Source organism: Bradyrhizobium sp. CCBAU 53338 (genome assembly GCF_015291665.1).
Taxonomy (GTDB): Bacteria; Pseudomonadota; Alphaproteobacteria; order Rhizobiales; family Xanthobacteraceae; genus Bradyrhizobium.
On the sequence record NZ_CP030048.1, the window covers coordinates 4,917,125 to 5,032,467 of the forward strand.

Sequence of the window (115,343 nt, forward strand, 5' to 3'; positions counted from 1 at the left end):
CGCGACCGTCGAGAAGCGACTCACCGTCTTGCCCTCGGTTTCGGCGGCGTTGAGCAGCACAAGCCAGTTCTGCGTCACCCAGACCGGCTGGCTAAAATTGACCGCGGCCTGACTCGACCGTCCGGTGACGTCGAGCGCGACGAACGGACCGTCGATGATCTTGATCTTGCCTTCGGTATAGCTGACGCCGACGCGTCCGCCCCAGGGATTGACCGGAACGCTGTAGGCGGCGTTGCCGTTGAGGTTGCCGTCGGAGCGGACGCCGTAGAAGGTCAGTCGGTCGTCGACACCGAACAGACCGTGGCGCTTGTAGAAGGTGCCGCCTTCCCAGCGGCCGGTGTTCTCGGAGGCCTGGTTGTCGACGAAGAGCTGCCAGGTGTCGACCGGCGGCTCGATCACCGCGAACTGGAGGTCGGTCAGGCCGAAGCTCGTGCCGGGCTGGAGCAGCGCCTTGATCTGCACGTCGTTGGTCCGGTTGAACCAGGTCACGTCGCGATTGAGCTTGGGGACGTCGAGGACCTCGCCTTCCGGCTCCTTCACGCGCCGGAGGATGTAGTCGGTCCGCGTCTGCTTGTTGCCCTCGACGGTGGTCTTCTGGAGCCGGCCTTCGGTCAGCTTGATCTTGACCGTCCCGTCCTTCGGATCCTGCTCCGGCAGCGTCGCGATGCCGGTCACGATGCCGCGCTCGGTGTAGATGGCATTGATATCGGCGACGATCTGCAGCAGCGTCGCGATGTCGACATTCTTGCCGACATACTTCTTCGCGATCTCGTCGAGCTCCGCCGGCGTGATGAATTTGGATGGGTCGAATTCGAGCTTGCGCAGGCGGAATTTCGGGCCGCCGGGCTTCATCAGCGGCGACTTTTCCCTGGGGCCGCCGACCACGGCGGGGCCGTTCAGCTTGGGCGGCGCGCTCTGCTGTTCGAACTGGCGTCGTTGCCGGTCGACGTCGTTCTGGATCGCACCTGGATTGATCGTGGGCACCTGCGCGCGCGCGGCCACGATGCTCGACGCTGCAAGCCCGACCCCCAGTGCTGCCCCCAGAACACGCATCCTACTCTACCACGCTTCCGCAAGACGGCTCACTGCCGGCTTCGTCATGACGCCAACTGCGGCATCTTTCCAGCCAGGACGCCCCGTGCGCTGCCCGTGGCGGCGCAGCTTGCGCATGTCGCTCAGCCCCTCGATGTTCACCGCGGGACCGGACCCGATGGCCTCGACCGGTCGCGGCGACAGCAATGCGTCGAGCCGCGCATGGCCGGAGAGACCGAGTTGATAGAACGTTCCCCCGCTCTTCTGCGCCAGCCAGGTGTCGATGCTCTCATAGCCCTCGCCGTCGATGGCGATGTTGCGCATCATGCTGGCGCCGGTGTAGTCGTTGCAGCAGGTATGGGTCGCTCCGTAATTGGTGACGGTCGCCGAGATGTCGCCGGTGTAGAACACCACATAGGCGTTGCTGACATTGGCGTTGCCGACCTGGCTCATCGCGAACACGCCGCCCGGCTGATAGAGCTGGAGTGATGGCCAGTTCGTCGGCGCCGGCGAACGATTGTTCAGCAGCACCTGCTCGGTCGCTGTGGTCAGAACGAGCTGACCCGGCACATAGCCGTTCAGGATCGAGACGGCGCGGGCATCGGTCAGGAAGTTGGCATCCACCACGTTGAACTGATTGACGACGATGCTGTCCGGATCGAGCGAGATGTTGGCCGACGTCGCCGTCCCGCCGTGATAGCCGGTCACGTTCATGATCAGCGGAATCGGCGGCGTCGAGCGGATCTGCTCGCCCGTGACGTTGATGGTATCGGCCGCGAGGTCGAGTTCCCTGACCACGCTGACGAAGCCGATCGTCAGGTCGCCCCGCGAGGACAGCTTGATCGTGCTGCCCCGGATGCGGTCCAGCGTGATCGAGCCGGCCGTGTCGAAATGCGTGTCGCCGTTGGCGGAGATCGATCCACCGCGGAGCGAGCCGGTGTCGGACGTGAGATTGATGTCTCCGGCATCGCCCGGAATGCCGGTGGTGGTGAGCTGGGTGAAGCCGATATCCGTCACGGCGTGCAGCGTCTGCGTGCCACCGCTGACGGCCGTTGCGAGATTGATGCCGCCCGTCGTCGCGGTGATACCGAGCGAGCCGCCGACATTGAGGTTGTCCCAGCGGATCACCGTGCCGCGCAGGATCGCATCGCCAGTGGTCGCCGTGAGGTTATGCCCGGTGTTCGACAATGCCGCGATCAGCGTGGCCGAACCGTTGGCCGCGACCGAGCCCTGCGTCGTCATGCCGCCTGACGTCGCGGTCTGGGCCAGGATGAAGCCGTTGTCGGCGGTGACGTTGATGCTGCCGGCATCGCCGACGATGCCGGTGGCGGTCAGCGCGTTGAACGTCACGTTGTCATGGGCGTGGACGGTCTGCGTGCCGCCGCTCTGCGCGGTCTGGAAGGTGATGCTGCCCGCGCCTGCCGTCATGCCGAGCGACGTGCCGACGTTGAGCGTGTTCCAGTTCACCGGACCGCCGGCGGTCAGGAGGCCCGAACCGGTCGCGGCTGCGAGCGTGTTGCCGGTGATGGTCGTGCCGGCAACGAGCGCCGCCGAGCCGTTGGCCGAGATCGAGCCCTGCATCGTCGCGCCGCCTGACGTCACGGTCTGGGCCAGGATGAAGCCGCTGTCGGCGGTGACGTTGATGCTGCCGGCATCGCCGGTGATGCCGGTGGCGGTCAGCGCGTTGAACGTCACGTTGTCATGGGCGTGGATGGTCTGCGTGCCGCCGCTCTGCGCGGTCTCGAAGGTAATGCTGCCCAGGCTCGCCGCCATGCCGAGCGACGTGCCGACGTTGAGCGTGTTCCAGTTCACCGGGCCGCCAGCGGTCAGCAGGCCCGAACCGGTCGTGGCTGCGAGCGTGTTGCCGGTGACAGTCGTGCCGGCAACGAGCGCCGCCGAGCCGTTGGCCGAGATCGAGCCCAGCGTCGTCACACCGCCTGACGTCACGGTCTGGGCCAGGATGAAGCCGCTGTCGGCGGTGACGCTGATGCTGCCGGTATCGCCAGCGATGCCGGTGGCGGTCAGCACGTTGAACGTCACGTTGTCGTGGGCGTGGATGGTCTGCGTGCCGCCGCTCTGCGCGGTCTGGAAGGTGATGCTGTCGGCCGTCGAGGACACGCCCAGCGTTGTGCCCGCCGTGAACGAGGTCCAATCGACCAGGCCGCCTCCGCCGATCGAGCCCGATCCGGTGGTCGCCGTCAGCACCCTGCCCGTGCTGGTTGTTCCCGATGTCAGCGAGGCCGAGCCATTGGCCGCGACCGAACCCTGCGTCGCCGTCCCGCTCACGAGCACGGTCTGCGCCAGCACGAAGCCATTGATGGCGTTGACCGTGATGCTGCCGACGTCGCCGGTGATGCCGGTCGCGGTCAGGCTGTTGAAGGTGACGTTCTGGTCGGCCTGGATCGTCTGCGAGCCGCCGCTTCTGGCGGTTGCCAGCGTGATGCTGTCGGTGGTCGAGGTGACGCCGAGCCCAGCCGCCGCGTCGAGCGTCCCGCCATTGACGGCGGCGTAGGCAGTCAGCTCGATGGCTCCGGCCGTGGTGCCGAGCTGCGTGAAACGAAGGGCGCCGGCACTGTCGACCGTCATGTCGCCACTGCTCGTCGCCGTGCCAATGACGACGTCGCCCGCATGCGTCAGTGTCTTGGCGGTGATGGTGCCGCTCGCGCCATTGGCCGTACCCGCCAGGACGCTGTCGAGGCTCAACTTGCCGCCCGAGACGATATCGACCGACCCGTGGATTGCCGACAGCTGGACCGCATCGAGATCGGCGACCGAACTCAGGTAAATTCCTCCGGTGCCGGCAGTCGCCGTCAGCAGCGGCGTGTCGACGCCGACCTTCTGAGTCGAGGTGCCGATGCTGTTTGCAGAGAGCGACACCTCGGCGTTCGCGGCCGCCGCGGTGATATTGGTGTGGCCATCGCCATTGGCCGTGATGGCGCCGCCGGTGCTGTTGATCGTGATGACGGTCGCGGTCGAGGACGGATTGACGGTCGAAATCAGCTCGCCGAGCACGATATCGCCGGGCGCGGTCAGGCTGATCGATTGCCCTGACAGGATCGAGGCATTCGCGCTCATCGTGATCGATGCGCCGACCGCGGTCGATCCGGTCAGGCACGAACCGGAGCAGACCGTGACCGATCCCAGCGACGAACCCGCGGCGCCGCCGAACGAGATGCCGGCATCGCTGATGAGCGTCAGCCCGCTGGCGGCCGTCAAATTGCCGACGTTGAGCGACACCGGGTTCTGCGTCGCCAGCGTCGGACTATAGATGAAGGCGGATCCTGCAATCGTGCCGCTCAGCAGGCCGGTGGCGCCGACCTGAACCGTGAACGGCGTATTCTGGGTACCGACATCACCCGATGCGTCGAGGATGATGTTGTTGGCGGCCATCGTGACACCAGCCAGATAGCTGTCGATATTGCCGTTGGTCGCGGTCAGCGACACGGTGTCCGTGGCGAACACCTTGCCGAAGATGGCATCGCCGCCGGTTGCAGTCAGATAGGCGTCGGTACCGGCCTGCGCCGAGATCAGCTTGCCGTTGACATGATAGGTGAACGCGTTGGCGGCCGAGCCGATCGCGTTGGTGGCGGCGAGCGTCAAATTGCCGATCGCACCATTGGCCGGGTTGATCACGACCTGATTGGCATACAGCGCCGCGCCGGAGGAGCTCGTCGCCACCAGGATGCTCTGCGGTGCCAGCAAGGTGACGTCCCCACCCGCGGTGATCTGACCGATCGTCAGGCTCGCCACCGGGTGTCCGTCACTCGCGGCCGCCTGGACGTACAACGCGGCGCCTGATGTCGCGTTGAAGGTGCCGCTGGCGTTGACGTAGAGCGGCGCCGTCTGCGCCAGTTCGACGGAGTTCAGATCATTGACCGTCACGCCGTTCGGCAGACTGCCCAGCGTCAGGCCGCTGAGCGTGTTTCCATTGACGGTGACGCCGGCCGGCAGATGGGCAAGGTCGATACCGGCCAGAACCTGGTTGCTGACCGTCGCGCTGAACGTGATCGAGCCCGGCGTGGTCGCAACCGACAGCGCGGCCTGCTGCGTCGTGCTGATCGTGCCGTCCTTCAAGTCGGTCAGGCCGATCGAGACGCTGGGCGCGGTGCTGCCGACGCTGTTGCCGGCATTCAGCGTCACGTTACGGCCGACAACGCTGGCCGTGACATTCGTCCCCACGGTCCCGGCCGAGGGCAGCAACGCGGCATTGCTCAGCGTGGAGACGATCTGTCCCGTCGAGTAGACGGAGTTGGCCACCAGGCTGAGGATGCCGTCGCTCACCTGTGGCGTGCCGTTGGCCGTGAGGGTCTGGTACTGCGAATTGCCGTAGGCCTGGATCGTCGTCACGTTCGCCTGGTACTGCGTATTGGCGTAGCTCTGGATGGTCTGAACGAGGCCCTGGTACTGCGTGTTGCCGTAGGCGCTGATCGACGTGGCGTAGGACTGGTACTGGGCCGCCGCGTAGCCCTGGATCGACGCCAGATCAGTTGCATAGGACTGCGCAGCGAAGGCCTGCACCTGCGCATTGGTCGGATTGTTTCCGAGGAAGGCGACGGCGGCAGCCGCAACGTTGGTAATGCCGGCCGCGGTCAGCGTCAGCGCGCCGTTCTGGATCGTGCTGTTGCCGGCCCCGACGATGGTCTGGAACACCAGATACGACTGATTCAGGATCGCCGCGCTCGACGCCTGGTTCGAGTAGTAGCCTTGCAGCGCGGCCGCATTGAGCATCAGCGCTCCGGACTGCACGGTCCCCTGCCCCAGCATCGCGATGAAGCTGTTATAGTCCGCGGTCGAGATCGTGCCATAGCCGTTGCTGAACGGGTTGTTGACGTTCGTTCCCGCATGCGCCTGCTGGGCCCAGTCGGCCAGAACAGCATTGGTGATCGGCGCCGGCGCAGAGCAATTGTTGTACTGGCAAGTATTGCTGTAATCGAAGCTGGTCCGGTACGTACCGCTCGCGAGGTCAACCACGATGTTGAGGTTGTTCGCTGCGTAGGTCAGCACTTCCTGCTGCAGCGGCTGGTACTGGCCGTTGGCGTAGGACGAGAACGTGCTGCCGTAGCTCTGATACTGCGAATTGGCGTAGGTCTTGATGGTCGTCGCGAAGCCCTGGTACTGGCTGTTGGCATAGGCCTGGACCTGCGCCGCGGTCGGCGCCGTCGTGCCCAGGTGCAGCGCCGCAGCCGTCGCTGCCGAGAATTGGGCGATACCGGCGGCGGACAGCGTCAGCACGCCGTTGACGACCTCGCCATTGGCGCTCGCGGTCAGCCCCTGGAACGTCAGGTAGTTCGCGGCCGTCAGCGCCGCCGAGGCGTAATAGGACACGCCGGGGTCACTGAGGACGAAGCTCGAAGTCGACACCCCGTTCACCGTCGTCGTCTGGACCAGACCGCTCGCCAGGAGCTGCTGCAACGGATTGGTACCCAGCGCCGTCGACGCATTGGCGAGGATACCTGCGGTGTTGAACTGGAACTGCCCGGACGCCGCGCTGCCGCCGGTCGCCAGCGTCTGAAGATTCTGCAGGACTGTCGCCGAACTCAGCACGAACTGTCCGCCTTGCAGTGAGCCGGTGCTCAGAAGCGAGGTGAACGCGGTCGCGAGCGGCGCGGAGAGCACCTGCACAGACACCGGCGCGAGACCGGCTGCGCTCAGCGTCAGCACACCATTGGTGACCGTGCCGTTGGCGGTGAGCGTCTGATAGTTCTGCAAGTCGGTGCCGTACAGTGCCTGGCTGGCACATTGCGCCACCTGGGCATCCGTGGCGGTTGTCTGCCCCGGGGTCAGGATCGGGCCCGAACAGCCACCAAAGCCGCTGCAGCCCTGCTGGTCCTGCTGCTGCAGGTAGAGGAAGACCTTGTTGGCCAGATCCGTGTACTGCGCCTGGGCGCCTGAACTGATCGACTGGGCGTACGACTGGTAGATCGGGTTGGCGCTGCTGAACAGCGAGTTCTGGTACTGCTGATTGGCGTAAGTCTGCACCTGCAACGCGGTCGGGTTGGCGACGCCCAGCGCTGCCGCGGCGATCGACGTGTAGGCCGCAAGGCCGCTACTCGACAGCGTGAACACGCCATTGACGACCGCGCCGTTGGCCATCAACTGCTGGAACGAATTGTAGGCGGCGGTAACGCCGGCCTGCGCGTTGGCGAGAACGCCGGCGCTGCTGAAGACGAAGTTGCCGCTCTGCAACGAGCCGCTGGTCGTGAGGTTGACGTAGGACTGGTAGTTCGGCGTGAGCTGGGCCTGCGCCATGCCGTTCAGGCCTGCCGGCGACAGAGCCAGCACACCGTTCGACAGCGTGCCCGAGGCCAGCAGCGCGGTGTAAGCGCTATAGTTGGCGGCACTCAGTCCGGTCTGGGCATAGGACGCCACATTGTTGAGCACGAACGTGCCGTTCTGGATCTGCCCGAGCGCCATCAGGCTTGCAAACGTCGTCCTGTCAGCGCTGGGAAGCAGGAACGCGAAGGTCTGCAGGAACTGCATCGCATTGGCGGCACTGTACGTCGCCGTCGATCCGAGCAGATCGGTGATCGCGATCGGGTTGTTGGGGTTTTGCTGATTGTATTGCGCCAGTAGTTCGGCGGCGAAATTCCGGTAGGCGGTGCTCGCCGCGGTCGAGATCGACGTCAGGTAGCCCTGATACTGCACGTTGGCCGCGCCGTTGATGTTCGACGCATAGGACTGGTACAGCGCATTGGCGTAGGCCTGCACCTGCGCGTCGGTCGGGTTCGGATTTTGCGTGGTCGACGCCGCCTGGCGGAAGGCCGCGATGCCCGCGGCGGTCAGGGTCCAGACGCCGTTCACCAGCGAGCCGTTGGCATAGAGCGTCTCGAAGTTCTGGTAGTCCTGCGTCAGCGCCGTCTGGGCGAGCGAGGAGACACCGCTGGCACTGAGCTGGAACGTGCCGCCGCTCAGCGTCCCGTTGCTGAGCAGATTGGCGAACTGGGCATAGTTGGTGCTCGACAGTGCGCTCTTGGCGTAGCTCAGGATGCCGCTGTTGGTCAGGACGAAGGTGCCGTTCTGGAGCGAGCCGCTGGCGCTCAGCAGCGAGAACGCGACCGCCGGGGTGGCATTGAACGTCGTCGCCGTCTGCAGCGGCTGGTACTGGGCCGTGGCGTAAGACTGGATCGTCGTCGCGAAGCCCTGATACTGGCCGTTGGCGTAAGTCTGAATGCTCTGCGCGTAGCTCTGGTATTGCGCGTTGGCATAGGCCTGGACCTGCGCCTGTGACGGCGAGGCAACATGCAGCGCCGCGGCCGCAGCCGCGGTGAAGAAGGTGATGCCGGCCGCGGTCAGCGTGAGCACGCCGTTGCTGACGGTTCCGTTGGCGGCCGAGGTCAGGTTCTGGAACGCGGTATAGCCGGCGGAGCCCGAGCCCAGCGCGGACGACGCATAGTAGGCCACGCCCGCTGTCGTCAGCGTGAGAACGCCACTGGTCACCGAGCCGTTCTGCGCGGACGTCAGGGTCTGGAACAGGCCGTATTGCGTCGACGACAGAGCGGCGGACGCATAGTGAACGACGGCGTCATCGCCGATCGCGCCCGTGCTCAGCGTGAACACGCCGTTGACGACGGCACCATACGTGTTGAGCGTCAGCAGGGCCGCCGCATTCGCCGCATAGTTGGCGACCTGCGCATTGGTCTTCCAGTTCGACCCGTAGGCCTGTCCAAACACCGTGGCGATCGGCAGATACAGCGTCGGCGCGTAAGCCTGAACGGTGGTCTTGTAGCCCTGATAGAGCATGTTGGCGTAGGTCTGGGTCGCCGTTGCGTAGGCTTGGTACTGGCTGTTGGCGTAGCTCTGGATCTGCGCCGATGTCGGGTTGGCAATGCCGAGGGCAGCGGCCGCCGCCGCCCTGAACTGGTTGATGCCGTTCGCCGTCAGGGTCAGCGTGCCATCCGATCCGATCGTGGCGTTGGTGCTCGAGGTCAGCACCTGGAAAGCGGCATAAGCCGTCGACCCGAGCGCCGCCGAGGCGTTCGCCGAAACGCCGGCCACGGTCAGGGCCAGAACCCCGCCGGTCCCCAGCGTCGCGCCGTTCGAGGTCAACGTCTGGAACTTGGTATAGTCCGTGGCCGACAGGGCCGTTGGCGCATAGGTCGCGATCGAGGCCAGGTCGCTCGACAGCACGTAGGTGCCTTGCGCATTGGCGTAGCTCTGGATCGCCGTTGCATAGGCCTGGTACTGGCTGTTGGCGTAGGTCTGGATCTGCGCCGACGTCGGGTTGGCAATGCCAAGCGCGGTGGCCGCCACGGCCTTGAACTGGGCGATGCCGTTCGCCGTCAATGTCAATGTGCCATCCGCCGCGATCATGGCATTGGCCGCGGCCGTGAGGCTCTGGAAGGTGGCGTAGTCGGTCGAGTTCAGCACGCCGATGGCAAGACGCGAGATGCCGGACGCGCCGAGCGCCGCCGAACCGGCCTGGATCGTGCCATGCTGCAGCAGCACGCTATAGGCGAGCAGATCGCGGTTCACCGTGTTGGAGAAGGCAATGACGCTCGCGAGCGCGGTGTCGTTGGCGCCATCGAGCGCGGTCAGGTGCAGGGCCGAGGACACCGCCGCGACCTGCGCCGACGTCAGCGTTTGCGACGCGGTCTGCCCACTCGCGTCGAGGATCGTGCCATAGGGCACGTTGAGCAGCACGTCGCCGCTCGCCGACGCGATCAGGCCAACCCGCAGATCGCTGGAATAGGCCGAGGACGCCGCGGTCTGGGTCAGGCCGATGTCGCCATGGGCCACGACGTTGACGATGCCGCCGCTATACGAGCCGTCAGCCTGCTGCGAGGCATTGGCGCTGATCGACAGCGGGTTGGTGATCGAGCCGACGGCACCGAGCGTGCTGATCAGCGAGATGTTGCGGCCGGTGACCTGCGCATTGGCGCCCGCGACGAGATCGCCGGTGGCAGTGATGTTGACGTCGCCGAAGCCGCTGTTGGCGTTGCCCGACGACACCTGCCCGAGCGTTGCGCCCGAGGCGAGGTTCAAATAAACGCCGCCGACGCCGGCCTGCGCCGATAGCGCCCCCGGTGCCGATCCGGTGTTGGACAGCGTCGCGTTGATCGGAGCCGCCAGCGAGCCGATGCCTCCCGAGGCGTTGAAGCTCGCACTCTGGGTCAGGATCGAGCCCGTCGAGGTCTGCGAGATGCTGCCGCCGGTCGTCGTGTTGAAGAGCTGCTGCTGCGACGACGAGTTCACCGACAGCGCGCCGTTCGGATTGACGATGCCGCCTGTGAAAATCACGTTGCCGTTCGAGGCGATGTTCACCGTGCCGCTGGCGTTACCGCCGAAGTTGATCGTGAACCGGTTGTCCGCCTTCACCGACGAGGTGATGGTCAGCGTGCCGTCGTAGACCAGATTGTAGTTCCAATCGCCGGTGCTGGAACCGTTCTGATGGAAGCCATAGCTGCAAGAGGTTCCGTCACAATGGCCATAGGCGATGTTCCTCTGTTGGTATTGGTTGACGGTCCCGCTGATGGTTTCCTGGAACACCGGCAGGCTCGTCGAATTGCCGGTCGTGATCGTTCCCTGCGGCGTCGACGAGAGCGTGCCGTCCGCTGCGACATACGACCAGGGCTGATTGACGTCGCCGATGAATTGCCAGTCCGAGTAGTCGCCGATGGTGAGGACGGGAAGGCCGGTGGCCGGATCGATGGTCGTGGTGCCGCGATGGATCGATGCCTGTTGCACCCACTGGAAGCGCAGCCCCGAAACCGGATCGTAATATCCGTCCGAACCGGAGGTCGTGGAGCAATTGTTCGCGGCCGTACAGCCAACGCTGGTGTTGGGCGCCGCGCCGTTCGCGGTCTTGTAGAGGTTGATCGCGTTGGTCGCCGGCGAATAGACGTAGGTCGAGGTGTTGTTGCCGGACGTGATGTTGCGATCGACCAGGGTGACCGTGCTGGTCAGCGCCGCGGCCGCAGCCGTGTTGCCGGTGTTGACGCCCTTGACCACGAGGTCGAGGCCGGTCTGGTTGTTGATGCTGACGCTGCCGTAGCCGCCGTTGACGTGAATGTTGCCGAGCTGGTTGGTGCTGATGATCTTGCCGTCGAGCAGCACGCTGCCGCCGCCGGAGGACGCGTTGATGTTGGCAACGGTGATCTGGTTGGTCGCGGCGTTGTAAGTCGCCAGCGGCGCACCGAACTGGTCATAGACCAGCGTCATCAGCGGGTTGGTGGTCGGATTCGTCAGAACGTCCTTCTGGTAGTTGTACTCGAAGACGGAAATGGATCCGCCCGAGACGCTCGAGTTCGTCACCGTCGTCGCGCAGCCGGTCTGGAAGTACATGCAGCTGAACGAGTTGTCGTCGCCGGTGGTGGTCGTCGTCGTGGTGACGACGGCGGGCGCAGACAGGCTCGAGTCCAGATTGATGCTGTAATTGGTCTGGCGTCCGGCGGTGATCTTGCCGTTGACGTCGATGATCCTGGCCTTGATCGCGACCTGGGCACCGTAGATCTGGAAGCTCGAGAGGCTGCGGCTCAGATTCGCCGAGGCATATTGCTGGGCGACGCTCTGGGTCGCGTCGGTCGACTTGGTCAGCGAGAAGTACGAGATGTACGGCTGCATCGCGTCGTCACCGCCGTAGTTGAAATCGTAATTCTGCGACTGGCTGACGACGCCATCCCAGTTGGAGGCGTACTGGGTCTGGTACCGGATGCAGTTCCCGCTGACGTACATGACGCAGTTGCCGAACAGGATCATGCTGATATTGGCCGGCGAGCCGTCGACCTTCGTGCCGGACTGGCCAACCTCGCCATAAAGATCCGCGTTCAGCGTTTGAGCGCTGCCGGCATTCGGGAACAACGTGTTCGCGAGATACGCGGCCGCGATGTTGCCGACCGGTGCGCCGCTCGCCGGGTTGCCGCCGGGGAACACCATGAAGTTCGCCCATTCCGAGAATGGCGCACCGCCGGCGATATACATGCCGGAGTCATCATTCGCCGAGACCGCGACCGCGCCGTTCGGAACGGTGATCTGCACCTGCTGGCCGGTCAGATTGGCCGACAGGCCGTAGGAACCGAGCGTGTTGTTGACGGTCACGAGGCCATTGACGTTGGTGACGTCGCCGAGGATCAGCAGCGTCGGCCCGTTGACGCTCAGATCGTAGTCGGGCGGGTTGTAGGAGTTGTTGATCGCGATCGTGGCGATCCCGCTCGTATTCGCGTTGGCGTGAAGCGTCGCCGTCGATCCGGCCGCAAAGCCGCTGGCCGCTCCCGTGAAGAAGATGTCGCCGGCCGCGGCAATCCCGATATAGGCGCCGGTGAGCACAAGATTGGCGTCGCTCGCGTTGTTCACCGAGATCGTCGGCGCGCCCCTGGCGGTGACGGTGCCGCTGCCGGTGATGTGGTCGGCGTTGAGGGTGACGGTGCCGCCCGAGGCGAACAACTGTCCCAGCGCGAACGCGTTGCCCGACGTGCTCAGGCCGTTGAGCAGCGTGCCGCGGGTCTCCTGGTCGAAATGACTGTTGATCAGCGTGGTGCCGTCGAACGCGTTGGTATAGCTGAAGCTGAACGGCGCGCCGCCGGGCGCCACGCTGAGACAGCTGGCGCTGTTGTCGCAGGAGATGGTGATCAGCAGCGAGTTGTAGATGCCGGCCGTCAGCGTGCCGTTGACCGTTAGCTCCGCGTGGGCGTTGTTGCTGGGGTCGCTATGGCCGTCGCTGGCGGGGATGAAGCCGAGCTCGTAGCCGTGGCCGCTACCGGTCGCGGTCGCGTTCACCACCCCGGCATAACCGCCGGCGACGATGTTCTGGCCGCTGTTGACCGATGCGCCGGCCGCGATGGTGACATTGGTGTTGTTGGTGAGCGTCGACGACGCGCGCGCATCCGGCACCGCGATGAGGCCGCGTGTGAAGCTGATCGCCGAGGCGTCATCCTGCATGGTGGTGGACGTCAGTCCATCCGGGCTCCGGCCGGCCGTGAGATTGATGTTGTCGAACGCGGTCAGCACCGATGCGCCAACCACGATGTTCTGGTTGGTCGTGATGTTGGTGTTGGCGAAGGCCGCGGCGGCGACGAAGGCAACGCCGTAGGTGTTGGCGTTGGACGAGGTGTTGGCGGACGACATGGTGTAGGTGCCGGCCCCGATCGTGCCGAACGAGGTGATCCACACCTGGTCCGCCGTGGCCGAGGACGGTGATGTCAGCGCGCCGGAATCAAAGGCCGTGGCCGAGCCGATATTGATGTTGTTGTCGACATCTGCGTGCAGCGACGACGAGACGCCGGCGCCTTCGATCCCGCCGCCGGTGACCAGCGTCACGCGGTCGGTGCCGGTGATCGTGCTGGTGGCGAGCATCTTGATGTTGCCGGGGTTCGAGACCGTGTCGGTGCCCGTGGCGATGTGGGTGTTCTTGCCGATATCGACGGTCGTCACGCCGGTCAGCGTGATGGCGCTGGTGGCGCCGACGCCGTTGATGCCGCCGCCGGCGCCCGCATTGGCGCTGGAGCCGGTGCCGACCTCGTTGAAGATGTTGTTGGCCGTGATGGTCAGGTCGGGGGCGCAATCCGAGACGTCGCAATGGCCGGGGCTGGTGCCCCTCACCCCGATCGTATTGTTGATGCCGATCCCCGCCGTCACCACCGAATTGGCGTTGTGGGTCGACGCCGCGCCGCTGGCGCCATAGGCGGCGGCCTGCCCGGTGTCGGCCATCGTCGTGTAATTGTCGATGTGGGTGGCAAGGATCGCCAGCGACGCCACCGAGATGAAATTGTCGGAACTGGAGGTCGTGGCGCCGCGGTTGCCGTTACCGATGCCGGCGATGACGGTCGAACTGTCCGACGTGTTCGCCGAGGCGCCGTTTCCGGAGACAAAACCGCCGCTGCCGGACAGCGCGTGAACGTAGTTGTTGTCGGTGCCGATGGCGGAGATCTTCACCACGCCCGTGTTGGAGGCGTCCGTGTTGTTGCCGATCGTCGCGGTCGTTGTCGTGCCCGAGGTCGCATTGGCCACCACCACGCCGACCGCCAGGATTCCCGCCGCCGCGATACCGGTGGCATTGGCGCTCTGGCCGGTGGTGTTCTGGGCGAGAACCGTGACGTTACCGGACGACAGCGTGACGTCGTCACCGATCGTGGCGGCAACGCTGGACGAGTTGGAGGCAAGCGACGCCGTTGCCTGGAGCCCGAGAAGAACAGCGCCGGAGGCGCCGACCGCGTTGGTGTAGGCCGCGTTGCCGCCGTCCTGGACGCGCTCGTAGGCCGAGACCGTCACGTTACCGGTCAGCGCGGCGTTGTTCAGCACTTCCGCCGTGACCGTTGAGTTCACGGTCGCGGTCGCGACCGAAGCGCCGACGGCGGCAGCGCCTGCGACGACGCCGAGCGCATTGGCCTCCGCATCCGGCGTGTCGGTCGCGGTCATCGTCAGGCCGCTGCTGCCGCTGGTCGTGATGCTGGCGCTGGAGCCGACCCGCGCCGTGACGTTTGCGAGGTCCGTCGCGGAGGCGGTCGATCCGTTGCCGCTGATGACGCCGCCGGAGGCCGCGACCGAATAGGCCCACAACATGCCGGCGTTGGAGGCGTTCACGCCGAGGCTGGCGGCCGTGATATTGGCGCCGCCCATCACCTGCGCGGTGACGAGGCTGGTCTTCTGGGCCGACGTGACCGAAGCGCCGACCGCGGCGATGCCGACCGAGGCGCCTTCGGTCTGGGCGCGCTGCGAAGAGGTGTCGCGGGCGCCGACATTAATGGTGGCGGCGGTGCTGCTGGTTCCCGCGACCTGCCCGCCGATCTGCGCGGTGACCACGTTGGCGACGTCACCCTCGGCGACGGCTGCATCGCCACCGAAGTAAAGCGCTCCGCCACCGGCGATCGACTGGATGTCGATGGTCCGGCCGGGATGCGCGCCGCCGCTCGCGTCCTGCACCGTCGCCAGCACGTTGATGGTGGGCGCCACCGCCGTGACGGGGTTGAGGCTCGCAAGGACGTTGCTGCCGACGGTGGCAAAGCCGATCGCGGCACCGACGCCGGCATTCTTGCCGAAGCCGGCCCCGAGCAGGAACATCTGTGCGCTGGTGGCGCTGGTCGCGCCCACGTCGATTTCATGGGCGATGATGTGACCGCCGTCGATCTGCGCGGTCACACCGTCGGCACCGCCGTTCAGCGCCGTGCTGACATCGTATGTCGAACTGGCGTGCGCTCCGGACGGAGACCCCACGGTGCCGCTCGCGACCGCGTTGCTGCCCTGGTCGGAATTGGTTTCCGAATTGGTTGCGCCCAGGGTGCCGCCGAGCTGTCCCATCTGCTGGGCGAACACGGCGCCGTCGGCAAGGTTTACGCCGACGTTGATGATCCCGATCGTCGCGGCAATTCCGGCCGAGCCGCCGATGCCGGCGGTCACCGCGTAGGACGAGACCTCGCGCGTGCTCTGGCCGACGACGCTCATCGTGCCGGACGAATTCAAATTGCTGTTGCGGGTCTCCGCGACGGTCGAGCTCTGGAAGGAGACGACGTTGGCCGCAGCGCCGACGCCGACGCCCGCCCCGCTCGCCGCGATCGACAGCGCGCCGGCGATCTCCATGATGGTCACGGTCTCGGTCCCGCTGACCGAGATCGCACCGACCGAACCGCCGCTCACCGACTGCACAGTCGTGTCGTAAATTCCGGAGATCGTCGTGTTGTTGGCGATTTCGATATTCGCCATGCCGGCGATGGCGGCGGTGCCGCCCGTTGCCGCGCCGCCGACCGAATAAGCTTGGAAATTATCCGTGGTCGAGGCCGAGACGTCGAGGGTACCGGTGCTGGCAAGGTTGATCGCCGTGGTATGCGTCCCCGTGCTGTTGCCGCGATAGTGGAACTCGTCGCCGATATAGGCCTCGGTGGTGTTGGCGCTGACCTGCACCAGGAACGCGGCACCGATGGCGGCCTGGCTGCCATAGGCGCCGCTGCCGTTGGCCGAGGCGATGCCCGTGCTGTCGGCGGCCCTGACGGACAGCGACGTGGCGGTGAGCGCGCCGCCATCGACATAGGCTTCGGTGGTCGCCTTGAAGACGTTGAGCCCGACCGAGCCGCTGTTGAAGCCGAGCGCGATCGAGGAGGCATCCTGCTCCGCATTGGACTTGACGGTGACGGCTCCGACCGCAGGTGCGCCGGCGATGATGTTGCCGATCGTTGCATTGGTGATGGTGGCGTACGTCTTGCGCGCCATCGTCGTGCTGACGATGGTGGCGCCGCCGGCGGCGCCGCCGCCACCGGTGACCGCTGCGACGCCGACGCCGAACGTTCCCGAATAGGAGAAGCTGCTGGCCGCGACGTCGATTTGCGGCGCCGGCGTGGTACTGGTCAGCCGCGTGTCGATGCCGGCACTGTCGATATAGGCATTCGTCGTTCCCTGCATCACGTTCACGATCGGGTTGATCATGATTGCGATGCTGCTGCCCAAGGCGAGGCCGGCGACGTTGGCAACCACCGCCTGGTGCGAGCTGGCAACGACGGCAAGACCCTTCACCGATTCCTGCGTCTCGCTGAGATCGGGAATATCGTCGGTCGGCGCGCTGAACCCGCCGATATTGAACGCATGCGCGAGCGTTCCGCTGTTGACCGACAGGACGTCCGACGAACTGGTGCCGAGCGCGTCGACCATGGTGGCCGCCCCGCTGATATAGGCCGACGTGCTGCCGTTGATCGAGTTGGTGACCATCGAGCCACCGCCGCCGGCCGCGCCCTTCGAGATCGCGAAGGCGCCGGCAAATACGGCGATGCCGTCGGTGTTGTCGGCGAGCACGCCGACATTGTTGGTGGCGAGCACATCGGCGCCGCCGCTGATGCTGGCGGTGACGTTGGTGCCCATCACATTGGTCGCAACCGATCCTGCAAGGCCGATCTGCGAGGACAAGGCCACGCCGACGGCAACCGTCGAGATGGTGGCGTTCGAAGCAGCGCTGACGTCAACGTCGCCGCCGGCGACGATCTTCGCGCCCGTGACGTTGGCGTTGAGCTGATTGCTGATCTCGCTGTAGACGATCGAAAGACCGGCGGCGCTGCCCTGGGTCGAGGCGCCCCCGACTGCCGCCGTGGAGGTGATCGCAGAATTGTCGAGCGCCCGGACGCTGACGTTGCCGGCGTTCACCACCGTATTTGCGGGGGTCGAGTTGCCGTCGCCGATCGCCGCCGAGACGTCGTTCCTGATGGTGCTGACGACGACGCCGCCCTGCCCGGCAAACTGCCCGGTCGCAAGACCAAATCCGACCGCGACGGACTGGATCTTCGAGGAATCTTCCGCTGACACCAGCGCGCTACCGCCCGTCGCGGTCATCAGCGTCTGGGTGATGTAGGCCGAATGGGTGGTGGAAATGGCATCGGCGACGATGGCTACGCCGATATTGTTCTTGCCGGCCTGGACGAAGCCGGCGACCGACATGATCGCCGCGCCCGGCCCGGCCCCGACGCCGCCGTTGAGCGCGGCGCCGCTGAAATCGACGCAAGCCTGCGGGCCGTTCGGAGTGCTGCAATCGTCCTGCGCGACCTGGCCGTTGTTCGTGCTGCTGGCGAGGTTATGGAGCGCTGTATCGAGATCGGAGGCGTCGCCGCTTTGGGCACTGACGATGACGGTGCCGCCGGCCGACATCGTAATGGTGCTGCCGCCGACATAGGCCGCAATCGTCGGGCTGATCACGTCGATGACGATGGCGCCCGCCAGGCCGTTGCCACCGAGGCCGCCCGAAGCCGCGCCGGCCGCAATCACGGCCGCGTCGTCGCCGATCACGGCCAGCGTGTTGAATCCGTTGACTTGCGAATTGGTGATGTGGGCATCGACGGCCTTGCTGCCGCCGGGATCGCGAATTTCCGCGTAGGTCAGCGCCAGGCCGATGCTGCCGCTGCTGCTGCTGGTGCTGCCGGACAGATACAGCGAGCCGCCCCCGATCGCGATGTTGCTGGTCTGGTAGGCGTTGACGTCGAGCGCGTTCGACGTCCCGGCAGTGACGCCGGTCATGTTCGAGTTGTCGATATAGGCCGTGGTGCTGTCGGAGATCAGCGCGACCGAGGCCGCGACCGAGGCCGCAATCCCGGTGCGGGTCGCGGTCAGCCCGAGCGCGACCACGGTTTCCGAACCGCCGGTCAGTGCGGTGACGCTGGCACTGGCTTCGTCGCTCATCGTCGTGTTAGCGATGAAGGCGGTCGTCGAATTCTGCGAAATCGCGACCGCGATGGTTCCGTCAACGGCGGCGCTCGGGTTGCTGCTGCCGGCAAAATTGAGCGCGGCTGCGCCGGAGCCGTTGTCCAGAATGGTGTAGTTCAGCGCCTCGACCTGCACGAACGGCGCAGCGCCGACCGCGTAGGGATTGGTCTGATTGATCGTGACGCCGGAAACATAGGCCGTGGTGTCGATCCCGGTCTGCGAGACCGCCGAACTGCCGGCGATATCGATGCTGAAGCTCGGCGACTTGCTGCCGGACTTGGACGCAGCGGCCGCCGCGGCCCGGTTGAGCTGGCTTGCCACGGACGTCCCGAATATGCCGGTTGAACCCGACAGGATCGACTTGGCCTTGGTCGCCGAGCCCACCTGGGCGAACGGATCGGATTCCACCACCGCGACCGAAGCAACCGTGAGGCGGCCGGCGGTTGCGGCGCGCACCGTCAGCGCACTGCTGGTGATATCGCCGCCGTCGGCGGATGTGGCGCCGCCGTCGTCACCGCTGAACGTCTGGATGTCGCTGTGATTGTCGCCGATATAGGCGGCCGTGTCCGCGTCGACCGTCAGATAGGCGACCGCGAGGCCGACGCCGGAGGTGGTGCTGAGCTGGATCGCGCCGGCGAGCGACAGCACCGAGATGTTCTGATAGGCCTCGACATCGATCGTCGCCGCCATGACCGTGGCACCCGAGCTGATCGAGGCGTGGGTCTCGTTGTCGATGAAGCCGAGCGAGGTCAGGCCGTTGAGCGCGATGCTGCCCGACGACGAACCCGACGTCGGCGCGATCGCAAACATCAGGTCGGTCGTGATGGCGGTGACGGCGATGTCCTTGGCACTGAGCATGACGCCGTTGGAAACGCCGGCGTTGGTATTGCTGCTCGAGATGATGAGGTTGAGCGAGCCGCCGGCTGCCACCCCGCCGGAATCCGCTCCGGGCATCAGCACCAGAGGCCCGAACACGCCGCCGATGTTGATCGAGTTGTTGGTCGCCGTCGCCGAAACGGTGACGTTGCTGGCAAAATTCACCGTCAGGCCGTTCTGGCTGCCGTCGGCCACCTGCGTCGACCAGGCACCCGTCGTGGTCTTGTTCGACGTCAGGCTCGCGCCGCTCGCGATCCATGCCGTGGTGTTGTCGGTATTGCCGAAATAGGCGAACGAGCCGGAGACGCTGGCCGTGCTCCCGCCGCTCGCGGTCGCGTCGGCATAGGTGGTGACGACGTTGTTGACCGCGCCGAAGTTCGCGTTGAGATGGCTGAGCGTCTCGCTCAGCCCGTCCCACTGGCCCCAGGTGTTGGTGTTCGGCAATTCTGTATCGGCCGACACCGCGATCCGCGATGCGTCGACAATGACATCCTGACCGACATAGGCATTCGAATTGTGGTTATAGCTGCCATAGGCAACCGCAGCGGCGATGGTGCCCGCTTCGGGCTTGTTCGGATTGCTGACGGTGACCGAGGACGACGAATTGTTGCGGATCTGGTCGTCGATCACCCGGCTGACGACGCTGACGTCGCCCGCGGAATAGATCGACGGAGCGTTGCCGCCGCCGATCGCGGTAATCTCGGCATTGGCCGACTGGTTGCTGGTGGCAAGCGACAGCGAGCCTGCGACCTTCAACGGAAATTCGATCGACACCAGCGGGGACATCAGGGCGCCGATAACGCCGGCGGACACCTTCCCGAGACCGGCGATGCCGAAGGTGATCGCGCCGACCAAGGCCGGCTGCCCCAGCGTTACGGACGCACTGACCGCGTTCTTGCTGGTATCCGAAAACGCCGAGACCTGCACCGGGCCCGGCGCCGCCGCGCTCGAACTGCCGACGTCGGCGCCGAGGATCGCAGTTGCCACGCTGCTGACATTGCTGACGGCGGCGACTGCGCCGACGCCACCGGAGCCGGTCGTCGGGTTGAAGGCGAACGCCGTGGCGCTGGTCGAGAACGAATTGCCGTTTCGCGCGGTGACGCTGATGCCGCCGGCGCCGGCGCTGATATTGGCGCGGCTGTTCACGATGGCCTGGGTCTGGATGTCGGCCTGGCCAACGGCCACGGTCGTGATGAACTGCCCCGCCGTCGTGATGGTCAGCGCTGACACATCCAGCGTGGCATCATTGGCGGCAGCGACCCGCAGCGATCCGCCGGCTGCGATCGTCGCATGATCGGCGACGGTCACCGAGACGTTCGCCTTCACGCTGCCGACCACGACGGAGGCGCCGAACGGCGAAATCGCGCTCACAGCGACGACGGGATCTGCCGCCGTCTCCGACCCCGTTGCCGTGATCGCGACGTTGCCGGATCCCGAGATGTTGGCGTACGAATTGATCGCCACCGTTGCGGTCGATTCGCCGGCGACGTAGCCGCCATTGACGCCCAACCCGGCGAGCAACACGCCGATCGTGGCCAAATACCCAAAGGCGTTGCTGGTGAAGTTCGACGACGCCGACGAGTTGGCGGCAATGGTAACGTTGCCGCCAGTGATCGTTGCCGCGTCGACCGCGATGCTGGTGGTCGAACTTGCAAGGCCCGAAATCAGGCTGGTGCTCCAGGCCGCGGACAGCGTGACGTCACCGTCGGTGAAGGTGCTGCCGCCGGAATTGATCGCCTTGGCCAGGATCTGGGCACCGGTCGCGACCGTGATGATCGGCGCGTCGAGCTCGATTCCCAGCGCATTGTGCGTAGAGTGAGACTGCGCGTTGAGGAAGCGGGTGTCGATGATGCCAGACGCTGCGACGTTGATCTGCTTGTTCGCCGATATCGTCAGCTTGGTCGCGTTGGCCGACGCGAGAATCAGCGCCGCGATCTGGCTGTTGCTGACGAACGCATAGTCCGGCGTGTTCGGATTGCTCGCCGCGATGACGATGTTGTCCTCGTTGAAGCCGAACCCGACCGTGACCGCATTGATGGACGCGCCGGACACGACGTTCAGCGTGGCGCCGGACAGACCCACTGCGATGCCGTTGCCGGCGGTGATGGATGCCGTCGATGCCAGCGTCAGGCCATGGGACCCAGCCGACAGCGCGAAGGTGCCCGCGCTCATGGCGGCAACATAGTTGGCGATGACGTTGTTCGACAGGATGCCGCCTGAGCCGTTGCTGCCCGACGAACTATTGACCGTCAGGTCTTCGTCGAAGGCGAAGATCACCGTGCCGTTGGCGCCGGCCGAGAGCGTCGCTCCGTTCGCAACCGTGATCAGGTTGGAACTGAGCAAGACCGTGCCGCCCTTGACGGTGCCGCCGACGCTGACGAGACCCGAGCCGCTGCCGGCTGCATTCAGGGTGACCGTGCCGGACGTGTAGCTCGTGCCGCTGTTGACCGCGAGCGCAACCACCTTGCCCAGCGCGGCGACCGTGATCGTCGGCGCGGTCAGCAGCAGGTTCACCGAATTGCCGGTGGACACGTTGTTGCTCATCTGGGTGCCGTCGACGACGCCGGTACCGTCGACCGTGATCGACGACGACGCCGACAGTTGCAGCGTGCCGATGCCGTGCATCGCGGTGACATAGCGCGCCACCGTCGCATTGGAGACGAACCCGGACGCGGCATTGTTTGTCGACGTGCCGGCATCGCCGACGAACATGGCGGTCGCGGCGCCGGTGTTCAGGTTGATCTGCGAAGCGGTCAGTTGCAGCGGCGTTTGCGCGTTGATCTGCGCCCCGCCGCTGGAGGCGGCGTTGATGTTGATGACGCCGGCACTGCCCGCGTTCAGGAGGATGGTGTTGCCGCTCACGGTGCTGTTGGCCGCGAAGGTCAGTGTCGGCGCGGAAAAGTTCAGGTTGCGGGAGCTTCCACCGGCGACGACGGCGCCGTTGTCGATCGAGATCGAGCTGCTGGCGGAAAGCCCGAACGTGCTCGACCCGGCGAGCGCGGCCAAATAGCTCGCGATCCTGGCGTTGGAGAGGAAGCCTGCGTTGGCGGCGTTCTGGTCGCTGGACGGACCGACATAGATCGCGCTCTGTCCGTCGTTGAACGTCACGAGGCCGCCGTTCAACGTTCCGGCACCGACAGTGATGTTCGACGAGGTCAGCGAGATGTTGCCGGCCGTATAGAACGTGCTGCTGGAATTGACGACGTCGGAGCGCACGGACGCGCCGGCGGCAATGCCGATGGTCGGCGCGGCAAGGACGATGTTCGCCGGCGCTCCATTGCTAACCCCTCCGCTCTGATGGCGGACGTCGATGACGCCGGCGGCATCGACCGCGATCGACGACGCGCCGGATATCCTGAAGGTCTCGATCGGGCCGGCGGCGAGATAATTCGCGATCGTTGAATTCGTCAGATTGACGGCGGCATCCGCGGCGACATCGCCGATCACGACGTCGGCGGCGCCGTTGGTGAGGCTGAGCGTGGGCGCGACCAGGTGCAGCGGCGTCGCCGACGAAATCTGGGCACCGCCGATCCGGCTGGCGTCGATGTTGAGGTCGTTGCCGGCCAGCAGGGACACGGCATTGCCGCTGACGCTGCTGCCGCCTGCGAGCGTGATCGACGGCGCGCTCAGCGTGACGTCCAGATTGCCGCCGCTGATGACGCCCGCCGCGCCGACGGCCAACGAGACCGTCGAGGACAAATTCATCTTGCCGCTGCCGTTGAGTGCGGCGACGTATTGCTGCACGCTGGTGGCGTCGTTGACCGAGAATGCCGATTGCAGGGCGTAGTTGACCACCGCGCCCGCGACCGGGTCGCCGTCGTTGACGCCCGGCGCCGAAAACGCCGCCCCCGTCGCGACCGAGATGTTCGGCGCCTGCAGCGTGATCGCCGCCGTGCCCAACGGAACCGACGAGGCGATCGTGGCCTGCGCGCCAACATTCACGGTCGAACCGGCCCAGAGGTCGACATTGTCGCCGACGATTGCGCCATTGGCCGCGACGACGCCGCTCGAGGAACCCGTCGCGTCGAACCTGACGTTGCCGCCGACATAGGTCGTCGTGCCGTCGGCATTGACCGCACCGGCGAGAATTTGACTGCCCTGCGATGCGGTGATCGACGGGGCGGTCAACACGACGTTTTGCGAATTCGCGGCGGCAAACCCGTCGGAATCGCGAATGCGGGTGTCGATGACGGCGGTCGCACCCAGCGTGACCGAGGCGCCGGCCTGCAACGTGGTGATGCCGCCGGCCAGCGTACCGGCCACCGAAACGGTGCCCCCGGACGTGCCGGTGGCATCGAGGGTGATGTCTCCGGTCGTGAAGGCCGAGTCGGAATCGTTGATCGCCTTGGTCAGGACCTGGCCGCCGGCCAGAATGCTGACGGTCGGCGCCTTCAGCGTCACGCCGAGCGAGCTTGCGGTGGAAAGGCCGCCGCTGATCTCGCGGGTATCGACGATGCCGGTGGCGTCCACGATGATGGAGGTTGCCGCGCTCACGGTCAGATCGCCTGCCCCGTTCATCGCGGCGGCGTACCGGGCAATCGTCGCGTTCGAGATGAACCCTGTTGCGGTCCTGTTGGCCGAGACGGTGCCGTCGCCCACGATCGCAGCAGCCGTGCTGGTCAGCATAAGGTGCGCGGCATTGAACTGCAGCGCGGTATTCGCCACGACCTGCGCGCCACCATTGGCGGCAGCGTTGACGTTGATGGTGCCGCTCACGCCGGAATCCAGCAGCACCGTATCGCCGCGCACGTAACTGCCGGCCAGCAGGGTCAGCGTCGGCGCGCTCAGGGTGACGTTGAGGCCGCCGGCGCCGGCGTCGACCCGGCCGTGCTGGTCGATCGTGATCGAATTGCTCGCCAGCAGCGTGAAGGTGCCGGTACCGTTCAGGGCCGAGATCGCGGCCGCGACCGTCGCGTTCGACATGTTGACATTGGCATCGCCCTGCGAGGCGTCTCCGATGACGATGTCGACGGGATCGAGAACCAGCGTGCCGTGCCTGCCGTTCGGCGCCGCCAGATCGATCTGGACCTTGTCGCCGATATCGAACCTGCCGTCGGCGCTGAGGTCGACCAGACCGCCATTGCCCCTGGCGGCGCCGGCATCGATCTTCGCGCCGCTCCTGACGGTCATGTCGCCTTGCGTCTTCAGCGTGATGTTGCCGGCATCGCCGGTCCTGCTGGCGGTAGCGAGCCTGGCGTTCTTGCCGACTTCGATGCCGTTGCCGGCCGTGACGGTGATGTTGCTCGGCGTCGTGGTCTTGCTGCGCGCGGTCAGCCGCCCGTTGACCGTCGCCTTGTTGACGGCGCCGATATGGATCGAGCCGTTGGAGACGGTGATGGCGCTGGCGCTGCGCAGGCCCTTCGAATTGACCGACGCCGCGAACTTCGCGGCGTGATCGAGATTGGCGATGTCGCGCTGGCTCGCGCCGCCGACCAGCACGTTCTGCCCGGTCAGGCGAACGCCGTCGATGGCGTTGATCCGGCCGTAGATCCTGATATTGCCGTCAGGCGAGACCGGGAACGAGCCCGCCATCAAATTGCCGACCGCGGTGCCGTTGACCGCGCCACCCGGGCCGATCAGGCTGTCGGTGAACTCGCGCGTCGGCGTCGAGACGTTGAGGCTGCCGACATTGACGGTGCCGCTGCGGCCGACGACAAAACCCTTGGGATCGGCGAAGTAGACGTTACCGCCGATCGCCCCGTTCATGTAGGAGTTCAGCGTGCCGTTGACGTAGACGGGGGCGTCGCGAACGATGTTGACGAGGTTCTGCGTGCCGGTCGGCAGTTGCAGATTGACGGTGTTGCCCTGCCCGACGCCGAACTGCGAGAACGAGTTGAAGGCGTTGGCGCCCGACACCGTCGACGTCGTGACGTTGGTGACGCTGCCGGAGGTCTGCAGGCTCGTACCGGTGCGCCCGTCCGGAACGATGACGTTCGCCGTCTGCGCCTGAAGGCGGACGCTGAAGACGGGCAGAAAGACCATCTGCATCGCGCAGAGCAACGACATCGAACGGAAGCGTGCAAGTCCTTGCAGCATCCGTTCGCCGTTGCCGTCTCGCGTCGCAAATGGTCCGCGCATTTCAGTCCCTCTTCATCGGCATTGGCGCCGATCCACGACCACGTGGGAGAACGACGAGAGATCGCCCGCGGTCAGAACTGGCCGGGCGGGAGCTTGAAGACGTCGGGGCTCTTGGCGTCGGCCACGTAGAACAGCAGCAGGCCCGTCGGCGTGAGCACGCGCTGATTGTTCTCCTTGTTCTCGAACGTGCCCTGGAGCAGCAGGATCACCGAACGATCCTTGGTGTCGCTGCCGCGGAACATCACGATGCCGCCGTTCACGGGCATGTTGACCGCGATCGATTCGGGCTTGAAGCCCTCGCTGAGGAAGTGCGCCCGCAGGATGTTGGCGTTGGAGAACAGCTTCTCCGGCGTCATGGCCGCATCGGTGGCCTTGGACCAGACCGCACCGACCTGGATCAGCGACTTGGTCTTGTAGCCGAACACGTAGGAGAGCTCGGCGGTGCCGCCGTTCTGCAGCAGCTCCGGAACGGAGAGCAGCACGCTGTGGGTCAGCTCGGACGGGTTGTCCTGGGCCTTGATGGCGTCGGCCTTCGGGTTGAAGTCCTTGGCCATCGCCGCGCGGACGTCGGCCTCGTTCATGCCGAACTTGGCGGAGCGGAAACCGTCGATCGCCTTGACCTTGTCGTCGGCGGACGCCGCAGCGGTCTCGGTAGAGGCGGCCGGCGCCGCAGCGGCGGGGGCTGCTGCAACCGGCGGAGCGCCCGCCGCGACCGCTTTCGGAGCGGCCACGGCTTTCTGCTTGGGCGTCGCGCCCTGGGCGGCCAGCGGCCCGACCGCAACAGTGGTGAGAAGGCCAACCAGGGCCGAGGCGAGGTAGATTTTGCGCATCGTAAACCTTCGAAAACAACTGGAAACAACGACTCAAAAATCGGCGGTTCGTTAATCGGCCTCCGCGAAACGCGTCTCAACCGGGACGGAAATGTTGCAATGCCACAAGGCGTTACGAGGCATCACGGAGCGGACATCGATCGAAACAGCGATTTACGTAGCAATACGGTATCGGGCTGCCCGTGGCTGCGAATGAACATTCACAAGCGCATTTTTTCATCAATTGTGGTCGCAAGCCTTTCGCGTTATGCACATCGCCGGGACAACTTTTGCGAAACATTTCATGACTGAGCGGCTTGCTCCTGCCCGCGTTGTGCCGGCGGTCGCCCGCCGCGATTTCATTCGGCTTGCGGGCGCAACTGCGGCAGGCTTCCTCGCATCAGGCGCAACGTCGGATCGCATCCGAATCGTCGCCTCTATCACCGGCCTGCCGCTCGACGACGAGTTGACCAGGCGAAATATCACCGAGAGTTCGACCTCCCGCCTCGGCGCGCTGATCGCGGGCTTGCGACAACGCGGCTGGGTCGAAGGCGTCAACTATCGTTTCGAGATCCGCTCGACGTTCGGCGGACCGGCGCAGATGAAGACCGCGGTGCAAGAGCTCATCGATCTCGAGCCCGATGTCATCCTGACCGGCTCGACCGTCGATACCGCAGCCATGATGGCGGCCACCACCACGATCCCGATCGTCTTCGCGACCTCGAACGACCCCGTCGGCAATGGCTTCGTTCAAAGCCTTGCCCACCCCGGCGGCAATGTCACGGGCTTCACCAGCAGCACGCCCGAGATGGGCGGCAAATGGCTTCAGCTCATCAAGGAGGCCGTTCCGGACATCCAGCGCGTCGGCGTCCTGTTCAATCCGGCGAGCACGCCTCGCGCCGGACGCTACTACCTCGACTCGCTCGAGCAGGAGGCCGCTTCCTCGGGCGTCGCGGTGGTGCTTGCGCCCATCGGCACCGTAGCGGAGATCGACGGCGCGATCGGACGTTTCGCCGAGCCGCCGAAGGCGGCGATGATCTCGCTGGTCGACAGTTTTCTCGTGATCAACCGGCGAGCGATCGTCGCGACGACCGCCAGGTATGGCGTGCCCATGATCTATCCGTTCCACTATTTCATCGAGGCGGGCGGGCTGATGAGCTACGGGCCGACGCTGGAGGTGCGCTCGGCCGATTACGTCGATCTCATCCTGCGCGGCACCAAGGCCGGCGATCTGCCGGTGCAGTCGCCGCGAAAATACGAGCTGCTGATCAACCGCACCGTTGCCAAGGCGCTCGGGCTGAAGATCCCGTTCACCCTGCTGGCGCGCGCCGACGAGATCCGCGAGTGAACGAAGAGATCGACCAGGGACATTTGCGGACGCCTCCGGGCCGGCTGTTCCGCAAATATCTCTACGCGATCGTCGCCCTCGCCTTTGCCGCGCTCGCCATCAATACCGGCTTCGACGTCTGGTTCTCCTATCGCGAGCAGAAGCAGCTTCTCGCCGCAGCCCAGCGCGAGCAGGCCGCAAGCGCGGCGATCCAGATCGGCCAGTTCGTCGGCCAGATCGAAAACCAGATCAGATGGCTCTCGCGCCTGCCTCCGGAGCTGTCGACCAACGAGGACGAGCGCCTCAACGCCATCCGCCTGCTGCGTCTGTCGCCCGCGATCGCCGAATTGACCGAGCTCGATGCAAAGGGCCGCGAGCAGGTGCGCGTGTCGCGCCGTGTCGCGGACAGGGTCGGCAGCAACGTCGACCATTCCTCCTCTGCCGCCTTTCGCGGCGCCAATGAAAGCCGGGCCTATTACGGGCCGGTCTACTTCTTCGACGACACCGAGCCGTTCATGACGATTGCGGTGCGCGGGGCCGGCAGCACGCCCAACGTGGTGGTCGCCGAGGTCAATCTGCGTTTCATCTGGGACCTCGTCGCCGGGATCAGGGTCGGCAATACGGGCAAGGCCTATGTGGTCGACCGCCTCGGCGTGCTGATCGCGCATCCCGATTTGTGGCCGGCACTCCGCCGCAGCGATCTCTCCTCGCATCCGGACGTGCGCGCCGCGCTCGACGGGGTCGGCCCCCCCTCGGGCGGCCTCATCAAGGAGGATTTTTCCGGTCAGCGCGTGCTGTCGACCTACGCCACGGTGCCTTCGCTCGGCTGGCTGGTGTTCGCCGAGCTTCCGCTCAGCGAAGCCTACGCGCCGATCTACGCCTCGATCGGACGGTCGGCGTTTCTGCTGATCGTCCTCCTGGCCTTCGCGACGCTGGTGTCGCTCTGGCTCAGCCGGCGCATGACCGTGCCGATCCAGATGCTGAGCCAGGGTGCCCAGCGGATCGGCAGCGGCGATCTCGGGCTGCGGCTCGCCATCAAGACCGGCGACGAGCTGGAGGCGCTCGGCGACCAGTTCAACCGGATGGCCGCACATCTGCACGAGTCCTATGCGACGCTCGAGCGCAAGGTGATCGAGCGCACCTCCGAGCTCGAGAAGGCGCGCGATCACGCCCTTGCCGAGCACGATGCGGCCGAGCGCGCGCGCAGCGTCGCGGTCGCGGCCAACGAGACCAAATCGCGCTTCCTCGCCGTCGTCAGCCACGAGCTGCGCACGCCGCTCAACGGCGTCATGGGCGTTCTGCAACTGCTCGACGACGGCCGGCTCGGCGAAGTCCAGCGCCGCCACCTCGCGACCGCCGCCGCCTCGGGCGAAACGCTGATCGCCCTGGTCGACGCCATTCTCGAATATGCACGCCTGGAGGCCAGCACGGAGGCGCTGGAGACGCGCGACTTCCGCCTCGACCAGCTGATCGAGACGGCCGTCGACCTGATGCGTCCGCAGGCGTTCGGCAAGGGCCTCTCCTTCGACCTCGCCTGCGATGCGACAGTCAACAGCTCCGTTCACGGCGATCCCGTCCGGCTCAACCGCATCCTGCTCAATTTGATCGGCAACGCCATCAAGTTCACCCCGAGCGGCGGCATCGCGCTGAGCGCGACCGCCGAACGGCATGACGATCATGCGCTGCTGCGCGTCATCGTCCGCGACACCGGCATCGGCATCGCACCCGACATGCACGAGCGGATCTTCGAGGATTTCGTGCAGGCCGACGACAGCATCGCGCGGCGGTTCGGCGGCACCGGCCTTGGCCTTGCGATCGCGCGCCGCCTGACGCGGCTGATGCGCGGCGAGCTGACGGTGGAGAGCGCGCCGGGCGCCGGCAGCGTGTTCACGCTTCTCGTGCCGCTCGGCCTGGCCGCGAGCGGCATCGCACTCGGCGCGCTTCCGCCGCCGTCGCGGCAATTCCGCGTGCTGCTGGTCGACGACGACCCCGTGAATTGCGAGGTCGGCGAAGCCATTCTGATCAGGCTCGGGCACCGCGCCGCGATCGCGAGGAACGGTGCCGCCGCCGTCGCGCTCGCCGGCAAACAGCCGTTCGACGTGGTCCTGATGGACCTGCACATGCCCGACATGGACGGCGTCGAGGCGGCCACGCGCATTCGGCAGCTCCCGCTGCAACCGATGCCGCGGATCATCGTCGTGACCGCCGACGTGTCCCGCGACACCCGCGAGCGCCTGACCGCCGCCGGGATCGGCAAGGTCGTCAGCAAGCCGATCCTCATGAACGCGCTTCGCGAGGCGCTCGAAAACGAGCCCGAACGAGGCGCGGCGGATCCGCGGCCGGAAACCGGAGCCTTGATCGACCGGCACTTTCTCGCCGACCAGAAGGACCTGCTCGGCACCTCGCAGATCGCGAAGCTGCATCGATTGCTCGACGAGACAGGCGAAAAGCTGATCGCCGACATCGCTGCCGCCGCCGCAGCCGGCGATCACAAACAGCTTGCGCAATCCGCGCACCAGCTCGGCAGCGCGGCGAGTGCGCTGGGCCTCGTCCGACTGTTCGATCGCTGTCGTGACGTCGAGCAGGCAGCGCCATCGATGTCTTCAGGCGAATGTCAGGATGCCGCGCGCGAGCTCGCCGCGCTTCGAGAAGCCTCGATGAACGCGCTCGACGACCTGCTCGCGCCCGCGGAGCACCCATCTCTCTCGAAGGACGAGGTCGGATCGCATTGAAAATGCGATCCGGCCGAGAGATTGCAATCTCGCACGATTGCTACGGCCGCTCGCACGGATTCCTGTTGTAGATCGATCGGTCTCCAACTACCTCTGCGATCCGAAACACAAAATGATAAGGACCGCCCGTGCGCGCAAGACATCTCGCCATTCTCCTCATGTTGCTCGCGCCGGCGGCCGCCCGCGCCGAGGAACCCTTCCCGTCCAGCTTCCAGACCAAAACCATCCCGGCCAACGGCACGCAGATCCACGTGCGCGTCGGCGGCAAGGGACCCGCCGTGATCCTGATCCACGGTTTTGGCGACACCGGCGACATGTGGGCGAAGCTTGGCGCGGACCTCGTTCGCGACCACACCGTGGTCGTGCCTGATTTGCGCGGCATGGGCCTCTCGGCCAAGCCCGAAACCGGCTACGACAAATGGAGCCAGGCCGCCGATATGCGGGCCGTCCTACAGTCGCTCGGCATCGACAAGGCCGTCGTCGTCGGACACGACATCGGCACCATGGTCGCGTATGCCTACGCGGCGCGCTACCGCGACCTGACCGAGAAGCTGGTCGTCATGGATGCCCCCGTCCCCGGCGTGCCGCCGTGGGACGAGATCGTCCGCAGCCCGCAGCTCTGGCACTTCGATTTCGGCGGCCCCGACATGGAGCGGCTGGTCAAGGGCCGCGAGCGCATCTATCTCGACCGCTTCTGGAACGAGTTTGCCGGCACGCCTTCCAAGGTCGACGAAGCGACGCGCCGCCACTACGCAAAACTCTATGCGCAGCCGGGCGCGATGCATTCCGCCTTCGCCCAGTTCAGGGCGATCCGTACCGACGCCGAGGACAACAAGAAGCAGATCTCGACCAAGCTGACCATGCCCGTGCTCGCCGTCGGCGGCGAAAAGTCATTTGGCAAGATGGAAGCGGTCGTGATGCGCAATGCGGCGAGCGATGTCACCGAAGTGGTGGTCCCTGGCGCCGGGCACTGGCTGATGGAAGAGGATCCGGCGGCGACCATCAAGGCGGTCCGCGAGTTCCTCGACGGCAGGAAATAAGGCGACGAGCCGGGCTGACGCGCCTCAGCCCGGCTTTCCCCCTGGCGAGAACTCGCGTATCCACTGCGAAGGATTGCACTGGGAGGAATTCAAATGGCGATGGAGCTGAAGGGCGCGCGGGGCGAGGGATTTGCGACTGTTACCGCCGACGGTCGCGTGCTGGATTCCTGGTTTCTCAAGCCAACCCTGGTTGCGGAGGCCGACAAGACGGCGACGGTCCGGCTTACGAATGACGAGATCGTCAAATCGTTGGGCGAGCTGGCCGACGGCTATGCGCGACACGACGACATCCGCAACGTCGACATCGTTGCCGTCCGCACAAGCATTGGCTCTCTCGAATCCGCGCCGACGGACGTGCACGACGCCTATCTTCGCCTGCATCTGTTGAGCCACCGGCTGGTCCAGCCGAATAGCCTGAACCTCGACGGCATTTTCGGTCTGTTGCCCAACGTAGCCTGGACGAGCCTCGGTCCCTGCGAACCCGCGCGCGTCACGGATGTGCGGCTGCTGGCGCGAAAGCGTGGTCTCGCCTTCGAGGTTGCAGGCATCGACAAGTTTCCCCGCATGACAGATTACGTGACGCCTGCGGACGTGAGAATTGCGGATGCGGATCGCGTCAGGCTCGGCGCCCATCTGGCTCCGGGCACTACCGTGATGCATGAGGGCTTTTGCAACTTCAATGCGGGCACGCTCGGTCCCTGCATGGTCGAAGGCCGGATCAGCGCCGGCGTGGTCGTGGCAAGCGGCAGCGACATTGGCGGCGGCGCCTCGATCATGGGGACGCTGTCAGGCGGAGGCAAAGAGAAGATCACGGTTGGCGAGCGCTGCCTGATCGGAGCCAACGCCGGTATCGGCATTTCACTGGGTGACGATTGCATCGTCGAAGCAGGCTGCTACGTCACGGCAGGCGCGCGCATTCTGTTGGAAGATGGCCGCGTCGTGAAAGCCAAGGAACTCTCGGGCCAGAAGGGCCTTCTCTTTCGCCGCAATTCCCAGAGCGGCGCGCTCGAGGCGACAAAACGCAAGGGAAATTGGGACGGCCTGAACGCGCAGCTTCACGGCTAGGCAAGCCCGATCGCGGCTTGCGCTAGTGGACCCAGAGCTGACTTCGTCCGCATCGTGTGCGGTTACAGATATCAATCCATACGGCAATCGATAAACTTCGATCTGCTCGGAAAGGCTTTCTTTTGATCTAGCGAGTACGCTGCAAGGCACGAAGGATAATGTCCATGTTCCTCACTGCCTGTCTGATCGTGATCGTCTCGAGTGCCGCGATCTCGTACCGTCGATCCAGGGCTCTGTCACAGAACCCTCAGGGACGGCTCGCAGTGTTTTTGCCCGTATTCTCCGCGGGAGCTTGTGCGCTGGGGCTCATCGGGTTTGATCGGGTTCGAGGCCCGCAGGAGTTCGGTCCTTCCGTTACGACCGATCTCCTCATGCTGATCGTCTCTTTCTTTGGCGGTTGGTTCCTTGGCATTATTCTCGGATTGCCCGACAGCAAGCGTGGCATTTGATCTGAGTCCACATTCCCCGCCTCGGCGCCTCAGCCCGCCGCCTCCTCCCGCCCAAACCGCTCGACCAGAAAATCGATGAACAGCCGCACCTTCACCGACAAATGCCGCGTCGGCGGATACACCGCATAGAGCGCAAGCGGCGGCGCCGAATAATCATCGAGCACCGTCCGCAACTCGCCCCTCTTCAAAGCATCAGCGGCAATGAACTCCGGCAGCAGCGCGAGGCCCCTGCCCTTGATCGCGGCATCACGAAGCACTTCGGCATTGTTGACGCAGAGCGACCAGTCCGGCTGGATCCAGTGGTCGCCATCGCGGCCTGACAGCTTCCACTGATTGCCCGTCAGCAGGAAGCCGTAGGTGAGCGAGGCATGCGCGCGCAGATCCTGCGGATGCTTTGGCGTGCCGTGACGTGCGAGATAATCGGGCGAAGCGCAGATCATGCGCGGCACCGGGATGATTTTTCGCGCGATCAGGCTCGAGGATTCCAGCTCGGCAATCCGCAAGGTCACGTCAAAACCGTCCTGCACCGGATCGAGCAAATCGTCGCTCAGCACGATCTGGAGCTGAAGCTCCGGATACGTCTCCATGAAGTCCGCGAGCGCGGGCCCGAGCCGCATCGTACCGAACGACATCGGCGCATTGACCCGCAGCAGGCCCCGCGGCGCCGACTGGGCCTGCGCCACGGCCTGGTCGGCGGCCTCGATCTCCGAGAGGATGACGACCGCCCGCTCGAAATAGCGCTGGCCGTTCTCGGTCGGGCTGGCGTGACGGGTGGTCCTGTTCAAAAGCTGGACGCCGAGGCTCTCCTCGAGGTCGGCGATGTATTTGCTGATCGCCGAGCGCGACAGCCGCAATTGCCGCCCGGCCTCGGCAAAGCTGCCGCTTTCGACCACTTTCACGAAGGCCCGGAGGCTGGCGACCTTATCCAAGGCCGGGCCTCGATTGTTTCCAAATCGTAGACATAGCCGTCATATTTGCATAGATTGTCTCCAATCCAAAGCGGAACGATATTTCCGGCCAGAGAGCAAGACCCGCTCCCCGAGTTTTTGGAGGACGACAATGTCTGGACTGCACCATGTCACCGCGATTGCCGGCGACCCCATCCGCAATTTCGGCTTCTACACCAGGGATCTCGGCCTGCGCTTCGTCAAGAAGACGGTCAATTTCGACGATCCCGGCACCTATCACTTCTATTACGGCGACGAGACCGGCCGCCCCGGCACCATCCTGACCTTCTTCCCCTGGGCTGGCGTGTCTCCGGGACGACGGGGCGTCGGCGAGACCCATCAGACCGCGTTTCGCGTGCCGCAACGCTCGCTCGGCTTCTGGACGCAGCGCTTCATCGAGAAGGGCATTGCCTACGAGGCGCTCGAAAAGCGTTTTGGCGAGTCCGTGCTGCCGTTCACCGACCCTGACGGCATGGCGCTGGCCCTTGTCGGCGTCCCCGGCGCCGAGAACGAGCCCGGCTGGAGCAATGGCGACGTGCCATCAGAGCATGCGATCCGTGGCTTCCACGGCGTGACCCTGCTGCTCGATAGCGCGGCGAAGACGGCCGCCGTCCTCACCGATGTGTTCGGCTTCAAGGAGACGGGCCGCGAAGGCTCGGTGATCCGCTTCAAGGCGCCTGGCGATGCCGAGGGCAGCGTCGTCGACATCTACGAGGCCAAGGGCTTTCTGCGCGGCCACCAGGGCGGCGGCTCGGTGCACCACATCGCCTTCCGCGCGGCCGATGATGCCGAGCAGGGCAAGATGGCCGAGAGGCTCGTGACCAGTCATGGCCTGCATCCGACCGAGCAGCGGGACCGCAACTACTTCCGCTCGATCTACTTCCGCGAGCCCGGCGGCGTTCTGTTCGAGATCGCAACCGACATCCCCGGCTTCGCCGTGGACGAGCCCGTGGCGACGCTTGGACGTGACCTGAAGCTGCCCAGCTTCCTCGAACAGCATCGCAAGCAGATCGAAGGCGTGCTGCCGAGCCTGGAAGAGACCGCGTCATGACCGACTTCATCCATCGTTTCGAGCCCGCGACCAGCGCGGGCTCCCCACCTCTGCTGCTGCTGCACGGCACCGGTGGCGACGAGAACGATCTGCTCGGGCTCGGCAAGATGATCTCGCCGGGCTCAGCGCTGCTCTCGCCGCGCGGCCGCGTGCTCGAGCACGGCATGCCGCGCTTCTTCCGCCGCCTTGCCGAAGGCGTGTTCGACGAGACCGACGTGCGCCGCCGCGCGATCGAACTCGCCGACTTCGTCGCCGACGCGCGGACGCAATACGGCATCGCCGCGCCCGTTGCGGTCGGCTTCTCCAATGGCGCCAACATCGCAGCCGCGCTGTTGCTGCTGAAGCCGGAGGTGCTGGCCGGCGCGATCCTGCTGCGCGCCATGGTGCCGCTGTCGGATCCGCCCATGGCTAAACTCGACGGCAAGCCCGTTCTGCTGCTGTCCGGGCAGGCCGATCCGATCGTGCCGGCGAGCAATTCGGCCAAGCTTGCAGCGCTGTTGTCGGACGCAGGGGCGCGGATCGACCACAAGGTCTTGCCGGCAGGTCATCAGATATCGCAAGCAGACGTGACGCTGGCCCGCAACTGGATCGGCAGTGTCGAGGCGAAAGCGGCGTGAGCAACGGGCGGCGCATCGTCTTCGGACGGTGCGTCGCTTCTCATCGGCAGGACCAGTGCCCGGTGGTGGCTCGCGATGATGTCATCATGCCAGTGTTTTGCCCGACGGGTCAACTTTGCCGCGAAATTGCACAAGCGCTCAAGCGGGCCGCGCAAGCCATTGAAAGCACTGTCCCCGTCTACTGTGCATGGGGTTGTTTTGCAGATCTTGCTTCGATGCGATCAAAAAATGACCTCTCCCTCGACGGGGAGAGGTCAAAATCAACCTGTCAGCTTCGACCTGGGTGAGCGGTTCACTCCCAGGACCAGGCCGAGAAATCGTTCTCGAACTGCGGGACTTCCTTCCAGACGCCCTTCAGCTTCTTGTTGATGACCGTCGGCCATTGCGGCTGGAACAGGAAGCCGGCCACGGCATCGGTCGCCAGCATCTTCTGGGCATCGCCAAGCAGCTTGGCGCGGCCGGCCTGGTCAGGCGTCGACACGATCTGCTTGTACAGCGCGTTGAAGGCCTCGCTGTTGTAGCCGAGATAGAAGTCGGGCTCGGTCAGCTTGACGAGATCGAACGGCTCGACATGCGAGACGATGGTGAGGTCGTAATTGTGCGGCCCGTTCGGCGCGAACACCTGCGACAGCCACTGCGCCCACTCGACATTCTCGATCTTGGCGACGATGCCCACCTTGGCGAGCTGGGCCGCGAGGATCTCGCCGCCCTGCCGCGCGTAGGGCGGCGGCGGCAGCTTCAGGCTGAGCTCGAGCGGCGTGGTGACGCCGGCCTCGGCCAGCAGCTTCTTCGCCTTCTCCGGATCGTAAGGGTTGATGCCAGTCGTGTCGACATAGCCGAGCGAGCCCGGCGTGTAGAAGCTGCCGATCGGCGTGCCGAAGCCTTCGACCGCGCCGTCGATCATCGCCTTGCGGTCGATGGCGGCGAGGATCGCACGGCGCACCCTGACGTCGTCGAGCGGCTTCTTCTTCTCGTTGATGGCGACGATGGTCTTGGCCTTGGAGCCGCCGATCAGCACGGTGAAGCGCGGATCGTTCTTGAACTGCGCAACACCGCGGGTGGTGACGCGCGGGAACGCATCGACGTCCCCGGACAGCAGCGCTGCAATCTGCGCGGCCGGATCGCCGATGAAGCGGATCGTCACCTTGGACAGCTTGATCGCGGAGGCGTTGCGGTAGTCGGCCCATTTGTTCAGCGTGAGCGAGGAGCCCTTGACCCAGCCGCCCAGCTGGTACGGCCCGGTGCCGACCGGCTGGGTGATGTTGGTCGCCGCGCTCTTCGGCTCGACGATCGAGCCGCTCGCCTGCCCCAGCAGGAACGGCAGGTTCGGCTCGGGATATTTCAGCGTCAGCACGACCGTGTCGGCGTCGGGCGCGTCGACCTTCTCGAACGCCTGGTACAGGCTCTTGTCCTTGTTGGTGCTGTTCGCGGCCGCGTTGCGCTCGAACGAGAATTTGACGGCGGCTGAATTGAAAGCCTCGCCGTTCTGGAATTTGACGCCCTTGCGCAGCTTGAAGGTATACGTCTTCAAATCGGGCGATGCCGTCCAGCTCTCGGCCAGCAGCGGCGAGACCGAGCCGTCCTCGTTGATCTTGGTCAGGGTCTCATAGATGTTGTAGAGCGTGACCTCGGCGATCGCGGCGGCGGCGGCATTGGTGGGATCGAGCCCCGGCGGCTCCAGCGTCATGCCCATGACGACGCTGTCCTTCTTGCCCTGCGCCAGCACCGGCAGCGGCGCCGCGGCCAATGCGGCGGCAAAAGCGACGATCGAAAGCTTCTTCAACATGCCTAACTCCCCGGCCTTCTCTGTTTCCAGCCTACGCCAATCCTCGGGCGGACACTAACCTTCCAGGCCCGCCTGCGGCAATGCCATCACGGCCTCCGCCTTGTGGCAGGCGGCGAGATGTCCCTCGCCCACCCTGCGTAGCAAGGGCGGAACCTCGCTGCAATGCTGGTCGGCGAGCGGACAACGCGCAACATAGGGGCATCCGGTCGCCGCCGCCGATTGCGAGGCGATCGCCTGGGCGCCGCGCCGCCGCCGACCGCCCCCGGCGCGTGCCCGCGGCACGGCGTCCAGCAGCGCCCGCGTATAGGGATGGGCGCAGCGCTCGAACAGGTCTTCCGGCCGCCCCTGCTCGACCACGCGGCCGAGATACATCACCGCGACCTCGTCGCAGAGATAGTCGACGACGGCAAGGTCGTGGCTGATCAGGATGTAGCTGAGGCCGAACTGCTCCTGGAGGTCCTGCATCAGGTTCAGCACCTGGGCCTGCACGGAGACGTCGAGCGCGGAGACGGGTTCATCCGCGACGATCAGTTTGGGTTGCGTGATCAGCGCGCGCGCAATGGCGATTCGCTGGCGCTGGCCGCCGGAGAATTCGTGCGGATATTTGTCCATGTCCGCTTCGCGCAGGCCGACCTGCTTCAGCACGGCGGCAACGCGGGCTCGGAACGTATTGCGGTCGGCATCGTCAAGCACGGTGAGCGGCTCGGCGACGATCCGCGCGATGGTCTGGCGCGGGTCGAGCGAGCCGTAAGGATCCTGGAACACCATCTGGAAATCGCGGCGTGCGCGGCGCAATTCATCAGGCGAGATGCGGTTGAGATCGCGGCCGAGCAGCGTGACCTGCCCCGCCGTCGGCCGCTCCAGCGCCATCACGACGCGCGCGAAGGTCGACTTGCCGGATCCGGATTCGCCGACGATGCCGAGGCTCTTGCCGGCCTGGACCTGCACGCTGACGCCGTTGAGCGCGCACACCTCTCCGGGCGGACGAAACAGGCTTTCGCGCGGCAGCGCGTAGCGCTGCTCGAGATTCCTGACGTCGAGAAGAGGTGCTGTGGTCATGCGGACAGCGCCTCGACATTCGCGGCCATCGACACATCGGTGCGCACGCAGCGCACGGCGTGGCCCGGGCCGACCTCGACCATCGGCGGCAGCGCCGCACGACATCTTTCCTCGACCAGCGGACAGCGCTCGCCGAAGGCGCAGCCGACCGGCAGATCGGCGAGCTCCGGCACCGTGCCCGAGATCGTCGTCAGCCGCGTCCCCTTGCGCGCACCGAGTTTTGGACGGGCACGGAACAGGCCTTGCGTGTACGGATGGCCCATGCGGCGGAACACCTCGTCGGTCGGCCCGCTCTCGACCACCGTGCCGCCATACATCACCATCATGCGCTGCACATTCTCGGCGATGACGCCGAGATCGTGCGAGATCAGGATCATCGACATGCCGCGCTCCTCGACCAGATCGGCGATGAGATCGAGGATCTGGCCCTGGATGGTGACGTCGAGCGCGGTGGTGGGCTCGTCCGCGATCAACAGATCGGGCTCGCAGGCCAGCGCCATCGCAATCGTGACGCGCTGGCGCTGGCCGCCGGAGAACTGGTGCGGATAGGCATCGATGCGTTTTGCCGGATCGGGCAGCCCGACGCGGTCGAGCAAGGCGATCGCCTCCCTCCGCGCCTGCGCGGCGGAATATTTCTTGTGACGCCGCAAGGGTTCTGCAACCTGATGGCCGATCGTGTGCATCGGGTTGAGAGCCGTCATCGGCTCCTGGAAGATCATGCTGATGCGGTTGCCGCGCAGCTTGCAGTATTCAGCATCCGGAAGCCGCGCGAGCTCTTTGCCATCAAGCTTGATGCTGCCGGTCACAGCCGCGCTGTCAGGCAGCAATCCCATCAGCGATAGCGCCGTGACCGACTTGCCGCAGCCGGATTCGCCGACAAGCCCGAGCGTCTCGCCGCGCTTCAGCGCAAAGCTGACGCCGCGCACGGCCTGTGCTGGGCCGCGGCTTGTGTTGAGGCGGACGCCGAGATTGGCGACCTCGATCAGCGCTGCGGGATCAACCATCGTCACCGCTCCCGCGCCAGTCTGGGATCGAGCAAGTCGCGAAGACCGTCGCCGAGCAGATTGAGGCCGAGCACGGCGATGGCGATCGCAGCGCCCGGATAGACCGCGAGCATCGGCGACTGGAACAACATGGTTTGCGCGTCATTCAGCATACGCCCCCAGGACGGTTGCGGCGGCTGCGTGCCGAGGCCGAGATAGGACAAAGCGGCCTCTGCAAGAATGGCGAGCGCAAACTGGATCGTCGCTTGCACGATCAGGATCGACAGGATGTTCGGCAGCACGTGCTCGATGGTGATGCGGAAGGCGCCCTTGCCCGAGGCGCGCGCGGCCAGCACGAATTCGCGCGCCCAGATCGCATTGGCCGAGCCGCGCGTCAGCCGGGTCAAGGTCGGGATCTGGAAGATGCCGATCGCGATGATCGAGGTCACCATGCCCGGCCCCGCGACCGCCGCGAGCATGATCGCGGAGAGCACGGCGGGGAACGCGAAGGTGAAGTCAGAAAAGCGCATGATTATCTCTTCGGTCCAGCCGCGCTTGGCCGAGGCAATCAGGCCGAGGCAGACGCCGAAGGTGAGACCGATGCTGACCGCGATGATGCCGACCAGGATGGTCGAGCGCGCGCCGGCGAGCAGCAGCGAGACGATGTCGCGACCGAAGGAATCGGTGCCGAGCCAGTGCGCCGCCGACGGCGGCCTGAGTTTCGAGGCGATGTCGATCTCGTAAGGCGACCACGGCGTCCACACCAGCGACAGCAGCGCCGAGACCACCACCAGCAGGCTCAGTGCACCGCCCAGCACGAAACTGCGATGGCGCAGCGCGCGGCCCCAGAAGGTCTTTGCCGGCAAGGGGCGCGTTGGGGCTGGCGCGTCGACTGAACTGGTTAGAGGCGCGCTCACAGGTCGTGCACCTTGATGCGGGGATCGATGAAGGCGTAGAGCACGTCGACCACGAAATTGACGATGACGACCATGGCGGCCAGCAGCATCACGCAATTGCGCACCACGATCAGGTCGCGGTTGGCAATCGACTGGAAGATCAGCCGGCCAAGGCCCGGCAGATAGAACACGTTCTCGATCACGATCGTGCCGGCGAGCAGATTGGCGAATTGCAGTCCCATCACCGTCATCACGGGGATCATGGCATTGCGCAGCACGTGGCTCCACAGCACCTCGCGCTTGCCGAGCCCTTTTGCGCGCGCCGTCCGGACGAAGTCCTCGCGCAGGACTTCGAGCACGGCCGAGCGCGTGACGCGGGCAAGAATGGCGGCCTGCACCACGGCCAACGAGATCGACGGCAGCAGCAGCGATTTGACTCCCAGCCAGATGCCGTCATCCCAGCCGGCAAATCCGCCCGCGGAAAGCCATTGCAGCCGCACGGCGAACAGCAGGACCAGGAGAATGGCAAACCAGAAGTTTGGCAGCGCGATGCCGATCTGGGTCAGCGACATCACGCCGACATCGCCGAGCTTGTTGTGGTTGGCAGCGGTGTAAATGCCGGCCGAGAGCGCCAGCACGACCGTGATCAGCATCGACATGATCGCGAGCGGAATGGTCAGCACCAGCCGCTCCGCGATCAGGCTCGCAACCGGTGTGCCATAAACATAGGAATTGCCGAGGTCGCCGACGACGAGGCCCCTGATCCATTGCACGTAGCGGACCGCCAGCGGCTGATCGAGCCCGAGCTTGACCGTGAGCGCGCGGACCGCGTCGGCCGAGGCGTCGGCGCCCATCAGCATTTGGGCGGCATTGCCCGGCAACGCGTCCAGCACCAGAAAAATGATCACGGATGCGCCGACCAGCGTCGCCAGCAATGTCAGAACACGTCGAAGGACAAATACGCTCATGCGCGATCGGGCTCAGGGCTCATCAGCGGCACGATCAACATGTCCGGACGCCGGACGCAAGCCCCTTGCTGGCCAGTGCATGCCGTCATTCCGGCCGGCGGGCGAGAAGGTCGTGCGAGGCCTCGAACAGCGCGCTGGCGCGCAGCAATTCCGCATCGGCCCGGAAGCGGGCGACGAGTTGGAGCCCGATCGGCAGGCCGTCGCGGCCGAAACCGCAGGGCAAACTGACGGCGGGGTGGCCGGTCATGTTGAACGGCATGGTCCACGGGAACCAGTGCGGCCGGACGCTGTCAAACTGCACCCCGTCAATCTCGATCTTGCCGAACAGATCCTGGTCGATCGGCAGCGCGGTCCGGGTGATGGTCGGCATCGCCAGAAGGTGCCCACGCGCAAGCAATGATTGCACGCGACGGAACAGCGCTGTACGCGCGAACATCGCCTCCTGATAATCAACGCCGCTGACATTGGTCGCCAGCGCAATCTGCTTGACGAAGGCTTCGCTTAAGGCGTCGCCATGCTCGGCCACCAGCTTCGAAAAGCGCGAACGCCAGACGGTGTGGTTGATGGCGCGCCAGATCGGTTCGACGTCGTAGCCTTCGCCGGCGAACTCTTCGAGTTCGGCGCCCAGACTCGCGAGCCGGTCGAGGCTCGCCTTGAAGGCCGCGGCGACGTCCGCTGACACCGGGCGTCCTGGGGGCGCTGCGCAGAACAGGATTTTTTGCCCGCGCAGATCGCCACGCGGGGCGGCGGTGTCGATGAAATCGGGCACGGGCATGCCGATCGACCAGGGATCGCAGGCATCCTCGCCCGATATCGCCTGCATCATCAGAGCCGTGTCGGCGACGGTGCGCGTGGTCGGCGTGACATAGGTCTGGTTGCCGAATGCATCGAGCGCCTGGCTGTGCGCGACCACGCCGTTGCTCTGCTTCAAACCGACCACGCCGTTGCAGGCGGCCGGAATGCGCGTCGAGCCGCCGCCGTCGGTCGCGATCGCCAGCGGTGCGATGCCGCTCGCCACCGCCACGGCAGCACCTCCACTGGAGCCGCCGGAGGAGCGCTCCGCGCTCCAGGCATTGCGGGTGCGGCCGAACAGCGGTGAATCGGTCAGGCATTTGCTGCCGAATTCCGGCGTCGTGGTCTTGCCGATCAGGATCGCGCCTGCGCCGCGCAGCTTTGCGACCGCGACGGCATCCTCGGTGGGTACATTGTCCTTGTAAGGAACGGCGCCGAAGGTGGTCTTCACGCCTTTGGTGTTGACGATGTCCTTGACTGTAACGGGCAGGCCATGCAGCAGACCAAGCGGCTCGCCTGACATGACCTTGCGCTCGGCCTCGCGTGCCGCTGCCATCGCCTCGTCGCCACAAATCGTGATGAAGCAGTTCAGCTTGGGCTGGAGCGCCTCGGCGCGCGCGAGTACCGCGCTGGTGATTTCGACGGGAGAAATCTGCTTGTTCGCAATCAGCGGACGCAATTCGGTAGCGGACAGCAGGCAGGGATCGCCGTTCATCGTCAGATCATGCTCCGAAACGGCCTTCGTTGGCCCCATGCATTGACAACGAGAATGACAGTTTTGTTAACTCGGCGTCCAATACGATTTTGGTGGTCAACCCATACGGTTTCGGTATGCCTATGGATCTTCGCCGGCTCCGCTATTTCGTCGCCGTGGCCGAGACGCGCAGCGTCGGCAAGGCGGCCGAGCGGCTACGGATGGCGCAGCCGCCGCTCTCGGTCCAGATCCGCAAGCTCGAGGCCGAAGTCGGCGCACCGTTGTTCCACCGTGGCACGCGCGGCATGGACCTGACCGACGCGGGCCAGGCCCTGCTGGCGCGTGCAGGCGAGGCGCTGGCGCTTGCGGCAGATGGCATCGAAGCCGCCCGCGCGGTTGCGGCCGGTCGGCGCGGGCGGATCTCCGTCGGCTACATGTTCGTGCTGGCGAACGCCATGCTGCCGCGACTGATCCCCGAACTGCGGCGATCCATTCCCGGCGTTGATCTCGACTTCGTCGACCTCAGCGCATCGACACGCGAGGCGCGGCTACTCGACCGCAGCGTCACGGTAGCGCTGTGCATGCCGGCGATCCATCACCCCGAGATCCAGGTGGCGCGGATCGGCGCGCAGCGCTTCATGCTGGCGATGCCGAACCGCTCGCCGCTCGCGCGTCTCGGCGCCGTGCCGATGGCGCGATTGCAGGGCCGTCCGCTGGTCGCGCTGCCGCCGCCAGAGCGCGATCCCGCCTCCTCCGCGGTCGCGGCCCTGCTGCGACGGCATCAGATCGTGATGCCGATCGCAAGCCGTGTCGAGACGGCGCATTCGGCGATGAGCCTTGTCCTCGCCGGTGAAGGTCTTGCGATCCTGCCGGCCTGCGCCAGGCTCGGCGCGCCGCGCGGCATCGTATTCCGGCCGCTGCGGGACACAGTCGACTCCATCGACATCGCGGTATGCTGGCGGCGGGACTCGCAGAGCCCGTTGATCCCCAAATTTCTGAAGTGCGCCGAGAAAGTCGTCGCGCGGCTGTGAGGAGAGCTACCTACCAGCGCCAGCTGATTTCATGGCTCCAGGGCGGATCGGCGCCCGGGCGGGTGCAGGTCAGCCCGGCGCAATTGGCGGCGAACGACAGCGCGCGGCGGAGTTCCTCGGTGCCGATGCCCTTCAGTTGCGATCGGGAGAGACGGCCTTGCTTATGCAGGGCAAACAGCAATGCGGCCTGAAAGCTGTCGCCAGCGCCGATGGTGTCGGCGACCTGCACCTTCGGCGCTTCCACCTCGATCTGCCCTGCTTTTGCATGCCAGGCGATGGCGCCGTTGTTGCCGCGGGTGATGACGACGAGGCTCGAGCCTTGCCCCAGCATCGCGCTCGCGCGCTGCCGATACGGCTCCTCGCCGAAGAGATAGGTGAAGTCGACATCCGACATCTTGACGAGGTCGGCGCTGTCGGCGAACTCGGTCATGCGGGCAAGATAAGCCGGCTTGTCCTTGACCAGATTGGGCCGGCAATTTGGATCGAAAGAGATCGTCGACGAGGCCTTCGCGTCCGCGATGAGGGCCTTGGTCTCGGCCGCACCCTGGTCGTTCACCAGCGTGGTCGAGCCGACATGGACGGCCTCAACCGTATCGAACGGGATGCTCCCGCGCCGAAACGTCCAATTCCGCGTCGCGGTTTCGGCATCATAGAAGGCGTAATGCGATTCACCCGCGACGATGCGAACGAAGGCGAGCGTGGTCTGGTGATCGCTTCGGGTGGCGAGGCCCAGTTCGACGCTCGACGCTACGGCGTGATCTGCGATCATGCGTCCGAACAGGTCGGTCGAGATGCCGCCGACAAAGCCGGTCGGGGCGCCGAGCCGCGCGATGCCGATGGCGACGTTGAGGCAGGAGCCGCCCACCGCCGGCATCACCGCTTCGCGGCCGTCGGCGTTCTTCGTCGGCACGAAATCGATCAATGCATCGCCGCAGGAAATCAGCATGGCCCTTCGCGTCCTTCTACCCCTTGGCGACGCCGCGCATCGCCGCGCGGCTGCCGTGGTCGACCTCGCGCAGCAGCTTGTACACCTCCCGCTTCTTCTTGTGAAACGCCGCCATGTCGGGCGTGGTCGGCTCGCTCTTGCGCCCAAGAGTCGACATCTTTGCCATGGTCTCGCCGATCGAGGCATAGGCGCCGCCGGCGACAGCACCCAGCATCGCAGCGCCGAGCAGCACCGGCTCCTTGGTCTGCGGCAGCGCGACGGTAAGGCCGGTGGTGTCGGCCATGATCTGCCGCACCAAGGGGCTGCGGCTCGCGCCGCCGCCCATGATCATGATGCCGGCATGCACGCCATGGGCCGCAAAGGCCTCGATCACTTCGGCGAGCCCATAGGCGAGCCCGCAGAGGCCGGCGATGAACAGCCGCTCCATCGAACCGACATCAGTGTCGAGATCGAGGCCCGCGATCACCGCACGGGTGTCAGGGTCCGCGTAGGGTGAACGGTTGCCGATGAACTCGGGAAGCACATGGACGTCGCGGGCGAGCAACGCGGCGCGGCTGGCATCGCCGGCGCGCGCGATGATGCGGCGCTCGAGGAACTCGATGAGATCGATGCCCTCGCTTCTGGCAGCGACGATCGCCTCGGCATGTCCGGGATGCGATTTGAGAAGATGGTCGATTGCCGCGCCCGCGGCCGATTGGCCGCCTTCGTTGAGCCAGAAGTCCGGCACCATGCCGGAGTAATAGGGACCCCAGACGCCGGGCACGAAGCACGGTTGTTTGGTCGTCGCCATGATGCAGGCTGACGTTCCCATGATGTAGGCAAGGCGATCGGTAACGTCAGTCGTTCCGCCCGAGCCGTCACGACCTCCGATCGCGCCGATGCCGCCGGCGTGGGCATCGATCAAGGAGGCACCGACCGGAATGCCAGCGGGCAGGCCGAGATCGGCGGCGGCCGCTCGGGTGAGACCGGTGCCGAGCCGCGTGCCAGGGGCGACGATCTCGGTGCCGATGCGAGCATATTTTTCGTTGACGAAATCCGAAAGCCCAATGCGCTTGAAGTATTGCCCGCTCCAGCCGCCGCCATCATGCGCGAGATAGTTCCATTTGCAGGTGACGGTGCAGGTCGAGCGCTGCAGCGATCCGGTCGCGCGCCAGGTCAGATAGTCCGCCAGATCAAAGAAATGCCCGGCAGCATCAAAGCTCGCGCGCAGATGCCGCTTCAACCACAACAGCTTTGGCATCTCCATCTCTGGCGAGATCGAGCCGCCGACATAGCGCAGCACATCGTCGGCGGTCTCGTTGATCAGCCGCGCCTCGGCGACGGCGCGATGGTCCATCCAGACGATGACGTTGCGCTGCCTGTCGCCGGAGGCGCTGACCGTGACTGGCTCCCCTTGGCGGTCGAGCACCACCAGGGAACAGGTGGCGTCGAAGCCGATGCCGCCGACGCTGTCGGGCGCAATCGCTGCTTCCGCCATCGCCGCCCGCACCGATCTGGCACAGGCCTCCCAGATATCGTGGGAGGACTGCTCGACAATATCGCCGGCCTCGTGCCAGATTCGAATCGGATGCCTGGCGGTCGCGAGCAGCGTGCCCGCCTCGTCAAACACCCCTGCCCGCGTGCTCGTGGTCCCTACATCGACGCCGATATACGCTCGCGGCATTGTCGCTCCCGGTCGCTTCCGTCAGTTTTGACGATAAGCCTACCAGCAAGTGTAGCCGCCATCCACCAGCACGATGCTGCCAGTCATCAGGCTCGCGGCCTCCGAGGCCAGGAACAGGACGACCGAGGCGATCTCCTCGACCTGTCCCATCCGCGCCATCGGGGTTCCACCGATCCAAGCATCGTACATTTTCGGGGTGCTTTTCACGAAGGCGTTCAGCGGCGTGTCGATGTAGGTCGGCGCCACCGCGTTGACTCGGATGCCGCGCGCGCCCCATTCGGCGGCCAGCGACTTGGTCAGGTGATGCACGCCGGCCTTGGAAGCGTTGTAGAAGCACTGCTCCTGCGGCTTATTGACGATGAAACCGGACATCGATCCGACATTGACGATGGCGCCGCTCTTGGCCTTGAGCATGTGCTTGCCGAACTCGCGGCAGCACCAGAAGGTTCCGTTGAGATTGACGTCGATGACGTTGAGCCAATGCTCGTCGGTCACGGTCTCAGCCGGCGTCTCGCTGCGGGCGATGCCGGCGTTGTTGACGAGGACGTCGACCTTGCCGTGGCGGGCGACGAGGTCGTTGGCGACCTCCGCCACGCGCTTGGTGTCGGTGACGTCCATGATCGCGGTCTCGACGTCGTAGCCCTTCGCCTTCAGGCTGGCCTTGGCATCGCCAGCGACCTTGCTGTCGCGATCGCCGATAATCACCTTGGCGCCTGCCTCGGCCAGCGCTTCGGCGCAGGCACGCCCAATGCCCTGCCCGCCGCCGGTGATAAACGCGGTCTTGCCGCTCAGCTTGAATTTTTCCAGGTACATGGCCGTCTTCCCGTTTCTTGTTACTTCCTGATCGTGTTGCCGCTCGCGTCGAAGCGGTGGATGCGTGCGGGGTCGGGCACCAGCGACACGCGGTCGCCGGCATGAAGGCTCAGTTCGCCGATGTAGCGCGCCGTCAACATCCCGAGCGGCCCGGCATCGACGTAGAGAAAGGTGTCGCTGCCGAGATGCTCGGCGACCGAAATCGTGCCCTGCCAGCCGCCGGCGCCCTCGCGCTCGATCTTGAGATGCTCCGGGCGCACGCCGATCGTCGCCGCGCCCTGCTGCGAGGCGTTGTCGCCCGTGACGAAGTTCATCTTGGGCGATCCGATGAATCCGGCGACGAAGAGATTGGCGGGCCGCTCGTAGAGCTCCAGCGGCGAGCCGTATTGCTCGATCTTGCCGGCGTTGAGCACGACGATCTTGTCGGCCATGGTCATGGCCTCGACCTGGTCGTGCGTCACGTAGATCGCGGTGGTGCCGAGCTGCTTCTGCAGCCGCGTCACCTCGATACGCATCTGCACGCGCAGCGCCGCGTCGAGATTGGAGAGCGGCTCGTCGAACAGGAACCCCTTGGGCTCACGGACGATGGCGCGTCCGATCGCGACACGCTGGCGCTGACCGCCGGAGAGCTCGCGCGGCTTGCGATCGAGATAAGGCGTCAGGTTCAGCGTCGCTGCGGCCGCCTCGACCTTGCGGCTGATCTCGTCCTTGGGCAATCCCGCCATCTTCAGGCCGAAGCCGATATTGCCGCGGACGCTCATATGCGGATAGAGCGCGTAGGACTGGAACACCATCGACAGCCCGCGCTTGGCAGGCGGCGTGTCGACGACATTCTTGCCATCGATCAAAATAGCACCGCCGGTGACGTCCTCGAGGCCCGCGATCAGCCGCAGCAGCGTGGTCTTGCCGCAGCCGGAAGGACCGACGAACACGACGAAGGAGCCGTCGGCGATGTCGAGATCGGCGCCCTTGATGATGTGCACGGGGCCGAAGGATTTCTGCACGCCCTGAAGTGTGATCTGACCCATGTTCCGGCAGCCCCTTTACTTCACCGCGCCGAAGGTGAGCCCGCGCACGAGCTGCTTCTGGCTGAACCAACCGAGGACGAGAATGGGCGCGATCGCCAGCGTCGAGGCCGCCGACAGCTTTGCCCAGAACAGTCCTTCCGGACTGGAATAGGACGCGATGAACGTGGTGAGCGGCGCGGCGTTCGACGTCGACAGGTTCAGCGTCCAGAACGCCTCGTTCCAAGCCAGGATCAGATTGAGCAGCAAGGTCGACGCCAGCCCCGGGATTGCCATCGGCGTCAGGACATAGACGAGCTCGCGGCCGATCGTCGCGCCATCCATGCGCGCGGCTTCCAGGATATCGCGCGGGATTTCCTTGAAATAGGTGAACAGCATCCAGACCACGATCGGCAAATTGCCGAGACAGAGGATGAAGACGAGGCCAATGCGGGAATCGAGCAAGCCGAAAGTCTTGTAGATCAGGTAGATCGGCACCAGCACGCCAACCGGCGGCATCATCTTGGTGGAGAGCATCCAGAGCAGGATGTCCTTGGTGCGCTTTGTCGGCGAGAACGCCATCGACCAGGCCGCCGGGATCGCGATCAGCAGCGCAATCAAGGTCGAACCGCCGGCGATGATGATCGAGTTCATCGCGTGGAGGAAATAGTCGCTGCGCTCCTGCACCGTCGCGTAGTTCTCCGTCGTCCAGTGGAAGAACAGGAAGGATGGCGGAATCGCAAAAGCCTCGAGCTCGGTCTTGAAGCTCGCCAGCACCATCCACAGGATTGGGAAGAAGATCAGGAAGCCGAAGAACCACGCCCCGATCGTCGAGACCACCACTCGCTGTGTCGTTGATCTGCGCGCCATGATGTCAGGCTTCCAGGTTGCGGCCGACGATGCGGACGAGGAAGAAGGCGACGACATTTGCAATGACCACGGCGACCAGGCCGCCAGCCGATGCGCTGCCGACGTCGAATTGGATCAGCGCCTGCGAATAGATGAGGAAGGCGATGTTGGTGGTCTGCAGGCCCGGGCCACCGCCGGTAGTGACGAAGATCTCGGCGAACACCGTGAGCAGGAAGATGGTCTCGATCAGGATCACCACCGTGATCGGACGAGCCAGATGCGGCAGCGTGATGTAGATGAAGGTCGAGATCGCGCTCGCGCCGTCCATCTCGGCGGCTTCCTTCTGCTCTTCGTCGAGCGACTGCAGCGCGGTGAGCAGGATCAGGGTTGCAAACGGCAGCCATTGCCAGGCCACGATCAGGATTACCGAGAACAGCGGCAAATCGTTGAACCAATCGACCGGCGTCAGTCCGACCAGCTTGGCGAGCCAGGCGAACAGGCCCGACACCGGATGCATCAGCAGGTTTTTCCAGACCAGCGCGCTCACCGTAGGCATCACGAAGAACGGCGCGATCACCATCAGCCGGACGAAATTGCGGCCGATCACGGGCTGGTCCATCAGCAGCGCCAGGGGAATGCCGAGCACGATCGTCAGCGCCAGCACCGAGCCGACCAGCACCAGCGTGTTCTGGAGCGAAGCGAGGAAGGCGGGATCCGTGAGGAAGTAGCGGAAGTTTTCAAGCCCGACGAAGGACTCTGAATCGGGATCGAGCAGGCTGTAATGCAGCGTCGAGAAATAGATCGTCAGCGCGAGCGGAACGATCATCCAGATGAACAGCAGTCCGACGGCCGGAGTCAGGAGCGACCGCGCAAGGAATTGCGTCTGCCGGGTTGCCATCCTCGGGCTCTCCGCTTGGAGGAAGAGGGCGGCCATCCATCGCGCAAGGAGTGGATGGCCGCGAGTTTGAGCTCAGGGAGAGCTCAGGCTCACTTGATGTAGCCGGCGCGCTTCATCTCGCGCTCGGTGGCCGATTGCGCGGCGGCAAGCGCCGCATCGACCGTCATCGAGCCAGCGAGCGCAGCGGAGAACTGCTGCCCGACCTGCGTGCCGATACCCTGGAATTCGGGGATCGCGGCATATTGCACGCCGACGTAAGGCACCGGCTTCACGGTCGGCTTGTTCGGGTCAGCCGCGTCGATCGAGGCCAGCGTCATCTTCGCGAAGGGCGCGGCCTTCAGGTACTCAGGATTCGTGTAGAGCGAGGTGCGAGTGCCCGGAGGGACGTTGGCCCAACCTTCCTTCGACGCTACCAGTTTGGTGTAGTCCTTGCTCGTTGCCCAGGCGATGAACTTCTCGGCGGCTTCGGTCTTCTTCGAGCCGGCGGGAATCGCGAGGTTCCAGGCCCACAGCCAGTTGGCGTTCTTGCCGAGCCCGGTATTGGGCGCGAGCGCAAAGCCGACCTTGTCGGCGACCTTGGAGTCCTTCGGGTTGGTGACGAAGGACGCCGCCACCGTCGCGTCGATCCACATGCCGCACTTGCCGGCGTTGAACAGCGCCAGGTTCTCGTTAAAGCCGTTCGAACTCGCGCCGGGAGGTCCGGCGTCCTTCATCAGATTGACATAGGTCGTGAGCGTCGTCTTCCATTCCGGCGTGTTGAACTGCGGCTCCCACTTCTCGTCGAACCAGCGGGCACCGTAGGAATTCGCCATCGCAGAGAGGAACGCCATGTTCTCGCCCCAGCCAGCCTTGCCGCGCAGGCAGATGCCGTAGATCCCACCGTTCTTGTCGGTGATCTTCTTGGCGGCATCGATGACGAAATCCCAGGTGGGCTTCTCCGGCATCTTCAGGCCGGCCTTGTCGAACAGATCGGTGCGATACATCACCATCGAGCTTTCGCCGTAAAATGGCGCGGCATAGAGCTTGCCGTCGGCCGACACGGCATCCCTGATCTTCGGCAGGAGATCGCCGACGTCGTAATCGGCGCCGAGATTGGCAAGCGGCACCAGCCAGCCCTTCTTGGCCCAGATCGGCACCTCGTAGGTGCCGATGGTCAGCACGTCGAACTGGCCGCCTTTGGTGGCGATGTCGGTGGTGACGCGCTGGCGCAGCACGTTCTCCTCGAGCGTCACCCATTTCACGGTGATGTCGGGATTCTTCTTGGTGAATTCGCTGGTCAGGCCCTGCATGCGGATCATGTCGCCATTGTTGACGGTGGCGATGGTCAGGGTCGTTTCGGCCATCGCGGGGACGGCAAGCAGTACGGACGCGCCGCAGACGGCGCCCAGAATGTGTTTCACGGTGACCTCCCTAGCCCGCGCTTTTGAGCATATGCCCACGCGTTGGGCGTATGTTCGGACGAGGTCTGCCGCTTGTCAAGCAGGCGCGGCGGCAATCCGGCAACTTATGAGTGCTGCGGTGCGGGAAAGAGGCGCAGCAAATTGGCTGTCATGCTCCGCGAAAGCGGGGCATCCAGTACTCCGTGTCGTCAGTTGGTTTGCCCCGAGAAGGGCCGCAGCGCACTGGATCGCCCGCCTTCGCGGGACGCTGACAGCAGGGGCAAGTAGCGAGGCCGCCCGCCTCTACCTCTCCAGGATCGCCCTCGCGGTAGCCTCGTCGGTGATGAGGCCGTTGATCAGCCGCCCGTTCAACGCCGCCGCGATCGCGGACACCTTGGCCGCACCGACCGCGGCACCGATGGTCGTCGTCTTCGCCGGCACCTCCGGAGGAATGCTGGTGAGGCGCTTGTTGGTGCCGGCCTTGAGCAGGCGGCCCTTGGAATCATAGGCCCAGCCGGTGATTTCGCCGATGGCGCCCTGCCGCATCATCTCGAACAATTCGTCGCGCGTGACGAAGCCGTCGACATGGACCTGCGCCCTCTGGTCCATCTGCCCGATGCCGACGAGGCGCAAATCCGCCTTGGCCGCGACCGCCTTGACCTTCGCGATCGGCTCAATGCGGACCATCTTGTTGCGCTCGTCCTCCGACGACATCAGGAACGGCAGCGGCATTGGATAATGCCGTGCACCGGTGCGGTCGGCGAGCCGGCCGACGGTGTCGTAAAAGCTCGCCGAGCCATCGGCGGAGATGTTGCCGACCAGCGAGACGATCTGGTGGTTGGGCCGGTCGATCGGCGTGACGCGCTCGACCGCGGCGCGCACCGCCCGCCCAGTGCCGAGCGCGACGATCACGGGCGTCTCCGAGCGCAGCGTCGCGTCCAGCAAATTGGCGCAGCGCTCGGCAATGCCCGCGGTCGACTGCGGCGCCGCAAGATCAGCCGGCACAACCTCGCAATGGCTGAGGTCGAACCGCTCCTTCAGGCGCGCCGCCAATTCCATGCAGGCGGCGATGGGGTGTTCGAGCCGGAACGTGATCAGCCGTTCGGCGAGACACAGGGAGACCAGCCGCTGCGCCGAGGCACGCGACACCTGGAGCATCTTTGCGATCTCGTCCTGGGTGTGGCCGGCGATGAAATAGAGCCAGCCGGCGCGCGCGGCATCGTCGAGCCTGGATTTTTCGTTCTCGGCGGCCATGCGGCCTCACGCCTCCCAGAAATCGCTCATCTGCGCGAAGACCCGATCGGCTCCGGCGGCCGACAATATAGCCCGGCCATCGCGAGCGCGATAATGGCCACCGCCGACAAATCCCCAGACCATCATGCCCGCCGCCTTGGCGGCTTGCACGCCGCTGACGCTGTCCTCGATCACCAGCGTGCGCGCGGGATCGGCCTGCATCTTCCCGGCGGCATGGAGAAAAAGGTCAGGCGCCGGCTTGCCGTGCCGGACCATCTGCGCGGTGTAGAGCCGGTCACCGAAATGCGGAGCGAGGCCGGTGACGTCCAGCGAGAGCGAGACGCGGTCGAGGTCGCTCGACGATGCGACACAGCGCGGCGTCTCCAATCCGGACAGCACCGCAGCTACACCAGGGATCGGCTGAAGCGCGCCCGCAAACCTCTCGAGCACGCTGGCCTTCAGGCGGGGAAGAAAGTCGTCAGGCAAAGCCTGCCCGAGATCACGATAGTACTGCTCGATCGCCTTCGTGCTGCGTCCGAGGAAAAGTCCGAGCGCCTGCTCCACGCTCAGTTGAAAGCCGAATTCCGCCAGCACTTCGGACAGGCAGCGACAGCTGAGCAACTCGCTGTCGACGAGCACGCCGTCGCAATCGAAGATGATCATATCGGGCCTGTAGGGATCCATCAGACCATTCGATCATATACTCAGAAGCTGGGCAATAGCTCAGAAAAGAGCCTTGCGTCTCGACCTCACCAGCCCGGATCACGCGCGATACGAATGGCGCGCCCAGCCACGACGAAGCCTTGTTCAAAACAGAAAAAATGCCCCGATCAGCAGGCCCGCGGCAAAGGAGCAAAGCCCCAGGGTCGAGGCGGAAACGATACGAATGAGGGCGCGAAGCCGGTCCGCGTATTCCTGCTCCGTCATCTCGTGATATTGAGCCGCCATCAGCGCCGCCCTGCCCGGCTTTCCTCCACCGGCGGGATCTAGGTCCCAAATCGTGGTCAAGGCGAGGCATTGCCGCCCCCGGCAATGCCAATACCGTGATCGAATTCCAGCGACTGCGTCGAAGTCGCGCCTTTCTTACCGCCGCTGGTTATACACGTCGATGCAAACCGCCCCGAGCAGCACCAGGCCCTTGATGACCTGCTGGTAGTCGATGCCGATGCCGAGGATGGACATGCCGTTGTTCATCACGCCCATGATCATGGCGCCGACCACGGCGCCGCCGACACGGCCGACGCCGCCATAGGCCGAGGCGCCGCCGATGAAGCAGGCGGCGATGACGTCGAGCTCGAAGCCGAGGCCCGCCTTTGGCGTCGCGGTGTTGAGTCGCGCGGCGAAGACGAGGCCGGCGAGCGCGGCGAGCACACCCATGTTGACGAAGGTGAAGAAGGTCAGCCGCTCGGTCTTGATGCCCGACAGGCCCGCCGCCTTGGCGTTGCCGCCCACAGCATAGATCTGCCGGCCGATCACGGTACGGCGGGTAACGAAGCCATAGAGCGCGATCAGGACGCTCATGATCACCAGCACGTTGGGCAGGCCGCGATAGGTCGCGATCAGGTAGGTGAAATAGAGAACGGCGCAGGCCAGCACCACGCTCTTGCCGAGGAAGAATGCATAGGGCTCGACCTCGATGCCGTGCGACACTTCACGCGCGCGCCCCTTGGCGCTGGCATAGACCAGCCCCAGTGCCAGCAACGCGCCGATCAACATTGAGGTCGGGTGCAGCGTGCCGGACTCGGGCAACAGTTCCGGAATGAAACCTGACGACAATTTCTGGAAGGTCGATGGGAACGGCCCGAGCGACTGGCCCTGCAACACCGCGAGCGCGAGCCCCTTGAACACGAGCATGCCGGCCAGGGTCACGATGAAGGACGGGATCTTGAAATAGGCGACCCAATAGCCCTGCGCCGCACCGATGGCCGCGCCGACCGCGAGGCAGATGATGAAAGCGAGCGTGTAGTCGACCTTGTAGCTCACCATCAGGAGAGCGGCGACCGCGCCGACGAAGCCCGCGACAGATCCGACCGACAAGTCGATATGCCCGGTGACGATCACCAGCAACATTCCCAGCGCCATGATGACGATGTAGCTGTTCTGGAGCACAAGGTTGGTCAGGTTGAGCGGCTGGAGCAGCGTGCCGCTGGTCATGACCTGGAAGAACAGCATGATCGCAATCAGCGAAATCAGCATGCCGTAGTTGCGCAGATTGTTCTTGATGAAGCTGCCGTGCCGGCGCTCCTCAGGCAGCGAAACCGTCTTGTCGGTCATGGCTGCGATCCTCCCATTTCCGCGGCCTCGACCGCGCCGTTTCCGTTGCTTCGTTCGTTGCGCATGATGGCGCGCATGATCTTTTCCTGTGTCGCATCCGCTCCCGCGAACTCGCCGACGAAGGCGCCGTCGTTCATGACGCAGATGCGATCGCAGATGCCGAGCAGTTCGGGCATCTCCGAGGAGATCACCACGACGCCACGCCCGGCCTCCGCGAGTTCATTGATGATACAGTAAATCTCGTATTTTGCACCGACGTCGATGCCCCTGGTCGGCTCATCCAGGATCAGCACCTTCGGGTCGGTCATCAGCCATTTCGACAGCACGACCTTCTGCTGGTTCCCGCCGGAGAGCTGGCCGGTCTCCTGATAGACGTCGGAGCAGCGGATCCGCATCCGGTTGCGGTAGTCGCTGGCGACCTTCAGTTCGGCGATGTCGTCGATCACCCTCCCAGGCGCGACCTGGTCGAGGCTTGCCAGCGTAATGTTCTTGCGGACGTCGTCGGCCAGGATCAGCCCGAGCTGCTTGCGATCCTCGGTGACATAGGCAAGGCCGGCGTCGATCGCAGCCGCAACGTTCGGCAGCACGATCTCATGGCCCTCGAGGGCGATGCGGCCGCTGATATTGGTGCCCCAGGAGCGACCGAACAAGCTCATGGCGAATTCGGTGCGGCCGGCGCCCATCAGCCCGGCGATGCCGACGACTTCGCCGCGCTTGACGCCGAAGTTGACGTTCTTGATGACCTGGCGATCCGGATGGATGGGGTGATAGACTGACCAGTTCGAAACCTCGAGCACGAGTTCGCCAATCTTCGAGCTGCGCTCCGGAAAGCGATGGGCGAGATCGCGGTTGACCATGCTGCGGATGATGCGGTCTTCCTGGATCGGCTCGGCGCGGCAGTCGATGCTATCGACGGTGCGGCCGTCGCGCAGCACGGTGATGTGGTCGGCGACGCGAGCGACCTCGTTCAGCTTGTGCGAGATCAGGATCGAACCGATGCCCTGCTGGCGGAATTTCATCAGGCGCTCGAGCAGCGCGGCGCTGTCGGCCTCGTTCAGACTGGCGGTCGGCTCGTCCAGGATCAGCATGCGGACGCGCTTGGACAGCGCCTTGGCGATCTCGACCAGCTGCTGCTTGCCGACGCCCAGATCGGTGATCAGCGTATCCGGCGATTCCTTCAGGCCGACCTGCGCGAGAAGCTCGCGGGTGCGTGTGTAGACCTCGTCGCGATCGATTACGCCGAATTTTGACGGTGGATGCGAGAGAAAGATATTCTCCGCGATCGACATCAGCGGGATCAGCGCCAACTCCTGGTGGATGATGATGATGCCGAGCGCCTCGGAATCGTTGATGTCGCGGAAACGGCGTTCTTCTCCCTCGAAGACGATGGTGCCCTCATAGCTGCCCGCCGGGTAGACCCCGCTCAGCACCTTCATCAGGGTCGATTTGCCGGCGCCGTTCTCGCCGACGAGGGCATGGATCTGGCCAGCCTCGACCGATAAGTTGACGTCGCGCAGCGCCTGCACGCCGGCAAAGCTCTTGCTGACGTTGCGCATCTCCAGCATGGCTGTCATGGCGTCGTATCCCATCCGTTGCGTCCCTCTCCCCGCGGACGGGGAGAGGGAAACCTGAGAAGTCTTACTGGAATTGCGACTTCTTGTAGTAGCCGCTGTCAATCAGGGTCTTCTCCCAATTGTCCTTATACACCACGACCGGCTTCAGCAGATAGGACGGCACGGTCTTGGCGCCGTTCTCATAGGTCTTGGTGTCGTTGACCGTGACCTGCTTGCCGGCAAGCGCTGCGTCGACCATGTCGGCGGTCACCTTGGCGAGGTCGCGGGTGTCCTTGAAGATGGTCGAATACTGATCTCCGCGGATCATCGCCTTGATCGAGGGAACCTCCGCGTCCTGGCCCGAGATGATCGGCATCGGCTGGTCGGCGCTGCCGTAGCCGACGCCCTTGAGCGAGGAGATGATGCCGATCGAGAGGCCGTCATACGGCGACAGAACGGCGTTCACCTTCTTGTTGCCGTAGTAGGCGCTCAGCAGGTTGTCCATGCGGGCCTGAGCGGTGGCACCATCCCAGCGCAGCGTTGCGACCTTGTCCATGCCCATCTGTCCGGACTGGACGACGAGCTTCTTGCTGTCGATGTAGGGCTGAAGCACGCTCATCGCGCCGTTGTAGAAAAAGTAGGCGTTGTTGTCGTCGGGCGAGCCGCCGAACAACTCGATGTTGAAGGGACCCTTGCCCTCCTTGAGGCCAAGCCCCTTCTCGATCGACTGAGCCTGGAGCACGCCGACCTGGAAATTGTCGAAGGTCGCGTAATAGTCGACATTCGGCGTGCCGCGGATCAGGCGGTCATAGGCGATCACGGTGATGCCCTTGGCCTTGGCCTGCTTGAGCACGTCGGACAGCGTGGTGCCGTCGATCGCGGCGATCACCAGCGCCTTGGCGCCCTTGGTGACCATGTTCTCGACCTGCGAGAGCTGGTTCGGGATGTCGTCCTCGGCATATTGCAGATCGGTGTTGTAGCCGCGCTCCTTCAGCACTTTCACCATGTTGTTGCCGTCGTCGATCCAGCGCGCCGACGACTTGGTCGGCATCGCGATGCCGACAGTTGCCTTGTCCTGCGCGGAGGCCGTGAGGCCCGTGGCCATCGTTGCGGCGCCGGCCAGCGCCATCGCGAGAAATGTCGTCTTCAATTTCAACATGCTTCACTCCCGTTGGGTGTCAGACTGTTTCTTGGGTCGTCCAGTACGTCGGTAAAGGTCGGTTTCGGATCTCCTATGCGAGCTTGACGTCAGGCTCCGCGCGACCGCGCGCGGAGGCGTGTAGCAGAAAAGTGCAACCGGCCTGTGGATCGGCGGCGCGGGCCTCCGCATCCATATCCTGCCAGGCTGAAGTGACGAGCAGGCCTGACAGATCTGGCCCGACGAAAGCAGGACAACTCGCCTGCCTGGCCGGTACGTGCAGCGAGCGCAGGCGCTCGCCTTGCGGAGAATAGACGTCGACGCGGCCGGCGCCCCAGCAGGCGTTCCAGATCCGCCCGTCAGCATCGCACACCGAGCCGTCGATCCCGCCGATGCCGGTGTGGCGCAGCAGCACCTCCGGCTCGCCGCGCGGCAGGCCGGTATCGGCATTGAGCGGCACGGCATAGAGCACGGCACGCGCGGTGTCGGTGAAATAACCGGTGGTGCCATCCGGCGAGAAGCAGATCGAATTGGGAATGCTGATGCCGGGAAACAGCGTCGATATCTTGCCGCGGTGGAGCGCGTAGATCGCCCCCAGCCCCCGCTCGGCCTTGCGTCCCATGGTGCCGATCCAGAACGTCCCGGATTGATGCACGCGGCAATCATTGGAGCGCGTCGCGGGATTGTCCGCTTCGAGCGGGCAGAACAACGTCATTGCGCCATCGGAGAGCGTGCGGATGTAACAGCCATCCTCCGCGACGACGAGTTGGCGTTCGGCATCGATCCGCCCCAGCGCACTTGCCATCCGGCCGAGCGCGTGGACGCGGATGCTGCCACCGCCGAGATGCGCCTCGAACAGGCGTCCTTCGCGAATGTCGAACCACCAGGCTGTGTCGGTTGAGACGTCATAGGTCGGGCCTTCACCGAGGTGACAGCGCTCGGCGGAGACAACAGAGGTCGGCACCTGCTCCATCATGGCGACCTCACTGCAAAGCGATAGACGGTATGATGCCGATAGACACCGCCGGGATCAAGGCGCGGGCTCGGATAGTCCGGCCGGTTCGGCGAATTGGGCCACATATGCGGCTCCAGGCACAACGCGTCCGACTGCCGGATCAGCTTGCCGCCCTTGCCCGAGATCGTGCCGTCGAGGTAGTTACCGGAATAAACCTGAAGGCCGGGCTGATCGGTCAACAACTCCATGATCCGCCCCGAGAGCGGCGCCTCCAGCCGGGCCGCGAGCGCGAGCTTGCCGTCGCGCGCGAGGCAATAAGTGTGGTCGTAACCCCTGCCGTTGCGCAATTGCTGATCGCCCTCGCGGATACGCGCGCCGACTGCATGTGCCTCGCGGAAGTCGAACGGCGTGCCGGCTACGCTGCGCGGTGGCCCTGGCAGCGGGATGGCGGTGGGATCGATGGCCAGGAAATGTTCGGCCTTCACCGTCAGCCTGTGATCGAGCGTGGACGTGCCCGAGGTCGCGCCGTCCAGATTGAAGAAGCTGTGATTGGTCAGGTTGACGATGGTGGGCCGGTCGGTCCGCGCCTCCACGATCAGCGACAGCTCGGTCGGGCCGGTGACGCGATAGGTCAGGCGCACGTCGAGCTTGCCGGGATAATTCTCCTCGCCGTCGGGGCTCGTGTAGGTCAGCGTGACCGCAGGGCTGGCGCCATCCTCGATCCCGGCAATGTCCCACAGCTTGCGATCGAAACCGTCGAGGCCGCCATGCAGCGCATTCGGACCGTTGTTGACGGCAAGCTGGAAAGTCTCTCCGTCGAGCGAAAACTGGCCGTTGGCGATGCGGTTGGCGTAACGGCCAACGGTGGCGCCAAAGAACTTCCGTTCGGCGAGATAGCCGGCGAAAGTATCATGGCCGAGCACGACGTCGTCATAACCGCCCTTGGCGTCCGGCGCGATCAGCGCCTGGATCACCGCGCCATGGGTGATGATACGGGCCTCGAACCCGCCCTCTCCGCGCAGCACGATACGCTCGACATTGCGCCCGTCCGGCAGGGTTCCGAAGACGTCCTTCGCTATTTTTCCGTCGGCCATGTCTAGTCCACAAACGGTTCGACGATATTGCGCTTGCCGAGCAGGAACGCGTCGGCGACGAGACGGATCGGCGCCAGGTCGACATCGCGTTCGCCGCTCGCGGCGAGCTCGACGAAGCGCCGATACAGTTCGCGATATTCCTCATCGGGCGCGTCGGCAACAACCTGGCCGTCGACCTTCATGATCCTGCCACCACGAGACAATGTCATCCGGCCCTGGTCCGTTTCCGCGACGATGTCCCAGCTCTGCGGTCCGGTCTGGCGAAAGTCAAATTCGGCTGTCACGGGCAGGCCGTCGATATCGGTCAGCGTCAAGCTGGCGGCAATCGGCGACTGGCAATTGGCCGGGAAAGCCAGATCAGCCGCGGTGACGAACACCGGCTTTGGCAGGATGCGGGTCAGGATCGAGAGCGCATTGATGCCGGGATCGAATACGCCAAGCCCGCCGGGCTCCCAAATCCAGGTCTGGCCGGGATGCCAGACCCGAACGTCTTCCTTCCAGATGATGTGCACCGACTTGATCCGGCGCGTCGTCAGCCATTCGCGGGCCGGCTCGACCGCCGGCGCATGGCGCGAGTGCCAAGTCGCAAACAAGGTGCGCTTTGCATCCGTCGCGATCGCCACAAGCGGATCGAGTTCGGCAACACCAATGCCGGGCGGCTTCTCCAGCATGACGTGCTTGCCGGCGGCGAGAGCCGCGGCGGCCTGGGCGCGGCGCACCTGCGGCGGCGTGCAGAGCGACACCGCATCGATCTCCGGGCCCTTCTCCAGTAGTTCCTCAATGGTCGCAAAATGCGGCAGGCCCGGCAGCGACGCGTTACGGCTAGCCACGGCGGCGAGCACCGCGCCTGGCGTCGCGGCGATCGCACCGACGTGCTGGTCGCGCGCAATCTTGCCGAAGCCGACGATGGCGATACGAAGGGCTGTCACGAACTTTCTCCGGATTCTGCTGCTGCGGGAGCTGCTTCGGCAGCAATTCCCTGATGCCGACGCATGCCGTTGTGAATGACGAACGCCATGGCCTCGGCCGCTGCGTCGGCATCACCGGCCGCGATCGAATCGGCGATCTTCTGGTGCCAGACCAAAGCGGTCTCTCGATCTTCCGACCCGGCCGGTGCGCTGAGCATGAATGCCGCCCGCAAGGCCGCCTCGATCACATGACCGACGGAGCGCATGAACGGATTGCCGGACGCACGCGCCACCGCAAGGTGCACGGCGAGGTCGGCGTCGGCAAAGGCGGCGGACTCCGACGGCTCCTGCCGCATGCGGTCCATGCTGCGCTGAAGCTCGGCGATGTCTTCCTCGGAACGACGCTCGGCCGCGAGGGCCGCCGCGCGCGGCTCGACCGCAAGACGTATTTCGGCAAGATCGTTGAGAAAGCGCCTGTCGATGCCGGCGTCGAGATGCCAGGCCAGCACGTCGGCGTCGAACATGTTCCAGGCGGCGCGCTCTCGCACGACGGTGCCGACGCGCGCCTTGGTGGTGAGCAGCCCCTTGGCGACCAGGGTCTTCACGCTCTCGCGCAGCACCGGCCGCGACACGCCGAACATCGCCGTCATCTCGGCATCACCCGGGAGCCGCACACCTTCCGCATAGCGGCCAGCGATGATGTCCACGCCGATCGAGCGGGCCACCTCCGCATGGTTGGAATGGGCCCGCGGTGTCGGAATGACGACGATACGCGAGGTCATGAGGCTGCTCCCGCGCGCTTCTGCGCAGGCCGACGCGCCAGCGCGACCAGCCCCTGCTGAAGTGCGATGAAGGCGAACAGCAGGATGCCGGTCGCAATCTTGGTCCACCAGCTCGACAGCGTGCCGTCGAAATTGATGTAGGTCTGGATCATGCCCTGGATCAGCACGCCGAGAAAGGTGCCGATCACCGAGCCCTGCCCGCCGGTGAGCAGCGTGCCGCCGATCACGACGGCAGCGATGCTATCCAGCTCCACGCCGACAGCGGAGAGCGAATAGCCGGCGCTGGTGTAGAATGAGAACACGATGCCGGCGATCCCTGCGAGCAGGCTCGACAGCATATAGATCTTCACCGTCATCTTGCCGACCGCAACGCCCATCAGGCTCGCGGTGGCCCTGTTACCGCCGAGCGCATAGACATTGGCGCCGAAGCGGGTGAGATGCAACAGAAGTGCGCCGCCGGTCACGATGACAAGCATGATGATGGCGATCGCGCTCAGCCGTCCGCCGCCGGGCATGCGCAGCGCGAAATCGGACACGGTCGAGTAGATCGGCGCGTTGATCGGCACCGATTCCGTCGAGAGCAGGAAGCTTGCACCGCGTGCCAGGAACATGCCGGCGAGCGTTACGATGAAAGGTGGCAGGTCGAAGACGTGGATGACCGCGCCCATTGCCGCGCCAAAACCCGCCGACAGCACAAGAATGGCGACGAAAGCGACCAGCGGCGGCACGCCCCAGCGTTCGATCGCGAGCGCCACGAACACGGTGGTGAAGCCGATCACCGAGCCGACCGAGAGATCAATGCCGCCGGAGATGATGACGAAGGTCATTCCGATCGCGACGATACCAAGGAAGGCGTTGTCAGTCAGGAGGTTGCCGACCACGCGCGTGGAAGCGATGTTGGGAAACTGGATCGCGCAGGCCGCAAAGCCGGCGACGAGAACGATGGCCGTGATCAGGACAGGCGGCAGGCCTTTCACGGTTTCGTCCTCCGCAGCCGCGTCATGATGCCGGCAAGGCCGGGCAATTTCGGCGATTGCAGCAGCAGCACCGCGAGCACCACCACGGCCTTGACCAGCAAATTGAACTCCGGTGGATAGCCGGACAACAAAATGCCTGTGTTCATGGTCTGGATGATCAGCGCACCAAGCACCGCCAGGACAAGGCTGAAGCGTCCACCGAACAGCGAAGTGCCGCCGATCACCACCGCAAGGATGGCATCGAGTTCGAGCCAGAGGCCGGCATTGTTGGCATCCGCGCCCATGATGTCGGCTGCCGCGATCACGCCGGCGAGCGCAGCGCAGACGCCGCACCAGACATAGACCGCCAGGATCATTGCGCGCGTGCCGACGCCGGCAAGCTCGCTCGCCCGCGCGTTACCGCCGGTGGCCTCGATCAGAAGCCCGAGCGCGGAGCCGCGCACCACCGCACCGGTGAGGACCAGCATGCCGAGCGCAATCGCGACCGGCACCGGCACGCCGAGAATGGCGCCGGTGCCGAGCCATACCAGGTCCGGCGAGGTGAAGGTCACGATGCGCCCCTCTGTGATGAGCTGGGCGATGCCGCGCCCGGCCACCATCAGGATCAGCGTCGCCACGATCGGCTGCATCCCGAGCACGGCGACGAGGAGGCCATTCCACAAACCGCAGAGCAAACCCGCGCCGAGCGCCGCCGCCAGCACCACTGCAAGGCCATGGCTGTCGGCGAGGCTCGCGGCAATCGCGCCGCTGATCGCCATCACCGCGCCGACCGAGAGGTCGATGCCGCGCGTCGCGATCACCAGCACCATGCCGAGCGAGAGCAGCGCCACGGGCGTGCCGCGGTTGAGCACGTCAATGAGACTGCCGAACAAGCGGCCGTCCTGGAGGCGCAGGTCGAAGAATTGCGGCGACACCACGCGGTCAACGGCAAGGATGACGATCAAGGCCAGTATCTGGGCAAGGCCGCGGCGCGGCAACAGCGCGATCATGCGTGGGCCTCTTGCATCGCTGCCCCGTCGGCGGCGATGGCAGCGAGAATGTTGGTGACATCGATCGCCTCGCCCCCGAGCTCCTCGACATGGGCGCGATCGCGCAACACGACCACGCGGTCGGAATAGGTCACGATCTCGTCGAGCTCCGAGGAGATCACCAGCAGTGCCAGCCCGTCGTCGCAGAGCTCGCGGATCAGGCGGATGATCTCGGCATGCGCGCCGACATCGATGCCGCGGGTGGGCTCGTCGAGCACGAGGAGCCGCGGGGCGGTTGCGAGCCAGCGCGCCAGCAGCACCTTTTGCTGGTTGCCGCCGGAGAGCAGACCCACCGGGCGCTCGGGATCAGGGGGACGGATGTCGAGCATCTTGACGTAGCGTTTCGCAAGCTCGTCCTGCTCGCGACGCGCCAGCGGCCGATGCAGTCCTCGCTTGGCCTGAAGCGCGAGCACGATGTTCTCGCGAACGGTGAGCTCGGCGACGATGCCGTCGGTCTTGCGCTCCTCCGGGCAATAACCGAAGCCGTGGCGCACGCCGTCACGTGGCGACTGAAGCCGCACGGGGGCGCCCTCCACCCTCGCCTGCCCGCCATCGGCGCGCTCGGCGCCGAACACCAGCCGCGCCGTTTCGGTCCGCCCCGAGCCGAGCAACCCGGCAAGGCCGACGACCTCGCCGTGGTGCAGCTCGAGATTGAACGGCGCGACATAGCCGGCCTTGCCGTAGTTCTCGAAGCTGGCGCAAACCTCGCGCGCCTTCTGCTCGGCGGCCGCAGCCCGAGCGTTGGTGGTCTCGGCGAGCTCTCGGCCGAGCATCATCCGGATCAGTTCGAGCCGCGGCAGCGAGGCAATCTCGCGCTCGCCGACCAGGCGGCCGTTGCGCAAGACTGTGATGCGATCGGATATCTCGTAAACCTGGTCGAGGAAATGACTGACGAAGACGATACCGATGCCGCGCTCGGCCAGCTGGCGCATGATGCGGAAAAGGATATCGACCTCGTGACGGTCGAGGCTCGCGGTTGGCTCGTCCAGGATCAACACCCGCGCGGAAAGATCGACGGCCCGCGCTATCGCGGCCACGTGTTGTATCGCCACCGAATAATTGCCGAGGGGCGCAGAGACATCGATGTCGAGGCCGAAATCCGAGAGCAGTTTTTCTGCGCGGCGGCGCATCTCGCCCTCGCGCACGAGGCCGAAGCGCATCGGCTGGCGATCGAGAAATAGATTCTGTGCCACCGAGAGGTTCGGCAGAAGATTGACTTCCTGGTAGACGGTGGCAATGCCGGCCTGTACCGCCGCCTTGGCCGAACGCGGCGCGACCTCTTCGCCGCCCAGCCTGATCACCCCGGCATCGCGCGGGAACACGCCGGTCACGACTTTGATCAGCGTGGATTTGCCAGCGCCGTTCTCACCGAGCAGCGCATGGATCTCGCCGGCGCGAAGCGTGAAGTCGACCTCCTGCAACGCGCGCACCGCACCAAAGCTCTTGCTGATCCCGCGCACCTCAAGGATGGGCGGAGCAGGATCAAGGCTGTTCTCCATCACGACGTCACTCCCACCGGCGCCCGCTTATCCTGCAGGCGCCCAGCCTATTCGTTCGCGCAACGATTGCGAAGGGGGTGCCGGACCACGAGGCAGCGGTCCGGCGAGATGCCCACCTCAGTAACCGAGGCCCTTCTTGCTGTCGTAGATCTTCTGCGGATCGTCGGCGGCGGTGTAGAGCTTGGATTCGGTCTGGATCCACTTCGGCGGAACCGTGCCTTTGCCCTTGAAGGCCGCGATGGCATCGAGCGCCGGGCCCGCCATGTTCGGCGTCAGTTCAACCGTCGCATTGGCTTCGCCGGCGGCCATCGCCTTGAAGATATCGGGGACCGCGTCGATCGAGACGGTGAGGATGTCCTTGCCGGGCTTGAGGCCGGCTTCCTTCATCGCCTGGATTGCGCCGACCATCATGTCGTCGTTGTGGGCGTAAACCGCGCAGATGTTCTTGCCGCCGCCTTCGGCCTTGATGAAGCTCTCCATGACTTCCTTGCCCTTGGCGCGGGTGAAGTCACCCGTCTGGCTGCGCACGACCTTGAGATTGGCGTGCTTGGCGATGGCGGTGTCAAAGCCCTTCTTGCGGTTGGCGGCGACGCTCGCGCCGACCGTGCCCTGCAATTCGACGATGTTGCAGGCCTTGTCGCCGACGGTCTTGGCCAGCCAGTCCCCGGCGACCTCGCCTTCGTGCACGCTGTCCGAGGTGACGGCGGTGAGATAGAGGTCCTTGCCCGATGGATCGATGTCGCGGTCGAGCAGCACGACCGGGATCTTGGCTTCCTTGGCCTCCTTCAGCACGGCGTCCCAACCGGTCGAGACCACGGGCGCGAGAAAGATCGCATCGACGTTCTGCGCGATGAAGGAGCGGATCGCCTTGATCTGGTTTTCCTGCTTCTGCTGCGCGTCGGCGATCTTGAGATTGACCTTGCGCTTGGCGGCCTCCTGCTTGGAGACCGAGGTCTCGGCTGCGCGCCAGCCGGATTCAGATCCGATCTGCGAGAAGCCGATGGTGAGCTCGGCTGCATTGGCCGGCAGCGCGAGCAACAATGCGGCCGTGGCGCTGGCCGCAAAAAGGGCTTTGAGGGTCATCAGGCGTGTCTCCCAAGTGTTATCCGGGGCACCAATTCGGTATCATGGCACCCTCATGCCGGCTTTCGAGGCGGCGGAAGGGACTATTTCACGGAAGTCCGCTTCCGTATAGTCATATTATTTGACTATTTGGACAAAGGACCAGGGATGCGCAAGGGCCAAGCATAAGCGACACGCCAAAGCACTAATCTTTCACATCTACAATTTTAGGGTGACGCGATTTTTGTGGAGCAGCACGCCATACCCGGGCTCGTCCCGCCCCTTACGGCCTTCCTCGCGGGTCACAGAACGAAGATGCCCGGGACAAGCCCGGGCATAATGGTCTCTTGGAAATTCACGTGTGCGATCCGCTGCCACAAGCAGCAGACAAGCGAAGAAGCTAGAGCATGATGTTTTTATACGGAAACGTAACCTGAGTTTTTGAAGTAGTTGGTGCACTCCTGCTCTGAGAAGAGATCGAGGAGTTCACCGACCTTTCGCCAGGTTGCCTCGACGTCACGAGTTTCGGCAGCTCGCATGAGGTGTTTGAGTTTGGCGAAGACCTGCTCGATCGGGTTGAGGTCAGGGCTGTATGGCGGCAAGAAGATGCGGTGAGCGCCTCTGGCGCGGATGGCTTGGCGGGCCGCTTTGCCCTTGTGGCTGCCAAGATTGTCGAGGATGACGATCTCGCCCGGTGCGAGGGTGGGTGCCAACACCTTCTCGACGTACAGCGTGAAGAGCTCGCCATTGATGGGACCATCGATCACCCAAGGCGCGCTGATCCGATTGTGACGCAGCGCCGCGATGAAGGTCATTGTCTTCCAATGGCCGAAAGGTGCAGATGCTTGGAGGCGCTGCCCGCACGGCCCCCAGCCGCGCAATGGTGCCATATTGGTTTTGATCCACGTCTCGTCGATAAACACCAACCGCGCGACGTCGATCCTGCCTTGATGTGCTTTCCAGCGGGTCCGCTTACGGGCGACGTCGGGGCGATCCTGCTCGGCTGGTAGAAGCGTTTTTTTTGAAGCTGAGCCCTTCGGTGTGAACAAAAGTCCACACCGCCCGCACGTCTGTCTTGATCCCGCGTGCAGCCAGTTCCTGCGTCAGCTTGCGCAGGGTGAATGGCCCCGAGCGAATGCGTTTGCGCAGCCAGTCGGCGTTGGCATCCGACAGAACCCGTTTCTTGTGGCCGCCGATTTGGCCAGGTGACAGGCCTCCGGTATCCCGCCTCAGATTCTTCCACTTCGTCACGCAGGAGGGGCTGATCTGTAGCGCCTCTGCAATCGAACGAACCGTTTCCCCCGCGTCAGCTCGCGCCAAAGCCCGTTCCCGAATGTCTTCAGAATAGGGTCGCGTCATCCATGCTGGCCTCCGCCCTCCAGCATGGAGGTTGAATCAGAAATCGCTCCCTGTGGGAATCCCGATTCCAGTCAAAAACAACATGCTCTAGATCAACTTCCGTTGCGCGAGGTTCTTCATCAGCGCGCCGATGCCGAACGTCCACGGCTCGCACTCGTCGCTGGTGCGCATGCGGTTGACCAGCTTGCCGAGCTGGGGCGCCGCGATGGTGACGATGTCGTCGCGCTTGTGCGTAAAACCCTGCCCTGGCGCGTCGCGATCCTTGACCGGCGCGAACATCGTGCCGAGGAACAGCACGAAGCCGTCAGGGTATTGATGCACTTTGCCGATGGTCTGCGCGACGAGATCGGTCGGATCGCGGCTGATCATGCTGATCGAGGAATGACCGTCGAGCACGAAGCCATCCGTGCCTTTCACGTTCAGGCTGATGTCGAGCTTGCGCGCATCATCAAGCGTGAAGGTGTCGTCGAAGAGGCGCAGCAGCGGACCAATCGAACAAGACGCGTTGTTGTCCTTGGCCTTCGACAGCAGCAGAGCCGAGCGGCCCTCGAAGTCTCGTAGATTCACGTCGTTGCCGAGTGCACCGCCGACGATCTTGCCGCGGCTGGAGACGAACAGCACGAGCTCCGGCTCGGGATTATTCCAGGTCGATTTCGGATGCAGGCCGGCATCCATGCCGGTGCCAACCGAGGACATCGTCGGCGCCTTGGTGAAGACCTCAGCATCCGGGCCGATGCCGACTTCGAGATACTGGCTCCAGGCGTTCTGATCGATCAGAACCTGCTTCAAATGCATCGCCTGGTCCGAGCCCGGCTTGAGCTTTGACAGATCGTCGCCGATCAGCCGTGTCACTTCCTTGCGAATGGCTTCGGCCGAAGCCGGGTTGCCCTTGGCCCTCTCCTCGATCACGCGTTCCAGCATCGAAATCGCGAAGGTGACGCCGGCGGCTTTCAGGGTCTGGAGATCGACCGGCGCGAGCAGCCAAGGCTTCTTCGGATCGCGCGTATCGGGGGCCGTGTTGGCGACGATGGCGTCGAGATCGCCAATGCGCTCGCCCTTGACCGCGGAAAGCGCCCTGGCCGGATGGTCCTCCTCGCAGAGCGCGCTGACCGTCGGAAACCTTGCGGTGACGTCGAAGACGCTATCGCCTCGCACGGCGACAACGGCCGGACCGTTCGCCTGCGGCAACCAGACGCGACCGACCAGCGTTCCCTTCGTTCCATCCTCGGGGAGAAGATCTCTAACCGTCAAAGTCGTCATGGCCGGCGTCCTCGCTGTTTCTTCGGACCAGCGCCTTTCGCAAGCCGCCGATCCCATTGGCGAAGACCAATAAACGTCTGGCAGGGGAAGTCCAGAGCGGCAGGATGCCCCGCTGCTATGCCCCTGCCCGCGCCTTTTATGCGCCTGCGCGCGCCTTGCGGGCCGCGATCTGCTGGAGCGCCCAGCGCGCGTTCTTGCGGACATCGGGATCGGCATCGTCGGCAATGACGGCCAAAAATGCCTCGCCGTCGGGATGAGCGATCTCGCCGAGTGCGGCCGCCGCCTCTTTGCGCAAATTGGCCTGTTCGTGGTTGACGCAATTGCCGATTGGGCGAACCGCGCGCTCGACCTTCATCTTGCCGAGGCTGCGGATCGCCTTCAGCCGCACCTGCCAGAACTCGTCCGTGAGTGCGCCGATCAACTGGTCGGCCGCGATCGATCCATTGACGTTCAGGCCGAGCGTCTCAGCGGCCATCTCGCGGACCATCCAGTCGCCGTCCTTGAGCGCGCGGGTGATCGTCTCGGCCGCAGGCTTCATCTGCGAGAATGCCAGCGCACTCACGGCGGCACGCCGGACATGAGCGTCAGGATCGTTGATCAGCGCAGTCAGCGCGGGGATGGATTCTTCCAGCTTCAGAAAGCCGATCACACCGATCGCCTGCACGCGCACCGCGGCATCGGGATCTTGAAGCGCTTCCAGCGCAGGCTTCAACGTGTCCTTGCGGCGCAGCTCCTTCAGCGCGCGCAGCGCACCCATACGGACGAAGGCATGGGCGTGCTTGACGAGAGGCAGGATGACATCGGCGCAGGCCGGGTCCTTGAACTCGGCCATGCTGTCCGCCGCCGCCGCGGCGACGATCCTTTCGGGGTCGACCAGCAGTTTCACCAGTGCGCTCGCCGCTTCCGGCCCATCAAACTCGCCGAGCGCCATTGCGACCTGCTGGCGCACGCCGGCATCGGGATCAGCGACCATATTGGCGAGATGCGCAACGGCCGCGGGATCGCCGGAATGGCCGAGCGCGATGATGGCGACGCGCCGCTCAGCGGGATCGGCGGCCTGGAGCCGCTCGTCGGCATCTTCGAGATCGTCGTAGGATTCGAACGGGCTCGACATGCTCACCTCAGCAGATAGGGAATGTTGACGGTGACCGCGCCGGTCGGGCAATCGGCCTCGCAGGGCATGCAGTACCAGCACTCGTCATAGGCCATGTAGGCCTTGCCGGTCATGTCGCTGATGCGCAACACGTCGAGCGGGCAGACGTCGACGCAGACGGTGCAACCCTTGTCGGCGATGCATTTGGCGTCGTCGACGACCACCGGGACCGATGTCTGATAGGACGCGAGAGGCATTCGATGTCTCCTGTTGCTGTGGTGCGGTGGATCAGGCGGTGGCGCGGATGCGCTGCTTGTCGTAGAGGTCCTTCTCGTCGTCGGCGATCGGCACGACGTAAGGCTCGACGGCACGCTTTTCGCTCATCATCTTGCCGTCCTGCTTGGACAAGAGCGTGTGGCAGAACCAGTTCTCGTTGTCCTTCTCCGGGAAATCCGTGCGCCAGTGATAGAGGCCCCAGCGGCTCTCCTCGCGGTAGAGCGAGGCGTGCACCGCCATGTCGGCGCAGTCCATGATCGACTGCACTTCGAGCGCGCGGAGCAACTCATGTGCGTTGCGCGCAATCATGTGCTCCTGCATGTCCTGTCGCGTCTCGGCGAGACGGCGCATGCCGAGCTCGTATTTGCGGGTGACCTTTGGCGGCTGGAGATAGTCGTTGACGAGCCGACGGGTTTTGTACTCGACCTGGTTCGGCGGAATGCCGTCCTCCCGCTTCGTTGGTGCCAGAACGCGATCGCGCTCCATTGCGACATCGGCCGCGTCAAAGTCCGCGAAATCGTGACTGTCGGCGAACTCCATTGCGTCGATGCCGGCAACCGACCCGTTGGTGAAGGCACCGAGCATGTAGTTATGCGGCACACTCGCCATGTCGCCGGCGGCATAGAGGCCCGGTACGGTGGTGCGGGCATTGTCGTCGACGAACACGCCGGAGGCGCTGTGGCCGGAGCAGAAGCCGATCTCGGAGATGTGCATCTCGATCGAGTCGTTGCGGTAGTCGACGCCGCGCCCCTGCTGGAAGAGGCCGCGCGTCGGCCTTTCGACCTTGTGCAGCGTCGATTCGATCTCCGAGATCGTGTCGGGATGCAGATGCTTGAGCTGGAGGAACACCGGACCTTTGCCAGACAGGAGTTCATTGTAGAACTCCAGCATCATCTGGCCGGACCAGTAGTCGCATTCGATGAAGCGCGAGCCCTCGTTGTTGGCCGTGAAGGCGCCGAAGGGTCCGGCGACATAGGCGCAGGCCGGGCCGTTATAGTCCTTGATCAGCGGATTGATCTGATAGCATTCGAGGTTCGCAAGCGCAGCGCCGGCGTGATAGGCCATCGAATAGCCGTCGCCGGAATTTGCGGCGTTCTCATAAGTGCCGAACATGTAGCCGGAGGTCGGCAGGCCCAGGCGGCCGGCGGCGCCCATGCAGAGGATCACGGCTTTGGCCTTGATCACCAGCATCTCGGCGGTGCGGGTGTTGACGGAGATCGCGCCGGCAATACGACCATCGGACGATTTGAGCAGCCGGGTCGCCATGTAGCGGTTGGAGATCAGGATGCGGGCGCGGCGGAGCTGGCGATAGAGCGCCTTCTTCACGGTCTCGCCGTTCGGCATCGGCAGAACGTAGGTGCCGATGTGGTGCACTTTCTTGACGGCGTAGTCGCCGTTCTCGTTCTTCAGGAAGCGGATGCCGAAGCTGTCGAGCTCCTCAATGATCTTGTAGCAGTTTTGCGCGTATTTATAGACCGCCTTCTGGTCGACGATGCCGTCATTGGCGATAGTAATTTCCTTGGTGTATTGCTCCGGCGTCGCATAGCCGGGGATGACCGCGTTGTTCAGCCCGTCCATGCCCATCGAGATCGCGCCGGAGCGCTTGACGTTGGCCTTTTCGAGCAGGACGACATTGGCCTTCGGGTTCTTCAGCTTCGCCTTCAGCGCCGCCATCGGGCCGGCCGTGCCGCCGCCGATGACCAGCACGTCGCAGGAAACCTCGGAAAGTCCGTCGACGATCTGATCTAGTGCCATCACTTGCTCCTGGTTCGCCGCGTGTCCGGCGCCTTTGCGTCAGATTTGTTCAGGTGACTTTCCGGCGATAGCAATTAGTTGTCGCCGGGACGCGATTTGCGCCTCAGCGCTCGACGAAGGCCTTCTCGATCACGAAATGGCCGGGCTGGCTGTGATTGCCCTCAACGAAGCCGCGCGCGGCAAACATCGCGGGGAGTTCCTCAAGCATCGCCGGGCTGCCGCACAGCATGATGCGGTCGGTCTCGATATCGAGGCCTGATTGGCCGATATCGTCGAACAGCTGGTTGGAGCCGATCAGATCGGTGATGCGGCCGCGGTTGCGGAACGGCTCGCGGGTGACGGTCGGATAGTAGACCAGCTTGTCGCGAATCAGCGGCCCGAAGAATTCGTGATTGCGCAGGCCATCGACGACGTGCTCACCATAAGCAAGCTCGGAGACCTGGCGGCAGCCATGAGCGAGCACGATAGTCTCGTAATTCTCGTAGACGTCGGGGTCCTTGATCAGGCTGGCGAACGGCGCGAGGCCCGTGCCGGTCGAGAGCAGCAGCAGGCGCTTGCCCGGAATCAGATTGCCGGTGATCAGCGTGCCTGTCGCCTTGCGGCCGACCAGGATGATATCGCCTTCCCTGATCTTCTGGAGGCGTGAGGTCAGCGGGCCGTCCTGCACCTTGATCGAGAAGAACTCGAGCGCCTCCTCGTGATTGGCGCTCGCCATGCTGTAGGCCCGCATCAAAGGCTTGCCCTCGACTTCCAGTCCAATCATGGCGAATTGGCCGTTCTGGAAGCGGAAACCGGGATCACGCGTCGCGGTGAAGCTGAACAGGGATTCGGTCCAGTGGCGAACCGACAAAACAGTTTCCTTCTGAAATGCACTCATGGTCTCTCCTTGGCCTCGACGGCGTACAAAGTTTCGGAGAGACGGGATTCCGGCAATTCGGAAGTGAAATTTCCGGTCGATTAGTTTCACATTTGGCGAGCGATGATCGAAGAGCAGGCAGCGAAGACACAACCGCACCGGTCCCGGCAATTAGTTGCTATCCGCGCGTGTCGGCAATGACGTAGAAAGGTGTTGGAGGTTCGTCATGACCATGACTTTGGTGGCCCCAACCGTGGCCGACTGCGAAGCAAGCGCCGATCTCGCAGCGCTCCTCGTCCGCACGACCAAGGGCGATGCGATCAGCGTTCCAGCCGAGCAACTCCGCCTCTCCTGCAAATGCGCCCACTGCACCCGCGCCCGCTTCGACGGCCGCTTTCCCGTGGCATTTCCGGGGATTGCCATCACCGAGATCGGCGATCTCGGCTACGGGCTGAACATCTCGTTTTCGGACGGGCATAACAGGGGAATTTACCCCAAACCCTATCTGCTGAGCCTGGCGGGGCGTTGAGCGCCCGCTTCCCCGCATCTGGCACGGACATTGCTCCTCTTTAGAACGATTTGAACGTTCCGGAGGCAGACGATGTTGCAGGCGGCGAGTGCGGTTCGCGGGGCTGTTCCCCCGACAGTCCGGACTGCGGGCAGTTCCTCGCTGCTGCTCACCGAGAATCAGCAATGGATCGGCGGACCACCGCCCTTGATGGACAAGCTCTCTCCGCGCGAGCGGGAACTGGTGCTGAAGCAGGGCCGGCGAAAGGTGCTCAACCGCGGTCAGACGCTGTTCAGCCAGGGCGGCAAGCATGACGGCATCTGGCTGATCGAGAGCGGCCGCATCCGCGTGTTCTACACTTCTCCCCTTGGACGCGAGATTACGCTTGCCTATTGGCATGTCGGCAATTTCGTCGGCGGGCCCGAAGTGTTCGAAGGCACCGTGCATCAATGGTCCGGCGTCGCATCCAGCAATTGCAGCGTCGTGCATCTGCCCGGAAAGGAATTGCGGTCCCTTGCCGCGGAGATCCCCAACCTCGCGATCGGCCTCATTGAGGGCCTGACTTTCAAGGGCAAATGCTATTCGGCGTTGGCGCAGATGCTGGGAACGCGCTCGATCACGCAGCGCCTGGCACACCTGCTCTTGCATCTCGTCGAACTCTATGGCGTCGAGGACGCCGACGGGCGCGTGATCGCAGCGGCCTTCACCCACGCCGACATCGCCCACATGGTCGGCGCCACCAGGCAGTGGGTCACGATCAGCCTGAAGCGGATGCAGGAAAAGGGAATCGTCCTGACCAAGCGCTCGCAGATCGTGGTCTGCCGGACCGACGTCCTGGAGGAGATGCGCGGCCACGCATCCGACTGAGAGAATTTGCGAGCAAGGGCAGTGCACAGGCAAGCGGCTTTATAGTGCAGGACTGCCCAAGGAGTATGCAATCAGCTTTTCCCGGCAACTAATCGACTACGACCGTTATTCCGGATTTGCCCTGTCTGCCCCCTCACCCAATCATGGCAACCACAGCACATCCAACCGAATGAGGATGAAAATGGTCCGCCATCTTCCCACGCTCTCGATCGCGATGTCGGTGACGTCGCTCGCCCTAATCCTGGCGCAGCCGGCCTCGGCGGAAACCGTCACGCTCGGCATCGGAACGCAGGACACCACGACCAACACGGTGACCGCTGGAACGGTGGTGCGGCAGCTTCATCTTCTCGAAAAGTACCTGCCGACGTCAGGTAAATACGCAAACATCAAATTCGAGATCGAGTGGCAAAACTTCACCTCGGGCCCGCCTGTCACCAATGCGATGATGGCGAACAAGCTGCAGATCGGCATGATGGGCGACTATCCGCTGATCGTGAACGGCTTCACCTTCGAGAGCAATCCGGAGAGCAAGAGCCGCCTGATTGCAGTTGCCGCCTACAGCCTCGCCGGCTCCGGTAACGGCATCGTCGTCCACAAGGACTCGCCCTATTACGATCTCGCCGACCTCAAGGGCAAGCTCGTGAGCGTGCCGTTCGGCTCCGCCGCGCATGGCATGGTTCTCAAGGCGATGCAGGACCGCGGTTACCCAGACGACTTCTTCCAACTCGTCAGCCAAAGCCCGGAGGTCGGCTCGACCAATCTTCAAGAGAAGAAGATCGACGCCCACGCGGACTTTGTCCCCTTCGCCGAGCTCCTGCCATTCCGCGGCTTTGCGCGAAAGATCTTCGACGGCGTCGAGACCAATCTGCCGACCTTCCACGGCGTCGTGGTGCGCACCGACTTCGCCGAGAAGTACCCTGAGGTCGTCGTCGCCTACGAAAAGGCCCTGATCGCCGCCAATGCGTGGCTCCGCGCCGATCCGAAACTGGCCGCCGAAAAGATCCAGGAATGGACCGGCATCAACAAGGAGGTCGTCTACATCTTCCTTGGCCCCGGCGGAAACATGACCACCGATCCGACCATCAAGCCAACGCTCATCGACGCAGCCGCAGCGGACGTCAAAGTGCTCCAGAAGCTCGGCCGCATGAAAGAGTTCGATCCGAAGAAGTGGGTCGACGACAGCTACATCCGCAAAGCCTACGCCGAGATGAAGCTCGACTATGACGCGCAGCTCGCTAGCACCAAGAACTACGAGATCACGGGCGAAGACGCCTTCTGCAAGAAGCCCATCACCGATCCGCGCAAGGCCGGCGAGGTCTGGGTGGACGACGCCGGCATCCTGCCGTTCTCGTCCACTGCCTGCGCACTCGGCGCTTACGCCGACTTCAAGGCCAAGGGCAAGAAGATCAACGTCGCCTACGTCTTCGACACCATTCGCGGCATCAAGCTGTTCGCCGACCAGGCCTTCTTCGCGGTCGGCAATGGCGAGATAGCCCCGTTCCTGCTCAAGAAGGACGCGGAGGCCTATGCCGCCAAGATCGACGGCAAGGTGTTCGGCTTCGACGACGCGGTGAAGGCGGCAGTCAGCGGAGGCAAGACGTGAGCAGTCCCGCCCTCGCCAGACATCCCGAGGACAGCATGCCGGCAACAGCAGCACTTGCAGAGGCGGGCTCCGCGCCCGCCGTTACCTCACCCGCAACCCCGCCTTCCTTCGGCACACTCGCACTGCGCTGGTACCGGTTGAATCAGGGCCGGCTGCGCGCGACTGCGATCGGCGTGATTTCGCTGCTCGCCTTCCTCTTGGCCTGGCACCTGCTCACGACCTACCGAGTCGTGTTCTTCGTGCGCTTCATCAACGTGCCCTCGCCGCTCGCGGTCTATGCGAGCTTCACCAAGGCGATCCACGACCCGAAATTCCTGATGCACGTCGTGCTGAGCTGCCGGCGCATCTTCATCGGCTTCTCGCTGGCTGCGATCGTCGGCGTGCCGCTCGGGCTGATCATGGGCCGGTTCAAGCTGGTGCATGAGGTCATCTTCCCGGTCGCGGAAGTGCTGCGGCCGATCCCGGCGATCGCCTGGGTGCCAATGGCGATCATGCTGTGGCCGACGAACGAGCAGAGCATCGTCTTCATCACCTTCCTCGGCTCGTTCTTCCCGATCCTGGTCAACACGCTGCACGGCATGTCCTTGGTCGATCCCGTACTGGTGCGCGCCGCGCAATGTCTCGGCGCCCGCGAACGCTCGATCTTCCGTGAGGTCTACTTCCCAGCCTCGCTGCCGCACATCTTCACCGGCCTCACCGTCGGCATGGGCGTCGCCTGGGTGTCGCTAATCGCCGCCGAAATGATCTCGGGCCAGTACGGCATCGGTTACTTCACCTGGGAGGCCTATTCGCTGGTCCAGTATGCCGATATTGCGCTGGGCATGATCGCGATCGGCGTCCTCGGACTGGGATCGAGCGTGCTCATCAGGGGCGCGGGGCATCTGGTAATGCCGTGGAGGTCGACGAGATGAGCGAGATGCTTGCGGGCGAGCCGAAAGGCCATATCGAGGTCAAAAACTTCTCCCTCAGCTATGAGAGCATCGAGGGACCTGTTCAGGCCGTTACGGACACGCAGATTCACGTGAAGCCCGGCGAGTTCGTCTCCATCGTCGGCCCCTCCGGCTGCGGAAAATCGACGTTGCTCAATGCAGTCGCCGGCTTCCTCAAGCCGACCACGGGCATCGTCACCGTCGACGGCGAGCGCGTGAACGGCCCCAGCGCCGAGCGCGGCATGGTGTTCCAGCAATATTCGCTGTTTCCCTGGAAGACGGTACGGGAGAACGTCGAGTTCGGTCTGAAGATGCGCGGCATGCCGCGTTCGCAGCGCGAGCGCGCGGCGCGCACGTTGCTTGGGCTCGCCGGACTCGAAGCCTTTGAAAAACACTATCCCGAAAAGCTCTCCGGCGGCATGAAGCAGCGCGTCGGCATCGTCCGCGCCCTCGCGACGGGACCGAAAGTGCTGCTGCTGGATGAACCCTTTGGCGCACTCGATGCCCAGACCCGCGTCATCATGCAGCAGATTCTCACCAACATGTGGCAGCGGTTGAAGATCTCGGTGCTGTTCGTCACCCACGACATTGACGAAGCGATCTTCCTGTCGGATCGGGTCTACTGCATGACCGCCCGCCCCGGCTCGATCAAGGCCGAGATCCCGATTCCCCTGGAGCGGCCGCGTCAGCAGTCGATGATGATGTCGTCGGAATTTTTGGCGCTGCGCCGCGGGCTGATGTCGCTGATCCGCGAGGAAAGCCTGAAGGCGATGGGCGGCGAGATCAACGACATGGGCATGCAGGGGCTCAACATCGAGCTGCATGGGCACTCGCTGGCGGATGTGATTTGATTGTGATGGGCGCGGGCGCTTTCGCGCCCGTGCCCACGCTACGGCAGCTTTGCCTTCATCACTTGAACCAGTGCACCAGCACGATGCTGATGCCGAGCAGCAGCATCAGCGACAGCGTCACGGCCGCCGTCACCCTGCCTCCGACATTGGCCAGTACGCGCACGTCGACGCCGAGGCCAAGTGCGGCCATCGACACCACCGTGAGAAACGTAGTGATCTTCGTCACCGGCGCGACCACCGTGCCCGGCACGATCTCTAGCGAGCGCAGGGTCGCCAGCGCGAGGAAGCCGAGGATGAACCACGGGACCAGGCGGAAGAAGCCAACATTGGCCTTCTTGGTACCGGTCTGCCAGCGCGAGGCGACCAGCGAGAGGGCAATGACCACGGGGCCGAGCATCAGCACGCGCATCAGCTTCACCAGCGTGCCGATCTGTGTGGAGATCAGGCCCGCCGGCACCGTCGCCGCGAGCACTTGCGGCACGGCATAGACGGTCAGTCCGGCGAGGATGCCGTACTGCGTGGCGGAGAGCTGCAACAGCGGGATCAGAAGGGGCAGGCCCAGCACCATCATCACGCCGAGGATGGCGGTGAAGGAGATCGAGGACGCGATCTCGTCGCTGTTGGCGCCGATGATCGGCGCCACCGCGGCGATCGCCGAGTTGCCGCAGATCGAGTTGCCGCAGGCAATCAGGATCGACAGCCGCGTCGACAAGCCGAGCATGCGGCCAAGGCCGAAGGAGACGCAAAGCGCGATCACGACGACGGCCGCGATCGAGGCCAGCAGCGCAATGCCCGAGGCCGCGATGGCGGCAAAGCTGATGGAGGCGCCCAGCAACATGACGGCGACTTCAAGGAGCTGCTTGGCGCTGAAGGCAATCCCGGCCTGCCAGCGGGGGGCAGGCTTCCAGAAGCTGCGCAGGGCCATCCCCAGCAGGATCGCCATCACCAGCGCCTCGACATAGGGATGCTCGAACACACCGAGTTCGGCTCGTTCCAGCAGGGCCGAGAGGCCGGCAACGGCGATACAAAGGAGGATACCAGGGACCAGCGCGGCGATCCGGCTAGCGGCGGTGGTCGGCTTGGCGTCGGTCGGACTGGATGCTTGATTCTGCGACACAAATCTCTCCCAAGGGAGGAAGATTTATACGCAGCGCGATCCCAATGGGAAATAAGTTTTCGACATATCAGGGCCGAGCGAAGTTCTATCCTCAGCCTGGAATAGTCGGGCTCAGAACAGCAGGTTCTTGGCCAATGAGGCAACGTGGCTGAAGCTGTCATAGACGCCCGGCTCGAAGAAGGCGGCGCGTGCCAGCACGATGCCCGCAACCAGCGTCCAGAACACGGTAGTGCCGGCGCGCAGCAGCAGCTTTGAGGCGCGAGATTGCGGCTGGGCGTCCGTTGCGGACACCAGCTGCTCGCCGAAGGGCTCAAATCCAGTACGTTCCATGGCCGTCAATCCACCAAATCCTGATGGGAATGTCGTCGTTTCGGCTCCAAACGGCAATGGAAGCGATTGGCGTTTTTGGCCCCTGGAGGGGAAACTCCTTCCGCCGGACTGTCCCGCGGCAATGGTTTTCTTCTTTCGCCCTACTTAAGCACCAGAGCTCCGGCCCCGATACCGCCGCATGGACGATTCCATCCGGGTCGACTACCGTGCCGCCGCCCGCAGGTCCGATGCTGGATCCCCGGAGATCAAAAGAAGACGATGAACATCGAATCTCCCCGCAAGCCCCTCGACCTCGCCTCGGCTATCGCGGAAGCCGACATCCGCTGCCTCCTCATGGTGCTGGTGCACATGACCGGCGACGATCGCTGGCTCGAGCCCCCCTATCTGCCCAAACGCGACATCCGCCTCATCCCCGATCCGGAGGCCGGGGTGCCCCGCGATATCCAGGACGAGATCCGCGCCGCAGTGGTGAGGCTGTTTGCCGACGGCGCGCCGAGCCCGGTCATGAGCTGCTGCTCAAGATGATGCGCGCCTGCCTCGGCGAGAACGTCGCACCGGAATATGCGCCGCTGATGCGCGAGGAAATGGGCTTTGTGGCGCGCGAGGCGCGATGGACGAGGCGCCCTTCCGACGAGAAGCTCGCCGAACAGCATGTGCTCATTGTCGGCGCCGGCGTCTGCGCCATCGCGCTTGGCGTCGCGCTCGGCCATCTCGGCATCCCCTACACCATCGTCGAGAAGAACGCCGAGCTCGGCGGCACCTGGTGGATCAATCGCTATCCCGGCTGCGGCGTCGATACGCCGAACCACTCCTATTCCTACTCGTTCGGCACGGGCAATGCGTGGACGCGCTATTTCTGCCAGCGCGAGGAACTGCTCGGCTACCTCCTGAAAGTCGCGGACGAACACGGCATTCGCGCGCATCTCCGCGTCAACACCGAGCTGAAGGCATCACGCTGGGATGAAGACGAGCGGCGCTGGATCTCGACGCTGAAGACGAAAGACGGCGAGGAGACTTTCGAGTCCACGGCGCTGGTCTCGGCCATCGGCCAGCTCAACGATCCCTCGCGCGCGCATTTCAAAGGCGAGGAAAGCTTCAAGGGCACGATCCTGCATTCGGCCCTGTGGTCTGACAACATCAGGCTCGACGGCAAGCGCGTGGCGGTGATCGGCACCGGCGCGACGTCGATGCAGCTGGTGCCGGCGATTGCAAGCCGCGTCGCCTCGGTCGCGGTCTATCAGCGCAGCGCGCAATGGGCGCGACCGGTGAAGGGCTATTCCGATCCGGTCACCGAAGGCGCGCGCTGGCTGCTCGCCCATCTGCCGTTCTATGTGCAGTGGTATCGCTTCAACATGTTCTGGCGCTATGGCGACGGCCTGCTGCCGTTCCTGCGCAAGGATCCCGCGTGGCCGCATCCGGAGCGCGCCGTCAACAAGGGCAATGACCGGCATCGCCAGGAATTGACAGACTTCATCCTCTCCGAGTTGAAGGACCGGCCCGACCTGATCGCCAAATGCGTGCCGACCTATCCGCCCTATGGCAAGCGCATCCTGCTCGACAACAACTGGTTCAAGACATTGACGCGGGACAACGTCGAACTCGTCACCGAGGCGATCGATCATTTCGATGAAAGCGGCATCGTCACCGCCGACGGCAAGCACCGCCCCGCCGACATCATCGTGGTCGCCACCGGCTTCAAGGTCACGGAGATGGCGGCGCGCCTCAACATCACCGGCCGCCACGGCAAGAATTTGCGCGAGGCGTGGGCCAACGACAATCCGACCGCGTTCCTCGGGCTCACGGTGCCCGATTTTCCAAACTTCTTCTGCATGCTCGGCCCGAACTCCGGTCCGGCGCACGGCGGCAGCGTCATCTTCCAGTCGGAATGCCAGAGCCGCTACATCTCGGCTTGCCTCGCCGACATGATCGAACACGAGGTCACCGCGATCGACGTTCGCCCGGATGTACTCGACGACTACGTCCGCAAGGTCGACGCCGAGCACGAGGCCATGATCTGGACCCATCCGGGCATGAGCACCTACTACCGCAATGCTAGCGGCCGCGTGTTCTCGGCGATGCCGTGGCGGTTCGTGGATTACTGGCGCATGACGCATGATCCAGACATGCGACAGTACAGGCTGACGAAGGCGTAGGCCTCACCACATCGTTGTTGCGAACGTCGCGAAGCAATGACGGCCTTCATGCCGCCAGCCCACTCCCAACAGGCGCGAACTCCAACCCAAGACTCTCGGCCACCGCCTTGTTGGTGATGCGGCCGCGATGCGCGTTCAGCCCGTTGCGCAAATGCGGATTTTCCAGCACCGCGGCAAAGCCTTTGCCCGCGAGCATCAGACCGAACGGCAGCGTCGCGTTGTTCAGCGCCTGGCTCGACGTCACCGGCACCGCGCCCGGCATGTTGGCGACGCAATAGTGCACGACGCCGTCGACCTCGTAGGTCGGATCGGCGTGCGTCGTCGCATGCGACGTCTCGAAGCAGCCGCCCTGGTCGATCGCGACGTCCACCAGCACGGCGCCCGGCCGCATCGACTTGAGCATCGCGCGCGTAACGAGCCTTGGCGCACTGGCGCCAGGCACCAGCACCGCACCGATCACGACATCGGCAGCGAACACTTCCTCTTCGACCGACTCGATCGTGGAGAAGCGCGTGCGTACACGTCCGGCGAAGAGATCATCGAGTTCGCGTAACCGAGGAATCGAGCGATCGACTACGGTGACCTCGGCGCCAAGGCCCGTGGCCATGCGCGCGGCCTGAGTTCCCACCACGCCGCCGCCCAGCACGACCACCCGTGCCGGCTGCACGCCGGGCACGCCACCGAGCAGCAGGCCGCGACCGCCTGCCGATCGCTTGAGCGCGGCGCCGGCGGCCTCGATGGCGAGGCGGCCGGCGACTTCGCTCATCGGCGCGAGCAGGGGGAGGTGACCGGCCGCGTCGGTGACGGTTTCATAGGCGATCGCGGTGCAACCGGAGGCCAGCAGGCCCTTCGCTTGTTCGGGATCCGGCGCGAGATGGAGATAAGTAAACAGAATCTGGCCTTCGCGGAGCTGGGCCCATTCGCTCTTCTGCGGCTCTTTCACCTTTACGACCATGTCGGACTTCGCGAAGATGTCGCGCGCGTTCGCCGCAATGGAGGCCCCTGCCCGCTGGTACACGTCGTCGGGCGCGCCGATGCCACAGCCGGCGCCGGTCTCGACCGTTACCTCATGCCCGGCTGCGACATACTCGCGGACGGCACCCGGGGTGAGCCCGACGCGATATTCCTGGACCTTGATCTCCTTGGGCACACCGACGCGCATCCTCGTCTCCTTTTGATTCACCTTGGGATCGTAGCGACGCAGGCAGTTTGGTTTCGTGCAAATATCCGCTAGCTTTGGCCTCCCCGCGCCGGTTTCGGTCGCGGAAGTGCCCTTTGACGCCGGAATCGAAACCTTGGCCCTCGACCGCAAAGACCTCGCGATTCTCGCGGAACTCACGACCAATGCGCGCGCCAGCCATACCGAGCTCGCCAACAAGGTCGGCCTTTCCAGCACGGCGCTGGCGCGACGGCAGAAGGCGCTGGAGGATGACGGCTACATCCAGGCCTATCAGGCCGCATTGGACCTGGCGCAGTTCGGGCTCACCACGACGGTACTGGTCCGTATCGCGCTCGAGAGCCAGAGCGACGAGGCGCTGAAGGCATTCGAGGCGGAGGTGGTGAAGTGCCCATCGGTCGTGCGCTGCTTCCTGATGTCCGGCACCGACGATTACATCCTGATCGTGCTCGCCCGCGACATCCAGGATTTCGAGCGCATCCACCGCACCGAACTGTCACGCCTGCCGCGCGTGGCAAGGGTGCAATCGAGTTTTGCTTTGCGCGAGGTCGTCAACCGCGCGGTGCCGACCGTGGTGTTCGGCGAGACGAAGCGATAGGGCACTTCCCGCGCCCGATTGCCGCCCCTGTCATAGAACTGTCATCGAATGTGCAGAGACCTGTCCGTCTCCGCTCATTCGGGACACGCCATGGATTATTTCAAGCGCTTCAACTTCCTGTTCGCCGCACCTGTGTTCGACGCGGACGATCTCGAGGGCCTCCGCTTCAACCAGATCATCGAGGAGATCCAGCGCTCCGGTTTCGAGGTGGTCCGGGCCCGCAAGCTGGAAGACGCCGAGATCGCGGTGCAGACTGATGCCGCCATCGGCTGCATGGTGGTGGACTGGGGGAAGAAGGGGCTTGAGGGCAAGACCTCCGCGCTGATCAATCTGATGCGGCGCCGCGGCCTCGACTTCCCGATCATCCTCCTGATCCGCCGCAAGCGGTTCGAGGATTTGCCGGTCGAGGTGCTCGACTTCATCGACGGCTACGTCTTCCTCTCGGAGGAAACGCCGACCTTCATCGCCAAGAATCTGATCAGCCGACTGAAACAATATGCCGAAACGCTGAAGACGCCGTTCTTCGGCGCGCTGGTCGACTATGCCGAGGAAGGCAACCAGCTCTGGACTTGTCCAGGCCACAATGGCGGCGTGTTCTACAACCGCAGCCCGATCGGCCGGGTCTTCGTGGAGCACCTCGGCGAATCCGTGTTCCGCGACGACCTCGACAATTCCGTGCTCGACCTCGGCGACCTGCTCACCCATGAGGGCCCGGCGCTGAAGGCGCAAAAGGAAGCCGCGCAGATCTTTGGCGCGGAAAAGACCTATTTCGTCCTCAACGGCACCTCGACCTCGAACAAGGTCGCGCTCGGTGCGCTCGTCACCGACGGCGACCTCGTACTGTTCGACCGCAACAACCACAAGGCTGCCCATCACGGCGCGTTGATGATCGGCGGCGGCATCCCCGTCTATGTCCCGACGATCCGCAACGCCTGGGGGTTGATCGGCCCGATGCGCTGGGACATGCTCGACGAGAAGGCCCTGCGCGAGGCGATCCGCAATCACCCCCTGGTCACGGACAAGGACGCCTGGCGCAAGGAGCGGCCGTTCCGCGTCGCCGTGGTCGAGCAGTGCACCTATGACGGCACGATTCACAACGCCGAAATGATCCTGAAGCGGATCGGCCATCTCTGCGAATACATCCTGTTCGACGAGGCCTGGGCCGGCTTCATGAAATTTCACCCGCTCTATACCGGTCGCTTCGCCATGGGCCTGGCCAACCTTGCGCCGGAAGCGCCCGGTATCATCGCGACGCAGTCGACACACAAGCAACTCGCGAGCTTCTCGCAGGCGTCCCAGATCCACATCAAGGACCGCCACATCCGCGGCCAGAAGCGGCGCGTCGAGCACCGCCGCTTCAACGAAAGCTTCATGCAGCACGCCTCGACGTCGCCCTTCTACCCGCTGTTCGCCTCGCTCGATGTCGGCGCCCAGATGATGAAAGGCCGCTCCGGCGAAGTGCTGTGGGACGACACGATCCGCCTCGGCATCGAGCTGCGCAAAAAGATCCGCGCGATGCGCCGGGAGTTCGAGGAGAAGGAACAGAACCCGGATCGCCGCTGGTTCTTCGAGCCCTTCGTTCCCGATCGCGTCGCCATCCCCGACGTCAGCCGTCCGGGCGCCGCGCATAACGTTGCCTGGGAAACGCTCTCGACCGACGAACTCGCGACCAATTCCGCGCTCTGGCAGCTTTCGCCGGACAGCAGCTGGCACGGCTTCCCCGGCATGGCCGAGGGCTTTGCCATGACCGATCCGAACAAGCTGACCTTGCTCACCCCCGGCTTCGACCGCGCCACCGGCGCCTATGTCGACCACGGAATCCCCGCCCCTGTCGTCGCGCAATATTTGCGCGAAAACCGTATCGTGCCTGAAAAGAACGACCTCAACTCCCTGCTGTTCCTGCTCACGCCGGGCGTCGAGGCCAGCAAGGCCGGCACGCTGATCTCCGGCCTCGTCGCCTTCAAGAAGCTGCACGACGACAACGCGCTGCTGGCCGACGCGATCCCGGAATTCTATCAGCGGCGTCAGGCACGCTATGCCGGCGTGCGGCTGCGCGACCTCTGCGGCGAGATGCACCGCTTCTTCCGCGCCGCCGACGTTAGCGCGCTCCAGGCGCGGCAGTTCATGCCGGAGCACATGCCGGAGATCGCGATGTCGCCCCGCGATGCCGCCCGCTATCTGTTCAAGAACGACGTCGACTACCTGCCGATCGAGGCGATCACCGGCCGCATCGCCACCACGCCCTTCGTGGTCTATCCGCCAGGGATCGCTACCATCGTGCCCGGCGAGCGGCTGACGGAACGTGCCAAGCCCATGGTGGATTATCTCAAGATGTTCGAAACCTGCTTCAACACGTTTCCGGGCTTCGATGTCGAAATCCAGGGCGTCTACAAGGAAGTCGACGCGCGCGGCAGCATCGGACTCTATACCTATGTCGTTGCCGAGTAGGAGCCCATGAACGAAACAGCGATTGCACGCACCGATGAAGAGCCGGTCCTGGTCCGGCCGTCACGCGAGAGCGATATCGAGGCGATGCTGGCGATCTATCGCCATCATGTTCGCAATGGCGTGCCGCGCGATGTCGAGGGAACCGGTGCGCCCGAGCCGGATGACCTTCGCGACCGGCGCAAGAATTTGAAGCAGACTCGCCTGCCGCATCTGGTCGCGACCTGGCGCGGCGAGGTCGTCGGCTATGCCTATGCGGTGCTGTTCCGCAAGCGCCCGGCCTATCGTTACACGGCCAAGCACTCGATCTACGTCCACCACGAGCATCTCGGCCGCGGCGTCGGGCGATTGCTGCTTCAAGAGCTGATCGATGCCTGTGCAGCGACCGGATTCCGCCAGATGATCGGCTACATCGATGCCGACAACGCACCGTCGTTGGCGCTGCACGAAAGGTTTGGATTTGCGCGCGTCGGCCTGCTCTGCGGCGTGGCCTATCGGCACGGCCGCTGGTCTGATACCGCCATGGTGCAGCGTTCGCTCGGCGCCGGCGTCACCGCGCCGCCGCCTGTCACGGCACCCGGACGTTAGACCTTACGAGGGAAAGTCAGCCGGTCTGACCTGAATGCGGTCGGCATGCAGCGACCAGTGATGCAACGCCTGGTCCTGGCAAAACCTCGCCTTCGCCCGCTCCCTCGCTTCGTCCTCGTCGACGGCGTCGATTTCGAGCGTGCCCTGGCAGATCTCGCTCTGCCGGCCGTATTCGCCGAGCACGTCCTTCATGAACCTGACGACATAAGTTGACATGGGACCTCCTGCTGCCCCGGCAATACTTTAATTCATTTAAGCCGGATGAGGGAGGGAGATTTTGACGCGGATCAAGGCCCGGCGAGGTTCCCGCCCCTACCCCGGCGCGACGCCGAAGGTCTGCTTGAATCGTTCGGCATAGACGGGCCAAACCTCGGGATTGATGATGCGCGGCGGCCGCTTGCCGTCGAGCGTCTCGAGCACCTGCTCGGCGGCAATGCGGCCCATGTTCTGGCGCGCCTCGATCGTAACGCCTGCGGTGTGCGGGCTTGCCAGCACGTTGTCGAACTGAAGCAGCGGATGCTCCGGCGGCGGCGGCTCCTTGGACCAGACGTCGAGGCCGGCACCGGCAATGCGCTTGTCGCGCAACGCGCCAAGCAGCGCGTCCTCATCGTGAATGAAACCGCGCGCGGTGGTGATGAAATAGGCGTGCGGCTGCATCAGCCCGAACTCGCGCACGCTGATCATGTTGCGGCTGCCCTTGTTGAGCGGACATGAGATCGAGACGAAATCGGCCCGGCGCAAAAGCTCGTCCAGCTCGACCTTCTCACCGCCCCGCTCGGCCATCACCTCTTTCGAGAGATAGGGGTCGTAGGCCAGCACCTTCATGCCGAGCAGGCCCTTGCAGAGTGCTGCGATGCGGCGACCGACATTGCCGAGACCGACGATGCCGACGGTCTTGTGCTCGACCTCGTTGCCGATGAGCTCGTTACGGTTGACGTTGGCCTCGCGGCGTAGCCGTCGATCGGACTGGATGATGCGCTTGGACAAGGTCAGCATCATCGCCAGGGCGTGCTCGGCAACCGAATGCGCATTGCCGCCGGACTGGTTGACGACCAGCACGCCCGCATCAGTGCAAGCCTGGACATCGACGGGGTCGAAGCCCGCGCCGTTGCTGGAGACCAGCAGGAGGTTCGGCGTGCGCTTCAGGAGGGCCGCGTCGACATGGAAATGCGGCGCCAGCTCGTCGCGGGCGGCGCCGATCTGGTAGACATGGGCCGCGCTCAGGATCGGCGCGTAGAAATCCTCGGGGCTTTCGTTCTCGATGCGGTCGAGCCGGACGTCGGGCCGCGCCTTCAGGATGTCGGCATAAATAGGATTGGCCAGGTATTTGACGTAGAAGACGCGTTTGCTGTTGACCGACATCAGGACCCTTCCGGCTCTCTCATGGAGACCCGCAAGGTCAGCGCCATGCGCGCCCTGCTCCTGCGTTCTCCCCGTTTTCTCGTTCTCCGGCTTATGACATGGCGGTGCCGGCCATGGCAGGCCGTCTGGCGCAGATCACGGTGCCGGCCCGGGTATGTTGACAATCCCGCCCGCTCCGTCAAGTTCGGCAGACCGCCGCGACGGACAAATAAGAAACATGCGCGGCTGAAGGGAGAACGCGATGGCGATTGCGGAACAGCAGACCTCGTCCCGAGCGGGACCGGAGGCCGGCGAGCGAAGCTGGCATAGCCTCGTCCTGCAAACCCTGAAGCGGAACGAGATCAGCCTCATCCCCTACGTGCCCGACCGCGTGCTGACGCCGCTGATCAAGAATTTGCACGCCGACCCTTTCTTCACGACCTTTGCCACCGCCCGCGAGGAAGAGGCCGTCGGCATCGTCTCCGGCGCCTGGATGGGCGGGCGGCGCGGCGCGGTGCTGATGCAGACTTCGGGCTTTGCAACGCTGGCCAACACGCTCGCCTCGCTCGCGGTGCCCTACCAGATCCCGCTGATCATGTTCGTATCCGAGCGCGGAACGCTCGGCGAGTTCAATTACGGCCAATCGCTGGTCTGCCGCACGATGCGCCCGGTGCTGGATTCGCTGGCGCTGGAGCACCACACCATCACCCGGCTCGACGAGCTCGAATTCATCGCCGACCGCTCGATCAAGCAGGCCGTCACCACGCAGGCGCCGGTCGCACTGATTCTCAATCCGCTGCTCACGGGCGGCAAGGTCTTCGACAAGTGAGCCCCGGCATGACCACGCGCAACACCAAGGTGATGAACCGCTTCGATGTGACCTCGCGCCTGATCGCAAAGCTCAAGCACGAGGAAGCGGTGATCGGCGGCATCGGCAATACCAATTTCGACCTCTGGGCCGCTGGCCACCGCCCGCAGAACTTTTACATGCTGGGCAGCATGGGCCTTGCCTTCCCGATCGCGCTCGGCGTGGCGCTGGCGCAGCCTGACCGCCGCGTCTTCGCGCTGGAGGGCGACGGCTCGCTCCTGATGCAGCTCGGCGCGCTCTCGACCATTGCGGCGCTGAAACCGAAGAACCTCATCATGATCGTGATGGACAACGGCATCTACCAGATCACCGGGGCGCAGCCGACGCCGGCCGCTGGCGTCGCCGACCTCGTCGCCATCGCCCTGGGCTCGGGTCTCACCAACAGTGCTTGGGCCGCGGACGAGGAGGATTTCGAGCGCCTGATCGACGAGGCGATGTCGGTCGACGAGCCGAGCCTGATTGCACTGCGCATCGACGACAAGCCTGGTGTCGGCACCACCCGCCGGGATCCCGTGCAGATCCGCGAGCGTTTCATGCACGGCCTCGGCGTGCGCGAGCCGCTTTAAGGTTTCGTCATCGACGATAAGGGCCCCGCGGAGCGTCACTCCGCGGGGCCCCTATATTCAATCGCTCGCTTATGCTCCGATCAGTCGATGATCTTGACGACGCGGCGTGTGCGCGGCTCGACGATCACGCGACGATCGTTCACGACGGCATAACGATACTGGGTGTAGTTCGGCACCGGCCGCAACACTACGGTCGAAGGCAGCGGCTCGCCAACCACGACGCGCTCGTGCACCACCACGGAATCATCGCGCGGGATGCCGCCCAGAATTGCATTCGGAATCTCCAGTCCGGCACCGACGGCCGCACCGACGGTGCCGCCAACCATCGCGCCCACGGGGCCTCCGATTTCGCCGCCCGCACGCGCGCCGTTCGCGGCGCCCTCGGCGGTCGTCGACTGAGCAAAGGCTGCACTCGACGCCAGCAGCGACGCGGCAGCCAACGAAATCGCAAGACGGGTTTTCATGTCCTGATGTCTCCAGTGATTGTTGTGCGGCATCAACCGCGGGGCCGGAGCATTGTTCCGGTTCCCGCGCGATGAAACACACATCAAACTGGTGAATGTCACTGCGTAACAGTTCAGCTGGCTGCGATCTCGTGGCCCGCCATCAGTTCCAGCGCACGGACCATCGCCGAATGATCCCAGCCCTTACCGCCATGCGCGGTGCAGGACGAGAACAATTGCTGCGCCACCGCCGTGCTCGGCAGCGACAGGCCGAGCGAACGCGCCCCTTCAAGCGCGAGGTTGAGATCCTTCTGATGCAGCTCGATGCGGAAGCCCGGATCGAAATTGCGCTTCACCATACGCTCGCCGTGTACCTCGAGAATGCGCGAGGACGCGAAGCCGCCCATCAGCGCCTTGCGCACCAGCGCAGGATCGGCACCGGCCTTGGACGCGAACAAGAGCGCCTCGCTCACCGCCTCGATCGTCAGCGCGACGATGATCTGATTGGCGACTTTCGTCGTCTGCCCGTCGCCATTCGCCCCGACATGCGTGACGTTCTTGCCCATCCTGTCGAAAACAGGCTTCATGGTGCCAAAGGCCCGCTCGGGCCCGCCGACCATGATGGTGAGGCTCGCAGCCTTGGCGCCAACCTCCCCGCCCGACACCGGCGCATCGAGGTAATCGGCGCCCAGAGCCTCGATCTTCTTCGCAAACTCCTTGGTCGCCAGCGGCGAGATCGAGCTCATGTCGATCACGATCTTGCCTTTGGAGATGCCGCCCGCGACGCCGTCCTTGCCAAACAGAACGGCTTCGACATGCGGCGTATCCGGCACCATGATGATGACGGCGTCCGCCTCCTCCGCGACCTCCTTGGCCGATTTGCAGGCGATGCCGCCTGCCGCGATCAGCTCAGGCGCGACCGGCGCGACGTCGTGCAGGAGGACGCGATGGCCCGCAGCCAGGAGATGGCTGGCCATCGGCCGTCCCATAGTGCCAAGTCCGATGAAGCCGATGTCGATCATGTCTAGCTTTCTCTCAGTTGCTTTAGAAAAAGTTCAACGACGCTTTCGGTGCACCTCTCCCGCTTGCGCGAGAGGTCGGCACGCAGTGCCGGGTGAGGGCTTTCTCTGCTTCGGGATTTTTCTCGGTCTACCTCGGCAATCCGTCATTGAGACACCCTCTCCCCCTCTCGCGCGAGCGGGAGAGGGAGCGCACCGTCGTCGTGGCCATGCTCTCAGGTCTCGAAGGTCTGCGCCGCGTGCCAGGACAGGCCTTCCAGCGTCGTGGTGCGCGGCTTGTATTCGCAGCCGATCCAGCCGCGATAGCCGATCGCGTCGAGATGGCGGAACAGGAAGGGATAGTTGATCTCGCCGGTGCCCGGCTCATGCCGGCCGGGATTGTCGGCGAGCTGGATGTGGGAGATCTGCGGCAGATATTCCTGCATGGTGCGGGCGAGATCGCCCTCCATGATCTGCATGTGATAGATGTCGTATTGGACGAACAGATTGTTCGACCGCACCTCGGAGATCAGCTGGATCGCCTGCTCGGTGCCGTTGAGAAAGAAACCGGGAATATCGAGCGTGTTGATCGGCTCGACCAGCAGCTTGATATTCTCGCGCGCCAGCGTCGACGCCGCAAAGCGCAGGTTTCCGACCAAAGTCTCCTGAAGCTCGCGCGGGTCGGTATTGTCTGGCGCGATGCCGACCAGGCAGTTGAGCTGCTCGCAATCGAGCGCCTTGGCGTAGTCGATGGCGCGGAACACGCCGTCGCGGAATTCGCTGGTGCGATCGGGCAGGATCGCGATGCCGCGCTCGCCGCCGGCCCAGTTGCCGGCGGGCAGATTGTGCAGCACCTGGGTCAGCCCGTGGGCCTCGAGCTGCTCGCGGAGCTGCGCCTTGTCAAAGTCATAGGGGAAGAGGTACTCGACCCCAGCAAAGCCTGCCGCCTTCGCCGCGGCGAAGCGGTCGATGAACGGCATCTCGTTGAAGAGCATGGTGAGATTGGCGGCGAATTTCGGCATGATGCTGTCTCCTATTCCGCCGGCTGCAACACGCCGGGCCTGATGGCCCCGACCTCGTCGAGCGGCAGGTCCAGCACCTCCTCGAACTCGACGATGTTGTCGATCTCGGTGCCCATTGCGATGTTGGTGACGCGCTCGAGGATGAACTCGACCACCACAGGCACGCGGTGCTTCTTCATCAATTCGCGCGCGGTTGCGAACGCGGCCTGGGTGTCCTTCGGGTCGGTGACGCGGATCGCCTTGCAGCCGAGGCCTTCGGCGACCGCGACATGATCGACGCCATAGACGCCGATCTCAGGTGCGTTGATGTTCTCGAAGGAGAGCTGGACGTGATAGTCCATCTCGAAGCCGCGCTGGGCCTGCCGGATCAGGCCGAGATAGGAATTGTTCACGACCACGTGGATGTAGGGCAGATTGAACTGCGCCCCGACCGCGAGCTCCTCGATCAGGAACTGGAAGTCGTAATCGCCCGACAGCGCGACGATCTCACGATCCGGACACGCCGCGCGCACACCGAGCGCCGCCGGCAGCGTCCAGCCGAGCGGTCCCGCCTGCCCGGCGTTGATCCAGTTGCGCGGCTTGTAGACGCCGAGGAACTGCGCACCCGCGATCTGCGACAGGCCGATCACCGTGACATAGGTGGTATCGCGGCCGAACGCCTTGTTCATCTCCTCGTAGACGCGCTGCGGCTTAATTGGGACGTTGTCGAAATGGCTCTTGCGCAGCATGGTCTTCTTGCGATCGCGGCAGGCCGCGGGCCACGCCTGGCGCTCGCGGAGCCTGCCGGAACGTCGCCACTCCCTGGTGACGGAAACGAAGAGCTCGAGCGCGGCCTTGGCGTCCGAGACGATGCCGAGATCGGGATTGAACACACGCCCGATCTGTGTCGGCTCGATGTCGACATGCACGAAGGTGCGGCCCTTGGTATAGGTCTCGACCGAGCCAGTGTGACGGTTGGCCCAGCGATTGCCGATGCCGAGCACGAAATCGGACTCCAGTAGCGTGGCATTGCCGTAGCGGTGGCTGGTTTGAAGTCCGACCATGCCGGCCATCAGCACGTGATCGTCGGGGATCGCGCCCCACCCCATCAGCGTCGGGACGACAGGCACGTTGGCGATCTCGGCGAATTCGACGAGAAGGTCGGAGGCATCGGCATTGATGATACCGCCGCCCGCAACGATCAGCGGCCGCTCGGCGGCGTTGAGCATCTCCAGCGCCTTCTCGACCTGCTTGCGGGTCGCGGTCGGCTTGTAGACCGGCAGCGGCTCATAGGTCTCGTCGTCGAATTCGATCTCGGCAAGCTGCACGTCGAGCGGCATGTCGATCAGCACCGGCCCCGGCCGGCCCGAGCGCATCACGTGAAAGGCCTGGCTGAACACGCGCGGCACCAACGCGGGCTCGCGCACGGTCACCGCCCATTTGGTCACGGGCTTGGCGATCGACTCGATGTCGACGGCCTGGAAATCCTCCTTGTAGAGCCGCGCGCGCGGCGCCTGCCCGGTGATGCAGAGGATCGGAATGGAATCGGCGATCGCCGAATAGAGCCCGGTGATCATGTCGGTGCCGGCCGGCCCCGAGGTACCGATGCAGACGCCGATATTGCCGGCCTTGGCCCTGGTGTAGCCCTCGGCCATATGGGAAGCGCCCTCGACATGGCGCGCAAGGATATGGCGGATCGAGCCGCGCTTCTGCAGTGCCGAGTAAAGCGGATTGATCGCCGCGCCGGGTACGCCGAAGGCGGTCGAGATGCCTTCCTTCTCCAGGATACGCACGGCTGCATCGACGGCTCGCATCTTCGCCATATCGGACCTCGCTTGGTTTAAGTCAGCGAGCGAGATCATCAGTCGCGAAAGATGCGATCTCAACGAAGCAGATTTTATTTTCCACGATGCGGCAGCGGTGGAAAAATTGCGGTGGTCTCAATCGCTTAGATCGAGAAAACCGTGAAAGCCGCTCACTCGAACAGCGGCGCCAGCTCCATCTGCGGGACCAGCACAAGGCCCTTGTCGGTGATGCGAATTTCGGGAATGACCGATAGCGGAATCAAATTGAAGCCCATGTAAGGGATGGTGCAGCCGGCGCCGGCCCATTCCTTCTTCAGCACCTTGACCTCTTCGGCCACCTCCGTGACGCGCTTGTCAGAGAGCAGGCCCGCGATCGGCAGCGGCACCAGTGCCCTCACCTTGTCGTCGGCGACGACACAGACAAGCCCTGCTGCTCATTGATGGCGGCGATTGCCACCTGCATGTCGCCCTCGTTGGTTCCGGCAACGATGATGTTATGGCTGTCGTGGCCGACGCTGGAGGCGACCGCGCCGCGCTTGAGGCCAAAATCCTTGAGTAGGCCATAAGCGACGTTGCCGGCAGACTTGCCGTGGCGCTCGACCACCGTAACGAAGCACAGACCGTAGCGCGCGAACAGCGACGGCCAATCTTTTGCCGGCTCGATCGCTACTTTCTCATGGATCAGCGTAATACCGGGCAGCGCCGTCCTGATCGCATTGACGGTACAGGCCTTCACGGGCAGCTCCGGCGTCAGCTTCAGCTTCTCCGGGAGTTTGACGGTAGCATAGGCCGCCTTCGGATATTGATAGCGCTGCGATAGTGCCCGATCGAGACGCGGCGTGATCTTGCGATGCTCGACCACCAATTCGCCGCCATACCAGGTGCATTGCGGCTTGAGCTGGTCGTCCATCAGCACGAGATCGGCGCGGCGGCCGCCGCCGAGCCCGCCGATATCGCCCTCCATGCAGAAGCGCGTGGCGCCATGCAGCGAGCCCATCGACCACGCCTGTTCGGGCGACATTCCCGCTTTCACTGCTTCGCGCACCACCCAGTCGAGACCGAACAGCAGGAGATCATCAGCATCGCGATCGTCGGTGCACACGGCAGTTCGCTTGTGCGAGGCCCCTAACTCGGTGATCGTCCGGATCGCCTGCGGCAGCGAGTGCCAGGGCGTGGTCGGCGGACCGCCACGCAGAAACACCCAGACGCCGGCGTCGAGCAGATCGTCAGCGATGTCACGGTCGATCGCCTCATGCGTGTCAGTGACGCCGCTCGCCGCATAGGCTGCGACGAATTCACGGCCATAGACATGACCGGAGACCGGGCGGCCGCGCTTCAAGGCCGCGGCAAGGATGGCATGACTGCGCTCGTCGCCCATCGTCACCGGGACGAAATCCATCTTCTCGCCAAGCGCGACGGCTTCAGGCCAGCGGTCGAACAAGCCTGCAATCTTGTCGGGCGTGAGATCACCGCCCGCAGTTTCCAGCTCCGCCGACGTCGCCGGCACCGTGCTCGGCACCGTCAAGAAGATCGAGAGCGGCGCCTCGCGGGCGTCCTCCAGCATCGCCTCGACGCCAGCAACGTCCATGACGTTGCCAATCTCATGGCTGTCGCAGAAGATCGTGGTGGTGCCGTTCAGCAGTGCAGCCTCGGCGTAAGCGCACGCCGTCACCATCGAGGATTCGATGTGGATGTGCGGATCGACCAGCCCCGGCGCCACGATGCCGCCGGCGGCGTCATAAACCGAGACGTCGCTCCACGTCTTCTTCGCCGTGCCTGATGGTTTCACTGCGGCAATGCGGCCGCCGGTGATCCAGACCTCCCGTCCCGGATGGATCCGCTCCGAATAGGTCGAAAGCGCCCGCGCGCCTGAGATGACGAGGTCGGGCATGATGCGCGCAGAGGCGACATCGGCGAGACGGCGCGTCATGGCGTGCAGCGGCGCGACGGCAAAACGGGTGAGCTTGGTCATCGGAACCCTCGCGTGGCGTTACGGCCGAGTGATGGTTACGCTCTGCGCCAAAGCGGGCAAGCTCAAATATAGCAGCACGTCTGCTTACGCCTTAGGCGTCGAACCGCCCGCCGACCGTGCAGATCTGCGCGAGTTCCGTATTCTGGCTCAATCCTGTTTCACCGCCGGCGTCACACCGCCGAGCGCCGCCGTGAGTTCCGCGGCCACATCCCGCACCACGCGGCCGACCTCGGGCAGCCGCTCGTCAGTGATGCGGCTGGTCATGCCTGATACCGAGATCGCCGCAAGCGGCTCTGCGAGCGCGTTGTAGACCACGGCGGCGACGCAGCGCAGGCCCATCTGCGCCTCCTCGTCGTCAACGGCAAAACCCTGCTTTCGCACCGTCGCGAGCTCCTTGAAGAGATCGCTCGGCCGCACGATGGATTTTGCGGTGAGCCTCGGCATCCCGTGATGGCGGATGACAGCGCCGACATCCTCGTCGGAATAGGTTGCGAGCACGGCCTTGCCGACGCCTGAGGTCACCATTGCGACGCGGCCGCCGACCTTGGTCAGCGAGCGCATGATTTCCCGGCTCTCCATGCGGGTCAGCACGATGATGAACTCGTCGTCGACCACGGCGAGATTGGCGGTCTCACGCGTGAGATCACGCAACTTGCGCAAATAAGGAATGGCCTGCGCGGTAAAATTGCGCCGCCGCGCAAAGCTCGCGCCCACGGTAAAACTGCGTACGCCGACATGCCATTTGGATTCAGCGCGGTCGAATTGCACGAAGCGGCGGCTTTCCAGCGTCGCCAGCAGGCGGTGCACGGTGGAGGCCGACAGCCCGGTGCGGACAGCGAGATCGCTGAGGCGATAGCCTTCGTCGTCCTCGGCGAGGGTCTCCAGGATGGACAGCGCGCGGTCCACAGACTGCACGCCGCCGTCACGATCGGCCTCCGATGCCGATCGTGTTTCGAGCGATTTGCGCCGGATCACGTTCTTGCCCATCGCGACCTGACCGTTCCCACCTCTCCCCGCAGACGGGGAGAGGTGAAAGTTTTGCGTCTCAGAGCAGGCCCGCGCCGCGAGCCCACTTGTACTTGGCGCCGAGCACCTCGACCGGAAGTTCGGTCGAGTAAGCATAGGCTGGGATGCCGTTCTGGTAGAGATATTCGGCAGCTTCCTCGACTTCGACGTCGCCGGCGAGCGAAGCCACGATCGGCTTCACGAAGCCCTTGGCCTCCATCTCCTTCTTCACCTCGACCATGTTGCGGGCGAACACCATCGGCGGCGTGACGATGGTGTGCCAGTAGCCGAGGATCAGGGAGTGGATGCGCTCATCCGACAGACCCAGCTTCACAGTGTTGACGTAGGTGATCGGCGGCTCGCCGCCGGTGATATCCACAGGATTTCCGGCCGCACCGAACGGCGGGATAAACTTGCGGAAGGCAGCGTCGAGATCCGGCGGCATCGACATCAGCGACAGGCCGTTGTCGACGCAGGAGTCCGACAGCAGCACACCCGAGCCGCCGGCACCAGTGATGATCAGCACGTTCTCACCCTTCGGCGTCGGCAGCACCGGCACACCACGGGCGAATTCGAGCAGCTGACGCAAGCTGCGGGCACGAATCACGCCGGACTGCGCCAGGACGTCCTCGTAGATCTTGTCGTTACCGGCGAGCGCGCCGGTGTGCGACGAGGCCGCCTTGGCGCCGGCCGAAGTGCGGCCGGCCTTGAGCACGACGACCGGCTTCTTCTTGGAGACGCGCTTGGCGGCCTCCGCGAAGGCGCGGCCATCCTTGAGGTCTTCGCAGTGCTGCGCGATCAGGTTCGTGTTCGGATCCTGCTCGAAGAAGGCGAGCAGATCGTCCTCGTCGATGTCGGACTTGTTGCCGAGGCCGACGATCGCCGACACGCCCATCTTGGCCGAGCGCGAGAAGCCGATGATCGCCATGCCGATGCCGCCCGACTGCGACGACAGCGCCGCGTGGCCCTTTACGTCGTAGGCGGTGCAGAAGGTCGCGCAGAGATTGGCGGGCGTATAGTAGAAGCCGTAGATGTTCGGCCCCATCAGGCGAATGTCGTACTTCTTGCCGACCTCGACGATCTCGGCCTGGAGTTCCGGCGCGCCCGCCTCCGCAAAGCCCGATGGAATCAGCACCGCACCCGGGATCTTCTTCTCACCGCATTCGGTCAGCGCTGCGGCCACGAACTTCGCGGGGATCGCGAACACCGCGGTGTCGATCACGCCGGGAACGTCCTTGACGCTCTTGTAGGCCTTGTAACCGAGGATTTCGGCCGCCTTCGGGTGGATCGGATAGATCTCGCCCTTGTAGCCGCCGTTGATCAGGTTCTTCATCACGGAGTTGCCGATCTTGCCGTCCTCGGCGGAGGCGCCGACCACGGCGACCGCCTTCGGCTGCATGATGCGGCTCATCGCCGCAACGATCTCTTCGGTCGGGCGCGGCTTCGGCTTCGGCTTGTAGGCGAAGTCGACGACGATGCGGACGTCGGCGGCAATCGCGTCCTTGGCGGTGGCGAAGACAGGGTTGAGGTCGAGCTCGACGATCTCAGGGAAATCGGTGACGAGCTGCGAGACCTTGACGATGACGTCGGCGAGCGCCGTGCGGTTCACCGGCTCGCCGCCGCGCACGCCCTTCAAGATCTCGTGTGCCTGGATGCCGTCGAGCATCGAGAGCGCGTCTTCCTTGGTCGCGGGTGCGAGGCGGAAGGTGATGTCCTTCAGCACTTCGACCAGCACGCCGCCGAGGCCGAAGGCGACCAGCTTGCCGAACGAGCCGTCGGTGATCGAGCCGACGATGACTTCGGTGCCGCCGGCCAGCATCTGCTGTACCTGGATGCCTTCGATCTTGGCATCAGCCTTGTACTTCTTGGCGTTGCCGAGAATGGTCTCGTAGGCTTTCTCGGCATCTTGGGCCGTCTTGACGCCGACGATGACGCCGCCGGCCTCGGTCTTGTGGAGGATGTCCGGCGAGACGATCTTCATCACGACAGGGAAGCCCATCGACGAGGCCATCTTGCCGGCCTCGCCGGCCGACTTCGCCACGCCCTCTTTCGGCACCGGAATGCCGTATGCGTCGCAAACCACCTTGCCTTCCGGCGCGGTCAGGCTGGTACGGTTGTCGGCCTTGACCTGGTCAAGGACCTTGCGGACGACGTCTTTGGAATTGGACATGAGCTTCTCCCTTGACCTTCAGTTCTTGCTTTGCAAAGCGCGCGTGATGCGGCTGCCGTGATACTTGCCATCGCCGCGCTCTGTTCCACCTAGCGGAACGGAGCGGCGAAAGGCCTTGATTACTCCGCCAGCTTGGATCAAAAATGGCTAGCGATGGCATTTGGTATGCCAGAAGCCAACTTGTCAAGCCAGAGCACCACCAAGAACGCCGCAAAAAATAGGCAGCTTGACATTCTGGCATGTGGTATGCCAAAAACTTTCCGGTAAATATTCCTGTAAAAGACGACTCCCACAGGAGGAGAATCGTCGTGTCACTGCGGAAACCAACCAAGGCGTTGCCGAATATGGCCGAGGCAGACATCGCAATCGTTCGTATTGCCCCGGAGAGCAGCTTCAAGAACAAGGCGTATGACGCCTTGAAGGAAGCCATCCTCAGGATGGACATCTACTCGACGCCCGAGCCCGTGATGCTGGACGAGCGCGCATTGTCCGAGCGCCTGGGTGTCAGCCGCACGCCGATCCGTGAAGCCATCGCGATGCTCGAGCAGGACGGTTTCGTGAAGACCGTGCCGCGCCGCGGCATCATGGTGGTGCGGCGGACCAAGAGCGAGATCGTCGACATGATCCGCGCCTGGGCGGCGCTGGAGAGCATGGCCGCCCGCCTCATCACCACCACCGCGCGCAAGAAGGACATCACGGCGCTCCGCGACTACTTCAAGGATTTCGGCAAGGACCGCCTGCCCGAGGATCACGTCGAGGAATATTCGCGCGCCAACATCGCCTTCCACCAGGCGCTGATCTCGCTGTCGGAATCCCCTGTCCTCGTCGATCTCACCAACGATCTCTTGCTGCACGTGCGCGGTTATCGCCAGCTGACGATCGGCCGCAAGGACCGCACCGCGACGTCCCTGCCCGAGCATCTCGCCATGATCGAAGCGCTTGAGGCGCGCGATACCGAGCTCGCCGAGAAGCGCGCCCGCGACCACACCCTTGGCCTTGCCGCTTACGTCGAGGCGCACGGCCAGGAACTGTTCACGTAACTGTTCACCTCGCAACATTCACCAGAAGGGCGAACCATTCGCCCCGTACCTTGAGACCAGGGAGACAAGGCCCATGCTGAACACCGCGACCAAGTCCGAAGCACCGGGCACCGAGCAGGAACTGACGGATGGCTTCCATCTCGTCATCGACGCGCTCAAGCTGAACGGCATCAACACCATCTATAATGTGCCGGGCATCCCGATCACGGATTTGGGCCGCATGGCGCAGGCTGCCGGCATTCGCGTGATCTCCTTCCGCCACGAGCAGAACGCCGGCTACGCCGCGGGCATCGCCGGCTATCTCACCAAGAAGCCCGGTGTCTGCCTCACGGTGTCCGCGCCCGGCTTCCTCAACGGTCTCACCGCGCTCGCCCACGCCACCACCAATTGCTACCCGATGATTCTGGTCTCGGGCTCCTCCGAGCGCGAGATCGTCGACCTCCAGCAGGGCGACTACGAGGAAATGGACCAGCTCGCGATCGCAAAGCCGCTGTGCAAGGCGGCCTATCGCGTGCTGCACGCCCAGGACATCGGCATCGGTTTCGCCCGCGCCATCCGCGCCGCGGTCTCGGGCCGTCCGGGCGGCGTCTATCTCGACCTGCCGGCAAAGCTGTTCGGCCAGGTGATGAACGCGGACGCAGGCCAGAAGTCGCTGGTCAAGGTGATCGATGCTGCCCCCGCGCAGATCCCCTCGCCCGCTTCGGTCAAGCGCGCGCTCGACGTGCTCAAGAACGCGAAGCGTCCGCTCATCATCCTCGGCAAGGGCGCGGCCTACGCGCAGGCCGATGAGGAGATCAAGAACTTCGTCGAGAAGAGCGGCGTGCCGTTCCTCCCGATGAGCATGGCCAAGGGCCTGCTGCCCGACTCGCATCCGCAATGCGCAGGTGCTGCGCGTTCGACGGTGCTGAAGGACTCCGACGTCGTCATGCTGATCGGCGCGCGGCTCAACTGGCTGCTCTCGCACGGCAAGGGCAAGAGCTGGGGCGAATCCCCGAAGAAGTTCATCCAGGTCGACATCGAACCGCGTGAGATGGACTCCAACGTCGAGATCGTCGCGCCCGTCGTGGGCGACATCGGCTCGGTGGTCTCCGCCTTCAACCAGGCGATGGGAACGGGCTGGACCGCTCCGCCCGCCGAATGGACCAAGGCCATCGTGACCAAGCGCGACGAGAACGTCGCCAAGATGGCGCCGAAGCTCATGAACAACAAGTCGCCGATGGATTATCACGGCGCGCTCGGCGTCCTGAAGAACGTGATCAAGGATCACCCCGAGGCGATCCTCGTCAACGAAGGCGCCAACACGCTCGACCTCGCCCGCGGCGTCATCGACATGTACAAGCCCCGCAAGCGTCTCGACGTCGGCACCTGGGGCGTGATGGGCATCGGCATGGGCCAGGCGATCGCAGCTGCGCTCGAGACCGGCCACCCCGTGCTCGCGGTTGAAGGCGACTCGGCCTTCGGCTTCTCCGGCATGGAGGTCGAGACCATCTGCCGCTACAACCTTCCGATCTGCGTCGTCATCTTCAACAATGACGGCATCTATCGCGGCACCGACGTCAACGGCGCCAACGACGATCCGGCGACGACCGTGTTCGTCAAGGGCGCTCGCTACGACAAGATGATGGAAGCCTTCGGCGGCGTCGGCGTGAATGCGACCTCGCCGGACGAGCTCAAGCGCGCCGTCGTCGAGGCGATGGCCTCGCGCAAGCCGACGCTGATCAACGCGGTGATCGATCCGGCCGCAGGCTCGGAGAGCGGCCGCATCGGCAACCTCAATCCGCAGAGCGTTCTGCAGAAGAAGAAGTAAGTCCCCCTTCAACCTTTAATCCCTGCGGTTGGCGGGGGCAGACAGAGTACGGAGCAACACCATGACCAAAGCGCTCGAGGGCGTTCGCATTCTCGACTTCACCCACGTCCAGTCCGGACCGACCTGCACGCAGCTGCTCGCTTGGTTCGGCGCCGACGTGATCAAGGTGGAACGCCCGGGCGTGGGTGACATCACCCGCGGCCAGCTGCAGGACATCCCGAACGTGGACAGCCTGTACTTCACCATGCTCAACCACAACAAGCGTTCGATCACGCTCGACACCAAGAACCCGAAGGGCAAGGAAGTCCTCACCGAGCTCATCAAGAAGTGCGACGTGCTGGTCGAAAACTTCGGCCCCGGCGTGCTCGACCGCATGGGCTTCCCCTGGGAGAAGATCCAGGCGATCAACCCGAAGATGATCGTCGCGTCGATCAAGGGCTTCGGCCCCGGACCGTACGAAGACTGCAAGGTCTATGAGAACGTCGCGCAGTGCACCGGCGGCGCCGCCTCCACCACCGGCTTCCGCGACGGCCTGCCGCTCGTCACCGGCGCACAGATCGGCGACAGCGGCACCGGCCTGCACCTCGCGCTCGGCATCGTCACCGCGCTCTATCAGCGCACGCATTCGGGCAAGGGCCAGCGCGTCACCGCTGCGATGCAGGACGGCGTGCTCAACCTCGCCCGCGTCAAGCTGCGCGACCAGCAGCGCCTCGCCCACGGCCCGCTCAAGGAGTACAGCCAGTTCGGCGAAGGCATTCCGTTCGGCGATGCCGTGCCGCGCGCCGGCAACGATTCCGGCGGCGGCCAGCCCGGCCGCATCCTGAAGTGCAAGGGCTGGGAGACCGATCCCAACGCCTACATCTACTTCATCACCCAGGCCCCGGTCTGGGAGAAGATCTGCGACGTGATCGGCGAGCCGACCTGGAAGACCGATCCGAACTACGCCAAGCCCCCGGCCCGCCTGCCGCGCCTGAACGAGATCTTCTCGCGCATCGAGCAGTGGACGATGACCAAGACCAAGTTCGAGGCGATGGAAATCCTCAACAAGGACGACATCCCCTGCGGCCCGATCCTGTCGATGAAGGAGATCGCCGAGGACCAGTCGCTGCGCGCGACCGGTACCGTCGTCGAGGTCGATCATCCGACCCGCGGCAAGTACATCTCGGTCGGCAATCCAATCAAGCTGTCGGACAGCCCGAGCGACGTCACCCGCTCGCCGCTGCTCGGCGAGCACACCGACGAGATCCTGCGCGCCGTGCTCGGCTTCAGCGATCACCAGGTCGCCGAGATCCACAAGTCCGGTGCACTCGACCCGCCGCAGAAGCAGGCCGCCGAGTAAGCCTCACCGCAGCCGCGAGACGAAAGGGCCGCCCATCGAGGCGGCCCTTTTTGTATCGGCGGCCGAGCACGCGGCAGCACGCTCAGCACAAAAACCAAAAACAACCCCATGCACAGTAGCCGGTGCCTCGGCCTCAAAGCATATTTCGTATTTTACGAATTTTTATTGACGCGACGAGGCTGGGCAAGAACGGGATTTTTTGAGAGTTGATGTAGGATTCGTCTTATGGCGAATCGCATATTTAAGACCGGCGAGAGCCGGGAGCAACCCAGTCTTCTGCCAGCGCGGATTGAGGACTATGTCGGGCCGGACAATCCGGTGCGAGCGATCGATGGCTTCGTTTGCGCGCTCGATCTTGCAAAGCTTGGCTTCGGCCACGCGGATCGTGGCGCGGAAGAAGTCGGGCAGCCGCCGTACGATCCTGCCGATCTGCTGAAGCTCTATCTTTACGGCTACATCAACCAGGTCAGGTCGTCGCGCCGGCTAGAGCGGGAAGCTGGCCGCAATCTGGAGCTGATCTGGCTGCTGAAGGGGCTGAAGCCGGGTTATCGGACGATTGCCAACTTCCGCAAGGAGAACTGGAAGGCGCTGAAGGCCACGAACCGGAGCTTCGTGCTGCTGGCTCGGGAGCTTGGGCTTGTCGGCGGCACGATCGTAGCGATTGATGGTTCCCTGTTCCAGGGCGACGCCAGCAAGGCTTCCATCTTCACGCGCAGGCGGCTTGGCGAGCAGATCGCAAGGCTGGACCAGGAGATCGAGGCTTACCGCAAGTCTCTTGAAGACAATGATGCAACAGAGGCCAAGAAGCCGGGGACGGATCGCGCGGGCGGTGATGGCCGAGGAGATGGCGGCGATATCGGTGCGAAGGTCGCGGCGTTGATGGCGAAGCGTTCGCGTGCCGAGGCCGATGTGGCTCGGCTGGAAGAGAGTGGCGAGACACAAATGTCGCTGACGGATCCGGATGCCCGGCTTCTGGTCAAGAACGGTCAGGGCATTGCAGGCTACAATGTGCAGACCGCGGTTGACGACAAGCACAAGCTCATTGTCGCGAGTGAGGTGGTCAACGACAGCAGTGATGTTCGACAGCTCTCTGCGATGGCCAAGGCGGCCAAAGAGGCCCTTGGAGCCGAGACACTGCAGGCGCTGGCCGATGAGGGCTATTACAGCAGTGTCGAACTGAAGGCCTGCGAGGACGAGGGCATCATCGCCTATGTGCCGCTGCCCGAAGCTAACGCGCGGCTCGAGAAGCAAGGCCGCTTCGCGCTCAAGGACTTCAACTATGACGGCGCAATCGACGCCTATCGCTGTCCCGCGGGCCAGCTGCTGCATCCGTTCAAGAGCAGGCAAAAGAACGTCAGTGGCCGCGTCGAGATCCGCTACGCGGCCCGCGGAGTGACCTGCAGGAGCTGCCCGCTCAAGGTCCGCTGTCTCTCACCAACCACCACCTACCGCACCATTGGTCGCTGGGAGCATGAAGATGTTCTCGAACGCCACCGCGCACGGATGCAGGGCGCGGGCGAGCTGATGCGCCGTCGTTCGGGGATTGTCGAGCATCCGTTTGGCACGCTCAAATGCCGTGCCGGCTATCGTCATTTTCTGGTCCGCGGCTTCGACAAGGTCCGCGGCGAATGGAGCCTGATGGCGCTCTGCTACAATTTCACCCGTGCGCTCAACATCCTTGGATTTGACGGGTTCCTGGCTGCGCTCGCAAAGACGCTTGTCATTTGCCGAGGTATCCTCGCAGCCCTCCTGCAGCACATCCAGGTCACTCCAGAGGCACTTTGGACCAATATCCGGCCGCCGCTCCCAATTGGCCGCTTCGTTCCAGCCTGAAGCCGCCAACGCCCAATTCTTGCCCAGCCTCGTCGGGCAAAACAGGGGTAGGATGGCACGATCCCAAAAAGCAAAACCCGCATCAGTCAGGGAATATGCATCGCCTTTGCCGCCTTCTGGTAGATGCGCCGGAGATCATCGACCAGATGGAACGCATCCTCAAACTGCCTGAAGGTGTAGGCGGGCTGCAGATGCTTCAGGCGCGTCCATTCGGCGTCGGCCTCGTCCATTCGTCCGGCCGTCGCCAGCGTCAGGACCGCGATCGCCCGCGCGTGAATGTGGGCGTTGGGTTGCTCAGCGCCACGAAGCGCAAAGACGGCGGCTTCCTCCGCTTTTCCCAAGCGAAGCAGACCAAAGGTCCGCGCGCCGAAGATCGCAAACAGCATCGGATCCAGCGGACTGAGGAGAGCTGCGGTATCCGCCGCCTCCACCGCGCACACGGGATCGCCGATCTGACAATGCACCATGGCCAGCGAATAATGAGCCGAAGCATAGCTCGGACTCAAACGCGTCGCCCGGTCGAGCGCGGTGATTGCGCCCTCCCGGTCTCGTCGAAGCCACAACGCGCGTCCCATCGCCCAATGCGCGGCCGGATCGCTGGGATCCACCTCAAGCCCCTGCCCGGCCGTAGTGAGCGCCAAGCTGATTTCCTGCTCACGTTCGCGCGTTTTCAGCACAAACGCATTCTGGAAGTGGGTGAAGGACAAGCCGGCATAACTTCGCGAGAAGGTCGGGTCGTGCGCGATGGCGTGATGGAAGAATGCCTGTGCCTGCCGATTACTCTCGCTCGTAAATCGATACATGTTGGCGACGCCGCGATGATACGCCTGCCACGCATCGAGCGAGATCGGCGGCAGGAGCAGCGACCGGTTACGTTCAATGATGTGAATTTCGGCATCGAGACCGGCCACGATCTGCGAGGCCAAGGGATTGGCCGCGGCGAAGGCCTCGCCGACATTGCAAGAGAATTCACCGGCCCAGAAGATGCGGCCGCTCGCCGGTTCGATCAACTCGATTGACGCGACGTAGTCGGATCCGTGCCGCTCCAGGCGGCCGTCCGCAACATATTGCGCATTCACGCGGCCGGCCGCCACGGCCGGCGCCTGACCGCTCAACGCGGATGCCGTGCTCCATGCGATCGTGCTGACGCTCCGCAGCTTGGCGATGCCGAAAATGACGTCGCTCGTCACGCGTCCGGCATCTGCGATCTCCTCGGGCGTCGTCCCGTCAAGCGGTATCACGAGAAGCGTCGGTCGGCGCGTGCCCACCGCCTGCTGCTGGCCCGGCACGTCGACACCGAGGCTTTGGAGACGGATCGTCTTGGCCGGTTTCCCGCGCTGTTGTTGCGCTGTCGCAAAAGCGGCCCTGAGCGATGACGGATCAATACCTTCACTCTGAAAGCGCTTGACGGAGGCGTCGATGTGCTGCCTCGCCTCGGCATGGAACGCATTGCCGGTCAACGCACGAACCAGCGCGACATGAGCCGTTTCGTCGAACGGTGCGACTTCGATGAGCTCCCGCAACACGTCGATGCGATCCTCAGGCGGCAACAGCACGCTGAGGCGTTCCAGCAACTGCTGGCGCAATTGATCGAAGCGGTGGCGCTGGCCTGCGAGCCAGTTTTCGAACGACGGAGCCCTTTCGACCGAGAGGCCTTCGAGAAAGTCGCCGCGGAACAGAGCCAGCAACGACCGAAGATCACTTGTCGCCCCACCGCTCAGTGCTGCCGGGGCTTCTCGCGCCACCCTGAGCGCATCGACGTCGAGCGCATCGGCTTCGATCTGAACCTGCTTGCGGTCGGCGATCAGCCGTATCGCTGCCGGACCGTCGACCAAGGACCGCAGCTTGGTCAGGCACCAGCGCAGTTCGCCGCGCGGATCGTCGGCGACATCCCAAAGCAGCTCGCACAGCTTTTCGCGGGAGACAGGCCGCCCCGCGACCGCAAGGTAGGCAAGGAGCGCGCGGACCTTGCGTGAAGGCGGCTGGGACAGCGCGCTTCCATTCCGGATGACTTGCAACGGGCCCAACAAAAGCACGCGGCCCGCCGACGGGATCGCCATTTCCATGATCGCTCCAACGCTCGCTCCAACGATGGCGGCCTACAGCAGGAGGTCTTGGACATCGTGTGACATCAGCGACGCTAGCATGGCTCAGGTTTCACGCGGAAGAGAAACAACCAGCCTCATCAGCCATTTAGCGGCGATTTTGATAACAGTCGTGCGATCTTGGGAGAAGCGATCATGACATCTGCGGCATTTCCCTATAGAAAGCAGCGGTGCAAGGTTCTCGGCCGTGAGATGGCCTATGTGGAGGTGGGACAAGGCGATCCCATCGTCCTGCTGCACGGCAATCCGACCTCGTCCTATCTGTGGCGCAATGTGTTGCCGCATCTGGAACCGTTCGGCCGCTGCATTGCGCTTGATCTGATTGGCATGGGCGACTCCGACAAGCTGCCCGAGAGCGGGCCCGATTCCTATCGCTTCGTCGAGCACCGCCGCTATCTCGGCGCCCTGCTCGAGGCGCTGAATGTGCGCGAGCGCGTAATCTTGGTCATCCATGACTGGGGTTCCACCCTCGGCTTCGACTGGGCCAATCACCATCGCGAGGCCGTAAAGGGTATCGCCTACATGGAAGCGATGGTGGGCCGGCAATATTGGAACCATTGGGACAAGTTCGGAATGCGACCCGTTTTGCAGGCGCTGCGGTCCCAGGCCGGCGAGCAGATGGTGCTGCAAGACAACTTCTTCATCGAGAAGGTCTTGCCCGGCGCGATCCTGCGCAAGCTCTCGGACGCGGAGATGGCAGAGTATCGCCGGCCCTTCAGCGAGCCCGGCGAGGGCCGGCGGCCAACGCTGACCTTTCCCCGGGAGATTCCGATCGAAGGCGATCCCGCCGACGTGACGGCGGCCGTCGACGCCTATGCGGCGTGGCTGAAGAGCAGCCAGGTGCCAAAGCTGTTCCTGAAGGCGGAGCCCGGCGGAATCCTCGCCGATGGCAAAATTCTCGAACAGGCCCGAAGCTTTCCGGCGCAGACCGAAGTGACGGTCAAGGGCGTCCACTTCGTCCAGGAAGATTCGCCTGATGAGATCGGCGGCGCCATTGCAGCCTGGATGAAGACGCTACGCTGACCGGCCGCGGCCGGCCATCATCGACGACAGACCCGACGGCGCAGTCATGGCGAACGAAGACACAGTGACGCCCGACAGGATGAACGCCTTCTCCGACGGCGTCTTCGCTGTCATCATCACGATCCTGGTGCTGGAGCTCCGCCCTCCGAAGGAGGCAAGCTTCGGCGCCTTGCTGGCGCTGTGGCCGACGGCGATCAGCTACGCCATCAGCTACCTCTTCATCGCGATCGTCTGGGTCAATCATCATCACCTCCTGCGGTTTCCCGACGTCGCGACGCACCGCCTGATCTGGGGAAATTTTGCGCATCTGTTCGCAGTCTCGTTGATGCCATTCGCGACGGCATGGATCGCGAGCACCGAATTGGGCGCAGTTCCGGTCGCGTTCTACGCGGGCGACTTCTTTCTGGTGAATGCGACGTATCTGCTGCTGTGCATGGAAGCCGTGGACAGGTCGGCGCCGCACAAGGTCGAGCCGCAGGCCCGCTTGATGATGCGCATCCGTTCGCTCGCGACGCTGCTGGTCTTTGCCGCCGCGGGCATTGTCGCGCTGCGATACCCGATCGGCGGCATGGCGATGATCTGCCTTTGCCTCGCCGTTTACCTGAGCCCGGGAGCACCGGGCACATCTCGTCCACTCAAATCGTCTCGCGTCGTCTAAAGAGGACTGTTTCCATGGCTGAATCGAAAACTGCTCCGACGTTCGTCCTCGTTCACGGAGCCTGGGCGGACGGCTCGAGCTGGCGCAAGGTGATCGAGGCACTTGCCGCGCGTGGCGCCAAGGCGGCCGCAGCCCCTCTTCCGCTCACCAGCGTTTCGGACGACATTCGCGCGCTGGACCGCCGCCTCGCGGGGATCGACGGCCCGATCGTGCTGGTCGCCCACGCCTATGCCGGCGCCGTGATCCCGGGTTCACAGAACGCGCGCGTCAAGGGCCTGGTCTTCGTCGCGGCATTGGCGCCCGACGACGGCGAGACCGTCGGCGACGTGTTCGGCCGGGGCAAGCCGCACCCGAAAGCGCCGCAGCTGGCGCCTGACGGTGACGGCTTCATCTGGTTGCCGGACAGCGCGTTTACGAACGCCTTCGCCCAGAACGCCAGCCCGACGGAGAACGCCCTGTTTGCCGCCGTGCAGCGGCCGATCCACGGCGCCTGCCTGCAAGAGAAAACCGCAAAGCCGCTCTGGAAGGTCGTGCCGTCCTGGTACCTGCTGGCCGAGCAGGATCGCATGATCAACCCCGAGACGCAGGAGTTCATGGCGCAGCGGATGAAGGCCACGATCCGGCGGCTGGACGTCGATCATACGCCAATCGCGACGGCGCCCGAGCAGGTGGTCGAATTGCTGCTCGAAGCCGGACAATCCGTGTCGGTTTGATTTGACCAATCGCACGCGAACGTAAGGAGCAATCCGATGAATCCCATCAGATACCGTTCAGTCGAGGTCGACGGCCTCAAAGTGTTTTATCGCGAAGCGCAGAAGGTCGGAGCGCCGAAGCTGCTTCTGCTGCACGGCTTTCCCTCCTCAGGCCACATGTTCCGTGACCTGATGCCGCTGCTTGCCGACAAATTCCATCTGGTCGCGCCTGATCTTCCCGGCTTCGGCCTCACCGACATGCCGCCGCGGGACCGCTTCTCGTACACATTCGACAACATCGCGCGGGTGATCGACCGCTTCACCGAGATCATCGGGTTCGATCGCTTTGCGATTTACGTCTTCGACTACGGCGCGCCGGCGGGCTTCCGAATGGCGGTTCGCCATCCCGAGCGCATCACGGCGATCATATCGCAGAACGGAAACGCCTACGAAGAGGGCCTCAGTGACGGCTGGACCCCGATCCGGACCTATTGGGAAGACGCCTCGGAGGCGAACCGAAAAGCGCTGCGCGCTTTCCTCGCGCCGGAGACAACGAGTTGGCAATACACAAACGGCGTACCCGACCCGACAAGCGTGTCACCGGACGGTCAGAACCTCGATAACTACTACCTCGCCCGTCCCGGCGCAGACGACGTTCAGCTCGACCTGTTCGGCGACTACAAGAGCAACGTTGCGCTCTACCCCACATTCCAAAACTACTTCCGCACGCACAAGCCGCCGTTCCTGGCGGTCTGGGGCAAGAACGATCCGTTCTTCCTTCCGCCGGGCGCCGAAGCATTCAAGCGCGACATTCCGGAAGCCAGGATCCATTTCTTCGACACCGGCCATTTCGCGCTGGAGACGCACTATGCCGAGATCGCAGGGATCATCCGCGATTTCATGGACGCCCACGCAAATCGGAACAGTTGAGCAAGTAGGAACAGTTGAGGATGTCTCGCATGTCGGAGTCTGTGGCCATTGTGACCGGTGCCAGCCAGGGCATCGGACGCGCGACGGCGATACGTCTTGCGCGCGATTTTCCGGAGCTCGTGCTGGTCGCGCGCAACCGCGCCAATCTGGACGAGACGGCGGAGGCCGTGAGAGCCGCCGGCGCAAAGGCGCTGGTGATCGATGCCGATCTGGCCGAGCCCGCCGTGGCGGGCGCGATCGTCGATCAGGCGCTCGCGGCTTTCGGCCGAATCGACGCCCTGCTCAACATCGCAGGCGCCGTCCCGCAGATCGACCTGTTTGAGATGACGGATGCGCAATGGGAGGGCGGCCTCGCGCTCAAGCTCCATGGCGCACGCCGCCTCACGATCGCCGCTTGGACGGCGTTGAAGGCCACGCAAGGCTCGGTCGTGCTGATGTCCGGCAACTCCGCCCTCTTTCCAAAAGCGCCGTATGCGGCCGTCGGCACGGTCAATGCCGCTGTTGTCGCGCTGGCAAAGGCATTCTCCGACCGCGGCATCGCCGATGGCGTGCAGGTCAACAGCGTGCTGCCGGGACCGGTGATGACGGGACGCCGCCGTTCCTATCTCGAGCATTGGGCCCCGCTGCACAACATGACGGTCGAGCAAGCCACGGCAAACTTTCCGAAGGAAGCCGGTATCGCGCGCTATGGCGAGCCCGAGGAGATCGCCGAGTTGATGGCATTCCTCGTATCGTCTGGCGCGCGCTGGATGACCGGCTCGACGCTGCGCATGGACGGCGGCGAAGTGAAATCGATTTGATTGCCTGGAGGTCTATTCGCCAGAATACGCCTCGCCGGTTGCCGGATTCAATGCTCGCCGAGTTGCTCGCCAAAAAACCTCACCACCGCCGCGTTGAACTCGCGGTGAAAACCTGCCCTGTCGAAGCTTGCCGGCGTGTCGGTACAGATGCGTGGGACGGCTGCGGCAAGCTCGGCCGAGCACGGCGCGAGGAACGCGTAATGGCCGGCCGGCACGACATGGATTTCGGGGTTGCCCGGCAGGCCATCCGCGACGCGCGCGGTGCCCGAACCGTCGCCGACGCCCGGGCCGCCGAACTGCGAGCGCCAGAACTGGAATGGCAAGGTGACCACGGCGAGATTCTCGCGCGTCAGGAGGCCCGGCGCAGGATCGACGATGACAGCGGTGCGGATACGCGCATCGCGGATCGGCTCTGGCGGCGTCACGCCATTGTGCAGCTCGGCGCACGCACCGGTCGTCTCCTTGCAGAGGCCCGTGACCCTCGCGAAATCCGGCCTAGTCCCCATCAACACGAAGCCGGTGGCGCCGCCGAGCGAGAAGCCGAAAAAGCCGATCTTGGCCGGGTCGATCACTGCCCTGTCCCTCCAGTCCTTCAGCACGAAGTCGAGCAGGCGCACGATGTCCGCGGGCCGCGATTCCCAGACGGACAAGGTGTTGCGCCGCGAGGAGTCGTTCGCGGTGTCACCGGGATGATTGATGGCCGCAACAACGAAGCCGGCATCGGCCAATGCCTCCGCCGTGTCGTGTTGCTGACCGAAAAACCCGCCCCGGCCGTGCGAGTAGATGACGAGCGGAAGCTTTGTCCCCGTGACGGGACAATCCTTCGCGCCCTTCAGGTCGAAATCAGCGCTGACCGCAAGACGGCCAAGCTTGACATGCGTCGGCTCCGCCGCGCACGGATACCAGATCGCGCCCGACAGTGCCGGATCGGACTGGAGGAGCTGAATGCCCGCGGCCCTGGCAAACGAGCCGAGACATAGAAACGCGACGGCGAAAGCCCGGATGACCTTGCGCAACGGAAGCTCCCTGGTTTTCGCGTGGGAGTTGAGCGGGCAAGCGTAGCGGAATTGTGGCTTCAATCCCGCTAGGAACGTGCGCGCGGCACTATCCGGGCCAGCAGAGGCACGTTTGCGTGCCACAGCAAGCAATCGCGCGCCCGCGCGCTCTGGCCCGCAGCAAGCTCGGCAAGCTGCGCGCGCGAGAACACGTGCCGCTCGCAGTAGAACGGGCGAAGCGGCGAGCGCGAGAAGAAATTGTAGAACAGCGCGGAGCGGTCGCGCGCGATCGCCGGCCGGCCGCGATGATAGCGGCTTGCGACATCCGCGAAGATCACGGTGCCCGCCTTGCCGGTGCAACTCGTGACATCACCAGGCTCCAGCGCCCCGCCGAGACGCTGCTCCAGCATTTCCTGGGTCAGCACCGGAAAATTGCCGCCGTCGAGCTGGTCGCTGCCCGGAAAGGCGCGATGCAGGATCTCGAGCGGACCGCCATCCTCGTCGACATCGTGCAGATAGACGATGACCTTGACCATCCGCCGATCCTCGACGTCGCGATGCCATCGGCGCGCGGCGACCTGCCGGCCATCGGCCAGGGTATGGAAGAAATTCAGCGTGTCGCAGGCCGCAGGCAAGCCGAGATAGGTCTCGACGATGTCGAGGATGCGGTCGTCGAGGGGCCAGCGGACGATATGCGGATGATGCATCATCTCTTCGGCGCCGACCTGCACCGTGTATTCGCCGGCAAACTCGCCTTGCCCGGCACGGAGCGAATAGGCGCTCGCGATGCCCGTCGCCGACCTCCACAATGCGCCGGTGCCGGGCAGATCCAGCCTGTCGAGCGAGGTGACGTAGACGCCGTTCCTCTCCAGACCGGCGACGATGTCGTTGTCGAACGGCGAAAGTTGAGGCAGGCGCGGCCTGTGGGATGCGCGCGCCTTTTCGTAACTCTCGTTCAGTTTCCGGCTGATGGCCGGCATTGCGAGCAACCGCGAAGCGGTCTCGGCCGGCAGGCTGCGGACCCGGCGCAAGGCCCGGTAACGCAGCGTCTTCTGCTTCATGTCGCGAAGTCCCCAAATTGCAATCGCCCCGTCGTGCGGTCGCCTCGTCGTGCGAGGCGGCCGGCCACGAACTCATCGCCGAGATGAGAGGCCAAAATCCGGCTCGAGTGTTTCGGAGTGTGAACCGGAGCCTGGATGCTCTCAATTTGTGCGAACAACGCGCGCGGTATGCAGACGGCTCGTCACGACACGCACCGGCCCGGCCGCAACGTCAGGCAAAAAAACCGACGGTGCCATGTCGGATCGGCGTGGCCGCGTTCGTCCTTGGGCCATGATTGGGCAATAGACCTCGCGCCCATCGGTTCACAGGGAATAACGACCATGCCGAACACCGTACGTCTGCACCGCGTCCTCACCACCAGCCCTGAAAAGGTCTATCGCGCCTTCATCGAGGCCGATGCGCTGGCGAAATGGCTGCCACCCAATGGTTTCACCTGCACCGTGCATCATCTGGAGGCCAAGGTCGGCGGCACGTTCAAGATGTCCTTCCGGAATTTCACGACGGGCAACGGCCATTCCTTCGGCGGCGAATATCTCGAGCTCGTTCCCGGCCAGCGCCTGCGCTACACCGACAAATTCGACGACCCCAATTTGCCGGGCGTGATCGAGGTGATCGTGATCTTGAAGAAGGTCTCTGTCGGCACCGAGGTGGACATCACGCAGGCCGGCCTACCCGACGTCATCCCGGTCGAGGCCTGCTATCTCGGCTGGCAGGAATCGCTGCGCAACCTGGCGAAGCTCGTCGAGCCGGAGATCAATCAGTAGCACCAAATCGGAATAGCATCGGATTGAATCCATGCGGCCGCGGCTTGCGCCGCCTCTCCCGCTTGCGGGAGAGGCCGACGCGCTCGCAGAGCGCGGCGGGTGAGGGTTCTCGCCGCGCAGGGACGTTTTCGGCAATCGTCAACAATCCCGATGCGGAGATACCCTCTCCCCAACCCTCTCCCGCAAGCGGAGAGGGAGCGCACCACCCCCCTTGGCGACCATGCGCCCCCCCAACTACGCGCCCGTCTTCTTCAGGCCGCCGTCCGCGGTCCAGCGATCCGGCTCGGGGCTGTGTCCGATCAGCGCGAGGCCGTAGGCGATCGACTCGAACTGGTCGCCCGACATCAGCCGCTCGTTGCCGAACCGGTCGGCGAACAGTTTTCGCACGGCGGGCACGAACGAGGTGCCGCCGGTCAGGAACACCTTCTCGATGTCGCGCGCGGTGATGCGGGCTTCGCCGAGCACCTTGTCGACGGTGGCGCCGAGGCGCGCGATGTCGTCGGCAATCCAGGCGTCGAACTTTGTCCGGGTAATGGTCGAGCCGATATCGACGCCGCCGCCCTTGAAGCGGAAGTCGACCTCGTCGCTGGCCGAGAGCGCGACCTTGGCGTCCGACACCGCGCGATACAGCGAAAAGCCGAGATCGAGATCGACGATGGTGATGAAATCCTCGAGCTGATCAGGCTTCAGCGCGCTGCGTGCGAGCTCCCTGAGCTCGCGCAGGTCACCGTTGCTCTTCATCAGCGCGAGCTGATGCCAGCGCGCGAGATTGGTGTAATGGCTGTTCGGGATCGGCAGCACCTTGTCGAACGAGCGGAAGCTCGAGCCCTTGCCGAGCCGCGGCGAGACGACGCGATCGACGATGCGATAGTCGAACGTGTCGCCCGCAATCCCGATGCCGGCATGGCCGAGCGGTTCGGCGCGCAAGTGTCCGCCGGCGCGCGAGAAGCGCATCACCGAGAAGTCGCTGGTGCCGCCGCCGAAATCCGCAACCAGCACGGTGGCGTCGCGCTCGAGGCGCCGCGCAAAGGAGAACGCCGCGCCCACGGGCTCGTAGACGTAACGGGCGTGGCCGGCGCCAAGGCGCTCGAACGCGGCGCGGTAGCGCTGCATGGCGAGGTCGTCGTCGGGATTGCCGCCGGCGAAGCGCACGGGACGGCCGACGGTGATGTTGGCCGCCTCGAAGCCGAACCTGTCGCCGCCATGACGCGCCAGCGTGCGCAGGAACGCCGCCAGAATGTCCTCGAACTTGAAGCGCTGCCGGAACACCTGCGTGGTGTTGAAGCTGGAGCTCGCCGCAAAGGTCTTGAACGACTGGAGGAAGCGATAGACGTGGCGTCCCTCGAGAAACTGCTCGATCGCCCACGGCCCGCCTTCGGCCTGGGCGCCGGCGCCGGGCCGGTCCTCCCAGAAGCACAGCGCGGAGACGTAGGTGCTGTGGCGCTGGCCGCCATGGTCGAAGCGGATGGCCTCGACCCGGCGGTCATCAGCCGCAAGGGCGACGACGGTGTTGCTGGTCCCAAAATCGATGCCGATCGAGACGGCGGGCGAGGCGCTCGACATGAACCACTCTGCAAGATGCCTGGAAAAGGGGGCGAACCACTAGCCGTTTTGCACTGCAGTGCCAAGGGGCCGGTTCAGGGCCGATCCGTAGTGGTCCGGACCCGGCTTTTCGCTGGTTTAGCCTGAAACGGCCCGTTTTGAGCTCCAAATCGACGTCTTTAACCAGGTGTTATGCTGCAATGCGGTAGTTCGAATGCTGCTATGCAATGAGATGCATGGACATTGGCATCTGGTATACATAAAACAACCTTCGAAATGAGACAGCAATACTGACCGTCTCAAGAAAGGGAATTCCAATGTCGAAGACCGCTGCCGTTGCCCTCGCCCCCGCTTCCTCGCCGTTCGCCCGTCTGGTGGCTGCGATCGACCGCCTGTTGCTGGCCTATGCCGAAATGAACATCCGCAACGGCGACGTGCCCCGCTTCGGCCTGTAAGCATCAGGACGAGAAGCCGGCGCGTCGAATTGTCGCGGCGGTTGCAAGAGCTGCGAACTCCTACTTCTGAAGAATTGGCCCCGCTCTGCGGGGCCATTTCTTTTTGGATATCGGCACATTGCGCAGCCTCGAAAAGCGAGGTTGCGTCATAAGCGCACAATGGGCCGTCGTGCGCTTGAAGCTTGGCATAATGAATACAAGAATGACGCCAAGCGCATTCAAAAAACAGAAGCGCAAACTGGAGGATTCATGACGGACATGGTGCAAGCAACAACAGCTGCTACAGCCGCACGCGTCAGCGACACGTATCGCTGGGCGCAACTGGCGATCGGCGTAGCGGCCATGGTGATGATCGCCAACTACCAATACGGCTGGACGTTCTTCGTCCCCGACATCCAGAAGAAATTCGGTTGGGATCGCGCCTCGATCCAGTGGGCCTTTACTCTGTTTGTTTTGTTCGAGACCTGGCTGGTGCCGGTCGAAGGATGGTTTGTCGATAAATACGGTCCGCGTCTCGTCGTGCTCGTCGGCGGCGTGCTCTGCGCGATCGGCTGGGCGATCAACGCGCAGGCGACCACGCTCAACGGCTACTATCTCGGCATGATCGTCGCGGGCATCGGCGCCGGCGGCGTCTACGGCACCTGCGTCGGCAATGCGCTGAAATGGTTTCCCGACAAGCGCGGTCTCGCCGCGGGCATCACCGCCGCCGGCTTCGGTGCAGGCTCCGCGCTCACCGTCGCGCCGATCCAGGCCATGATCAAGGATAGCGGCTTCCAGACCACCTTCCTCTATTTCGGCCTCGGCCAAGGCATCATCATCTGCGTTCTCGCCTTCTTCCTGCTGGCGCCGAAGGCGGGCCAGGTGCCGAACGTGGTGGCGAATGCCGCGCTGTTGCAGACGCGGCGCAACTACCAGCCGACCGAAGTTCTGCGTCAGCCGATCTTCTGGCTGATGTACTTCATGTTCGTGAT

At 64.4% G+C, this 115,343-nt stretch carries 84 protein-coding genes and 1 pseudogene (2 of these 85 running past the window's edge); 32 read left to right on the forward strand and 53 right to left on the reverse strand.

Features of this window, described 5'->3' with window-relative positions:
* The 3 genes from XH90_RS23300 to XH90_RS23310 form a co-directional block, all read right to left on the reverse strand.
* On the reverse strand, positions 1 to 1,053 hold the 5' portion of the coding sequence (locus XH90_RS23300; protein ID WP_194476663.1) for a ShlB/FhaC/HecB family hemolysin secretion/activation protein. Its footprint begins 642 nt before the window's first position; 1,053 of the gene's 1,695 nt are visible here — the first part of the coding sequence; its start codon is at positions 1,051 to 1,053; the stop codon falls past the left edge of the window.
* A gap of 6 nt (positions 1,054 to 1,059) precedes the next feature.
* Positions 1,060 to 25,092, reverse strand: a complete 24,033-nt coding sequence (locus XH90_RS23305; RefSeq protein ID WP_194476664.1) for a leukotoxin LktA family filamentous adhesin — start codon at positions 25,090 to 25,092, stop codon at positions 1,060 to 1,062.
* Positions 25,093 to 25,163: 71 nt separating this feature from the next.
* Entirely contained in the window at positions 25,164 to 25,922 is a 759-nt protein-coding gene (locus tag XH90_RS23310) for a hypothetical protein (RefSeq protein ID WP_194476665.1), read from the reverse strand.
* A 283-nt stretch (positions 25,923 to 26,205) separates the two neighbouring features.
* On the opposite strand from XH90_RS23310, the gene XH90_RS23315 reads away from it, so the two are divergent.
* The 5 genes from XH90_RS23315 to XH90_RS23335 all read left to right on the forward strand — a co-directional run bounded on the left by XH90_RS23315 (position 26,206) and on the right by XH90_RS23335 (position 32,514).
* Positions 26,206 to 27,249 (forward strand): ABC transporter substrate-binding protein, encoded by a 1,044-nt coding sequence (locus XH90_RS23315; protein WP_194476666.1) that lies wholly within the window; start codon positions 26,206 to 26,208, stop codon positions 27,247 to 27,249.
* Positions 27,246 to 29,960, forward strand: a complete 2,715-nt coding sequence (locus XH90_RS23320; RefSeq protein ID WP_194476667.1) for a hybrid sensor histidine kinase/response regulator — start codon at positions 27,246 to 27,248, stop codon at positions 29,958 to 29,960. Before XH90_RS23315 ends, XH90_RS23320 begins: the two co-directional genes overlap by 4 nt.
* Before the next feature lie 158 nt (positions 29,961 to 30,118).
* Positions 30,119 to 31,000, forward strand: coding sequence for an alpha/beta fold hydrolase (locus XH90_RS23325; protein ID WP_194482781.1), 882 nt, complete (start codon positions 30,119 to 30,121; stop codon positions 30,998 to 31,000).
* A 93-nt stretch (positions 31,001 to 31,093) separates the two neighbouring features.
* Positions 31,094 to 32,065: a 2,3,4,5-tetrahydropyridine-2,6-dicarboxylate N-succinyltransferase gene (dapD, locus tag XH90_RS23330; protein ID WP_194476668.1), complete on the forward strand. Its 972-nt coding sequence runs from the start codon at positions 31,094 to 31,096 to the stop codon at positions 32,063 to 32,065.
* Between the two features lie 164 nt (positions 32,066 to 32,229).
* The gene (locus XH90_RS23335) at positions 32,230 to 32,514 is read left to right on the forward strand and encodes a hypothetical protein (protein WP_194476669.1); all 285 of its coding nucleotides are present in this window, start codon (positions 32,230 to 32,232) and stop codon (positions 32,512 to 32,514) included.
* A 29-nt stretch (positions 32,515 to 32,543) separates the two neighbouring features.
* On the opposite strand, the gene XH90_RS23340 is transcribed toward XH90_RS23335, so the two are convergent.
* Positions 32,544 to 33,443: a LysR family transcriptional regulator gene (locus XH90_RS23340; protein WP_194476670.1), complete on the reverse strand. Its 900-nt coding sequence runs from the start codon at positions 33,441 to 33,443 to the stop codon at positions 32,544 to 32,546.
* A 130-nt stretch (positions 33,444 to 33,573) separates the two neighbouring features.
* Between XH90_RS23340 and XH90_RS23345 the strand changes: the two genes are divergently transcribed.
* Entirely contained in the window at positions 33,574 to 34,512 is a 939-nt protein-coding gene (locus XH90_RS23345; protein ID WP_194476671.1) for a ring-cleaving dioxygenase, read from the forward strand.
* Positions 34,509 to 35,129 carry an alpha/beta hydrolase gene (locus XH90_RS23350; protein WP_194476672.1) on the forward strand — a complete coding sequence of 207 codons (621 nt, stop codon included), beginning with the start codon at positions 34,509 to 34,511 and terminating at the stop codon, positions 35,127 to 35,129. The genes XH90_RS23345 and XH90_RS23350 overlap by 4 nt, the downstream gene beginning before the upstream one ends.
* Before the next feature lie 292 nt (positions 35,130 to 35,421).
* On the opposite strand, the gene XH90_RS23355 is transcribed toward XH90_RS23350, so the two are convergent.
* The 6 genes from XH90_RS23355 to XH90_RS23380 form a co-directional block, all read right to left on the reverse strand.
* Positions 35,422 to 36,915, reverse strand: a complete 1,494-nt coding sequence (locus tag XH90_RS23355; protein ID WP_194476673.1) for an ABC transporter substrate-binding protein — start codon at positions 36,913 to 36,915, stop codon at positions 35,422 to 35,424.
* A gap of 54 nt (positions 36,916 to 36,969) precedes the next feature.
* A complete protein-coding gene (locus tag XH90_RS23360) occupies positions 36,970 to 37,974 on the reverse strand; it encodes an ABC transporter ATP-binding protein (RefSeq protein ID WP_194476674.1) in 1,005 nt (334 codons plus the stop codon).
* A complete protein-coding gene (locus tag XH90_RS23365; RefSeq protein ID WP_194476675.1) occupies positions 37,971 to 38,978 on the reverse strand; it encodes an ABC transporter ATP-binding protein in 1,008 nt (335 codons plus the stop codon). Before XH90_RS23365 ends, XH90_RS23360 begins: the two co-directional genes overlap by 4 nt.
* A gap of 2 nt (positions 38,979 to 38,980) precedes the next feature.
* Complete coding sequence (locus tag XH90_RS23370) at positions 38,981 to 39,874, reverse strand: ABC transporter permease (protein WP_194476676.1); 894 nt, start codon at positions 39,872 to 39,874, stop codon at positions 38,981 to 38,983.
* A complete protein-coding gene (locus XH90_RS23375; protein WP_194476677.1) occupies positions 39,871 to 40,821 on the reverse strand; it encodes an ABC transporter permease in 951 nt (316 codons plus the stop codon). The genes XH90_RS23370 and XH90_RS23375 overlap by 4 nt, the downstream gene beginning before the upstream one ends.
* Positions 40,822 to 40,906: 85 nt before the next feature.
* Positions 40,907 to 42,328 carry an amidase gene (locus XH90_RS23380; RefSeq protein WP_194476678.1) on the reverse strand — a complete coding sequence of 474 codons (1,422 nt, stop codon included), beginning with the start codon at positions 42,326 to 42,328 and terminating at the stop codon, positions 40,907 to 40,909.
* A 122-nt stretch (positions 42,329 to 42,450) separates the two neighbouring features.
* On the opposite strand from XH90_RS23380, the gene XH90_RS23385 reads away from it, so the two are divergent.
* Positions 42,451 to 43,338, forward strand: a complete 888-nt coding sequence (locus tag XH90_RS23385; RefSeq protein ID WP_194482782.1) for a LysR family transcriptional regulator — start codon at positions 42,451 to 42,453, stop codon at positions 43,336 to 43,338.
* Between the two features lie 10 nt (positions 43,339 to 43,348).
* On the opposite strand, the gene XH90_RS23390 is transcribed toward XH90_RS23385, so the two are convergent.
* From XH90_RS23390 to XH90_RS23520, 27 genes are all read right to left on the reverse strand, one after another.
* Positions 43,349 to 44,284 carry a carbohydrate kinase gene (locus XH90_RS23390; protein ID WP_194476679.1) on the reverse strand — a complete coding sequence of 312 codons (936 nt, stop codon included), beginning with the start codon at positions 44,282 to 44,284 and terminating at the stop codon, positions 43,349 to 43,351.
* A gap of 16 nt (positions 44,285 to 44,300) precedes the next feature.
* Complete coding sequence (locus XH90_RS23395) at positions 44,301 to 45,947, reverse strand: FGGY-family carbohydrate kinase (protein ID WP_194476680.1); 1,647 nt, start codon at positions 45,945 to 45,947, stop codon at positions 44,301 to 44,303.
* A gap of 39 nt (positions 45,948 to 45,986) precedes the next feature.
* Positions 45,987 to 46,760 (reverse strand): SDR family NAD(P)-dependent oxidoreductase, encoded by a 774-nt coding sequence (locus XH90_RS23400; protein ID WP_194476681.1) that lies wholly within the window; start codon positions 46,758 to 46,760, stop codon positions 45,987 to 45,989.
* Between the two features lie 20 nt (positions 46,761 to 46,780).
* Positions 46,781 to 47,788 carry an ABC transporter ATP-binding protein gene (locus tag XH90_RS23405; protein ID WP_194476682.1) on the reverse strand — a complete coding sequence of 336 codons (1,008 nt, stop codon included), beginning with the start codon at positions 47,786 to 47,788 and terminating at the stop codon, positions 46,781 to 46,783.
* A 15-nt stretch (positions 47,789 to 47,803) separates the two neighbouring features.
* A complete protein-coding gene (locus XH90_RS23410; RefSeq protein ID WP_194476683.1) occupies positions 47,804 to 48,634 on the reverse strand; it encodes a carbohydrate ABC transporter permease in 831 nt (276 codons plus the stop codon).
* A gap of 4 nt (positions 48,635 to 48,638) precedes the next feature.
* Positions 48,639 to 49,511, reverse strand: a complete 873-nt coding sequence (locus XH90_RS23415) for a carbohydrate ABC transporter permease (RefSeq protein ID WP_194476684.1) — start codon at positions 49,509 to 49,511, stop codon at positions 48,639 to 48,641.
* 89 nt (positions 49,512 to 49,600) lie between these two features.
* A complete protein-coding gene (locus XH90_RS23420; RefSeq protein WP_194476685.1) occupies positions 49,601 to 50,911 on the reverse strand; it encodes a sugar ABC transporter substrate-binding protein in 1,311 nt (436 codons plus the stop codon).
* 282 nt (positions 50,912 to 51,193) lie between these two features.
* Positions 51,194 to 52,144 carry a sugar-binding transcriptional regulator gene (locus XH90_RS23425; RefSeq protein WP_194476686.1) on the reverse strand — a complete coding sequence of 317 codons (951 nt, stop codon included), beginning with the start codon at positions 52,142 to 52,144 and terminating at the stop codon, positions 51,194 to 51,196.
* A gap of 6 nt (positions 52,145 to 52,150) precedes the next feature.
* Positions 52,151 to 52,807 carry an HAD family hydrolase gene (locus XH90_RS23430; RefSeq protein WP_194476687.1) on the reverse strand — a complete coding sequence of 219 codons (657 nt, stop codon included), beginning with the start codon at positions 52,805 to 52,807 and terminating at the stop codon, positions 52,151 to 52,153.
* Positions 52,808 to 52,930: 123 nt separating this feature from the next.
* Positions 52,931 to 53,131, reverse strand: a complete 201-nt coding sequence (locus tag XH90_RS23435) for a hypothetical protein (protein ID WP_194476688.1) — start codon at positions 53,129 to 53,131, stop codon at positions 52,931 to 52,933.
* Between the two features lie 75 nt (positions 53,132 to 53,206).
* Positions 53,207 to 54,397 carry a multiple monosaccharide ABC transporter permease gene (gene mmsB / locus XH90_RS23440; protein WP_194476689.1) on the reverse strand — a complete coding sequence of 397 codons (1,191 nt, stop codon included), beginning with the start codon at positions 54,395 to 54,397 and terminating at the stop codon, positions 53,207 to 53,209.
* Positions 54,394 to 55,971, reverse strand: coding sequence for a multiple monosaccharide ABC transporter ATP-binding protein (gene mmsA, locus XH90_RS23445; protein WP_194476690.1), 1,578 nt, complete (start codon positions 55,969 to 55,971; stop codon positions 54,394 to 54,396). The genes mmsB and mmsA overlap by 4 nt, the downstream gene beginning before the upstream one ends.
* A gap of 64 nt (positions 55,972 to 56,035) precedes the next feature.
* Entirely contained in the window at positions 56,036 to 57,109 is a 1,074-nt protein-coding gene (gene chvE, locus XH90_RS23450) for a multiple monosaccharide ABC transporter substrate-binding protein (protein ID WP_194476691.1), read from the reverse strand.
* Positions 57,110 to 57,182: 73 nt separating this feature from the next.
* The gene (locus XH90_RS23455; protein WP_194482783.1) at positions 57,183 to 58,061 is read right to left on the reverse strand and encodes an SMP-30/gluconolactonase/LRE family protein; all 879 of its coding nucleotides are present in this window, start codon (positions 58,059 to 58,061) and stop codon (positions 57,183 to 57,185) included.
* Complete coding sequence (locus XH90_RS23460) at positions 58,061 to 59,137, reverse strand: aldose epimerase family protein (protein WP_194476692.1); 1,077 nt, start codon at positions 59,135 to 59,137, stop codon at positions 58,061 to 58,063. The genes XH90_RS23455 and XH90_RS23460 overlap by 1 nt, the downstream gene beginning before the upstream one ends.
* A 2-nt stretch (positions 59,138 to 59,139) precedes the next feature.
* Positions 59,140 to 60,066, reverse strand: a complete 927-nt coding sequence (locus tag XH90_RS23465; protein WP_194476693.1) for a Gfo/Idh/MocA family protein — start codon at positions 60,064 to 60,066, stop codon at positions 59,140 to 59,142.
* Positions 60,063 to 60,827 (reverse strand): FadR/GntR family transcriptional regulator, encoded by a 765-nt coding sequence (locus tag XH90_RS23470; protein ID WP_194476694.1) that lies wholly within the window; start codon positions 60,825 to 60,827, stop codon positions 60,063 to 60,065. The genes XH90_RS23465 and XH90_RS23470 overlap by 4 nt, the downstream gene beginning before the upstream one ends.
* Positions 60,824 to 61,804 carry a galactofuranose ABC transporter, permease protein YjfF gene (yjfF, locus tag XH90_RS23475; RefSeq protein WP_194476695.1) on the reverse strand — a complete coding sequence of 327 codons (981 nt, stop codon included), beginning with the start codon at positions 61,802 to 61,804 and terminating at the stop codon, positions 60,824 to 60,826. Before yjfF ends, XH90_RS23470 begins: the two co-directional genes overlap by 4 nt.
* Positions 61,801 to 62,793 carry an ABC transporter permease gene (locus XH90_RS23480; protein WP_194476696.1) on the reverse strand — a complete coding sequence of 331 codons (993 nt, stop codon included), beginning with the start codon at positions 62,791 to 62,793 and terminating at the stop codon, positions 61,801 to 61,803. The genes yjfF and XH90_RS23480 overlap by 4 nt, the downstream gene beginning before the upstream one ends.
* On the reverse strand, positions 62,790 to 64,331 hold the full coding sequence (locus tag XH90_RS23485) for a sugar ABC transporter ATP-binding protein (RefSeq protein ID WP_194476697.1): 1,542 nt from the start codon (positions 64,329 to 64,331) through the stop codon (positions 62,790 to 62,792). Before XH90_RS23485 ends, XH90_RS23480 begins: the two co-directional genes overlap by 4 nt.
* Before the next feature lie 117 nt (positions 64,332 to 64,448).
* Positions 64,449 to 65,414: a galactofuranose ABC transporter, galactofuranose-binding protein YtfQ gene (gene ytfQ / locus XH90_RS23490; protein WP_194476698.1), complete on the reverse strand. Its 966-nt coding sequence runs from the start codon at positions 65,412 to 65,414 to the stop codon at positions 64,449 to 64,451.
* A gap of 395 nt (positions 65,415 to 65,809) precedes the next feature.
* Positions 65,810 to 66,752, reverse strand: a protein-coding gene (locus XH90_RS23495; protein ID WP_194476145.1) for an IS630 family transposase whose coding sequence is annotated in 2 segments (ribosomal slippage) — positions 65,810 to 66,415 and positions 66,417 to 66,752 — 942 coding nt in all. Because the reading frame shifts where the segments join, the coding sequence is not laid out codon by codon here.
* An 87-nt stretch (positions 66,753 to 66,839) separates the two neighbouring features.
* The gene (locus tag XH90_RS23500) at positions 66,840 to 68,012 is read right to left on the reverse strand and encodes a fumarylacetoacetate hydrolase family protein (RefSeq protein WP_194476699.1); all 1,173 of its coding nucleotides are present in this window, start codon (positions 68,010 to 68,012) and stop codon (positions 66,840 to 66,842) included.
* A 136-nt stretch (positions 68,013 to 68,148) separates the two neighbouring features.
* Positions 68,149 to 69,126, reverse strand: coding sequence for a HEAT repeat domain-containing protein (locus XH90_RS23505; protein WP_194476700.1), 978 nt, complete (start codon positions 69,124 to 69,126; stop codon positions 68,149 to 68,151).
* Between the two features lie 2 nt (positions 69,127 to 69,128).
* Complete coding sequence (locus tag XH90_RS23510; RefSeq protein ID WP_008141081.1) at positions 69,129 to 69,362, reverse strand: ferredoxin family protein; 234 nt, start codon at positions 69,360 to 69,362, stop codon at positions 69,129 to 69,131.
* Positions 69,363 to 69,393: 31 nt separating this feature from the next.
* Positions 69,394 to 71,136, reverse strand: coding sequence for a fumarate reductase/succinate dehydrogenase flavoprotein subunit (locus XH90_RS23515; RefSeq protein ID WP_194476701.1), 1,743 nt, complete (start codon positions 71,134 to 71,136; stop codon positions 69,394 to 69,396).
* A gap of 103 nt (positions 71,137 to 71,239) precedes the next feature.
* The gene (locus XH90_RS23520) at positions 71,240 to 72,013 is read right to left on the reverse strand and encodes a ferredoxin--NADP reductase (RefSeq protein WP_194476702.1); all 774 of its coding nucleotides are present in this window, start codon (positions 72,011 to 72,013) and stop codon (positions 71,240 to 71,242) included.
* Between the two features lie 211 nt (positions 72,014 to 72,224).
* On the opposite strand from XH90_RS23520, the gene XH90_RS23525 reads away from it, so the two are divergent.
* From XH90_RS23525 to XH90_RS23545, 5 genes are all read left to right on the forward strand, one after another.
* Complete coding sequence (locus XH90_RS23525) at positions 72,225 to 72,521, forward strand: gamma-butyrobetaine hydroxylase-like domain-containing protein (RefSeq protein ID WP_194482784.1); 297 nt, start codon at positions 72,225 to 72,227, stop codon at positions 72,519 to 72,521.
* A gap of 72 nt (positions 72,522 to 72,593) precedes the next feature.
* On the forward strand, positions 72,594 to 73,367 hold the full coding sequence (locus XH90_RS23530) for a Crp/Fnr family transcriptional regulator (RefSeq protein ID WP_194476703.1): 774 nt from the start codon (positions 72,594 to 72,596) through the stop codon (positions 73,365 to 73,367).
* Positions 73,368 to 73,548: 181 nt separating this feature from the next.
* Entirely contained in the window at positions 73,549 to 74,970 is a 1,422-nt protein-coding gene (locus XH90_RS23535; RefSeq protein ID WP_194476704.1) for an ABC transporter substrate-binding protein, read from the forward strand.
* Positions 74,967 to 75,881, forward strand: coding sequence for an ABC transporter permease (locus XH90_RS23540; RefSeq protein ID WP_246755570.1), 915 nt, complete (start codon positions 74,967 to 74,969; stop codon positions 75,879 to 75,881). The genes XH90_RS23535 and XH90_RS23540 overlap by 4 nt, the downstream gene beginning before the upstream one ends.
* A complete protein-coding gene (locus XH90_RS23545; protein ID WP_194476705.1) occupies positions 75,878 to 76,750 on the forward strand; it encodes an ABC transporter ATP-binding protein in 873 nt (290 codons plus the stop codon). The genes XH90_RS23540 and XH90_RS23545 overlap by 4 nt, the downstream gene beginning before the upstream one ends.
* A gap of 58 nt (positions 76,751 to 76,808) precedes the next feature.
* Here XH90_RS23545 and XH90_RS23550 read toward each other — a convergent pair whose 3' ends face one another.
* Entirely contained in the window at positions 76,809 to 77,867 is a 1,059-nt protein-coding gene (locus XH90_RS23550) for a YeiH family protein (RefSeq protein WP_194476706.1), read from the reverse strand.
* 111 nt (positions 77,868 to 77,978) lie between these two features.
* Complete coding sequence (locus tag XH90_RS23555) at positions 77,979 to 78,197, reverse strand: hypothetical protein (RefSeq protein WP_194476707.1); 219 nt, start codon at positions 78,195 to 78,197, stop codon at positions 77,979 to 77,981.
* 258 nt (positions 78,198 to 78,455) lie between these two features.
* Between XH90_RS23555 and XH90_RS39110 the strand changes: the two genes are divergently transcribed.
* Positions 78,456 to 78,722, forward strand: a complete 267-nt coding sequence (locus XH90_RS39110) for a hypothetical protein (RefSeq protein WP_246755572.1) — start codon at positions 78,456 to 78,458, stop codon at positions 78,720 to 78,722.
* Positions 78,719 to 80,350 carry an NAD(P)/FAD-dependent oxidoreductase gene (locus XH90_RS23560; RefSeq protein WP_246755573.1) on the forward strand — a complete coding sequence of 544 codons (1,632 nt, stop codon included), beginning with the start codon at positions 78,719 to 78,721 and terminating at the stop codon, positions 80,348 to 80,350. Before XH90_RS39110 ends, XH90_RS23560 begins: the two co-directional genes overlap by 4 nt.
* Before the next feature lie 46 nt (positions 80,351 to 80,396).
* On the opposite strand, the gene ald is transcribed toward XH90_RS23560, so the two are convergent.
* Complete coding sequence (gene ald / locus XH90_RS23565; RefSeq protein WP_194476708.1) at positions 80,397 to 81,512, reverse strand: alanine dehydrogenase; 1,116 nt, start codon at positions 81,510 to 81,512, stop codon at positions 80,397 to 80,399.
* Positions 81,513 to 81,645: 133 nt separating this feature from the next.
* On the opposite strand from ald, the gene XH90_RS23570 reads away from it, so the two are divergent.
* The 3 genes from XH90_RS23570 to XH90_RS23580 all read left to right on the forward strand — a co-directional run bounded on the left by XH90_RS23570 (position 81,646) and on the right by XH90_RS23580 (position 85,158).
* The gene (locus XH90_RS23570) at positions 81,646 to 82,125 is read left to right on the forward strand and encodes an Lrp/AsnC family transcriptional regulator (protein ID WP_057759127.1); all 480 of its coding nucleotides are present in this window, start codon (positions 81,646 to 81,648) and stop codon (positions 82,123 to 82,125) included.
* 90 nt (positions 82,126 to 82,215) lie between these two features.
* On the forward strand, positions 82,216 to 84,573 hold the full coding sequence (locus XH90_RS23575) for an Orn/Lys/Arg decarboxylase N-terminal domain-containing protein (protein ID WP_194476709.1): 2,358 nt from the start codon (positions 82,216 to 82,218) through the stop codon (positions 84,571 to 84,573).
* A gap of 6 nt (positions 84,574 to 84,579) precedes the next feature.
* Positions 84,580 to 85,158, forward strand: a complete 579-nt coding sequence (locus XH90_RS23580; RefSeq protein WP_194476710.1) for a GNAT family N-acetyltransferase — start codon at positions 84,580 to 84,582, stop codon at positions 85,156 to 85,158.
* A 3-nt stretch (positions 85,159 to 85,161) separates the two neighbouring features.
* Here the strand turns inward: XH90_RS23580 and XH90_RS23585 are convergent, their stop codons facing one another.
* Both XH90_RS23585 and XH90_RS23590 read right to left on the reverse strand, forming a co-directional pair.
* Complete coding sequence (locus XH90_RS23585; RefSeq protein ID WP_194476711.1) at positions 85,162 to 85,374, reverse strand: hypothetical protein; 213 nt, start codon at positions 85,372 to 85,374, stop codon at positions 85,162 to 85,164.
* A 96-nt stretch (positions 85,375 to 85,470) separates the two neighbouring features.
* The gene (locus tag XH90_RS23590) at positions 85,471 to 86,520 is read right to left on the reverse strand and encodes a hydroxyacid dehydrogenase (protein ID WP_194476712.1); all 1,050 of its coding nucleotides are present in this window, start codon (positions 86,518 to 86,520) and stop codon (positions 85,471 to 85,473) included.
* A gap of 241 nt (positions 86,521 to 86,761) precedes the next feature.
* Here XH90_RS23590 and XH90_RS23595 point away from each other — a divergent pair, with 241 nt between their 5' ends.
* On the forward strand, positions 86,762 to 87,328 hold the full coding sequence (locus XH90_RS23595; protein WP_194476713.1) for a thiamine pyrophosphate-binding protein: 567 nt from the start codon (positions 86,762 to 86,764) through the stop codon (positions 87,326 to 87,328).
* Positions 87,329 to 87,336: 8 nt separating this feature from the next.
* On the forward strand, positions 87,337 to 87,933 hold the full coding sequence (locus tag XH90_RS23600) for a thiamine pyrophosphate-dependent enzyme (RefSeq protein WP_194476714.1): 597 nt from the start codon (positions 87,337 to 87,339) through the stop codon (positions 87,931 to 87,933).
* 80 nt (positions 87,934 to 88,013) lie between these two features.
* Here the strand turns inward: XH90_RS23600 and XH90_RS23605 are convergent, their stop codons facing one another.
* From XH90_RS23605 to XH90_RS23635, 7 genes and pseudogenes are all read right to left on the reverse strand, one after another.
* A complete protein-coding gene (locus XH90_RS23605) occupies positions 88,014 to 88,397 on the reverse strand; it encodes a DUF1236 domain-containing protein (protein ID WP_194476715.1) in 384 nt (127 codons plus the stop codon).
* A gap of 113 nt (positions 88,398 to 88,510) precedes the next feature.
* Positions 88,511 to 89,398: a 2-hydroxy-3-oxopropionate reductase gene (locus tag XH90_RS23610; RefSeq protein ID WP_194476716.1), complete on the reverse strand. Its 888-nt coding sequence runs from the start codon at positions 89,396 to 89,398 to the stop codon at positions 88,511 to 88,513.
* Between the two features lie 212 nt (positions 89,399 to 89,610).
* Positions 89,611 to 90,396: a hydroxypyruvate isomerase gene (gene hyi, locus XH90_RS23615; protein WP_194476717.1), complete on the reverse strand. Its 786-nt coding sequence runs from the start codon at positions 90,394 to 90,396 to the stop codon at positions 89,611 to 89,613.
* A gap of 11 nt (positions 90,397 to 90,407) precedes the next feature.
* A complete protein-coding gene (gene gcl / locus XH90_RS23620; protein ID WP_194476718.1) occupies positions 90,408 to 92,198 on the reverse strand; it encodes a glyoxylate carboligase in 1,791 nt (596 codons plus the stop codon).
* Between the two features lie 152 nt (positions 92,199 to 92,350).
* Positions 92,351 to 94,152: pseudogene (locus XH90_RS23625) on the reverse strand (adenine deaminase C-terminal domain-containing protein).
* A 147-nt stretch (positions 94,153 to 94,299) separates the two neighbouring features.
* Positions 94,300 to 95,139 carry an IclR family transcriptional regulator gene (locus tag XH90_RS23630; protein ID WP_194476719.1) on the reverse strand — a complete coding sequence of 280 codons (840 nt, stop codon included), beginning with the start codon at positions 95,137 to 95,139 and terminating at the stop codon, positions 94,300 to 94,302.
* A 58-nt stretch (positions 95,140 to 95,197) separates the two neighbouring features.
* Positions 95,198 to 97,327, reverse strand: a complete 2,130-nt coding sequence (locus tag XH90_RS23635) for an acetate--CoA ligase family protein (RefSeq protein ID WP_194476720.1) — start codon at positions 97,325 to 97,327, stop codon at positions 95,198 to 95,200.
* A gap of 344 nt (positions 97,328 to 97,671) precedes the next feature.
* Between XH90_RS23635 and XH90_RS23640 the strand changes: the two genes are divergently transcribed.
* The 4 genes from XH90_RS23640 (at position 97,672) to XH90_RS23655 (ending at position 103,346) form a co-directional block, all read left to right on the forward strand.
* Positions 97,672 to 98,367 (forward strand): GntR family transcriptional regulator, encoded by a 696-nt coding sequence (locus XH90_RS23640; RefSeq protein ID WP_008553944.1) that lies wholly within the window; start codon positions 97,672 to 97,674, stop codon positions 98,365 to 98,367.
* 73 nt (positions 98,368 to 98,440) lie between these two features.
* The gene (gene oxc, locus XH90_RS23645) at positions 98,441 to 100,174 is read left to right on the forward strand and encodes an oxalyl-CoA decarboxylase (protein WP_194476721.1); all 1,734 of its coding nucleotides are present in this window, start codon (positions 98,441 to 98,443) and stop codon (positions 100,172 to 100,174) included.
* A 61-nt stretch (positions 100,175 to 100,235) separates the two neighbouring features.
* Complete coding sequence (gene frc / locus XH90_RS23650) at positions 100,236 to 101,513, forward strand: formyl-CoA transferase (RefSeq protein ID WP_194476722.1); 1,278 nt, start codon at positions 100,236 to 100,238, stop codon at positions 101,511 to 101,513.
* A 225-nt stretch (positions 101,514 to 101,738) separates the two neighbouring features.
* On the forward strand, positions 101,739 to 103,346 hold the full coding sequence (locus XH90_RS23655; RefSeq protein ID WP_194476163.1) for an IS1182 family transposase: 1,608 nt from the start codon (positions 101,739 to 101,741) through the stop codon (positions 103,344 to 103,346).
* An 86-nt stretch (positions 103,347 to 103,432) separates the two neighbouring features.
* Here the strand turns inward: XH90_RS23655 and XH90_RS23660 are convergent, their stop codons facing one another.
* Positions 103,433 to 105,412 carry a tetratricopeptide repeat protein gene (locus XH90_RS23660; RefSeq protein WP_194476723.1) on the reverse strand — a complete coding sequence of 660 codons (1,980 nt, stop codon included), beginning with the start codon at positions 105,410 to 105,412 and terminating at the stop codon, positions 103,433 to 103,435.
* Between the two features lie 174 nt (positions 105,413 to 105,586).
* On the opposite strand from XH90_RS23660, the gene XH90_RS23665 reads away from it, so the two are divergent.
* The 5 genes from XH90_RS23665 to XH90_RS23685 are packed head-to-tail and all read left to right on the forward strand — an operon-like array spanning position 105,587 to position 109,554.
* Positions 105,587 to 106,474, forward strand: a complete 888-nt coding sequence (locus tag XH90_RS23665; RefSeq protein WP_194476724.1) for a haloalkane dehalogenase — start codon at positions 105,587 to 105,589, stop codon at positions 106,472 to 106,474.
* Between the two features lie 46 nt (positions 106,475 to 106,520).
* On the forward strand, positions 106,521 to 107,132 hold the full coding sequence (locus XH90_RS23670) for a TMEM175 family protein (RefSeq protein WP_210348699.1): 612 nt from the start codon (positions 106,521 to 106,523) through the stop codon (positions 107,130 to 107,132).
* Positions 107,133 to 107,146: 14 nt separating this feature from the next.
* Positions 107,147 to 107,845 (forward strand): alpha/beta hydrolase, encoded by a 699-nt coding sequence (locus XH90_RS23675; RefSeq protein ID WP_194476725.1) that lies wholly within the window; start codon positions 107,147 to 107,149, stop codon positions 107,843 to 107,845.
* 36 nt (positions 107,846 to 107,881) lie between these two features.
* Positions 107,882 to 108,754 (forward strand): alpha/beta fold hydrolase, encoded by an 873-nt coding sequence (locus XH90_RS23680; RefSeq protein WP_194476726.1) that lies wholly within the window; start codon positions 107,882 to 107,884, stop codon positions 108,752 to 108,754.
* A 29-nt stretch (positions 108,755 to 108,783) separates the two neighbouring features.
* Positions 108,784 to 109,554, forward strand: coding sequence for an SDR family oxidoreductase (locus tag XH90_RS23685; RefSeq protein WP_194476727.1), 771 nt, complete (start codon positions 108,784 to 108,786; stop codon positions 109,552 to 109,554).
* A 47-nt stretch (positions 109,555 to 109,601) separates the two neighbouring features.
* Here XH90_RS23685 and XH90_RS23690 read toward each other — a convergent pair whose 3' ends face one another.
* Positions 109,602 to 110,570, reverse strand: coding sequence for an alpha/beta fold hydrolase (locus XH90_RS23690; RefSeq protein ID WP_194476728.1), 969 nt, complete (start codon positions 110,568 to 110,570; stop codon positions 109,602 to 109,604).
* A gap of 68 nt (positions 110,571 to 110,638) precedes the next feature.
* Positions 110,639 to 111,610, reverse strand: a complete 972-nt coding sequence (locus XH90_RS23695; protein WP_194476729.1) for a hypothetical protein — start codon at positions 111,608 to 111,610, stop codon at positions 110,639 to 110,641.
* Positions 111,611 to 111,931: 321 nt separating this feature from the next.
* Between XH90_RS23695 and XH90_RS23700 the strand changes: the two genes are divergently transcribed.
* Positions 111,932 to 112,375 carry an SRPBCC family protein gene (locus XH90_RS23700; protein WP_194476730.1) on the forward strand — a complete coding sequence of 148 codons (444 nt, stop codon included), beginning with the start codon at positions 111,932 to 111,934 and terminating at the stop codon, positions 112,373 to 112,375.
* Between the two features lie 234 nt (positions 112,376 to 112,609).
* Here XH90_RS23700 and XH90_RS23705 read toward each other — a convergent pair whose 3' ends face one another.
* Entirely contained in the window at positions 112,610 to 113,938 is a 1,329-nt protein-coding gene (locus XH90_RS23705; RefSeq protein WP_194476731.1) for an Hsp70 family protein, read from the reverse strand.
* 296 nt (positions 113,939 to 114,234) lie between these two features.
* On the opposite strand from XH90_RS23705, the gene XH90_RS23710 reads away from it, so the two are divergent.
* Both XH90_RS23710 and oxlT read left to right on the forward strand, forming a co-directional pair.
* A complete protein-coding gene (locus tag XH90_RS23710) occupies positions 114,235 to 114,372 on the forward strand; it encodes a hypothetical protein (RefSeq protein ID WP_194476732.1) in 138 nt (45 codons plus the stop codon).
* A gap of 249 nt (positions 114,373 to 114,621) precedes the next feature.
* On the forward strand, positions 114,622 to 115,343 hold the 5' portion of the coding sequence (gene oxlT, locus XH90_RS23715) for an oxalate/formate MFS antiporter (protein ID WP_194476733.1). Its footprint extends 568 nt past the window's final position; only the first 722 of its 1,290 coding nucleotides appear in the window; its start codon is at positions 114,622 to 114,624; the stop codon falls past the right edge of the window.

Coding starts and splice junctions, on each gene's coding strand:
- dapD (WP_194476668.1), top strand. CDS start 31,094: ATGGCGATGGAGCTGAAGGGCGCGCGGGGCGAGGGATTTGCGACTGTT.
- XH90_RS23505 (WP_194476700.1), bottom strand. CDS start 69,126: ATGTCGAGCCCGTTCGAATCCTACGACGATCTCGAAGATGCCGACGAG.
- XH90_RS23580 (WP_194476710.1), top strand. CDS start 84,580: ATGAACGAAACAGCGATTGCACGCACCGATGAAGAGCCGGTCCTGGTC.
- XH90_RS23500 (WP_194476699.1), bottom strand. CDS start 68,012: ATGACGACTTTGACGGTTAGAGATCTTCTCCCCGAGGATGGAACGAAG.
- oxc (WP_194476721.1), top strand. CDS start 98,441: ATGCTGAACACCGCGACCAAGTCCGAAGCACCGGGCACCGAGCAGGAA.
- XH90_RS23470 (WP_194476694.1), bottom strand. CDS start 60,827: ATGACCTCGCGTATCGTCGTCATTCCGACACCGCGGGCCCATTCCAAC.
- frc (WP_194476722.1), top strand. CDS start 100,236: ATGACCAAAGCGCTCGAGGGCGTTCGCATTCTCGACTTCACCCACGTC.
- XH90_RS23670 (WP_210348699.1), top strand. CDS start 106,521: ATGGCGAACGAAGACACAGTGACGCCCGACAGGATGAACGCCTTCTCC.
- XH90_RS23680 (WP_194476726.1), top strand. CDS start 107,882: ATGAATCCCATCAGATACCGTTCAGTCGAGGTCGACGGCCTCAAAGTG.
- XH90_RS23545 (WP_194476705.1), top strand. CDS start 75,878: ATGAGCGAGATGCTTGCGGGCGAGCCGAAAGGCCATATCGAGGTCAAA.
- XH90_RS23675 (WP_194476725.1), top strand. CDS start 107,147: ATGGCTGAATCGAAAACTGCTCCGACGTTCGTCCTCGTTCACGGAGCC.
- XH90_RS23350 (WP_194476672.1), top strand. CDS start 34,509: ATGACCGACTTCATCCATCGTTTCGAGCCCGCGACCAGCGCGGGCTCC.
- XH90_RS23395 (WP_194476680.1), bottom strand. CDS start 45,947: ATGCCGCGAGCGTATATCGGCGTCGATGTAGGGACCACGAGCACGCGG.
- XH90_RS23315 (WP_194476666.1), top strand. CDS start 26,206: ATGACTGAGCGGCTTGCTCCTGCCCGCGTTGTGCCGGCGGTCGCCCGC.
- XH90_RS23310 (WP_194476665.1), bottom strand. CDS start 25,922: ATGCGCAAAATCTACCTCGCCTCGGCCCTGGTTGGCCTTCTCACCACT.
- XH90_RS23685 (WP_194476727.1), top strand. CDS start 108,784: ATGTCGGAGTCTGTGGCCATTGTGACCGGTGCCAGCCAGGGCATCGGA.
- XH90_RS23425 (WP_194476686.1), bottom strand. CDS start 52,144: ATGGCCGCCGAGAACGAAAAATCCAGGCTCGACGATGCCGCGCGCGCC.
- XH90_RS23390 (WP_194476679.1), bottom strand. CDS start 44,284: ATGCTGATTTCCTGCGGCGATGCATTGATCGATTTCGTGCCGACGAAG.
- XH90_RS23635 (WP_194476720.1), bottom strand. CDS start 97,327: ATGTCCAATTCCAAAGACGTCGTCCGCAAGGTCCTTGACCAGGTCAAG.
- XH90_RS23385 (WP_194482782.1), top strand. CDS start 42,451: ATGGATCTTCGCCGGCTCCGCTATTTCGTCGCCGTGGCCGAGACGCGC.
- ytfQ (WP_194476698.1), bottom strand. CDS start 65,414: ATGACCCTCAAAGCCCTTTTTGCGGCCAGCGCCACGGCCGCATTGTTG.
- XH90_RS23305 (WP_194476664.1), bottom strand. CDS start 25,092: ATGCGCGGACCATTTGCGACGCGAGACGGCAACGGCGAACGGATGCTG.
- XH90_RS23585 (WP_194476711.1), bottom strand. CDS start 85,374: ATGTCAACTTATGTCGTCAGGTTCATGAAGGACGTGCTCGGCGAATAC.
- XH90_RS23700 (WP_194476730.1), top strand. CDS start 111,932: ATGCCGAACACCGTACGTCTGCACCGCGTCCTCACCACCAGCCCTGAA.
- hyi (WP_194476717.1), bottom strand. CDS start 90,396: ATGCCGAAATTCGCCGCCAATCTCACCATGCTCTTCAACGAGATGCCG.
- XH90_RS23705 (WP_194476731.1), bottom strand. CDS start 113,938: ATGTCGAGCGCCTCGCCCGCCGTCTCGATCGGCATCGATTTTGGGACC.
- XH90_RS23610 (WP_194476716.1), bottom strand. CDS start 89,398: ATGATCGACATCGGCTTCATCGGACTTGGCACTATGGGACGGCCGATG.
- XH90_RS23640 (WP_008553944.1), top strand. CDS start 97,672: ATGGCCGAGGCAGACATCGCAATCGTTCGTATTGCCCCGGAGAGCAGC.
- XH90_RS23510 (WP_008141081.1), bottom strand. CDS start 69,362: ATGCCTCTCGCGTCCTATCAGACATCGGTCCCGGTGGTCGTCGACGAC.
- XH90_RS23515 (WP_194476701.1), bottom strand. CDS start 71,136: ATGGCACTAGATCAGATCGTCGACGGACTTTCCGAGGTTTCCTGCGAC.
- XH90_RS23710 (WP_194476732.1), top strand. CDS start 114,235: ATGTCGAAGACCGCTGCCGTTGCCCTCGCCCCCGCTTCCTCGCCGTTC.
- XH90_RS23345 (WP_194476671.1), top strand. CDS start 33,574: ATGTCTGGACTGCACCATGTCACCGCGATTGCCGGCGACCCCATCCGC.
- mmsA (WP_194476690.1), bottom strand. CDS start 55,971: ATGACAGCCATGCTGGAGATGCGCAACGTCAGCAAGAGCTTTGCCGGC.
- XH90_RS23360 (WP_194476674.1), bottom strand. CDS start 37,974: ATGACCACAGCACCTCTTCTCGACGTCAGGAATCTCGAGCAGCGCTAC.
- XH90_RS23355 (WP_194476673.1), bottom strand. CDS start 36,915: ATGTTGAAGAAGCTTTCGATCGTCGCTTTTGCCGCCGCATTGGCCGCG.
- mmsB (WP_194476689.1), bottom strand. CDS start 54,397: ATGACCGACAAGACGGTTTCGCTGCCTGAGGAGCGCCGGCACGGCAGC.
- XH90_RS23375 (WP_194476677.1), bottom strand. CDS start 40,821: ATGAGCGTATTTGTCCTTCGACGTGTTCTGACATTGCTGGCGACGCTG.
- XH90_RS23525 (WP_194482784.1), top strand. CDS start 72,225: ATGACTTTGGTGGCCCCAACCGTGGCCGACTGCGAAGCAAGCGCCGAT.
- XH90_RS23410 (WP_194476683.1), bottom strand. CDS start 48,634: ATGGCGCGCAGATCAACGACACAGCGAGTGGTGGTCTCGACGATCGGG.
- XH90_RS23665 (WP_194476724.1), top strand. CDS start 105,587: ATGACATCTGCGGCATTTCCCTATAGAAAGCAGCGGTGCAAGGTTCTC.
- XH90_RS23595 (WP_194476713.1), top strand. CDS start 86,762: ATGGCGATTGCGGAACAGCAGACCTCGTCCCGAGCGGGACCGGAGGCC.
- XH90_RS23430 (WP_194476687.1), bottom strand. CDS start 52,807: ATGGATCCCTACAGGCCCGATATGATCATCTTCGATTGCGACGGCGTG.
- XH90_RS23400 (WP_194476681.1), bottom strand. CDS start 46,760: ATGTACCTGGAAAAATTCAAGCTGAGCGGCAAGACCGCGTTTATCACC.
- XH90_RS23520 (WP_194476702.1), bottom strand. CDS start 72,013: ATGAGTGCATTTCAGAAGGAAACTGTTTTGTCGGTTCGCCACTGGACC.
- ald (WP_194476708.1), bottom strand. CDS start 81,512: ATGCGCGTCGGTGTGCCCAAGGAGATCAAGGTCCAGGAATATCGCGTC.
- XH90_RS23630 (WP_194476719.1), bottom strand. CDS start 95,139: ATGGGCAAGAACGTGATCCGGCGCAAATCGCTCGAAACACGATCGGCA.
- XH90_RS23415 (WP_194476684.1), bottom strand. CDS start 49,511: ATGGCAACCCGGCAGACGCAATTCCTTGCGCGGTCGCTCCTGACTCCG.
- XH90_RS23485 (WP_194476697.1), bottom strand. CDS start 64,331: ATGGAGAACAGCCTTGATCCTGCTCCGCCCATCCTTGAGGTGCGCGGG.
- XH90_RS23335 (WP_194476669.1), top strand. CDS start 32,230: ATGTTCCTCACTGCCTGTCTGATCGTGATCGTCTCGAGTGCCGCGATC.
- XH90_RS23535 (WP_194476704.1), top strand. CDS start 73,549: ATGGTCCGCCATCTTCCCACGCTCTCGATCGCGATGTCGGTGACGTCG.
- XH90_RS23660 (WP_194476723.1), bottom strand. CDS start 105,412: ATGGAAATGGCGATCCCGTCGGCGGGCCGCGTGCTTTTGTTGGGCCCG.
- XH90_RS23530 (WP_194476703.1), top strand. CDS start 72,594: ATGTTGCAGGCGGCGAGTGCGGTTCGCGGGGCTGTTCCCCCGACAGTC.
- XH90_RS23555 (WP_194476707.1), bottom strand. CDS start 78,197: ATGGAACGTACTGGATTTGAGCCCTTCGGCGAGCAGCTGGTGTCCGCA.
- XH90_RS23590 (WP_194476712.1), bottom strand. CDS start 86,520: ATGTCGGTCAACAGCAAACGCGTCTTCTACGTCAAATACCTGGCCAAT.
- XH90_RS23480 (WP_194476696.1), bottom strand. CDS start 62,793: ATGATCGCGCTGTTGCCGCGCCGCGGCCTTGCCCAGATACTGGCCTTG.
- chvE (WP_194476691.1), bottom strand. CDS start 57,109: ATGTTGAAATTGAAGACGACATTTCTCGCGATGGCGCTGGCCGGCGCC.
- XH90_RS23380 (WP_194476678.1), bottom strand. CDS start 42,328: ATGAACGGCGATCCCTGCCTGCTGTCCGCTACCGAATTGCGTCCGCTG.
- XH90_RS23455 (WP_194482783.1), bottom strand. CDS start 58,061: ATGGAGCAGGTGCCGACCTCTGTTGTCTCCGCCGAGCGCTGTCACCTC.
- XH90_RS23605 (WP_194476715.1), bottom strand. CDS start 88,397: ATGAAAACCCGTCTTGCGATTTCGTTGGCTGCCGCGTCGCTGCTGGCG.
- XH90_RS23600 (WP_194476714.1), top strand. CDS start 87,337: ATGACCACGCGCAACACCAAGGTGATGAACCGCTTCGATGTGACCTCG.
- XH90_RS23460 (WP_194476692.1), bottom strand. CDS start 59,137: ATGGCCGACGGAAAAATAGCGAAGGACGTCTTCGGAACCCTGCCGGAC.
- XH90_RS23405 (WP_194476682.1), bottom strand. CDS start 47,788: ATGGGTCAGATCACACTTCAGGGCGTGCAGAAATCCTTCGGCCCCGTG.
- XH90_RS39110 (WP_246755572.1), top strand. CDS start 78,456: ATGAACATCGAATCTCCCCGCAAGCCCCTCGACCTCGCCTCGGCTATC.
- XH90_RS23325 (WP_194482781.1), top strand. CDS start 30,119: ATGTTGCTCGCGCCGGCGGCCGCCCGCGCCGAGGAACCCTTCCCGTCC.
- XH90_RS23575 (WP_194476709.1), top strand. CDS start 82,216: ATGGATTATTTCAAGCGCTTCAACTTCCTGTTCGCCGCACCTGTGTTC.
- gcl (WP_194476718.1), bottom strand. CDS start 92,198: ATGGCGAAGATGCGAGCCGTCGATGCAGCCGTGCGTATCCTGGAGAAG.
- XH90_RS23365 (WP_194476675.1), bottom strand. CDS start 38,978: ATGGTTGATCCCGCAGCGCTGATCGAGGTCGCCAATCTCGGCGTCCGC.
- XH90_RS23560 (WP_246755573.1), top strand. CDS start 78,719: ATGATGCGCGCCTGCCTCGGCGAGAACGTCGCACCGGAATATGCGCCG.
- XH90_RS23695 (WP_194476729.1), bottom strand. CDS start 111,610: ATGAAGCAGAAGACGCTGCGTTACCGGGCCTTGCGCCGGGTCCGCAGC.
- XH90_RS23655 (WP_194476163.1), top strand. CDS start 101,739: ATGGCGAATCGCATATTTAAGACCGGCGAGAGCCGGGAGCAACCCAGT.